Origin of the sequence: Companilactobacillus sp. HBUAS59699 (assembly GCF_036913575.1) — a bacterium.
GTDB lineage: Bacteria > Bacillota > Bacilli > Lactobacillales > Lactobacillaceae > Companilactobacillus.
This window is the reverse complement of record NZ_JAYKTV010000001.1, coordinates 403701-519043: the sequence shown is the minus strand read 5'-3', so window position 1 is coordinate 519043 and position 115343 is coordinate 403701. Positions and strand designations below refer to the sequence as shown.

Here is a 115343-nt window from a genome sequence, read left to right as displayed (position 1 = left end):
CAGCACCTTGAGCTTGAATCATTTTGGCAATATCTAAGTAGAAAGTTTCTGGCAATTGTTTTGGTAGACTACCAGACATGATAACTACGTCACCATTACCAACTGATTTGAGTTGAGAAACAAATTGTTCCTTTTCATCAGATGAAATAGCAGGTCCCATTCCGTTGATCTCTGTTTCTTCATCTTGTTCAACTGCATTGACCTTAACGTTGATACGTGTATCTTCTTTAACAGTAGTAAAGTTTGTTTTCAATTCATGTTGGTCAAGCAGACTCTTGAACATTTCACCAGTAGCTCCACCGACAAACCCCAAAGCAGTAGAATCAATGTCCAACTCTTTAAGAATGCGTGAAACGTTGATTCCCTTGCCACCGGGAAGTTTAACATCGCTAGTAGTTCTGTTAACTTCACCGTTATTCAAAGCCTTCAATTGTAAAACATAATCAATCGATGGATTTGCTGTAATTGTATAAATCAATTAGTTTACCTCCATAATTTTTGCTTTTTTATTTAACAATCCCGATTCTTTTGCTGGTAATTCGTTGGTAATTAATGTAGCATCTTTCAAGTCGGCAAATTTACTAAAGCTGACTTGGCAGTACTTTGAATTATCTGAAAGAATAAATACTTGATTGGATTGTTGTAATACTAAATGCTTGATTGCTGATTCTTCTGGATCAGGGGTCGTATATCCTGAATCGATTGAAAAACCATTAGTACCTAAGAAACATTTATCAAAATGATATGTTTCCAATGTTTGAACCATGGTAGATCCCACTAATGCCTTGGTTGACGATTTCAACTTACCACCAGGCAAGAATGTATCAATATCATAATCAGCGAGCATTGAGGCGTTGTCGACACTATTTGTAATGACCAACAGATCCTTGTGTTCAATAAGATAGGGAATCATGAATTGAACGGTAGATCCCGAATCTAAAAATATTACTTCTTGATTTCTAACTTGGCCAGCTGCAGCCCGTCCAATAGCTTTCTTTTCATCTAAATGAACAGTAGCCTTTTGCGAAACAGCAGGTTCCTCGTGTAGAGAAATAACATTTTGTGCACCACCATGAATTCTTAGTAACTTATGGCAATTTTCCAAATCTTGAAGATCACGTCTGAGTGTTGATTCAGATGCCCCTGTCAGGGGCATCAAATCATGCAATTTAACAATATTATGAATTTTTAATTGCTCTAGTATAATTTGTTGTCTCTCTTCAGTAAGCACTTTCATATCACCTCACCACAATATAATACATCAAATTCATCCAAAATCAACCAATATCATTCAAATTCTTTCAAAAAACTTCAATAACGGTTAAAATGAATCATTGTTATTACGTTTCCAATAATGTAATTGTTTTTATTCAACGTATAATGATATCTATTTTTGTGCTAAAATTTAAAAATGATAACTATGTTTAGAAAGGGGGGTTTTAATGTTTGTAGATAACGTTAAAATCACCGTTAGATCTGGTAAAGGTGGCGACGGAGCCGTTGCCTTTCGCCATGAAAAATATGTTCCACTAGGTGGACCAGCCGGTGGCGACGGCGGTCGCGGTGGTGACATCATATTAAAAGCTCATGAAGGTATGAATACTTTGATGGACTTCAGATACAAACGTATCTTTAAAGCACAACCAGGCCAAAACGGTCAGATAAAGGGAATGTATGGCCATAAGGCTGATCCTGTATATATCAATGTGCCAGCTGGAACATCTGTATATAATGAAGACACTGGTAAGCTGATCGGTGATCTTATTGAACACAATCAGGAATTGGTTGTTGCTAAAGGTGGCGATGGTGGACGTGGAAATATTCACTTCGCTAACTCCAAGAATAGGGCACCAGAAGTTGCTGAAAATGGTGAACCAGGACAAGAGATCCACTTACGTCTTGAATTGAAGCTAATTGCTGATGTAGGTTTGGTCGGATTCCCATCAGTTGGGAAGTCAACCTTATTGTCAGTTGCTACTTCAGCCAAACCAAAAATTGCAGCATATCACTTTACGACACTTTCACCTAATTTGGGTATGGTTAAATTAGATAACGGTCAAGATTTTGTTATTGCCGATCTTCCTGGTTTGATCGAAGGTGCATCAAATGGTGTAGGATTGGGTATTCAATTCTTACGTCACGTTGAACGTACGCGTGTTATTCTTCACCTTGTTGATATGGATCCTGAGAATGGACGTGATCCATATGAAGATTACGTAGCAATTCGTGAAGAATTGGGTAATTATGACGAAAATATTTTGAGTCGACCAGAAGTAATCGTGCCGACAAAACTAGATATTGATGGCTCAGAAGAAAGAATGGAAGAATTCAAGAAACAATTGCTTGCACATTCTGACGGTCACGATGTTGATATTTTCCCAATTTCAAGTATTCAGCATACTGGTGTCAAAGATTTAATGAATCATACTAGTGAGGTTCTTTCAAAAGCTGAACCTATTCACTTTGATGTTCAATCAGATGAAACCAAAGAATACAATTATGAATCAAAAGCTGATAAGTTCACTATCGAAAAAGAAGATGAACACAGCTACATCGTTAAGGGACACGATGTTGAATTGCTTCTACAAAGAAGTAATCTAGATCATCAAGATGGAATTATGAGATTTGCACGTCAACTTAAGAGCATGGGTATTGAAGATGGTCTTATGAAGGCAGGGGCACAATCTGGAGATTCTGTAACAATTCTTGATTTCACGTTTGAATTTATTTAGGGGTAAATAAGTATAATGGATAAATCACCGAAAAGAAGATATATAAGCGGATTTGACGGTTTACGTACTCTAGGGGTTATAGGTGTCATAATGTATCACTTGAATCCTAACGTCTTTTCCGGTGGATATTTGGGAGTTCCAATTTTTTTCTTAATATCAGGTTATTTGATTACTGATCATTTTTTCAATACGACCGATTATGGTGGGAAATTTGATTTAAAAAATTTCTATTGGAAACGTGTAAAGAGATTGTACCCTGGTATGTTGTTTGTGCTGCTAGCATCTGGCGCATACATATTCTTCTTTTTGAAGAATTTACTATATCATTTAGATCAGATATTTATTACTAATGTTCTGAATGTCTATAACTGGTGGCAAATTTTTAACGGTCAATCTTATTTTGAAAGATTCGCCAACAATGAGTCACCATTTACACATCTCTGGACATTATCGATTGAAGGCCAATTTTATATTGTTTGGCCATTATTGCTATTGTTATTTATTAAATTTGGCGTAAAGAAGAGCCGTATTTTTGGATTTACAATGGTCGTTTCGATTGCTTCTGCAATTTGGATGGCAATTTTATTCAAGCCGGGTGTTGATCCAAGTAGAATTTATTATGGTACAGATACACGTTTGTTCTCGATCCTGATGGGATGTGGACTAGCGTTGGTTTGGCCTGCAGAACGTCTTAAGGGCGGTTTGGCAAAAAATGATAAATTAAAACTCAATGTCATCGGGGCTTTATCGATTGCCTTAATGGTTTTGATGATCTTTACAGTTAAGGATAATGATCCATTCTTGTATCGTGGTGGAATGTTTATCTTTACTTTAGTTACTTGTATCTTAATTGGTGTAGTAGCTCATCCTGATGCATTTTGGAATAGGGTGTTAAGTAATAAATTATTCCATTACATTGGTAGCAGAAGTTATGGATTGTACCTATACCAATTTCCAGTAATGATTTTCTTTGAATCTAAGTTTAAGAACATTGCTGATCATCCAATTCTTTATCCAGTGATCGAAGTTATTTTGATAGTATTGGTTACAGAATTTTCATTTAGATTTGTTGAACAACCATTGGCACATGCTAACTGGGATTCAATTAAGTACTTCTTCAAGCGTTCTCTAGGTTATCAAAAAGTATTGGCAGTAATTATTGCCTTGATCACTATTACTGGTGGTTATAGTGTTGTTAAAGCTGTCAGTGCACCTAACCCTAATGTGAACCATAGCCAATTGGCTGATAAGATCACTAAGAACGAAAAGGCCAATAAGAAGAAGAAACAGCAGGCTATCGATAACTTAAAGAAGAATAAGGCTAAACAATCAAATGGTAAGATCAGCGCTGCTGACATGGCTCGATACAAGAAGGCTGCTAAGAGTAATCCTGTCAACCAAGAGTTTGAGAAGTACGGACTATCTCAAACTCAATTGCAACAATTAAAGGATATTCCGTTAACTGCAGTTGGTGATTCTGTCATGGCTGATGGATCTGATAATTTCTTGAAGCTATTTGATGACAAAAAAGTGATCGTCGATGCTGCTGTAAGTCGTCAAGTTGATGCCAGTGTTGATATTTTGCAAAACTACAAAAATCAAGGCGTGCTTGCACCTAACGTAATGATTGGTCTAGGTACTAATGGACCGATCAGTGCGCAACAAGTAGATCAAATTATGAAGTTAGTTGGTCCAAACAGAAATGTTTTCTGGATCAACGTTCATGTACCAACTAGACCTTGGGAGAAGACTGTTAATGGTGTTTTGAGTCAAGCTACTAATAAGTATAAGAACTTACATGTAATTGACTGGAATGACTATTCTAATGGGCATACTGACTGGTTCTATGATGACAATGTTCATCCTAATCCAGATGGTTCAATGTACTATACTTCATTTGTAGTAAAGGAAATACTAAAAGTATTAGATAAAAAATAGAATAGGATTTTTATATGGAACTTGAATTTTTAGGAACAGGAGCCGGAGTTCCGTCTAAAGGCAGAAATGTTTCTAGTACAGCACTGAAAATGCTGGATGAACGAAACGAGGTCTGGCTTTTTGATGTGGGCGAGGCAACACAGCATCAAATTTTAAGAACAACAATTCGACCAAGAAAAATCACTAAGATATTTATTACTCATTTGCATGGTGATCATATTTTTGGACTACCAGGTTTATTGGCAAGTAGAGCCAATCAGGGCGGTAATTCGCCTTTGGAGCTCTATGGCCCAGTAGGAATCAAAGAATACGTTGAAACGGCTTTGAGAGTCACTGGTAGCAAGTTAAACTATAAAATCAAGTATATTGAGTTAAAAGACGGCGGTGAGGTCTTCAATGACAAGACCTTTAGTGTTTATGCCGGCAAACTTAAGCATCGAGTTACTTGTTTTGGATATCGCGTGGTGGAGAAGCCACGTACAGGTGAACTGCTGGTCGATGATCTAAAGAAATATAATATTCCTAACGGTCCAATTTTTGGACAATTGAAGGCTGGTAAAACAGTAACTTTGGACGATGGAACAGAAATAAATGGTCAAGATTATATTGGTCCTGACAAACCTAGCAAGGTAGTTACGATTATTTCTGATACTAGGTATACTCCGGAAATCGATAAGTTATCTCAAGATGCGGATGTAATCGTTCATGAATCAACATTCTCAAATGATGAAAAGAAATTGGCTTATAATTATTTCCATTCAACAGCAACACAAGCGGCTGAAGTCGCTAAGAGATGTCATGCCAAGGGACTCTTATTGACACATATTTCTGCTCGTTATACTGGTAGAGGATCTTTGATTTTACAAAAAGAAGCTCAAAAAGTTTTTAAGAATACTAAAGTAGTTAATGATTTTGATATCTACGAGGTACCATTTAAAATATAATGAGAGCGGGGTTGCAAGATGAATAATTTATTGAACCAAACAGTATTAGTAACAGGTGCATCGTCAGGTATTGGTAAAGATGTAGCAATTAATTCTGCTAAGTTAGGTGCTAATGTGATTTTGGTTGCCAGAAGTGAAGACAAGCTTCTTCAAGTTAAGAACGAATGTATTCGTGTTGGTGCAGAGTCAGCTCGTCATGAGTACATTTTGATCGACATGAGTGATCCTAAACAAATTATCGCTGGAGTGGATCAGGCATTTGAATTTTCTGAAAATATTGATATATTAGTAAATGCAGCAGGTTTTGGAGATTTTTCAAATTATCTTGATACAGATTTTGATACTGTTGAAAAAATGTTCCGTGTGAATGTTTTAGGCTTAATGTTGATGACTCGTTTACTTGCTCAAAAAATGATTGCTAATGGTCACGGACATATTTTGAATGTGGGCTCAATGGCTGGTAAGATCACGACACCTAAGTCAGCAGTTTATTCAGCCACTAAGGCAGCGGTTATTGGATTTTCAGATGGACTGCGCTTGGAATTGAAGCCTTTTGATGTCAAGGTCACGACCATCAATCCAGGACCGGTAGCGACGAATTTCTTCGATGTAGCTGATCACAATGGTGATTATTTAGATTCAGTAAAGTATTTTGTCTTAGATCCAGACAAGCTAGCTTGGGATATCGTCAATGCTTTTAACAAAAATAAACGTGAGATCAACCGTCCACGTTATATGGAATTGGCAGCAGTTCTCTATAAAATTGCGCCAAGTATTGGTGATTTTCTAGCTAGTACACTAGGAAATCGTAAGTAGGGGATGACTTTTATGAATAATAAACAGTCAAGATTTGTAATTGGATTGATCATTGCATTGATCGTCGTCATCTTTGCAGTGTTGAATGTAAATCCGGTAACTGTTAGTTTTGGATTTACACATGTTAAATTGCCGTTGATCATTCTTATTATTGTTTCATTATTACTTGGAGCAGTTATCACAATGTTGTTAGCTAGTTCTGGTAAAAAGAAAGATGATAACAAATTATCACGTAGTGCAAAAAAACAAATTTCTAACGTTAAAGTGTCCAATGATAGTCAAATTGCTGACGCTTTAAAGGAAAATCAGACGAAAAAACAAACAAAATAGTAATTTTGCTTGCTCAAACGTTTTTATGATAGTATTATATTAAACGTTAGATTTGATTAAGTAATATAAATAAAGGAGTTTTTAAATATGGCTGTTCCAAAGAGAAAAACATCAAAACAAAGAAAACGTCAAAGACGTGGACATATCAAATTAGATACACCAAACATGCAATTCGACGTTGCTACTGGTGAATATCGTATTAGTCACCATGTATCACCATCAGGTATGTACAAGGGTGAAAAAGTTATCGATGACAAGAAAGAAGCTTAATTAAAAGCCAAGTAAATTATGCTTGGCTTTTTTTTAATACATGGGGAATCTATGATGAAGAAAAAACTAAAATACTTATTTTTGATATTAGTTCCTGTATTCTTCATACTATTGACTGGATGCTCGAAGTTAGATCTTTCGACCACTAAGAGTGAGTATTCTGCTGATGGTTTAGTAGCTGTTGTTAAAGGCAAGGCGATTGATTATGACAAACTAACATACACAGTTGGTGGTGTAACTAAGAAAGTTAAGGTCAGCGATGACCACTTTGCCATCTCTGTGCCTGTTGGTACGAAGACAAAGACTGTCCGTATCAAGGCTCAAAAGAATGATGATACTAAGACAAAAATTGTTAAAATAGCTAAGTCTAAGGCGTTGATAGATTATACGACCTTTGCTCAACAATATAATTTTATGAATCTTAAGATGGGCAAACAGACCGATCAACTACCGTTAATAGCTAAAGATGGAATTTTCAAGTATACAACAAGCAATGGAACTAAACTAAGAATGAATGTTCAAAATGGACAATTGATGGGAATTGCCATGAACATCACATATAAGGCGATGAAGTCTAAGTCAGGGATGAAAGATTTTGGAACTGATTTAGTATTGATTTCCCAATACGTTGGTGCTGATGGTAAGAGCGTAGTTAAAAAACTTGGTAAAGAAGTAAAAGATGCCGATGGTGGGACAACTACTATGAAGCAAATCACTTCTAAAGGAATTAATTACAACGTTAATTTAGCAACGAACGATTTCTATTTGTATATTACAAAATAAAAAAATGAGACTATTATGTCAGTGTTACTGGCAAATATAGTCTCATTTTTGTTTGTAGTTGGATAATTCGATCAGGTTTAAATCAGGATCTCTGATATAAACTGATTCGATCTTTCCATTAGCACCATTTTTTTCGATAGGTCCTTGTTCGATTTGAATAGAATGTTTGTTTAGATATTTTGTGACAGAACCGATATCATCAGCAACAATCAAACAAAGATCAGCAGAGCCAGGTGTCGGTGAAGCTGCTTTTGGCTCAAATTCGTGACCAACTTGATGCAAGTTGATTTTTTCAGAGCCAAATTTTAAAGCTTTGCGGTTCTCGCCAAAAGTAATGACTTCCATTCCTAAAACCTTTGAATAAAAGTCACAACTTTTAGAGATGTCGTGTACGGTTAATACTAGGTGATCAATATTCTTTATTTTCATTCACTTTCTCTTTTCTGAGCATAAAAAAAGCGCTTATGATTAAGCGCGATTCTTCTTATCATTATCTAGAAGCATTGGAATAATGCTGAAGATAATTGCAAATACTACAGTAACAATCATTGTTTGTTGGGAATTAAAAGTTTGTTGGTTCAATGCACCACCGATAAAGCCGGCAACTTGGCCTAGAACAACTGCCCAAAAAATTACAGCAACATATCTCATATCTTCCATCTCACTTTCTCCAGTAGTTTAGCACAAAAAAGAGTTTAGCCCAATAAAGTTTTACTCAATTTGATATAATTTTAACTAAGGGAGGCGACAAATTGCAAACGCAACTACAAGTAATGAGCAGCTATAGTTTACTGCATAGTCCTGTTAAGCTTCCAGAACTGATTGATAAGGCCAAAGAGCGAGGGTACTCTTCAATTGCCTTAACTGATATTAACAATTTGTATGGTTCGATTGACTTTTATAAGTATGCTAAAAAAGTGGGAATCAAACCTATTATTGGATTAACTGCTGAAATTGCCGGAATTCAAAATACAGCAGAATCATATCCATTGATTTTGTTAGCTAAGAATGATCATGGATACAAAAACTTGATCAAAATATCATCTGCAATCATGTCTTCTAAGAATGCCATTTTAATTGATGACATTAGACAATTTATGAGTGGTATTTTTGTGATCACACCAGCGAATGATTGCGAAATATTGATTTCAGACGATGTTCAAGGTTATTTTGACAAAATAAATTCAATATTAGATGCGAACTCTTTTTTCTTGGGAGTAGGCTTATATTCAGAACAGATCGACAACGTTAAACGTTTGAAAGAAATTTCTAATACTATCAATGTTCCGTTAGTCGCATTAGGGGATGTTAGATACATTAATTCTGACGATCATTTGGCGTATCAGGTCTTAAATTACTTACGAACTGGACAAAAATTCGAAAGTATCAGTCAAGTCGTTGAAGAAGGAGATCACTATTTAAGGACTGCAGATGTTTTTGAAAGTGACTTCGGTCGATTTGATATGGCTAGTGCGGTCAGAGTTTCCGATGAGATTGCGAATGAATGCAATGTAGAAATCGAGTTCAAGGATACTGAGTTGCCTGAATTTTCTACACCAGACGGTCTATCATCGACAGAATTTTTATACAGTTTATCTAGTCGAGGATTGAAGAAGCGATTGAATGGAATTGTCCCGGATAACTATTTACAACGATTGAAGTATGAGTTGGATGTTATCGACAAGATGGGATTTTCTGATTATTTCTTGATCGTCTGGGATGTCATCAAACATGCTCATGAAATAGGAATCAAAACCGGTCCAGGTCGTGGATCAGCAGCTGGTTCGTTGGTTTCTTATACCTTAGGTATCACACAAGTGGACCCAATTAAGTATGATTTGCTGTTTGAGCGATTTTTGAATCCACAGCGTGTCAATATGCCAGATATTGATTTAGACCTCCCTGACGACCGTAGAGACGAAATGGTAATGTATATGCACGACAAGTATGGATCAGATCATATGGCACAGATCATTACCTTTGGAACTCTTGCTGCCAAGATGGCATTGAGAGATATTTCAAGAACGTTCAGTCAAACACAGTTTCAACTCACTCAGTGGTCGAATGCAATTCCGCGTAAGTTGAATATCACCTTGGATGAGTCGGTTAATGAATCTAAGACACTTCAAGGATTGATCGATAGTTCTGAAGAGAACCGTTTGATCTTCAAAGTGGCAAAACGAATCGAAGGTATACCTAGACACTATTCGACGCACGCTGCAGGGATCGTTCTTAGTAAGAAACCGATGACGGATATTGTCGCCGTACAATTGGAAGATGACGGTATTAATCTGACTCAGCAGACGAAGAACAATGTTGAGAGCGTTGGTTTGCTGAAGATGGATTTCTTAGGTTTGAGGAATCTAACTATTCTGGATCAGGCAATTGAATTAATTTCGCAAGAATATCAAAGAGAATTTATTCCAGAGAAGATACCTTTGAATGATGAAAAAACTTTGGAGTTATTCCAGAGGGGCGATACGGACGGAATTTTTCAATTTGAATCAGATGGTATTAGAAGTGTTTTGAGGAGACTCAAACCAACTAGTTTTAATGATATTGTGGCGACGAATGCTTTGTATCGACCGGGTCCAATGCAGAACATTGCTACATTTATTGCCAGAAAGCATGGCCAAGAACCTGTTACTTATCCCGATGCTTCACTGGAGAATATTCTCAAGCCGACATATGGCATTCTGGTTTATCAAGAGCAAGTTATGCAGGCTAGTTCTGAGATGGCTGGGTTCTCTCTGGCAGATGCCGATATTTTACGTCGAGCCATTAGTAAGAAGAATGAGTCCCTGATGGATGCTAACCATAAAAAATTCGTTGATGGGGCAGTTAAACATGGACACGATAAAGCATCAGCTGAAAAGGTCTATGAATATATTGAGACTTTTGGTAATTATGGTTTCAATAAGTCACATTCAGTTGCCTATTCAATGATTGCCTTTTGGCTAGCGTACATTAAAGTTCATTTTCCAGAGATATTCTTTAATTGTTTGATGAATGCTAATTTGAACAATGAAAGTAAGATATCTTTGTATGTTCAAGGTGCTAAAGATCGTCACTTGAAGATCTTAAGTGTCGATATTAATCGTAGTGAAGACACATTCACTGTTAATAACAAAGGCATACGTTTTGGCTTTTTAAGTGTTAAGGGTATGCGCCGTGACTTGGCAAGAGATATTATTGATGAGCGAAACAAAAATGGTGAGTTCACCGATGCTCAGAACTTTTTGAAACGGATCGATATTAGGTTTGTTAAGGACGATTATATTGATCCTTTGATCTTGTCAGGTGCTTTCGATTCGTTTAATCGCAATCGTCGAGAATTAATGTTGGACTTCAAAGATTTGATTGAGAGTATTCAACTCGCTGGTAGTAATTTGTCACTATTCGATGTTTTGGATCCCAAGAAACATGAGGTCGATGATTATTCTTTAACAGAAAAACTAAATCAGGAAAAAGAATATCTTGGTATTTATGTTTCCGGTCATCCAGTTGAGAAATATCGTGAGAAATTATTAAATACGAATACTGTTAAAATATCTAATCTGTCTGAAGTCAAGAATAGGGATGTCTCGGTTTTGGGCTTGATCAAACGTCCACGAGTTATTCGAACCAAGAAAGGTCAGAGAATGTGCTTTGCGACAATTGAAGATGAAACTGGTTCAATATCAGTAACGATTTTTCCTAAGTTATTCCAAAAGTTAGAAAATACGGAATTGGAAGGAAAGATATTCTTAGTCGTTGGTCGAGCCAATGATGGTCGTCGTGGTGATTTAGAATTCATTGCGGATAGATTTAATGATCCAAAACAGTATACAGTGCAACTTCCTGATGAAAAACTATATCTGAAAATAATGAAAACAATCGATACTGAAGACAATTTGTCTAAACTGTATAGGACGATCGAAAGCTCGCCTGGGAAGATCCCTGTGATCTTATATCGCGAAAAAACCAAGCAGGCCGCGATTTTGAAGTCCAATCGATGGATAAATTTTTCTGAAGAAGTTCAATCAAAATTGGAAACTTTATTAGGCAAAAAGAATGTTTTCCTGAAAAAACATAATTAATTTCGTCCTAAAACGTTTTCAGCTCTACAAAGTATTCAATAAAAATGTTATATTTTATTAGGTTTTGTTTTTGAAACAAATAAATTTGGAGTGTGAACAAATGAAGCGGATTGGTATTTTAACCAGTGGTGGAGATGCCCCTGGAATGAACGCTGCTATTAGAGCAGTCACACGTAGGGCCCTAGATAAGGGCCTTGAAGTGTTTGGTATCAATTATGGATATGCCGGATTGGTTGCGGGTGATATTTTCCCACTTACTGCATCTGACGTTTCTGACCGTATTCAACGTGGCGGAACATTCTTGTATTCAGCAAGATATCCTGAATTCGCCAAAGTAGAAGGTCAACTTAAGGGTATTGAACAACTTAAGAAATTCGGAATTGATGCATTGGTTGTTATCGGTGGAGATGGTTCATATCACGGTGCTTTGCGTTTGACAGAGCATGGATATAATGCCGTCGGTCTACCAGGTACAATTGATAATGATATTCCTTACACTGATTTCACAATTGGTTTTGACACAGCTGTAAGTACAGTTATTGAATCAATTGATAAGATCAGAGATACTGCTACATCCCATGAAAGAACTTTCGTTATTGAAGTTATGGGTAGAGGAGCTGGAGACATCGCCTTATGGTCTGGTGTTGCCGGTGGTGCTGAAGAAATCGTTGTTCCTGAACGTGACTTTGATATCGCTGATATCGCTGCACGTATCAAAGAAGGACGTGAAAAAGGTAAGAAACACATGCTTGTGGTTCTTGCTGAAGGTGTTATGCACGCTCAAGAATTTGCTGATAAGCTTAATGAATACGGTGATTTCCAAGTACGTAGTACGGTTTTAGGACACGTACAACGTGGTGGTTCACCAACAGCTAGAGATCGTGTTCTAGCAAGTAAGATGGGTGCTTATGCTGTTGACCTTCTTGAAGAAGGCAAGGGTGGAGTTGCTATTGGTATCGAAGACAACAAGTTGACATACCATAACATGCTTGATCTATTTGATGGCAAGCACAAACCTGACTTAGACTTATATGATTTAAACCAATCATTAAGCAGATAGTTTGTTACAATAAACAATGAACAACAAAAGAAAAGGGAGATTCTCGATGAAAAGAACAAAAATCGTAAGTACACTTGGACCTGCATCTAATGATGTTGAAACAATCACAAAGTTGATTGAAGCTGGAGCTAACATTTTCCGTTTCAACTTCTCACATGGTGATCACGCAGAACATTTATCACGTATGAACATGGTTCACGAAGCTGAAAAAATTACTGGTAAGACAGTTGGTATCGTTTTGGATACAAAGGGTGCTGAAATCCGTACAACTGTTCAAGATGGTGGTAAGTTTGAAGCTAAGATCGGTGATGTTATCCGTATCTCAATGGATGATTCATTAACTGGTAACCCAGAAAAGATCGCTGTTACATACCCTGGTCTATACGATGATACACATGTTGGTGGTCACGTATTAATCGATGATGGTCTTGTTGATCTTAAGATCACAGAAAAAGACGACAAGAATCGTGAATTAGTTACAGTTGTTCAAAATGATGGTATGATCGGTTCACGTAAGGGTGTTAACGCACCTGGTGTTGAAATCCGCCTACCAGGTATCACAGAAAAAGATGCTGATGATATTCGTTTCGGTTGTGACAACAACATCAACTTCATCTCTGCTTCATTTGTTCGTAAAGCACAAGATGTTCTTGATATTCGTGAAATCCTTGAAGAAAAACATATGGAACAAGTTCAAATCTTCCCTAAGATCGAATCACAAGAAGGTATCGACAACATCGATTCTATCTTGAAAGTTTCTGATGGTTTGATGGTTGCTCGTGGTGACATGGGTGTTGAAATTCCATTTGAAAACGTACCATTCGTACAAAAGAGCTTGATCCAAAAATGTAACGCTCTTGGCAAGCCAGTTATCACAGCTACACAAATGCTTGATTCAATGCAAGAAAACCCACGTCCTACACGTGCCGAAGTTACTGATGTTGCTAACTCTGTTCTTGATGGTACAGATGCAACTATGCTTTCTGGTGAAAGTGCTAACGGTGACTACCCTGTTGAAGCAGTTGCAGCTATGGCTCAAATTGACGAACGTACAGAAAAACAATTGGATAGCAGTAACCAATTAGCTCTCCAACGTTTCGAAGAATACAAAGGCTCAAACGTTACAGAATCAATCGGTGAATCTGTTGTTAGAACTGCTGAAGAATTGAACATTAACACAATTGTTGCAGCTACTAAGTCAGGTTACACAGCTCGTATGATTTCTAAGTATCGTCCAAGTGCTGATATTCTTGCAATTACATTTGATGAAACAACACAACGTGGACTAACAGTTAACTGGGGTGTTCAACCTATCGTTGCTGAAAAGCCATCAAACACTGATGAAATGTTTGATCTTGCTGCTAAGAAAGCCCAAGAACTTGGATTTGCTAAAGAAGGAGATCTAATTCTTATCGTTGCTGGTGTTCCAGTTGGTGAAAGTGGTACAACAAACGTTATGAAGGTTCAATTAATCGGTTCAACTCTTGTTAAAGGACAAGGTGTCGGTGAAGAATCAGTTGTTGGTAACTCTGTAGTTGCTCATTCAGCTAAAGAAGCTAACGAAAAAGTTAAAGAAGGAGACATTCTTGTTACAGAAATGACAGACAAGGATTACCTTCCAGCTCTTGAAAAAGCTAGTGCCGTAGTTGTTGAAAACGGTGGTTTGACTTCACATGCAGCCGTAGTTGGTATTGCTATGGGTCTACCAGTTGTTGTTGGTGCTAAGAAGGCCACAGACTTGATTAACGATGGCGAAACAGTCACAGTTGATTCAAGACGTGGTGTTGTATACAAGGGTGCTTCACGCTCACTATAATTTTTACAAATAAGTTTTAATTAAAGTATATTAAAAATACTGAAGGGGATTCTGATCAGATTCCCTTCAGTATTTTTGTATACTCGTAAGATAGGAGTACTATTTTGGATGAAAAAGATTTGTTGATTTTCCAATTAGATGGTGCTAAGGGAAAACCAAGAGACACAAAAAAGAAGGCTGCAGTGTGTCCATTTTGTGACACTGATAATTTGACCAATATTATCAAGCAAAAAGATGATATGATCTGGCTTGAAAATAAATTTCGTACACTTAAGGACACTTACCAGACGGTTTTGATCGAATCAAGTGAACATGATGCAGATATTTCGACTTATTCAGTTAAAAAGAATTCAGAAGTTTTTCAGTTTATTTTTGAATGCTGGAATTCCTTATTGGAAACTAAAAAATATAAGAGTGTTTTAATGTATAAGAATTTTGGTCCCATGTCAGGTGGCAGTCTTAGACATCCACATTTCCAAGTGGTTGGTTTAAATAATGTAGATGGGTATCAATATATCAGCAAGCATAATTTTACCGGCTATAAGATTTGGAAATCAGATAATATTGATTTTAATATTTCCCAAGAACCAATTATGGGATTCGTAGAATTTAATATTAGAATTAAGGATGCTAAGTATCTGAATGATTTGGCTGAATTTGCCAGAATTACTGTTCGTTATATATTAAATGAATTTCATAATGGTACTTGCGATTCTTATAATATCTTCTTTTATGATGAAGATGGAGATATTATTTGTAAAATAGTTCCTAGATTCGTTGCCTCGCCATATTTTGTGGGATATAAATTACCACAGAGAGATAACAAAGATACGTTAGAGAAATTTGCAAGCGACGTGCTTGTCAAATTAAAGAATGAAGCGGAATGTGATGAGATAAAGTAAAAGCTCCCGAGAGTATTTCTCGGAAGCTTTTTTTAGATCCATTTATAAAAGTCGCTAATTGAAAAAACTCGGTAATTTATTGCCGAGATGAATCAATATCTTGAGCGACTTAATCTTTTCCTGTTGGCTTACCGCCATTATATTTTGTTACTTGATTATCGATATATTGATTCGTGGATATAATTTTGAAAAGAAACGAAGCAAAAAGCATTAAAGTTTTAGTTGCACTTCAATTGTAAATTTGCCGTACGAAAAAGGAGCCCAATCGATTGATTGAGCTCCTTTGTTATAGATGATTTTGTTAAGTTAAGCTTCTGGTTTGTAGTCTTTGTCGATGATCAAAACTGGTTTGATAGTCTTACCACTGACAGAATCAGCATCGGCTTCGTTGATTTGATCGAAGTCATAGAATTTCTCAGTTAAGTCAAATGGGAATACGCCCATCTTGTAGAATTCTAGTAGACGAGGGATGTCAACTTGAGGAATTGAATCACCCATATTTACACCGACAACTTTCTTGTCGTCAACACATAGATCGTTCCATGTACTAATGTCAATGTTGTGTGGAGTAACAGCGATTGTAGCAGTTGTACCACCTTGTGTTAGGGCAGCAATTGAATCTGTCATAACTTTGGCAACACCTGTTGTATCAACAGCCCAGTCAACACCTAAGCCATTTGTGATCTTCTTGATTGCTTCAACAGCATCTTCTTTAGAACTGTCAACGATATCTGTAGCACCCATCTTTTGAGCAAGTTCAAGACGTGATGGGACGATATCAACAGCGATAACGTGTGTACATCCAGAGATCTTACCAGCCATCATAGCAGCAAGTCCAACGGCACCTGTACCGAATACGGCAATTGTGTCACCAGGTCTTGGTTTCAAAGTATTGAAGACTGTACCACTACCTGTTACATATCCGCAGCCTAGAGGTCCAAGTTTTCTTAAGTCAAGTTCCTTAGGAACTTTAACAGCATTTCTCTTATTAATTACAGTATGTGTTGTAAATGATGATTGATTGAACATATCACTGATATGTTTACCATTTTCTGTGAAGTGATCACTACCGTCAGGACGTGTACCACTTAGATTTGAAGCAGCATATTTACGACATTGTGTTGGGATTCCCTTGAGACAATTATCACATTCTCCACATGAGTAGAATGACATGATGATGTGATCACCAACTTCAAAGTTGTGAACATTCTTACCAACTTTTTCAACGATACCTGATCCTTCATGTCCAAGAATAGCAGGTAGGTCAAAACCAGCATCACCTTTACGCAATGCTTCATCAGAGTGGCAAATACCTGATGCGACAACCTTTACTTGTAGACCATCGTCTTGTAGATCGGCAAGTTCGATGTCATCTCTGATAACAAATGGATCGTTTACTTTATCAACAACAGCAGCTTTAATTTTCATAAATTAAAATCTTCTTTCTGTATTTAATATTTTCTGGAAACGCTTTCCACAAAGAAAATTATTTCACAAAATAATTAATAATTCAATCTTGAATTTGAAAAAACTTGTGACTTTACAATAAAAAAACAAATATTCATAAAATTTATGTAAGCGAAGTACATGATATATAAGCACTTGAAAAGGGTGTTTAAACTGATTAAAAGATTTTTAGTTTTGGACGAATTACATATGAAAACATGGTACAATTGTTCAGCTGAAATAATTATGTAACTCTGAGTATAACTGGTAAAATAGTAATGAATAATGTACTTTGATTAACACAATTATTAATTGAGGAATATGGAGAAATTATGGAATTAAAAGATATGTACGGAAAAATTATGGCCGGAACGGTCACGGACTTAAATAAAGATGAGGCCTTTGTTCAAATCGAAGGATATACTTTTTCACTTGAATTGACAGAGCTTGAAGAAGTTCCAGAATTAGGTGATGAGATTGCAGGATTTGTTTATGAAAATCAAGCACATAAGAATCGTATGACAGTTGATTTTCCAACAGTTATGCCAGGTGTTTGGGATTATGCGGAGGTAACAAATGTCAGAACTGATTTAGGTGTGTTCGTTGATGTTGGTTTAATCGACAAGGATATCGTTGTTTCTTTAGATGATCTACCATTAGAGCATTCTGAATGGCCTAAGAAAGGCGACCGTGTAATGGTCAAACTGGATGTTGATCATAAGGGACGTTTGTGGGGTAAATTAGCTGATTTAAATCTTTATTTGCAGTTGGTTCGCAGTGCTAACGATTCTTTGAAGAACAAGGATGAAGAAGGAACAGTCATCGCTATTAGAGAATCAGGTACATTTATAATCACTGATGACTATTATTTGGGCTTTATTCACGTTAATGAACAAGATGGTCCTATGCATATTGGTCAGCACGTTAAGGCACGTGTAATTGGTTCTAGTCACCGTCGTCTTAATTTGTCGATGAGACCTCGTGCTTTTGAAGAGATCACACCAGATGCTCAAATGATCATGGCCGTTTTGGAACATTCTAGGGATGGCAAGATTCCATATACTGATAAAAGTGATCCAGATGATATTAAGGAATACTTTGGTATCAGTAAGGGTAGCTTTAAACGAGCACTTGGGAATCTTATGAAACAAAGAAAAATTGAACAAAAAGACGGTTATACCTATCTTAAATAGAGGTGAGACTATTTGACTGAAAAGCTGATGATTCATAATCAGAATATGCTTGATACGATTTCTGATTATGGACGATATTTAAGGCTTGATAGAGGACTTTCAAAAAATACTATTACCTCGTATCAACAAGATTTATTAGAGTTTAGTTACTATTTAGAAAATAATAAAAAATCAGAATATCCTGAAGACCATTTTGTGATAACTAATTTTTTCGCTAACCAAGACGAACTTGGTAAATCTAAAACTACTCAGATGCGCATGTTTTCTTCGTTACGCAGATTTTATCAATGGTTAGAATTGATCGATAAGATTCAAGTTAATCCGATGAATGAATTAGATGCTCCTAAGAAGGGACAACATTTACCAGTGGTACTTTCGATGCAAGAGGTCGATTCGCTGATCGAATCACCAGATGTGTCCACGCCGTTGGGCATTCGTGATCGTGCAATATTTGAAGTCATGTATGCGACTGGCTTACGTGTCAGTGAGTTAGTCAACCTTGCTATGGGTGACTTACATTTGGACTTAGGGTTGATCAAGACTCTTGGTAAGGGAGATAAAGAACGCTTATTGCCGATTGGAGATACAGCTATTAAGTGGCTGCAGAAGTATTTCGCTGAAACGCGAGAGCAGTTAGTGCAACGATATGGCGAGCAAAAAGAAGTCTTCTTGAATTTTCGGGGTAATAAATTGACTCGTCAATCCATTTGGCGAATGATCAAAAAATACATTGCTCAAGTTGGTATAAAAAAAGATGTCACACCGCACACTTTGCGCCACTCATTTGCTACAAACTTGTTAGAGAATGGTGCTGATTTGCGTGTGGTACAAGAATTATTAGGTCATTCTGATATTTCAACGACTCAAATTTATACGCATATTAATAAAACGAGAATGAAACAAGTTTATGAGAATTCACATCCTCGTGCATAGGAGATAATAATGCTCAATAAATATAGTGATGAAAACAAAAAAATTGCGATGGGATTTTTATCGTATATCTCTGATTTAAAAGACATGTCTAATTTGGATCAGGAATTGAAACTCTATAAAGAAGATGAGAATCGCCAATTATATTTGTGGAAGAGTAACATTGAAGACTATTCAGGAATAGTGGCTCTTTCATTTTCAGAACATACGATTTTTATCGAGTATATTTCGTTAAGTCCTTCTTATCGTTCACAAAGCAATATTTTTAAGATTTTTGATGATATTCAACAAAAGTTCCCCGAGTTAACTATTCTGGGAAACTTTAATTTGGGTAAATTATTAAAAGCTTGGCGAGATAGTAAGGCAGACCAAGAGAGTGAGTTGTCAGAAAAAGAATAATGGAAAAATTAAAATTAGTTTTAACGGATTTTGAAGGTCCGATCGACTTACTATTACATTTGATCAAGGAATCCAAAATAGATATTTATGATATTCCGATTGCTCAGATCACACAGCAATATATTGATTATTTGAATAGTATGAAGGTTCTGGAGTTAGATATTGCAGGTGATTATTTAGTTATGGCATCAACTTTGATGTCGATCAAGAGTAAAATGTTACTGCCGCAAGCTCCTGATGAAGTCGATGATGATTTTGATATGGAAGATCCACGTGAACAGCTAGTCTCTCAATTACTGACATATCAAACTTTTAAACAAGTTGCAGAATATTTTGAAGAAAAAGAACAAATGCGAAAGCTGTCTTTTGATAAGGACATGAGTGTTCCTCAAGTTCAATTGGAGCAGTTCTTAAAACCTGATTCGGTAGCACTGGAAGATTTGGCAACGACTTATGCAGAATTGTTACGGCAAGAAAAAAATCGTCAACCACAAACTGAAATTATTCAGAATGAAGTTTTGTCGATCGAAGATGCTGAAGAAAATATTTTGAATAAGCTGTCGAGTGTTAAACGAACGACTTTTAAAGCATTGCTGAAACTTCAAAATGATATTGAAGAAGTTGTGACTGACTTTATGGCTATCTTAGAAATGATTAGTAAACAACAGATAACAGCCACTCAGGATGGTTTAGATGGTGAATTATTTATTGAATTGAGGAACTGATAAGTGTATCAAGCAAAAATTATGGCACTGCTATTTGTAGCAGGGGATCAAGGCATCAAAGAAAAAGATTTGGCTGAACTATTGGAGATAGATAGTGCGGCTTTGCGTCAAACAATGGAACAATTAACAATAAAATTAGCAAGTGATGAGGAATCTGGTATACAATTGGCTAATTTTAATTCACGCTATAAATTAATTACAAAGAGTCAGTATAGTGAACTTTTGACGAAATATTTCAAGTCAGGCTTAGGAACAAAACTTAGTCAAGCAGCTTTGGAAGTATTGTCGATCGTGGCATATCGTCAACCGATCACAAGAATTGAAATAGATGAGATTCGTGGTGTTCAGAGTTCAGGTAGTATCAATACGCTACTTGCTAGAAGTTTGATTATGGAAAATGGCAAGAAGAATGTTCCCGGACATCCTAATCTTTACGTAGTGACAGATGACTTTTTTGATTATTTTGGTATTAAGAGTTTAAAAGATTTACCGCCGATAGAAAAATTTGAAAATACACAAGAAGAAAATATAGGAGATTTTGATGGAGAAAGTTAGATTACAAAAATTTATGGCTGATGCAGGTGTGGCTTCACGAAGAGCATCAGAAAAATTGATTGCTGAAGGTCATGTTGTTGTTAATGGCAAGACAGTTACCGAAATGGGAATCAAAGTAGATCATCGTGATAAAGTTGAAGTTGATGGTGTACCTCTGCATGATGAGAAGAAACGTTATATTTTACTTTATAAACCACGTGGAGTTATTTCTGCGGTCAAAGATGACAAAGGCAGAAAAGTAGTAACAGATTTGCTTGAAGATGACGTTGATGAACGTGTTTATCCAATTGGACGTTTGGATTATGACACATCTGGTTTACTGTTATTAACCAATGATGGTGAGTTTGCTAATCAATTGATGCATCCTCGTTACCACGTTGATAAGACATATGTGGCCAAGGTTCGTGGTTTCTTGACAATTGAAGAAATCAAAAAAATGGAAAATGGAATGAAATTAAAAGATTTCAAGACCGCACCAGCTAAGATCCATGTTATGTCCAAAGATACTAAGAAGAATACATCTCTAGTTAAAATCGTTATTCACGAAGGACATAATCATCAAGTTAAGAAGATGTTCGAAGCAGTTGGACATCCAGTAGAAAAATTATCACGTGAAAAGTATGGTTTCTTAACTCTTGACGGTTTGGTTTCCGGTAAATATAGAAATCTTACTAGACTTGAAGTTGCTCAATTGAAAGAAAAGAAGTAGCTTGCATATTAGCCGTTATTTTATCTACTTTTAACTATTTAAATCATTATAAAAAGCATGTAAATAGTGCATGAATTTACAATAATCTGGAAAAATTCAAAAAATAATCAGATTATTAAACGAAAAAATCAATAGTCTATAAATGCTGATATAATGGCATTCGCTATATTTATGAAATCGATTTCACAAAAATAACGTAACTTACAAGCAAAGCAATATTGCATTTTATCCGAGATATGATATATTAAAAGTGAAAAATTTAATAAGTTGGTTTTCAGGGCAGGGTGTGATTCCCGACCGGCGGTATAGTCCGCGACCCAACGTAAGTTGGCCGAATTGGTTAGATTCCAATACCGATAGTTAAAGTCTAGATGAAAGAAAACAGAGAGGTCTGTTTTGGTGTGCCCTAATTAGGTGTATCCAAACAGACCTCTTTTCTTTTGAAAATCGGCGGGAAAGGTTGATTTTATGGGAAGAAGTACGTACAAATTTCAAGCGCTAGTAGGAGTAGCAATTTTTTCAGCATTGGCATCGATCGTGATGTTCTTTGAATTTCCAGTGTTGTTTTGGTTACCATTCTTGAAGATAGATTTGAGTGATGTAGTAACTATTATTGGTACTTTTGCTTATGGACCAGTCGGTGGAATTCTGATTGCCTTTATTAAGGGGATCTGTCATTGGTTGATCACTGGATCTGGTGTAGCAGGAGTTATTGGCGATGGAGCAAGTATTGTGGGAGCAATTTCACTATTGTTACCTTTCAATTATTTCTGGCAAAAAAACAAAAAAGTCATGGCAGTTGTGATGGGAACTTTGTCATTGACCGTTATCATGTCATTACTTAATTACTTCGTAGTTATGCCGCTTTATATGGGAGTCGTAGGGATGAAGCTTAATATGAGTTTGGCAACATATGTCGCAACAGGTGTGGTTCCATTTAATATCGTTAAGGCATTGATTATTTCTGCGGGTGTCATTGTTGTATATCCAAGATTAAAAGGTCATTTTTTTATAAAGTAAAAAAATACAGTAAAAGTGGCACATTTAAGGGCTTTTTATGAATCTTTAAAGAAAAATTTTAAACTTTTATGATATGCTTTAAGGGATAGAAATTAGGAGGTTGGTTTTTAATGGCCGATAATAACAAAAACAATACTTCTGGTGGTGTTCGCATCCCTAAAAGCACTGACGGTCTAGATGGTTCCGTTAGTCCTGAAGATTTAAGAAAGTACAATTTATTACCATCTGACGGTCAAGATGTTCCTGTTAATAATAGTACGAATAATGTTGAAGAAACACCTGGGGAAGATGGATATTCAGAGCCACAACCCGCTGAACCTTTTACAGACAACAGTACTGATAATGACGAAAATCAAGATATGCAATATGAGGTTCCAACTCAGCCGGATCAATCCATGCCAGATGATGATTATGATCATCTGCAAGCAAGTAAGAATGGTGAGGATCATTTAAGTCAATCCGAAAAGACTGAGGATGAATCAAACAAACCTTCAGCTGCAACTGCTGCAGGTGTTGGTGCTGCTGCCGGCTATGTTGCTGGTAAAGCAGCATCTTCGGATACAGGTAACAATGATTCTGCAAATGAAGCTCCTCAAGAGACTAGAGAACAAGCACAAGCTGAGAATTCTGAACCAACTAATGATAGTGATGAGGAAAAACCATGGGAAAAGACATTCGATTCTGATGAAGATGAAGATGGACATGTTTCTCGTACAATCAGTAAGAGTAAACAACGTGGAAACCATACTTTAGTAGCTACTCTAGTAATTGGTTTGATCATTATTATGTTTGCACCAGTTGTTATTAGTGCAGTTCATGGTAGTGGTAGTGGTGATTTAGATAGTGCTCAATCGGAGAATTCGACCGAGAGTAAGGATAAGACCGCAGCTAAGAAAAAGGCCGCTGCCAAAAAGAAAGAAGAAGCGGAGAAGAAGGCTGCAGCTAAAAAAGCCGCAGCTAAGAAGAAAAAAGCTGAAGAAGAGGCTGCAGCTAAGAAAAAAGCTGCCGCTCAGAAAGCAGCCGAAGAAAAAGAAGCTGCAGCTTCTGCCAATACAAGCACAAATAATTCATCAAACGATACAACTGCTAGTGATAGTACTGACAATAGTTCAAGTAATACTGATAGTACACAAACGCAGCAAACAACGGATTCTAACAATTCTAGTTCATCAACTGGAACAACAACTGATAGTAATTCATCAGCTAATAGTGCCAGTGATAACAGTTCATCATCCTATTACACAGTAAAAGCCGGTGATAACTGGTTTAGAATCGCTTATAACCACAATTTGACTACTGCTCAATTGCAAAATTTAAATAGTGGTATTACAACATTAACACCAGGTACACAATTAAGAGTTAAATAATAATTAATATTATGAAGGGTCTTAGACGATTATGTCCTAGGCCCTTTTGTTAAGCAGAGGGAGTTTAAAAGATGCAAATTGCTATTGACGGTCCAGCATCAGCTGGAAAAAGTACTATTGCTAAATTAATTGCAAAAAATTTAGATTTTGTTTATTGTGATACAGGTGCAATGTATCGTGCAGTTACTTTACTTGCAAAAAAGAACAATGTAGATTATGATGATAGTTCTAGTATTTTAAAATTGATGAGTGAACATAAAATTTATTTTGTTAACAAGCCTGGTGGTCAACATGTCATGCTTGATGATGAGGATATTTCAGATACTATCAGAACGGAAGAAATCACTAATAACGTTTCTCAAGTTTCTGCTATCAAGGAAGTTAGAACAGAACTTGTTGAGATGCAGCGTCAATTGGCAAATGATGTTGATATTGTTATGGATGGCCGTGACATAGGGACGACAGTGCTCCCTGATGCCGATGTTAAGATATTCTTAATTGCCAGTGTTGCCGTCCGTGCAAAACGTCGCTACAAAGAAAATATTGAGCGTGGGATCAATACACCACTAGATGTTTTAGAAGATGAGATTGCTGCTCGTGATTATAAAGATTCACATCGTAAAATTTCACCTCTAAAAAAAGCTGATGACGCGATCGAAGTTGATTCTTCAGATATGAATATAGAACAAGTTGTAAAACGAATTACAGAAATTATTAATAAGAATAAATAGAAATGTAGGGAGGTAGATTTATGGCAGTTCCAGTAGTAGCTTTAGTTGGGCGTCCAAATGTTGGTAAATCAACTATTTTTAATAGAATCATTAATGAACGATTGAGTATTGTTGAGGATACTCCTGGTGTTACACGTGATCGTATTTATGCACGTGCTAGTTGGTTAGGTAAGGAATTCCGTTTGATCGATACCGGTGGTATTGATATGAGTGGTGAACCAATGACGATCCAGATCAAGAATCAAGCCGAAATCGCCATTGACGAGGCTGACGTTATTGTCTTTATCGTTAACGGTCAAAATAGCGTTACTAAAGAAGATGAGGATGTAGCAAAGATTCTTTACCGCACTAAGAAACCAGTTATTTTGGCAGTCAACAAGGCAGATAATCCAGAGCAAAGAGAAAATATCTACGACTTTTACTCACTAGGTTTTGGTGATCCAAATCCTATTTCTGGTGCTCAAGGTACAGGTATCGGTGACTTGCTTGATGAAATCGTCAAAGCATTTCCAAGTGACGAAAAAGCTGAAGAAGATGAGACTATCAAGTTTAGTTTTATCGGACGTCCAAATGTTGGTAAATCATCATTGGTCAACGCAATTTTAGGTGATGAACGTGTCATTGTTTCCAATATGGAAGGAACGACTAGGGATGCCATTGATACTAAGTATCATGATGAGAAGTTAGACAAGGACTTTACGATGATCGATACTGCGGGTATCAGAAAACGTGGCAAGGTTTATGAAAATACTGAGAAGTATTCTGTACTGCGGGCGTTGAGTGCCATTGATAAGTCGGACGTTGTCTGTGTTGTTTTGAATGCTGAAGAAGGCATTCGTGAACAAGACAAGCGTGTTGCCGGATATGCTCACAATGCTGGTAAAGGTGTAATTATCGTCGTTAATAAGTGGGATACTTTGAAAAAAGACAACCACACAATGAAGGACTTTGAAAATCAAATCAGAGATGGGTTCCAATACTTGGCATATGCACCGATCTTGTTTACATCAGCTATTAAGGGTCAGAGACTTGATCAAATTCCTGAACTAGTATCAAGAGTCTATGATAACCGTGAACGTCGTATTCAATCAGCCGTGTTAAATGACTTGTTATTGAGAGCAACATCAATTGCTCCAACGCCGGTTGTTAATGGTAAGAGATTGAGAATTTACTACATGACACAAGTTGCAGTACAACCACCAACTTTTGTCGTGTTTGTTAATGACAATGAACTATTACATTTTTCTTATGAAAGATTTTTAAAGAATCAATTGAGAGACACTTTTGACTTCGAAGGAACACCAATTAAAATTCTCCCAAGAAAGCGCAAATAAGCCCTAAACGGCGGTAAAACTAACGTTTTTATAATTATATTTATAAATTCTGTGAAGTTTTAAGTTTTTATATTAATTTAGAGCGTAAAAGCTTGCCACAACCCTACTGCTATGGTACTTTTGTTAATGGAATGATGAACACAGTCGTCGTTCATGTGTTCTAAAATTATACAAATCTCCGGAGGTATTACGTATGGCAAATAAAGCAGAACTTATTGATAGTGTTGCAAGTAAGACAGGTCTAACAAAGAAGGATGCAACTTCAGCAGTTGATGCTGTTTTTGAAAGCATTCAAGAAAACTTATCAGAAGGTAACAAAGTTCAATTAATCGGCTTTGGTAACTTTGAAGTACGTCAACGTGCAGCTCGTAAAGGCCGTAACCCACAAACTGGTGAAGAAATTAAGATTCCAGCAAGCAAGGTTCCAGCATTTAAGCCAGGTAAGGCTTTGAAAGACTCAGTTAAATAGGTTTATCTCGGGGGCGGTCGGATGACCGTCTTTTTTTATGCAGAGAGTAAAAAAGAAGTCGAATACATTTAAAATAACGGAGGAAATAATTTGACTAAAGCAGATGAAGTAATGGACACAATTGATGCAGGTGATTTTACTAAAGTAGATAGTTTAATCAAGCAATCACTTGAACAAGACGACGATCAAACACAATTTTCTTTGGCTGAGACATTGATGAGCCGAGGCCTATCAGTTCAAGCTAAAACAATTTATGAACATTTATTAGTATTTTATCCTGACGAAGGTCAGATCCTTTCACGATTGGCAGAGATTGCAGTCTCAGACGGTGATTCTGATCAAGCGCTGGATTATATATCGCAGATTGGTCCAGATTCGCCAGCATATGCTGAGAATCTCTTAGTATCGGCGGACATTTATCAATCTCAAGGACTATATGAAGTTAGTGAACAAAAATTGCTTACAGGTATTAGAAATTATCCTGATGAAGATGTTTTCAAATTTGCAATTGCGGAACTATACTTTGATGAGAATCTCTTCAGCAAGGCGTTAACGTATTATGACATGCTTTTGGATGCTGGTATCACCAACTACTCAGGTATCTCGATCGTGTTGCGTAAGGCAAGTTCTTTGGCTGGTGACGGTCAATATGAAGAGGCTATTTCTGAATTTGAAAAACTCAATGCCATTGAGTTGAATGAAGATGCTCAGTATCAATTAGGATTTTTGTATAATCAAGTAAAGGATTATAATAAGTCTATTAGTGTTTTAGAAAAATTACTTGAGACGAATCATGATTATCCAACAGCTTATGCAATTTTAGCTGATGATTATTTGAACATTAAGAAGAATCAAGAAGCATTCAAATATGCACAATTAGGAATCAACTTGAATGAATTAGATGAAAGATTGTACCAAATTGCTTTTGACGCCGGTATTTCTGAAGAACCAGATGAAGCAATGTCAATAATTCAAAAAGGTATCAAGACAGTGGAAACACCATTGCCATTGATCATTCGTCTGAGTGATTTTTACGTAACACGTGGACAATACAAGAACAACTTAGATTTGTTAAGTGGTGTTGATATCAACGGTAATCCTAAGTTAACTTGGAATTTGGCTAAGTCTTACTTTGAAACAGATGATGTTGCCAAAGCTCAAGAGAACATATTATTAGTGTTGGATGAGTACAGGGACAATTTGGATTATTTGACAGATGTGATTGAAATATTGCGTAGCAGTGGCGATAAGGCTGCCTTGAAGGCTGCTTTGACGTTGTACTTGAAACAAGATCCTGATAATGATGAAATGCGAGCATTGATGGATCAAATTTAAAATGTGAGGTAATTTTATGCAGATTAAAAAACTTCCTTCAGACTTTGAACAGGCACTTCCAGTCTTAGAAGAAATCGAAAAAGCAGGATTTGAAGCTTATTTTGTTGGAGGAAGTGTGCGCGATCACATTTTAGGCTTACCAATTCACGATGTGGATATTGCCACAAGTGCTTATCCTGAAGAAATCAAAACAATCTTTAAGCGCACAGTAGATACGGGTATCCAACATGGTACTGTAACTGTTTTGGTTGGGGATGATTCATATGAAATCACGACTTTTAGAACTGAGTCAGGATATCAGGATTTTCGAAGGCCGGATCAAGTAACCTTTGTTCGATCGTTAGAAGATGACTTAAAGAGACGTGATTTTACGATCAATGCTTTAGCAGTCGATCGTAATGGCAATGTTATTGATAAATTCGACGGTCTAGGTGATTTGAAGAAGCAGATTATTCGTGCAGTCGGAAAAGCCGAAGAGAGGTTCCATGAAGATGCACTACGAATGATGCGTGCAGTGAGATTTCAATCACAGCTTGATTTTACTGTTGAAACTGAAACCGCAAAGGCTATTAAAGATAATTCCTATTTATTAGAAAAAATTGCTGTAGAGCGTGTCAGAGAAGAATTTATTAAGTTAATGCTTGGAAAAGCTTGGCAAACAGGATTCAATGATTTCTTAAAATTGAATCTATCAGAGTATTGTCCAGCCTTTAAGAATCAACGTGATAATTTGGCTAAGTTGTTAAAATTAGATGATTTAAAGTTTGTCGACGAAGAAGCAGCTTGGACGGCTATTGGTTATGCCATGGATCTGACACCCAAACAATTTAATAAGATGCTTCGTGACTGGAAAGTATCGAATAAATCTCGTGAAACTAGTGTTGCAACTGATAAGATGTTAAAGAATTTTAAAAAAGGTAATTTTGATCTTTGGGATATTTATTCCCTAGGAGTAGATAATTTTGCACGAACTGTCAGTTTATGTAAACTGTTCAAAATAAAGCTTGATGACAAAAATTTATCTGAAGAAGTGCTTAATATTCCAATAAAATCTAGTCGAGATTTAGCTATCACAGGTAATGACATAATCAAAATTTTGAAGATAAAACCGGGTCCAGAAATTGGAAAACTGATGTCTGAAATAGAGCATAAGGTCGTGGAAGGAACCGTTTACAATAATTTTGATAAATTAGCACAATATTTGTTAAGTGAATGAGGTTGCTGTGGTATCATTATCCTAGTAAGTAATTTAGTATCGAAAGGGTGGTAATATGACAAAACATGTTTTTAAAGAATTAAAATTCTACTTCAGAAATGATGATACTTGGACAGTTAGTCACAGTGAAATGAGTGATGTTTGGATTTCACGTGTAACTACTAGTTATGGACGTATTAAAGGTGGACGCATGCAAGAAATTCACCCATGCAAACGTTTCAGAATTGAAATCCTACCAGAAGCTGATTACATTAAGGATACTGACGTTTCTACAGCTGCTATGACTGAAGGAATGTTCAACCGTGTAATTAAGTATCAAGACATTGAAAAATGTGACCTTGTATTTGAAGACGATGAAGATAAAGAACCAATGCAAATCTATTTCCCATTCAAACAAAAAGATTCTGAAGGACTAGATAACGTTTATCAAACATCAGCAGTTTCAAGTAAGACAGGAAATCTTTATATCTCAATCGATAAAGAACATACTGTTTTCGATGTATACAACAAAGATTTATAAAATAAAAGCCTCACAAGTGATTGTGGGGTTTTTGTTTTGCCTAATTTTATGTGATAATTAACAGGACATCCTCTATCAGAGAGACGTAAATAAATTACAATAACGTGGTGAATTAATTGAAAACTTTAAATATCACAAATGCATATAAGTCATTTGGTGAGAGAACACTTTTTAAAGATGTAACTTTCACCATTGGTGAAGGTGACAGAATAGGATTACTAGGGCTTAACGGTGCTGGTAAAACAACATTACTTGATGGAATCGTTAATCCGGAAGATTTGAATTCTATAGAGATCGAAAAACCTAAGAATTACAAGATCACTTATTTAACTCAGCAACCAGAACTTGACGAGAAGTTATCAGTCATTGATTCTGTTTTTGCTGGTAGTGGTGAAAAATTCCAATTAATCAGAAAGTACGAGAGTGCTTTAACAAAATTCAATGCCAATTCAACTGATAGTAAGATTCAAGATGAATTCTTTAAGTTGCAGGAACAAATGAATGCGGCAGAAGCTTGGCAAATGGAATCAGATGTTAAGTCGATTTTGAATAAATTAGGTATTACTGAATTAGATAAGAAAGTTGAAGATTTGTCCGGTGGACAACAGAGACGTGTGGCACTGGCTCAAACTTTAATATCTGATTCCGATTTATTGATCCTCGATGAACCTACTAATCACTTGGATTATGAAGCAATCGATTGGTTAGAGGGTTATCTGAACAAGTATAAGGGTTCAGTATTATTCGTTACCCATGATCGTTATTTCTTGAATACCGTAGCAACGAGAATTTTCGAGCTGGAGAATCGTAATGTAACTGAATACGATGGTAACTATGAGAAGTATTTGCAACAAAAAGCTGCTAACGAAGAGATATATGCTTCTGAACAACATCATAAGACACAGATGTATAAGAAGGAACTAGATTGGATGCGTGCCGGTGTTAAGGCACGTGGAACTAAGCAACAAGCTCGTATCGATAGATTTAAGGATCTGAAGGAAGATCTGCAAGACAAGCCTGATGTACAAAAAGATATGTCGATCGACATTGCTCAACAACGTTTAGGAAATGATGTATTTGATATTAAGAATGCCAGTCTTAAATTTGATGACAAAGTTATAATCGATGACTTCAGTTATTTGATTACTAAGGGAGATCGAATTGGTGTGACGGGTTCAAATGGTTCTGGCAAGACGACCTTTTTGAATACGATCGTCAATAAGATTCCGCTCGACTCTGGTGAGATCAAGACCGGTCAGACGGTAAAAATCGGTTATTACACTCAGTACACTGAAGACATGGATCCAGATAAGCGAGTTATCTTGTATCTAGAAGGAATTGGTCAAAATGTCCGCAATACAGATGGAGAGCGAATGTCTGCGTCACAATTGTTGGATACTTTCAAGTTTGATCACAATATGCAAAGTGCCTTCATTCGTGAACTTTCTGGTGGTGAGAAACGTCGTTTGTATCTTCTAGCCATCTTGATGAATCAACCGAACGTATTGCTGCTGGATGAGCCAACTAATAATTTGGACATTGAGACGTTGACCATCCTCGAAAATTATTTGGAAAGCTTCAAGGGAACTGTCTTAGCTGTATCCCATGATCGTTACTTCCTAGATAAAATAGCTGATAAGCTACTGATCTTTGAGGGTAATGGAAAAATTAAAGAGAGTTATGATTCTTATTCCGAATATCTCAAGAAGATGAACGAACAAGAACAAGCTAAGCACCATGAAGCAAAAGAGAAAAAGCAAGAAGCAGCCGTTGCTGAAAAAGAACCTGAGAAAAAGACAAAATTGACTTATGCTGAAAAAATGGAGTTTGATAAATTGGAACCTCAAATCGAAAAATTAGATGACGAAATTTCTGATTTGAAGAATCAATTGAATGATGATTCTAATGGGTATCAAGAATTGATGGATTTTCAGCGTCAGTTGGATGAAAAAAACGCTGAAGCCGACAAGTTAATGGAACGTTGGGAATACTTAGGTCAATTTGAGTAATTTAAGGAGAAATCATGACGAATACTAACGAGCAACAATATTTGGATCTTTTAAATTATGTATTAGAAAACGGACATAAAAAAAGTGATCGTACTGGTACTGGTACGATCAGTACTTTTGGATATCAGATGCGATTTGATCTAACAAAATCATTCCCACTTTTAACAACTAAAAAAGTGCCATTTGGGTTGATCAAGAGTGAATTATTGTGGTTCCTACATGGTGATACTAATATTCGCTTCCTGTTAGAACATAAGAATCACATTTGGGATGAATGGGCATTTAAGAAGTATATCGAAAGTTCTGAATATACAGGCCCTGACATGACGGACTTTGGTCGCAGAAGCCTTGTTGATGAGGACTTTGCCAAAGAATACAAAATCCAAAAGAGTCAATTTGACAAAAATATTTTAGAAAATGATGAATTCGCCAAGAAGTATGGTGATTTAGGATTTGTTTATGGTTCTCAATGGCGTCACTGGCAAACTCGTGATGGTGGTTTTATTGATCAAATCAGTAATGTCATCGACCAGATAAAAAACACACCCGACTCTAGACGTATGATCGTCAGTGCTTGGAATCCAGAAGATGTGCCGTCAATGGCCTTGCCTCCATGTCATACATTGTTCCAATTTTATGTAAATGATGGTAAGTTGTCTTGTCAGTTGTATCAAAGAAGTGGTGACCTATTCTTAGGTGTACCCTTTAATATCGCCAGCTATGCTTTATTGACACATCTGATTGCACGTGAGACTGGACTGGAGGTAGGAGACTTTGTTCATACACTTGGAGACGCACATATTTATTCCAACCACATTGAACAAGTTAAAACACAGTTATCACGTGAACCACATGAAGGACCACAATTAGAGATCAATTCTGATAAGAGTATTTTTGATTTGGATGTTTCAGATATTAAAGTTAAAGATTATAATCCAGAACCAGCAATCAAGGCACCTATTGCCGTATAAGGAGAATATCGATGATTATTAGTTTTGTTTGGGCCGAAGATAAGAACCATGTAATTGGAAAAGACGGAAGTTTACCTTGGTCTTTACCAAATGATCTAAAGCATTTTAGGGATGTGACAGCACATCACACTATTGTTATGGGACGAAAAACATATGAGAGCTTTCCTAATGGTCCGCTCCCACACAGATTGAATATTGTCATTTCACGTAATCCTAATTATCAAGTACCTGAATCAGTAGTTTTATTATCAGATAAGTCGCAATTATCTAGTTTTGTTTCTGATGACGAAGAAGTTATGGTAATTGGTGGAGCGGGTATCTTTGAGATGTTCAAAAATGATGTGGATCGCTTGTATTTAACTAGGATCGATCACGAGTTTGATGGGGACGTTAAAATGATCGATTTGGATTATAGTAAATTCAAATTGACTGAAAAAAAAGAAGGTGTCGTGGATGATAATAATATCTATCCATACACCTTCGAAACTTATGATAAGATTTAAACGTAAAAATAAACTGAAAAATACATTAATGCGGTACCTATCATGACGAATATGTGCCAGATAACGTGAATGTATTTAAGATTTTTCATTAAATATAAGCATGCACCGAGCGTAAAAGCAATTCCACCAGCAACTAGTAACCAGATGCCAGTTGCTCCAATAGAGTGATAAAGTGGCTTCATCGCAATGACGATTGCCCAACCCATCAAAACATAAAGTAATGTTTCTAAGTATTTGAATTTACCAACGTTGAATATTTTGTACAAAATGCCAAGTATTGCTAGGATCCAAATTACTGACAAGATAATAATGCCAAAAGTAGAGCCTCTAAGAGCTACTAAGCAAAATGGTGTGTAAGTACCCGCAATCATCAAAAAAATTGAACTGTGGTCAAATATTTGAAAGACACCTTTAGCTTTGGTGAAATATAGACTGTGAAAAAGGGTTGAACTCAAATATAAAAAGAATAAGGTGAAGGCATAGATAGAATATGCGGTTATTGCCAGTGGATCACCTTGTTTAGCACCTTTGATCAACAGAAATACAGCACCGATTATTGCTAGAATTATCCCAATACCATGGGTGACGGCGCTAAAAATTTCATTTGTGATCAAGTATCGTCTGGTGAATGCTCTAACTTTTTTAGCCAAAATTAAAACCAACTTTCATAGTATCTTTATTACATTTTAACGTAATTCTGATAATAAGTAACCGATATGGCGTAACAATTGATAGGCTTTCAAATAATGTCTTGAAAGTCTATTTTTATTTTCAATATTTGAATCAAGTATAATATAATAGAAAAAGATGTTAAAATTTATGAATGTGTTTTTGAAGTGTCGCTGTCTTAATGAGAAACTCAAAATCGTTGATATATCAATAACATTTAATATAGCAGTTTAAATCTGTTATAATCGATAATAATGAAAACCCTATGAAAGAGGGATAAAATGAGTAAAGTAAAAATCCTTACCGACTCGTCGGTACAAATCACTCCAGAAGAAATTGAGAAGTTTGATATTGGAGTAGTTCCACTAACAATTAATATTGATGGCAACACTTATACAGATGGTGTTGATATTACGCGTGAGGAATTCGTGAAGGAAATGGATTCTTCGAATGAATTACCAAAGACGTCTCAACCTTCCATTGGTACATTTATGAGTGTTATTGACAAGGTTCCTGAAGACTATACCGATATTCTCTCTTTGAATATGACCGAGGCAATCAGTGGTACAGTTAACGCTGCTAGACAAGTTGCTGAAATGACAGACCGCCATATGGAAGTAGTTGATACAGAGTTCACTGATCGTGCTTTAGCATTTCAAGTTATCAAAGCTGCACAACTCGCTCAAGAGGGTAAATCTATCGATGAGATCAAACAAGCTATTGAAGTTGTCAGAGATCATACTTACTTATACATGGGTGTAACAAGTATTGAGAACATCTTACGTGGTGGACGTTTGAGCCGCTTCGCAAGTACCTTATCAACTTTGTTGAACATTAACTTAGTTCTGACACTAAAGAATAACAGTTTGGATATCGCTAAACGTGGTCGTGGCCGTAAGACAATTGAAAAATACATGAGCAATGTTATGGAAGAGATCAAGAGCTTAGAGAATATTAAAGCTATTGGTATTTCATATGTCGATAAGATGGATTATGTAAATGAATTGAAAGACAAACTGAAAGAAATCGTACCAGATGTTCCTTTACTTATTAGAGTAACAAGTCCTGTTATTGCAACACACGCAGGTTCAGGAGCATTCGCAATTGAATTTTATACAGAGTAAAAGCTGATGAAAACATCAGCTTTTTTTGAAAGATGGATTAATTTATGAAGAAAAAAAGTATTTGGATCGCAGTGATTGTGATTGTTTTAGTAGCAATTGGTGGCGGATTAGGTTATTATTTTACTCAATCAAAAACCAGTAATCAAAGTGTTAACAGTAATAAAATTGAAAAAGTAGCTAAGAAAAAGAAGAAAAAAGTTATTCCTAAGAAAAGCACGATCAATATCGTAGCAATTGGTGATTCTTTAACTCAAGGTGTTGGTGATTCCAAGTCGATTGGTGGCGGTTATGTTACCAGATTAAAGGAAAAAGTTGCCGACAAATACAAAGTTAAGACTAATGCGTATAACTATGGTGTATCGGGTGATACTAGTAATCAAATAATGACTAGGATTCAAAATGACGACAAGATGCATAAAGACTTGCCTAATGCGGATATCATTACTGTCACAGTGGGTGGGAATGATTTCATGCATTTACTTAAGCGTAAGGGGATCGATTTGACTGCCACTGACATTAGTAATGAACAGACCCAATTTGACGAACGTTTAAAGCAATTGCTATCTGATATTAGAAGTTACAATAGTAACGCACCGATTTATTTGATTGGTATTTATAATCCTTTTAGTATTTATTTATCTAATATTAAGGATGCAAAAACGGCTTTCATTAATTGGAATAAAGGTTCAGCACAAGTAGCATCAACGGTTAATGATACTTATTTTGTAGATATAAATAATCTTTATACATCTAAAAAGACGCTTAAAAAAGTTAAAAAAGATGGTGTTAATCCATACTTGTATACAAAAGATCATTTTCATCCCAATGCAACAGGTTATGATATGATGACTGCTAAGGTTTTTGAGGAAGTAAGTAAAACATCAAAGGAATGGCTGATTAAATAGTTATGAAGAATAAGAATTATTGGAAATATGCATTTATAGCACTAGTTGCTGTTTTGGTAGTAGGATTAGGAATTGTTGGTACGAAAGTATTGAGATCTTCAAATGAGACTTATCGTGTTTCATCAACGATCGAATCACAGAATGATAAAGTTTTTACCGTTGATATGAACAAACAAGAAGCTAATAAGATGGCACAATACTATCTTAAGAATACTTTGAATGACGGGAAAACTGAGTACCAATTGAAGTTAAAGAAGGATGCTGAATTGACAGGAGCAATTGCCTTTTTAGGTTCAAAGATTCACTTTGCACTTGTCATGACTCCATATGCCAAAACCAATGGGGATGTACTTTTAAAGGCAAAAGCTATCAAAATTGGTGAATTATCATTACCAATTTCATTTGTAATGAATTATATTAATAATAGTTTTAAAGTTCCTGAATGGGTCAGTGTCAACAGTAAGGATAAGACGATCTTGCTTAAATTTACTAAGTTCACTACTAAAGAAGGATACGGTATCCGTGCTAAAAAGATCGATTTGAAGAATAATAAACTTCAATTTGATATTATGAACAAAAAAATTACTAGTAAACAATAAGCTACACAAAGGAGGAACAATGAAGCGGAGTTTTTATGAATTCTTGATGACATTAAGAAATGCAGATAGCACTGAACCAGAAGCAGAATTTGCGGCTAATGCTCATCGTGATCAATCGTTTCCTAAACAAGAGACTGATTATGAGAAGATCTCTGACTATTTAGAATTAAATGCTGGCTATTTGCCAAGTATGACGATTTTTGATGAAGTGTACCAAAAATACCAAGATACTGACAGAAAATAGGTGATAAATATGGCGTTACAATGGTATCCAGGACATATGAATAAGGCAAAGAACCAAGTACAAGATCGCTTAAAGATGGTTGATATTGTACTTGAAATCGTTGATGCACGTTTACCCTTTAGCTCTAGAAACCCAGTGTTGGAACAAATTATCGACCAAAAAAAGCACATAATTATTTTGAATAAAGCTGATTTGGCTGATCCAAAATTAACTAACGATTGGAAACTTAACTTTGAGCAAGAAGGAACTTCAGCAATTGAATTAGATGCTAAGCACAATAAAGGTCTAGGTAAGATCAATAGTATGATCCATCAAGAACTTGCTGATAAGATTGCTAAATACGAAAAAAATGGTGTGAAGAATTATCGTATCAAGGCAATGTGTATAGGTATCCCTAATGTTGGTAAATCCACGATTCTCAATCGTATTGTGGGTAAAAATGTGGCTGTAACTGGGAATAAACCCGGTGTAACTAAGAATCAAAATTGGTTAAAAACAAAATACGATATCGACTTATTAGATACCCCAGGTATTTTGTGGCCTAAGATCGATGATCCCAAAGTTGGTATGAAGTTGGCTTTGTCTGGTGCAATTAAAGACAAAATTTATGCACCAGATGACGTGGCTATTTATGCTTTGGATTTCTTAGAAACTCATTATTTGGATCGTTTGTTGGATGTATATAATCTTGAAAAAGAAGATTTGTTTGACCACACCACACCGGAATTATTAATGCATTTAACTGAGAAATTCGGATATAAGGAAGATTATGAGCGTGCTTCCAGACGAATCATTGAAGATGTACGTAAGTTGAAATTAGGTCGTGTGACCTTAGATGTTCCAGGTGAATTTTATGAAGAATAAATTGACCATCAAGGACGTTAAAGAATTGTTGGCTGGTAATGTGGATCAAAATGATTTGGAATTATTAGCTGACGATAAGCGTGCTGGTGTTCAAAAATTATTAACGCAATATTTTAAAAAAGAGCAACAAAAAGCAGAATTGATCGATAAGTTTCATAAGAAAGAATTCTTGGAACGAGACTATTGGGACCATGGATTAACCGTTGCCGGAGTTGATGAAGTGGGTCGCGGACCGTTAGCTGGTCCTGTGGTTACAGCGGCAGTAATCTTGCCTGCTGACAATACTTTGTATGAAGTTGACGATTCAAAGAAATTAACTGCTAAAAAGCGTGATGAGCTATATCGTCAAATTTGCGATCAGGCTATTGATATTAGTATTGGCGTTGGTAGTTCAAGATTAATTGATCAAGAGAATATTTATCATGCGACGGAATTAGTTATGAAGGACGCAGTCGATCGCTTGTATTTAAAACCTGACCATATTTTAGTTGATGCCATGACTATTCCGGTCAATATTGGCCAGACTAAGCTTATTAAAGGTGATTCAAAATCATTAAGTATCGGTGCAGCCAGTATAGTTGCTAAAGTATCCAGAGATAGATTGATGAGTGCATATGATAAATTGTATCCGGAATTTGGTTTCTTAAAGAATGATGGGTACGGGACAAAAGAGCATCTTAGAGCATTGGATGAGTTTGGAAGAACTCCAATTCATCGCATGAGCTTTTCACCCGTTCGTAAAACGAATAAGTTGTATCAGACACCATTTTCGTAATTTAATTACGAAGGTGGTTTTTTTATATGAAAATGAATGAATTGACTAATTTTTTAATTAAATGTCGTTTGACGATGATGATATCTAATCAAGAAATGCTTAAAATTATTAAAATCTCACAGAATAGTGATAATCTGGAACAAGATGCATTTTTATTCTTAAAGGACAAATGGGGCTGGGAAAAATTTAACCAGTTTCTTCCATTATTTAGGAGTAATGACACATCAAAAATTTTAGCAATAAATTATCTTAGTGATGAATATCCCGATATTTTAAGAGAGATATATAATCCTCCAGCATTATTGTTTTATCGTGGCAATATTAAATTACTAAAAACTGACTGTATTGCAGTGGTTGGAGCTAGAGAAGCCACAGAATACAGCTATCGCTGCATTAACGGCCTTGTTCCTAAGATCAAAGGCAAGTATACCGTTGTTAGTGGATTAGCTAAGGGAGTCGATGGCTGGGCTCATCAGGCGGCCTTGAATAATTATGTTGACACGATTGCTATAATTGGTAATTGTTTAGATGATTATTACCCAACTCATAATAAGAAATTGCAGGATGAAATTTTTAAATTTGGCCTTGTGATCAGTGAATATCCACCAGGCTGCCACATAAGAAGGTGGCATTTTCCTCAGCGAAACCGTATAATCGCAGGTGTCAGTCAAAAGGTTATCATCACAGAAGCAAAAGAACGCAGTGGATCACTCATCACTGCTGAAATTGCGCTGCAAGAGAGTCGAGATGTCTATGCCATCCCTGGTAGAATCGGTGATTCATTGTCTCGGGGATGCAATAAATTGATCGAAGAAGGCGCAATTCCGCTAATTAATTTTAACGAATTGTAGATAACGCTTTCGCAATTAGGTAATTAAATGTATCATTTGAATTGACAATTTTAAAAAAACATATAATATATTGAACAGTTTTTAATTGATTCATTCAGAAAGGAGCACTTACGTGCCAGCGAAACAAAAGAACTTGGTGATCGTTGAATCACCCTCAAAAGCAAAAACAATCGAGAAGTATTTGGGACGTAATTATCACGTTGTTGCTAGTTTAGGTCATGTTCGTGACTTGCCTAAGAGTCAAATGGGTGTTGATATCGAGCATAACTATGAACCTAAGTATATTTCTATCCGTGGTAAAGGCCCCGTCATTAAAGATTTAAAGAAAGAGGCTAAAAAAGCCAAACGAGTTTATCTAGCAGCCGATCCGGATCGTGAAGGAGAGGCCATTGCCTGGCATGTTTCCCATTTGTTGGGTCTAGATGTTGATGGTAAGAATCGTGTTGTATTTAACGAAATTACCAAAGATACAGTTAAACAAGCATTCAAAACACCCCGCAGTATTGATATGAACTTAGTTGATGCTCAACAAGCACGACGTGTTCTTGATAGACTAGTGGGTTATTCGATTTCTCCGATCCTTTGGGCAAAGGTAAAGAAAGGCTTAAGTGCTGGACGTGTTCAATCGATTGCTTTGAAGTTAGTTATTGAACGTGAAAAAGACATTAAGAAGTTCGTCCCTGAAGAATATTGGACGATCGAATCAATGTTCAAACATGGAAAAGACAAATTTAAAGCTAATTTTTATGGTGTTGATCATAAAAAAGTTGAATTAAAAAATAATGATCAAGTTCAAGACATTCTAGGTCGTATCAATAAAAAAGATGATTTTGAAATTGAAAAGGTAACTAAGAAGGAACGTAAGAGATTTCCAGCAGCACCATTTACAACTAGTTCACTTCAACAAGAAGCTAACCGTAAGTTGAATTTTAAGACTAGAAAAACAATGATGATCGCACAGCAACTTTATGAAGGTATTAACCTAGGACGTAAGGAAGGTACCGTAGGTTTGATCACTTATATGCGTACTGATTCCAAGCGTATTTCAAAAGTCGCTCAAGCTGAAGCTTCAGAGTTCATTCATTCTGAATATGGTGAACCATTCGCAGCCGTTAAGATGCGTAAGGATAAGAACCAAGAAGGGGCACAGGATGCCCATGAGGCTATCCGCCCATCTTCAGTATTACGTACACCTAAGTCACTAAAAGAAATCCTGAGTCGTGATCAATTCCGTTTGTATGAACTAATTTGGTCCAGATTTGTTGCTAGTCAAATGACACCAGCTGTTTATGACACTATGACTGTTGATTTAACACAAAACGGTGTGATGTTCAGAGCTAATGGTTCTAAGATCAAGTTTGAAGGTTACCGCAAGGTCTATCAAAGTACATCAGAGTCAAATAAGAAAGATAATATTCTTCCTGAATTGGCCGAAGGTGACAAGGCTAAGCTTCAATCAAATGATCCGGCACAACATTTCACACAACCACCAGCAAGATATACTGAAGCTTCACTAGTTAAGGCTTTGGAAGAAAACGGCGTTGGTCGTCCATCAACTTATGCACCAACAATCGATACTATCCAAAGACGTTATTACGTTAAGTTGAACGGTAAGAGTTTTGAACCAACTGAACTTGGTGAGATCGTTGATAATTTGATTCAAGATTATTTCCCAGATGTTGTTAATATTGACTTTACAGCCCATCTTGAAGATGAATTGGATGAGATCGAAGAAGGCAAAGAAGATTGGGTTCAAGTAGTTGATCATTATTACAAACCATTCGCTAAGGAACTTGAGTCAGCTGAAAGCAAAATTGAAAAAGTTCAGATCAAAGATGAACCAGCTGGTATGGACTGTGATATTTGTGGCGCACCTATGGTCATCAAGATGGGACGCTATGGTAAATTCTATGCTTGTTCAAGATTCCCAGATTGTCGTAATACTAAACCTATCGTTAAAGAGATCGGCGTAGTTTGTCCTAAATGTAAAAAAGGTCAAGTTATCGAAAGAAAATCTAAGAAGAATCGTATTTTTTACGGTTGTTCAAGATATCCTGATTGTGACTTCGTATCTTGGGATAAGCCAATTGGCCGTGATTGTCCTAAGGATGGCCACTACCTAGTCGAAAAGAAAGTTAAAGGTGGTCGCCAAGTTATTTGTCCTAATGGCGATTATGAAGAGCAGGTTCAAAAATAGTGATCGAACAAGATTTAATTGATAAGTTTATTGATTATTTGATGATCAACCATCATTATTCTGATGACACGAAGAAATCATATTTGGAAGATATCGATAACTTTGTTAAGTTCTTAGATCAAAATGGTGGTTTCAAAGGATTCACAAAAGTTAATCGGGTCGATGTTGAAACTTATTTGACGTTCTTGGATGAAAAAGACTATGCAGATGAGACAGTTGCTAGAAGGATTTCAGCATTACGTTCTTTTTATAATTTTATGTTGCGTAATAAATTCATCAAGACTAATCCGTTTGACCTAGTTCAATTACGTCATAAAGGTCGTAAACTGCCACGTTTCTTTTATGAAAAAGAAATGGATCAGTTGTTTGAAGCGGTTAAGGGAGAAGATCCTCTTTCCCAAAGGAACTCAGCTTTGTTAGAATTATTATATGCGACGGGGATGCGTGTTAGTGAATGTGCTAATTTGGAGTTAGAACAGTTAGACTTCACGAATAACATCGTCCTGGTGCATGGTAAAGGTGACAAAGATCGTTATGTACCCTTTGGCAGTTATTCAAGGGATGCACTAACAAGGTACATTGATAACGGTAGAAACAAATTGATGGAAGCTAATAAGCAGGATCATCAATTTGTTTTTGTTAATAACCGTGGTAAGGGTTTGACGAGCCGAGGAATTGAATACATCTTGAATCAAATTATCAAAAAAACTAGTTTGACTTCTGATATACATCCCCATATGATCCGTCACACCTTTGCCACACACATGTTAGATCACGGAGCTGATTTACGAACAGTTCAGGAATTATTAGGACATTCCAGTTTATCAACTACTCAGATCTATACTCATGTGACAATGGAACATCTCCAAAAAGATTACAAAAAATATTTTCCAAGATAAGGAAGGTAAGTAAATGACTACAATTGTTGCAGTTAAGCATGATGGTCATACAGCTATTGCTGGTGATGGTCAAGTTACATTAAGCGAGAAATTTATTATGAAGGGCTCAGCTCATAAGATCAGACGTATCTTCGATGATCAAGTGGTTATCGGATTCGCTGGTGGTGTGGCTGATGCCATTACGTTACAAGATTGGTTAGAGAAAAAATTAAAATCATATTCAGGTAATCTTAAACGTGCGGCGGTTGAGTTGGCTCAAGACTGGAGAAAAGATCCAACTCTTCAAAAACTAGAAGCTATGTTGATTGCTATGGACAAAGATAATTTATTATTGATTTCTGGTAGTGGTGAGATCATTGAACCTGATGAGGATGTTGTAGCTATCGGTTCTGGTGGTAATTTTGCTCAAGCTGCGGCAATCGCCATGCAACGTCATGCCAAAGATATGGATGCCGAACAAATGGCACGTGAGGCAATCAAGATTGCTTCAGGAATTGATATTTTTACAAACGATAATATTATTTCAGACAAATTTTAAATTGGAGAGTAATAAATGGACAACATTTTAACACCGAAAGAAATAGTCGCTCAATTAGATAATTATATTATTGGACAAGATGATGCAAAAAAGGCAGTAGCGATTGCTTTGTACAACCGTTACCGCCGTATGCAAGTACCAAAGAAATTGCAACAAGAAATAACACCTAAGAACTTAATGATGATCGGACCAACTGGTGTTGGTAAAACTGAAATTGCTCGACGTCTTGCTAAAGTGGTCAAAGCACCATTTGTAAAAGTCGAAGCTACAAAATTTACTGAAGTCGGTTATGTCGGTCGTGATGTAGAATCAATGGTTCGTGACTTAGTTGATGTTGCAGTTACGATGGAAGAAAAAGAAAAATTCGATGAGATTCGTCCTGAAGTTCGTCGTGATGTTGATAAAAAATTAGTTAAGCTATTAGTTCCTGGAATCAAAAAAGAACAACGTCAAAATAATAACAACATGGACTTTATGTCTATGTTAAATAACCTGCAAAATTCTACGAACTTACAAGAAGCTATGGGTGGTCAAAATAACGATGAGGATCCTGATAGCAACGCTGAAGTAACTGACGAAGTCCGTGATCAACGTTTAACAGTGAAGGAACAATTGGATAAGGGACTTCTTGAAGATAGAGAAGTAACCATTAAGGTTGAAGAATCACGCAAAGTAAATCCAATGAATGATCAGATGGCTCAAATGGGTCTTGATATGGGTAGTATGATGGATTCTTTAATGCCTAAGAAAATGATCACTAGAACTTTGACTGTAAGTGAAGCTCGTGAATTGTTGATCCAACAAGAATCACAAAAACGTGTTGATCATGATGAAATTTATCAATCAGCAATTGAACGTACACAAAACAACGGAATCATCTTTATCGATGAGTTTGATAAGATTGCTGCTGGCAGCAAGAAAAACTCTGGTGAAGTTTCACGTGAGGGTGTTCAACGTGATATTTTGCCTATCGTTGAAGGTTCACAAATCAATACTAAGTATGGTGCGGTCAATACAGACCACATTCTATTTATTGCCTCAGGTGCCTTCGCTGAAAGTAAACCTAGTGATTTAATTGCTGAATTGCAAGGACGTTTCCCAATTCGTGTTGAATTACAAGATTTGACTGAAGCAGACTTTATTCAAATTCTAACTAAACCTGATAATGCTTTGACAAAACAATATGTAGCATTGACTCGTGCAGATGGAATTCATTTAACTTTTACTAAAGAATCAGTTGAAGAGATTGCAAAAATCGCTTACAACCTTAATAATACTAATCAGAACATTGGTGCCAGAAGACTGGCTACAGTTTTAGAAAAGATTTTGGCAGATATTCTATACGAAGGTCCAGATATGCAAATGGGTGATATCACAATTACTCGTGAGTACGTCAAAGAGCAAGTCGGCAAGATTGCTGATGATCAGGATCTATCGCGTTATATTCTCTAGGGGGAAAGATTATGGAAATGTACGAATTAAAGAATGACTTCTTGACCGTTAAGGTCAACTCAAAGGGTGCAGAATTAAGCAGCATTAAAAATGGCAAAGATGCAGAATTTATTTGGCAAGCAGATCCTAAGTTTTGGGGAAGACATGCACCAATCCTATTCCCAATCGTTGGACGTTTAAAAGATGACCATTATTTTGTTGATGGCAATGAATATAAGATGACACAACATGGATTTGCTAGAGATCAAGAGTTTACTTTAGAATCACAAACAGATTCAAAACTTGTCTTAACATTGACAACTAGTGAAGCAAGTCTTGCTAAATATCCATATCACTTTAAGTTAAGTGTTATTTATCAATTAGTTAAAGATACTGTACAAATCAGCTACTTAGTTGACAGTTTGGAAGAATCAGAAGATATGTACTTCAATATCGGTGCACATCCTGGCTTCTCAGTACCATTTGATGATGGTCTTAAATTTGAGGATTATAACGTAAAAGTTGATCCAGCAGAAACAAGATCAAGTATTCCTATCGTGGAACATCAAATCGATCTTGATGGTGAACACAAAGTTGAAGATCAAAACTTCCCAATGAATCGCGAAGAATTCAAGGACGATGCTGTAGTATATCGTTTGAATGATCCAGCTGTAGTGTCGATCTCAAGTGAAAAATCAGATCACAAGATCACTCTTGATACTGGTAACGCTAAGTACTTTGGTATGTGGTCAACTTATCCGGATGCAGGTAACTTCATGTGTATCGAACCATGGTGGGGACTTGCTGATAAGAAAGATAGCGACAATAACTTCAAGACAAAGTATGGTGTGAACAAATTAGCTCCTAACGAACAATTTGAAGCTTACTTTAGCATTTCAATACAATAGAGAATAACAAAAAAAACGACCAAATTAATGGTCGTTTTTTTGTTGTCGTTTATAAGCTAATCCGATAGGAACGAGATTCTCTTTTCCTTTCAACAGACGCTTAATATTAGGTATATGACGTACATAGACGATTATAGTTACAATAACCGCTGCTGTCGTTAGTATCCAGTCGTGTAAGAATATTGAAGCAATGGCGAAGAATAACACAGTGGTTAAACTAGCCACACTTACCATACTAGTTACATAGACAATCGTTGCTAGGCAGATGAAACAAATTAAAAATAGCAAGGGATTGTATGCTAGTAAAATACCAGCACTGGTAGCAACAGCTTTACCACCACGGAATTTAAGAAAAATTGAGAATACGTGACCGATGACGGCAAAAATTCCAATGAATAAAATCCAGTGATGATCGAGCCCGAAGAAGACGGGCATTAGAGCACCTAATGTTCCCTTCAAAATATCGACTATTAGGACTCCTGTACCTGCATATGGTCCGAAGACACGGTATGCATTAGTTGTTCCGACATTTCCACTACCATAGTTAAAGATATTTTTATGGAAAAATACTTTACCAACGATATATGCAGTTGGAAATGAGCCAATTAAGTAGGCTAAAATTGCACAAATGAGAAGTTTCATATAAAAATCACTCTCTAAGTTTTATTTTTTGGTATATTGTAACTCTAAGGTATTTTTATTTCGAATAACAAATACCAACTTAGACATTATCTACTAAAATGACTAAAAAGTAAAAGTTAAAAAAACGAACATATGTTCAAAAAAGATTCTTTGATGTTAAAATATAGTGATATAATAGTAAAATGTCGAGCTAGTAATTAATAAAAAAGGAATGATATAAATGCCAAAATCATCATATGATGATTCGTCGATCCAGATTTTGGAAGGCCTAGAGGCTGTTCGTAAGAGACCCGGTATGTACATCGGATCAACTGATTCACGCGGACTGCATCATTTGGTTTATGAAATCGTTGATAATGCGGTTGACGAAGCACTATCAGGATTTGGAAAAGAAATAAACGTAACAATTAATCGTGACGGTAGTATTACTGTTGTCGATCATGGTCGTGGTATGCCTACAGGGATGCACTCCAGCGGTAAGCCAACAATCGAAGTCATCTTAACAGTGCTTCATGCCGGTGGTAAGTTCTCTGAGAATAGTTACAAGACTTCTGGAGGACTGCATGGTGTTGGATCATCAGTTGTTAATGCGTTATCCGAATGGATGACTGTACGTGTTGTACGTGACCATAAAGTATACGAGGAACGATTCGAAAATGGTGGACATCCAGTTGGTACTTTAAAGAAAACTGGATCTACCAAAGAAGACAGTGGAACAACTATTAGTTTCAAACCTGATGCTAGTATTTTCCAAACTACTAAGTATAATTACGATACTTTGGCTGAAAGATTGCGTGAATCAGCATTCTTACTCAAGGGTGTTAAATTCACTATTACTGATAAACGTGGCGAAGAAGAAAAGAACGACGTTTTCCATTATGAAGATGGAATTCAATCTTTCGTTAAGTATCTGAATGAAGACAAAGATACTATTGGTGGTATTTTTTATGTTGAAGGTACTAATTCCGACATGGAAATTGAGTTCTCCGGTCAATACAACGACGGTTACTCAGAGAACATTATTTCATTCGTAAATAATGTTAGAACTGCTGATGGTGGTACGCATGAATCAGGTATGAAATCAGGACTTACTAAAGCCTTCAATGATTATGCTAGAAAAGTTGGTTTATTGAAGGAGAATAGTAAGAATCTTGAAGGTAGTGATGTTCGAGAAGGATTATCAGCTATTCTTTCAGTGCGTATTCCTGAAGAGATACTTCAATTTGAAGGCCAGACTAAAGGAAAACTAGGCACACCTCAGGCTAGATCAGCCGTTGATCAGCTTGTTTACGAGCAGATGAGCTTTTATTTGATGGAGAATGGTGAACAGGCCAAAACTCTTGTAAAGAAGTCTCTGAAGGCGCGTGAGGCACGTGAGGCCGCAAGAAAAGCACGTGAATCCAGTCGAAATGGTAAGAAAAACAAAAAGACCGATGGATTATTGTCCGGAAAACTTACTCCAGCGCAATCTAAGAATTCAGCTAAGAATGAGCTGTTTTTAGTCGAGGGTGATTCAGCCGGCGGTTCTGCTAAACAAGGTCGAGACCGTAAGTTCCAAGCAATCTTGCCATTGCGTGGTAAAGTTCTAAATACTCAAAAAGCAAAATTAGAAGATATTTATAAAAATGAAGAAATAAATACAATGATCTATACAATTGGTGCCGGCGTTGGTGCTGACTTCAAATTGGAAGATCGTAATTATGACAAGATCATTATCATGACTGATGCTGATGATGATGGTTCGCATATTCAAATATTGCTACTAACATTCTTCTATCGCTACATGAGACCACTAGTCGATTCAGGACATGTCTATATTGCCTTGCCTCCTTTGTACAAGTTACAAAAAGGTAAAGGTGAGAAGACGAGAATGAAGTATTGCTGGACACCTGATGAACTGAAGAGTGCTATTAAAGAAATGGGTAAAGGTTATGACCTGCAACGATTCAAAGGTCTTGGTGAAATGAATGCTGACCAGTTGTGGAATACAACCATGGATCCTGAATCAAGAATTTTAATTCGAGTTAATATTGACGATGCCGCTTTAGCTGAACGTCGTGTAACGACATTGATGGGTGATAAAGTAAAACCTAGACGTGACTGGATCGAAAAGAACGTTCGATTCAACGGAACTGAAGAGGGCGACAATATCTTGGAAAAAGTCGATGAGACGGATCCAATTGATAATAAAATCGTCGATGATTTATTGAATAAGGAATAGGTGATATATATTGGCTAACAATTCTCCTAAAATTCAAGATCTACCGTTAGAAAAAATAATGGGCGATCGTTTTGAGAGATATTCAAAATCAATTATTCAAGAAAGAGCTTTACCAGATATTCGAGATGGTTTGAAGCCGGTACAGAGAAGAATTTTGTACTCAATGTTCGTAGATGGGAATACTTTTGACAAAGGATTTAGAAAATCTGCCAAGGGTGTTGGTAATGTTATGGGTAACTTCCATCCCCATGGTGATTCTTCGATCTATGAAGCAATGGTACGTTTATCTCAAGATTGGAAATTGCGTGATCCTTTAATCGAGATGCACGGTAATAATGGTTCAATGGATGGTGATCCACCAGCTGCTATGCGTTATACCGAAGCTAGATTGAGTAAGATTTCTACTGAGATGTTGCGTGATATCAACAAAGCTACTGTTGATATGGAATGGAACTTTGATGATACTGAAAAAGAACCAAAAGTATTACCCGCAAGATTTCCTAACCTTTTGGTCAATGGTGCTACTGGTATTTCAGCGGGATATGCGACAGAGATTCCGCCACATAATCTGGGTGAAGTAATTGATGCTACTATCAAATTGATCGATAAACCCACAGCAACTTTGGATGACTTGATGGAAATCGTTAAGGGACCTGACTTCCCAACTGGTGGGATTCTACAAGGTGCTGAAGGAATTCGCGAAGCTTATGAAACTGGACGAGGCAAGGTTTATCTTCGTTCAAAGACTTCTATCCAGGAGCTTCGTGGACACAAGTCACAGATCGTTATTACGGAGATTCCTTATGAGGTTAATAAGGCACTCTTGGTTAAGAAAATGGATGAAATGCGTGTCCTTAAAAAAGTCGAGGGTATTGCTGAAGTTCGTGATGAAAGTGACCGTCAAGGTCTATCGATCGTTGTTGAATTGAAGCGAGATGTTGACGCACAAGGTATCTTGAATTATCTATTCAAGAATACTGATCTGCAGATCTCGTATAACTTCAATATGGTTGCTATTGCTGACATGCGTCCACAACAGGTCGGTTTGGTTCAGATCCTTAAGGAATATGTTGAACATCAAAAAGACGTTGTTTTAAGACGCAGTAAGTTTGATATAGATAAGGCTAAGAAACGCCTGCACATTGTTGAAGGCCTGATCAAGGCGTTGTCGATATTAGATAAGGTCATTAAAACTATTCGTGGCAGTAAGAACAAATCTGACGCTAAGAATAATTTGGTCAAAGAATATCAATTTAGTGAAGACCAAGCAGAAGCAATTGTTTCATTACAACTTTATCGTTTAACTAATACTGATGTTACTGAGTTACAAAAAGAAGATAAGGAATTGAATGATCAAATAGCTTCTCTAGACAAAATAATTAATGATCCTGCTACTTTGATGAAAGTAATTAAAAAAGAATTACGTAAGGTTCGTGACACATATGCTGATGATCGTCGTACGAAGATCGAGGCTAAGGTGGCTGACATCGAAGTAGATACTAGTGTTTTAGTTGCTAGTGAAGATGTTCGACTATTGGTAAGTCATGATGGCTATGTAAAACGTAGTAGTTTACGTTCATACCAGGCATCAGATGCGACTGATAACGGGCTTAAAGATGAGGATTATCCAATTCTTGATCAAGAAGTTAATACTTTGGATCACTTATTTATCTTTACTGATAAGGGTAATCTGATCTACCGACAGATCTTCGAAGTTGATGATAATCGCTGGAAAGATACGGGATCTCATTTGTCACAAGAAATTGGTTTGGCAAATGACGAATCTATTTTAAAGGCATTTGTATTTAAGGACTTAGAAGAAAAGGGTACCTTCTTGATTGGTACTAGTGAGAATTACATTAAGCAAGTTGCCTTCAACGATTTACTACCAGGTAGAACATACAAGTCACGTGCTAGTCGTTATAGTAAGTTAAAGGCTGCTGACACCAAAGTCATGGACGTGTACTATGTGCCTGAGGACACAGCTGGACAAGTTTATGTCTTTACTAAACACTCATATGCTTCAGCCTTTCCATTGGATGAAGTACCGGTCGTAGGTAGTAAAGCAGTTGGTGTTAAGTTCGTCAGTCTAAAAGATGACGATGAATTGGCGGGTTATTTCTTTACGACAAATGACAGTGACAAGATAGCGTTACTTACGCAACGTGGTTCATATAAACAAATGAAATTATCAGAGATACCATCTACTAGTCGTGCTAGACGAGGTGTTTTAACCTTAAGAGAATTGAAACGTGCACCGCATAGAGTGGCATTAGTTACTAATATTTCAGGCAATGAAGAACTGTCAGTTGTTACTGATACTAATCAAGAAATTTCGTTAGATGAGAGTTCACATCAAAATGCTGATCGATATTCAAATGGTTCATTTATCATGGATCCAGAGACTGATGGTAATCCAATTAGATTTGTGAAAAATGTAATGGAAAAATAATAAATACAACAAGATTATTTTTAGTTTGTATAGTATGATTGTTCCATGGAATTAGAAATATCTTTTCACAATGATTAGGAGGACGTCTTATTGTTAGACGAAAAATCAAGACGCGTATTTAGTTCTAAAGCATTGAACTATTTTGACGAATTAACAAAAAATATGAGCTATACAAAAACTGCTCAATCGTTAGGAATCACCCAACCAGCTTTGACTCAACAAATCAAAAAAATTGAAAAAGTTGTTGGGGTGCCTTTGTTTTATAGCATGGGCAAGAAAATCTACCTGACCGATGCGGGGACTTCACTTTTGAAGGCAACGCATGAGATCTTTGATGTGATCAATTCAGTTACGGACAAGATTCAACAGGAATCTTCTGATAAGTCTGGTACGATCAGTATCGGCTTATTATCGACTGCTGAGTCAATGGTCATTGAAGATTTCATTGTGGAATACAATCGTATCAATCCAAATGTTGAGATCGACTTGAATCTCTTGACTCGTAAAGAGATTTGGGACCATATTGAAAACAATCGTATTGATTTGGCTATTATGTATTTGCCGGATAAGAACATTAAGAATTGGAAGATTTATAAATCTAAGAAAATCATTAATGATAATATTGTCTTGGTACACAATAATGAGAAGATCTACAAGAAGGGTATTGCCAGTTATAGGGATGCCATTGAGAAGCCATGGGCTGCTTACTTAAAAGACTATTATTTATCTGATTTACTAAAAGAAAGATTTAGAAATGCGTTGGTGGATCAACCGAATGTAGTCGCTAGGTTCTCTTCTCCATATCAATTATTGAAATTCGCGCAGAGTTCAGAAGATATTTACACTGTTTTACCATTGAGTTTTTGCATCGCACATGCATCAATGTTTAAACTTTATCAAACACCACTTGAACCAACGGTATCAAGTGAATTATCATTTGTATATCGGGAAGACAAAGAGAAGATTCCTCGAATAAAGGAATTTCTCGGCGAGTGGGATAATTTCTTAGCTGATAAGAATTATATCGATCGTTTGAAGTCTTCAAGATAAATTAAAAAAGGGGAAATTTAGAATGACTAAGGAAAAAGAATTAGTTTTCGGACACAAAAATCCAGATACAGATGCTGTTGTTGCAGCTATTGCATACTCACATCTACAAAATGAATTAGGTTACAATACTGAGGCTGTTGCTTTGGGTGAACCTAATGAAGAAACAAAATTTGTTTTTGATAAATTTGATTACAAATTCCCAAGAATTATCTCTGCTGCAAACGGTGAAGTTAAGTCTGTTATGCTTGTAGACCACAACGAAAGACAACAAAGTTTGGATGATATTGCTGATCTTAATGTTACACACGTTGTTGATCATCACAGAATCGCTAACTTCGAAACTGCTAATCCTTTGTACTACCGTGCAGAACCACTTGGCTGTACAAGTACTATCCTTTGGAAGATGTACGCTGAACAAAATGTTGAAATTCCAGCTAACATTGCTGGAATGATGGCATCAGCTATTATCTCAGATACACTTCTATTGAAGTCACCTACAACAACCGATCAAGATAAGGCTGCTGTTGAAAGCCTAGCAATGACTGCTGGTATCGATTATCAATCATATGGTTTGGAAATGCTTAAAGCAGGAACCAATCTTGACAGCAAGTCAACTAAAGAACTTATCGATATGGATGCTAAGAGTTTTGATATGAATGGTAACAGTGTTCGTATTGCTCAAGTAAACACTGTTGATATTCCAGATACTTTGAAGAGAGAAGCAGAATTCACTGCTGATATCAAAGCTGAAAACGAATCAGAAGGTTACAATCTATTCGTATTGTTAATCACAAACATTTTAACAAGCGATACTACTGGTTTGGTATTAGGTGATGAAAATGCTATCTCAGTTTTCGAAAATGCTCTTAATACTAAGGTAGAAGATAACAAGGCATCATTGCCAGGCGTTGTTTCACGTAAGAAGCAAATCGTTCCACCACTAAATGAAAAATTCTAATGATAATTTTATGAAAGCGTTTCATTTGTGAAAATATAAAATTATTTTGTGAAATATGAATCTGTTTTCTTGAAAACGTTACCGTGTACAGGTATAATATTTTACATCATCAAAACTGCTGGGTTGTTTTTTGATCTAGCAGTTTTTATATTGGTGTTTATATTACAAAAGGGAGTTTTTAGATGAGTGCAGTTAACTTATTAATTGGTCTTATGCCTATGATAGGTTGGGGAGTTATGCCAATCTTGACAGGCAAATTCGGCGGTAGACCAGTTAATCAAATTCTTGGAACTACATACGGTACATTGATTGCAGCGATTGTAGTAGCTTTGATTAACCAGACACCTATGATTGGTGGTAAGGAATTTCTATTTACGTTCTTATCAGGTGCTAGTTGGTCATTAGGACAAGTGTTAGTGTTCTATGCCTTCTCTGTCATGGGAGTTTCAAGAACTATGCCTATTTCTACAGGATTCCAGTTAGTAAGTACTTCATTATGGGGAGTATTTATTTTAGGTAACTGGAGTTCTAATGTGGCTAAGATAGTTGGATTTTTATCCATTGCAATGATTATATTCGGTGTCTATCTAACGACATATAGTGAGAAAAAGACAAATACAAATACAGATGTCGCTAATGGTGATGTTACACGAGGAGTTCTTTTAGTATTAGTTGCAGCGGTAGGTTACTTAGGATATTCAGCATTTCCTCAAGCAGTTTCCGTTAATGGTTTTGAAGCATTCTTGCCACAAGCATTAGGTATGGCAGTCTTCTCAACATTATTCGCTCTACTTACAAAATCAAATCGTCAAACAAAACCATTCGCTACTAAGAGTTCATATACTAACATTATCAGTGGTTTCTCATTTGCTCTTGCAGCCTTAACATATTTGATTTCATCACGACCAGATGTTAATGGTTTAGCTACTGGATTTACACTTTCACAGATGAACGTTGTTATTGCCACATTAGGTGGGATTTACATCCTTCACGAGAGTAAGACTAAAAAAGAAATGGTTGCTGTGTTATCTGGTTTAGCACTAGTTGTTATTGCTGGTATTGTTACAGCATTTATAAAATAAAAGATCAATAGCGTATCCTTTTCAGGATACGTTATTTTTTTACTCATTTTTCAGTATATTAATTATATTTATCTAATTATAATTATATATAACTCATAATTATGGTTAAACAACTCATAAAAAATATCTTGACAGCGCTTTCATGATGGATATATAATAAAAATCGGTTAGGAACGGTAAAACGTTTTACTTCAAATAGGAGGGTTGAATTGAATGATACTGGTAAAAGTACAACAATTCGTGATGTTGCACAGTATGTAGGTATCTCAGTAACAGCAGTTTCACAGATTTTGAATGGTAAGGGTGACAGGTTCAGTGACGAAACGATTCGTAAAGTACGAGAAGCACAACGAATTTTGAACTATCATCCTAATTTTTATGCCCGCGGTTTGGTGGGACAACGGAGTAATTCGATTGGAATTGTTATTCCTAATATTATGAATCCCTTTTTTGCCAGTTTAGTGTTGAGCGTGGAGAATGCGGCAATACCGAAAGGGATCTTTCCTCAAGTTTTTAGTGTGAATGGATTTCATGAGAATATTGATTATTTTATAGAGCAATTTATTTCTGGAACGCAAAAGGGATTGATACTCGCTGCACCAGGTGCATCACGAGAGATAGTTGATAAGTTGGCATTATCGAACAATTTACCGATGGTAATGACAGATCAAGCTGATTTGAATGGTAAATATGACATGGTCCTGATCAATGAATTGAAAGCTGGAGAAATGATTGCAAGTCATTTGTTAGAGCTTGGTCATTCTCGTATTGCCATTGTCTTGCCATTTGGTTTAACACTTAATCTGAAGCATCGATTCGATGGATATAAAGCAGCTTTTAAAAAATATCACGTCCCAGTGCCATTGGATCTAGTCTTCCAAGCAAACTTTGATCCTAGTGGTGGCGTCGATGCAGTGAGTAAAATAATTACAACTGACGCTACAGCAATCATTGCAATAAATGATGACGTTGCGATTGGAATATATCGAGGATTAGCGTCACATCACAAAAATATTCCAGATGATTATTCGGTGGTCGGATTTGATGATATTAATTTGACCAACTACCTAGTTCCACGTTTAACAACGATCGAGCAACCGATTGCTGACATCGGTGAACAATCAGTCCAACTGTTAGTCAATAAGATGAACGATCCTAATGTTCAAAGAAAATCTGTGATTTTAGATGTAAAGCTGAGAATACGTGAGTCCACAAAAAAATTGGAGATGTAATTTATGAAAAAAGGAACAGTGTTAAATAGTCAAATATCGGCAGTCATCGCTGATATGGGTCACTTCGATACTTTATCAATTGGAGATGCCGGCATGCCAGTTCCTGCGGGAACTAAAAAAATTGATTTGGCAGTTGAAAAAGGTTTGCCTAAATTCATCGACGTTTTAAAAAATGTTTTGACAGAATTGGAAGTTCAGAAAATTTATTTAGCTGAAGAAATCAAATCACAAAATCCAGAACAGCTAAAGAACATTCAGGCAGCAATCGATGTTCCGGTTGAATTTATCCCACATGATGAAATGAAAAAGAGACTTGCTACAAATAAGGCTTTTATTAGAACCGGTGAAGTAACACCTTATTCCAATATTATTTTAGAGAGTGGTGTCACATTTTAAACCTGAGGGGGTGAAAAAATGAAGATTGAGATGAAGAACATCTCTAAAGCGTTCGGTGCCAACAAAGTTCTTGAAGGTGTTGATTTTTCTGTTGAATCTGGCGAAGTTCACGCATTAATGGGTGAAAATGGTGCTGGTAAGTCAACTTTGATGAACATCTTGACGGGACTTTATGGTGATGACGGTGGCGATATCTTAGTCGACGGTCAACCAACAAGTTACACTGGACCTTTGGATGCTGAACAGCACGGTATTAGCTTCATTCACCAAGAGATGAATAATTTTTTGGAAATGTCAGTCGTTGATAATATGTTCTTGAATAAAGAAATCAAAAATAAATTTGGCATTATCAATGAAGACAAGATGCGAAAGCAAGCTAAAGAATATCTAAGCAAACTAGGTGCTGATATCGATGTCGATAAGCCGATCGGTAGCTTGAGCGTGGGTCGTCAACAGTTGATTGAAATTGCCAAATCAATTATGACAGATGCTAAGATCATCATCATGGATGAACCGACGGCAGCATTAACAGAGAATGAGATTGAACAACTTTTTGGTGTTGTAAATGAATTGAAGAAACAAGGCGTAGGATTCATTTATATTTCGCATCGTATGGAAGAAATCTTCGAAATCGCCGATAAAGTTACGGTTATGAGAGATGGTATTTCAGTCAATGAATACATGACCAAGGACGTTGACATGAAACAACTCGTTCGAGATATGGTCGGTCGTGAGATTGGAGACTTTTATCCGGATCGAGATCCTCATTTTGGAAAAACAATATTGTCAGTTAAGGGCCTTACGGAAAAAGGCGTCTTTGAAAATGTTAGTTTTGATGTTCATGAAGGTGAGATTCTAGCCTTCTCGGGATTGATGGGTGCCGGGCGTACGGAAATAATGCGTGCGATCTTTGGCATTGATCATTACAATTCTGGAGAGATTTATCTAGATGGTGAGAAGGTTAAAATCAAGGATCCACAGTCGGCCATCAAACATCGTATTGGATTCTTGACTGAAAATAGAAAGGATGAGGGATTGATTCTAGCCGATTCACTCAGAGACAATATTGCTTTACCATCGATCGATGGTTTTGTTAAACACGGATTGATTGATGATAAAGCAGTTGATGAGTTTGCCAACATGCTGATGAAGCGTCTGACGGTAAAGGCAATGAGTGAGCAAGTTACCGCAGGCAGCTTGAGTGGTGGTAATCAGCAGAAAGTTGTTTTGGCAAAATGGGTCGGGTCTGGTTCTAGGGTCTTGATCTTAGACGAACCTACAAGAGGAGTTGATGTTGGAGCGAAGAGAGAAATCTATGATCTAATGAATGAACTTACTGATAGGAATGTAGCCATTATCATGATCTCAAGTGATTTACCGGAGGTTCTTGGTATGAGCGATAGAATTGCAGTCGTTTATGAAGGTAAGATTTCAGGAATTGTGGATACTAAAGGTGCCACACAGGAATCGGTTATGACATTAGCGACAGGAGGGGCAGATAATGCAAGAACAAACTAAATCAGTTGAGGCTGATAAACCAAAAAGTTTTGATATAAAAAAATTCGTTGGAAAAATGGGACCGTTATTAGCACTGATCGTTCTAGTGATCTTGGTAACCGTACTTAGTCCAGGTTTCATTCAGCCAACTAACTTATTGAACTTGTTGCGCCAAGTTTCCATTAATGCAGTTATTGCTTTTGGTATGACGTTTGTAATTTTGACTGGTGGTATCGACTTATCAGTTGGTTCTATTTTAGCTTTGACCGGTGCAGTGACGGCAACTTTGTTAACAGCAGGTATTTCACCTGTTATTGCGTTATTAGCAGGTATTGCATTAGGATCACTGCTCGGATTTGTTAACGGATTATTGATTGCTTATGGTAAAGCAGCACCATTCATCGCTACTTTAGCAACAATGACAATTTTCCGTGGTGCCACTTATGTATTTACCAATGGTAATCCAATAACTGGCGCTAAGATGAATAACAGTTTCATGTTTCAATTCATGGGGAGAGGATATTTACTGGGCATTCCATTCCCAATCTTTATTATGGCAGTCGTTTACTTGATCCTTTATTTATTACTACACAAGACAACTTTTGGACGTAAGACTTATGCTCTTGGTGGTAATGAGAACGCTGCTTTCATTGCTGGTGTTAAGACTAAGATGGTAACTATTTGGATCTATACTATTTCAGGATTGATGGCTGCCATTGCCGGGATCATTTTGACATCACGTCTTAGTTCGGCCCAACCGGATGCTGGTACTTCGTATGAAATGGATGCCATCGCTGCGGTTGTTTTAGGTGGAACTAGTCTTGCCGGTGGTAAAGGACGAATCTTCGGTACTTTGATCGGTGCATTAATTATTGGAACATTGAATAACGGTATGAATTTATTAGGAATTTCAAGTTTCTATCAACAAATTGTTAAAGGTATTGTAATTATTATTGCTGTCTTATTAGATCGCAAATCAAATGACAAATAATAATCTTAAGGGGATTAAATACAATGAATAAATCTTTGAAACGTATCATTGCACTCATAAGTGTTACATTTATCGCAATTTTTGCACTTGCCGCATGTGGTAAGTCAGGACTCGACTCAGGAGATTCTAGTAGCTCTAAAGTCGAAAAAAAGAGTCCTAAAGATTTAAAAGTTGGTGTTTCACTATCAACTCAATCAAATCCATTCTTCGTATCAGTTAAAAAAGGTATTCAAGGCTTAGCTGATAAAAAAGGTACAAAGGTACAAATTTCAGATGCACAAAACGATACAGCAAAACAAAATAATGATATTGAAGATTTAATTACTAAAAAAGTTGATGTTTTGATCATCAACCCAGTTGATTCAAGTGCTATTACACCAGCTGTTAAAGATGCTAACGATGCTGGTATTCCAGTTATTACTGTTGATCGTTCAGCTGACGGCGGTAAAGTATTGTCACTAGTTGCTTCTAATTCAACAAAGGGTGGTCAAATGGCTGCTAAGTTTATGATCGACAAATTAGGTAGCAACGCTAAGATTGCTGAATTGCAAGGTATCCCAGGCGCATCAGCTACACGTGAACGTGGTAAAGGTTTTGATAACGCTGCTAAAGGTAAACTAGATATTGTTGCCAAACAAACAGCTGGTTTCGACCGTGCTAAAGGTTTGAGTACAACCGAAAACATTCTCCAAGGTAACAGTGATATCGTTGGTATTTTCTCACAAAATGATGAAATGGCCTTAGGTGCTGTTCAAGCAGTTAAAGCTGCTGGTAAAGAAGTAACTATCGTTGGTTTCGATGGTGAAGATGATGGTATCAAGGCAGTTAAGTCAGGTAAGATGGCTGCAACTGTTGCCCAACAACCAGAAGAAATGGGTAGATTAGCTCTTCAAGCCGCATATGATCATTTTAATGGTAAGACAGTTAAGAAGAATATTGAATCACCATTGAAACTTGTTACTACTGAAAGCTTGAACAAATAATAGTAATTTACCTTTTAATTATTAGTAAGGGAGATCTATTATGAACAGAGTAACTGTAGTTGGAAGTATCAATGTAGATAGTATTTTACATATTAAAAAATTACCTTTACCAGGTGAAACCATAGGGATGCAATCTTTCTCAAAAGCCGCCGGTGGCAAGGGTGCCAATCAAGCTGTTGCTGCAGCTAGGTCAGGTGCAGAGACGTATTTTGTGGGATGTGTTGCCGATGATAGTAATGGCGAATTCATGCTGAAGCAATTGAACGATAACAAAATAAATACCGATAATATTAAAATAACCAATGGTAGTAATACTGGGCAAGCCTATATCCTCCTTCAAGAATCTGGGCAAAATTCCATTATCGTTCAAGCTGGTGCTAATTTTGAATTGACTGATTCAGATGTTGCACAGGCAGCCGATTCGATTCAATCTAGTGACTTTGTTATTACAGAATTTGAAACACCCATAAATGTTACTTTGTCCGCATTTAAATTAGCGCATCAAGCTGGCAAGAAGACGATTCTTAATCCGGCTCCAGCTAATGAGGAGATTCCAGCTGACTTATTGTCTTCGACTGATTTGATCGTTCCTAACGAGACCGAAAGTGAACTGATTACGGGTATAAAGATCACTGATGAACAGTCTATGGAAGAATCAGTGAGATACTATGAAAGATTTGGCATCAAGAATGTCATAATTACACTTGGTGAACACGGATCTTATGTTTCGCTCAATGGTAAGAACAAGATCGTACCTGCTTTTAAAGTCGATACAGTTGATACTACCGCCGCCGGTGACACATTTATCGGAGCATTATCGTCAACATTGAAGACCGATTTTTCTAATTTGTTTGAAGCAGTAGTTTATGCAAGTAAAGCTTCGTCATTAACAGTTCAAAAAGTTGGAGCGTTCCCATCGATTCCTACCAGAGAAGCGATTGAAAGCTCGAAATAATAGAACAAAAAAACACGTCAGATGAAAATCTGGCGTGTTTTCGTATCAGGGAATTGATGGAATTTTTTAGTTGATCTATATCGTATTTAAAATTTATCGTATATTTAATTTTAAAAATTGGGAGGGGTATCATATTTAATATTCATTAGTGGGAAACCACAATCAATTAAAATGATAATCTAAGGAAATATCCATCAGGTGGGGAAGAATATGTCTTCCCTATCTGACAATGTAAATATAGTACCTTTTGTTCGATAGTTAAAGAAAAAGATCTCAAAAATAGCATTTAAATTATTATATTAATTTTTAAACATTTTTATATGTGGAGTGTGATTGAATAAGAATTCTTGACCACGACTTTGAAAGCCAAATTTCTTATAGAATTTTTCAACATATGTTTGTGCCTCAATAACTATCTCTTGATCAGGGTATTCATCGTTAATGACTTCCAAAATCTTCTTGACCAATTCAGAGCCAAGTCCAGTACCACGAGATTCTTTAGCTGTAACAACACGACCGAAGGTTATGTGTCCATCTTCTGGGAAGATTCTGGCATAAGCAACGATGTGATCATTTTGATATTTAAAAATATGAATTGAGTTCAAATCATTTTCATCAACTTCTTGATAGATACGTTCTTGTTCGACTACAAAGGTTTTAACCCTTAAGTACATTAAATCGTACAATTCTTGCGTGCTTAGCTCATTAAATTTTTTTACATTCCACATACTACTCACCGTCGATTTCAAATAGAATATTATTGATTGTTTCAAACGCTTGATATAATTCTTGTTGCTGCGGGGAGGATAGATCCTCAATTAGATTCTTAATTTGGATATCGGAATCTGAATTAATTTTGTCTAGTAAATCTATTCCAGAATCAGTTAAAGACAATTTCTTTGATCGTGCATCTTTAACTGAAACATCTTTTTTAATAAAATTCAATTTTGTTAATTTTTTGATGATACGGCTAGTGTAACTGGCATCCAGATGGAGCTTGTCAGCAATTTCCATTGGTGTAGAGCCATTAGTAATAGACATTAATACACGTGCTTCAGGAAAACTCAATTCAGTATTAAAAACACGTTTATTAAGTAATCCTAAAGTATTAGTATATTTTCGATTGAATTGTCGGATTATTTCAATTTCTTGTTTGTTCAACATTTTTAAGTCTCCTTTAGTGGACAAAAGCCATTATATTCTAAATGCTGGCTTTTGTCCATTAATTTATCATAAAAAACTCATACACCTAATAAATAGATATATGAGTTGCACAAAATTATTTGGTATTTTTGAATGATCGTAACTTAGGTGGAATATATGAATCAATGAATTGCGTGATCTCATCTAATGAGTCACTGAACAATAACTTTTTACGATCAGTTTCAGTTAAGAATTCATTTTGGGTCATTGTATCGAAGAATGCTTCTAGTGAATCATAGTAGTGATTCACGTTGTAAAATATACAAGGATTGTCATTATCACCAATTCTAGTCCATGAATATGCTTCAGAGATTTCTTCCAGCGTTCCTGGACCTCCAGGCAGAGCAATACTAGCAATAGAATTATCAAGCATAGCGCGTTTTCTAGCATCCATACTATTGACAACGTCTAACTTAGATAGATTCTCTTGTGATAAGTCGCGAGAAGCCAGACTCTCGGTGATAATTCCGTGGACGTAGCCGTGATCAGCCAAAACAGTTTTTGCCAGAACCCCCATCAAGCCAAAGCGTCCGCCACCATAGGTGAGACCGTAGTTGTTTTCGGTTATCCAGTGTGCTAGATCTTCAGCAGCAGTAGTATAGATTTTATCATTACCAGTGGCAGCACCACAGTAGACAGCAATATTTTTCAAATAAGTCACTCTTTCTGTTAATTATTCATAAAGTTTAATTCGCGTTTTAAACGACGATAATACAAAAGGGATGCAGTTTCCAGTGCATCTAGAGCACGTTCTTGATCGTCAGACAGATCTTTCGTACTAAGAGCCATTAGGATAAAAGTTGTATAGAGTTTTTTTGGTGATAGATCTAAGCCAGTTGCTTCACTATCTCTCTTTAAGTCACGGTGCAATGCCGGAACAGTCAGCAAAGGTGAATTAGCTCCCTTATTACGGCTTAAAAATAAGTTTTGATTATTCCAATGTGATTGCAGAGGTGTGACAAAGGCTTGATAAGATTCCAAAAATTTTTTCTCTAAAGTCGTGAACTTCAATTGATTAAAAGTTCGATAAAATTCTGGTTCTAGAGCTTCTTTATAATTAAAGCCTTTGGCTATGATCAATATCAATAGACGTGTATAAATACTCAAATCAGAATTAAGATATTTAGGTAGATTTTGAAAAACATCAATGGGGAAGTCACTCTGTTTAGGGACAGTGACACTATTGATGTTTAATGTAGGAATCTCTGGTGTCTTCTTAAGGCTAAAGAGATATTTGAAGTAGACATTTAAATTACTGATAACTTTGTTAATGGTACTAGGACTGAGATGCAGATTTTCTAACATGAAATTCTTGAACAACCTGACATCCATTTCGTGAACATCTTTAATATCTTCTGAAATTTTATAATCTTGATTATGTTGAATCGTATATGAGAAGAAGTCATTCAGAGAGTTCATATATTCAGTGTGAGCTCGCTCGGAGATATGGCGAGTTTTTAAGTATGCGTTGAAGCCAGTCAAATATGGGATTTTAGACATATAAAACCTCCTTTATATAATAACAATTATACCGTAGATGTTGATATAATCGTGTTTTAGGGTACAAAAAAAGTCATTCATGTTCTGTGGATGACTTAGTTAGATAGTTAAATCAAAAATTGATTCTCCATTTATAACTGAACGACCTGTATAAGTAATCGAATTTTTGACTTCATTAATATCAGTTATGATCACCATAACCGTGGTATCTTTATCAGCCTCTTTTATGGACTTCAAATTCATCGTCGCAATCATCTGACCAGCAGTGATCTTGTTACCTTCACGAACTTTCATTTCAAATGGTTCACCATTTAATTCCACCGTATCGATGCCTAGGTGCAACATTATCTCTAGACCGTGTTTACTTTTGATCATGACAGCGTGTTTAGTGGGGAAGACGGTTGAGACGACGCCATTTACTGGTGAGACGATCGTTTCGTCATGAGGAATAATAGCAAAACCATCACCCATCATTTTTTTAGCAAAAACGGGATCGGATACTTTGTCTAATTGGATAAGTTGTCCCGTGACTGGTGCTACAACAGGTTCACTTTTAGTGCGAGAGAATAATCCCATAGAAATACCCCTTTCTATTATTTAATCAATTTGAATGCTGATCCACCATCAATGTAGGACAGTAATTTTAAATCTTGCTCTATTATTTTGCCTAAGATATTTACTCTTTGACTTGCAGGCAGGTGAGTACAGACAATTTGAATCTCGCCCATATATGTTCCAAACAATCGGTTATCGATCGTAACGGATCCAAAAATCCTCTTGGTGTTATTAGTAGGTTCAATGGTTCCGTGGTTCATTGCCGTACTCTCAGCTAAGCGAATCAAATCACGAGCTGGGTCTTTACGATTATGAAAGATATTAGTAAATAAGTATTCCGGTGTACCGATTCTAGTATCAGATATGTGTAGTGGAATGTATCCACTGACAAAATAATCATAAAATGCTTGCCGTTGAGATTTACTCAAGAAATTGTCACCGATAACGATATTGTCAACATCTAGTTTCTGTAACTCGATTGCGGCAATGAAGGGATGTATCTTTCGATGTCGTTCTAGAGTCGGCATTCCGTCGAAGAGTGGACCATTGAGCGGCTTATCTCCAGGAACGAAAGCATGAATCTGGAATCCCAGCTTTTTAAGCCAGCGATTTTTTTGGGCAAACCAAGTCAAATCTAAGCCTGTATCAATATGCGGGTAAGAATCGTACCAGACATCTAGTTTGTTGAAATCGACGTTCAAGTCTTTTAATTCTCTAATATCATTGTTACCAATAGTACTAGCGTTCAAAGCTATTGAATACGACTTTAAGAGTTGAGCAACTGTTGAGTTGGTAAAAGAGTGGTTTAAGCGAAAAGTAATTAGACTGTTATTGTTTTTGATTGCGGATTGTTCCTTCAAAAAATCAAAATCAGATCGATCAACGTCAATTATCAGATGTAGTTTTAGATCGTCAATTAATTGTATTAGTTTTAATAGGTTATCTAGTCTTTCATTAAATTCTTTTGTGGAGAAATGAGCAGATGTAAAGACTTCTGAGAATCCTGAATCCTTCATATCTTTGAAGTACTTCATGGTACTGTCATCAACTTCTTGTTGTAATTGGAAAGAGAATCCTATCATGTGCTCCTCCTTGTGAAAATATTTAACTCAAGTATATAATATTATTATTTAGATGTGTTTACTAGGTGTTCAAATTATTTTAAATGGTTTTATATTCCTGTAGACGAAATTGTTCAGGTGTCTTCGCAAAATGTTTTTTGAATGTGGTTATGAAGTAAGTGTCACTAGAAAATCCTACTCGAGCAGCAATTACTTTAACCGATAAGTCAGTATTCGATAATAACTGCTTAGCTTGGAACAAGCGTAGATCGGTAAGATAATTTAATGGAGTTTGACCGCATTCTTTTTTGAATACTCGTTGTAGATGAAATGGACTACCATGGCATTCTTCAGCAATTAATTCTAGGCTTAATTTTCTTTGGTAGTTGTTATTCAAATAAAGTTTGATTTCTTGGACCCATTCTTCATTAGGAACGTTACCGGTAGGCTGACATCTTTTACATGGTCTAAAACCATTTTCGATAGCCTCAGTGGGATTCTTGAAGATCAAGACGTTTTCTTTGGAAGGATTTTTAGAGTGACAAGATGGTTTACAAAAAATTTTGGTTGTTTTGACACCGTAATAAAAGTGATCATCGCCAGTAGCATCACTAGTGATGATCTGTTGCCATCTTTTGGCTGTTAAAGGATAACTTTTCATGTTGACCTCCTGACAGTTTAAAAATTGAAAAGCAAGATTTTTAAGTGAATTGTAGCATATACTTGAGATATACAAAAGTAGGTGTTAATTATGAAAGAACTTTATTATCAAATAATTCGGTTTGAAAATCACACATACATTGTGGCAGCGACCAAAAGCGGCTTAGCGTATGTGGGACTGAGGGATGAAACACTAGACGACATGTCTAAATTTTATCCGCGGGCTAGATTTATTCAAGACGATGAGCGGACTAATAATTATGCTAGAGAAGTAAAAGAATATTTAGCTGGAGATAGAACTGATTTTGATCTGAAGATAGATATTTCAGGAACTGCATTTCAAGAGTCGGTTTGGCATGCAGTTGCTCAAATTCCATACGGACAAGTATCGAACTATACTAAAATTGCGGAAAAAATAAATCGTCCTAAGGCTGTTCGAGCTGTAGGAACAGCTATCGGTAGAAATCCTGTTCCACTAGTAATACCGTGTCATCGTGTGTTAGCTAAAAATGGTTCATTAGGTGGATATCGTGGCGGATTAGTAATGAAGAAAGATCTGTTACACTTGGAGGGAATTGTATGATAAAAAATCAGTATAGAATTGCTTTCTTTGATATCGACGGTACACTGGCTGGTCACAAGACATCTGAGGATACGACCATTTTGAGTCGAATACCTGATTCAGCTAAATCGGCGATCAAAGAATTGCGTCGCACAGGGATTGAACCGGTAATTGCGACTGGCAGAAATCACGGGATGATCAAGGATATTTTGTCTGACCTGAATGTTGAGAGTTTCATTTCCAATAATGGTCGTTACGTTGTCTTCGAAGGGCAAGTGATCTCGCATGATACTTTTGACAAGGAACACTTAAATGCGGTGGTTGATTATTTCTTAGAGCATGATATTGAGTTTTGCTTTGAAACAGTTGAGAAACTGTATATTTATGAAAGTTCTAAGTTCAAAGGTGACGGATCGATGGGGTTTGAGAAAATTCCAGACGGAACTATACCTGATAACATAATCCAGTTGATCGTGATGAACGAGCGGGATATTCCGGAGACAATACCAGTACCCGATATAAAAATGTTAAAAGTAGCACCGAATGTCTATGATGTGACAATGAACCATTCTAGTAAGGCGATTGGTATTCAGAAGATACTGTCTAGTATGGATATTGATGCACTTAGAACCATTGCCTTTGGGGATGAGGTCAATGATCTTCCGATGTTTGAAAAAGTAGGCTTTTCTGTTGCCATGGGTGATGGGAATCCAGACGTTCAAAAAGTTGCTGATTATGTTACCTCTAATGTCTATGACGATGGTATTTGGAATGCTTGTAAAAAACTAGAGTTGATATAAATTTCGATTCTAGTTTTTTTATTTACTTTTATAAAGGAATGTCGTAAACTCTTCTCATAAGGTTAGTAAATACTCACTCACCATATTGGAGGGATGCTCATGAATAATATGAGTGTGATTACTTTGAATAATATTGTTAAAAGATTCGGTAAACAGACAGTTTTGAACCACGTCAATATGCAGATATATCCTGGACAAATCGTAGGCTTGATCGGTCCTTCGGGTGCCGGTAAGTCAACAGTCATAAAGATTATTTTAGGAATGGAATTGGCAGATTCAGGGAGTACAACTGTATTTGGTAAACAGATGCCTAACCGTGAATTGTTAGGAAAGATCGGCTACATGGCTCAGTCCGATGCACTGTATGAGTCATTAAGTGGGCGTGAAAACTTGCAGTTCTATTCTGACATGAAAGGATTAAATAAACGAAATTCAGATATGCAGATAGCTCATGTCGCTAAAGTCGTTGATCTGATTCCAGACTTGGATAAACGAGTCAGTGGTTATTCCGGTGGTATGAAGCGACGCTTGTCTTTGGCGATTGCGATGCTAGGTAATAATGATATTTTGATTCTAGATGAACCAACCGTTGGGGTTGACCCAGCGCTACGAAGGAGTATTTGGATAGAATTAAAGAACTTGCGCAATCAAGGTAAGACGATCCTAGTTACTACTCACGTCATGGACGAGGCGGAATTAGTTGATGATGTTGCGCTCTTGTTGGGTGGAAGTATTATTGCATATAGTGATCCATACTCTTTGAAGCAATACTATCAAGTTAATTCAATTGAAGAAGTCTTTTTGAAAGCTGAGGCGATCAACAATGCGAACCATGTCAATTACTAAACGTGTAACCAAGGAATTATTGCGTGATAAGCGAACACTCGCTTTGATGTTCATTGCACCGATGTTTATATTATTTCTGATGAAATTAGTCTTCTCAGTTAATTCAACAACGTCAGTAGATATAGCGACGGTAAATGTCAATTCAGCATTGGTGACTGACCTAGACAAGGTCACACATATAGACACTCACCAATATTCTTTATCTAATGCGAATGAAGCATTAAAAGATGGAAAAGTCGATGCAGTGGTTCACTATAAAAACAGTGAGTACTATGTTACTTATGCTAATACTGATGCTAGTAAGACTAATGCCACTAAGGCAGCCTTAAAATCGTCGATAGTTGCCGAAAATGTCGGACAATTGAAGAAAACCTTAATGACCTTACAATCAAAAATGCCACAATTAGCGGGTCAAACTACTAAGACTAATTCAGTTAAGATACACAATAAATACTTATATGGAGATAAGGATACTAACTTCTTCGATAAAATAGTACCGATTTTAATGGGATTCTTCGTCTTTTTCTTTGTCTTCCTAATTTCAGGAATGGCGTTACTAAAAGAAAGAACTTCTGGAACGCTTTATCGATTATTAGCAACGCCAGTTAAGCGTTCTGAAATTGTCTTTGGTTATATGTTGAGTTATGGATTCTTAGCAATTCTTCAAACTTTGATCATTGTCTTATTCACGATTTGGGCGTTAAACGTTGAAGTCGTCGGTAATATTTTATATGTCATTTTAGTAAATTTCGTATTGGCACTAGTAGCATTGGCGTTTGGTATCTTAATGTCTACCTTTGCTAAATCAGAGTTTCAAATGATGCAATTCATTCCCTTAGTTGTTATCCCCCAAATATTTTTCTCAGGAATAATCCCAATGGATTCTATGGCTCAAGGGGTCAAGGTGATCTCCTATATATTACCGATGAAGTACGCTGGGGATGCATTAACTGGTGTAGTAATGAACGGTTACTCGATTAGTCAAATAATTGCGCCTATTTTAGTGTTATTATTGTTCTTATTAGTATTAACACTATTGAATATAGTCGGTCTCAAGAAATACAGAAAGGTTTAATAATATGGCTGAAGATATAGTTTTTAAAGATCTAAATGATTGGATCGAGAATAGTAAAATGCCAAAGGGTAAGCGCAATGTGTTAAAAGCTGCCATCAAACTATTTTCAGAACAAGGGTATGATGGTACGGCAACGGCACAGATAGCTGAAGAATCGGGCATGAGTCAGGCAACTATTTTTAAGTATTTTAAGACAAAAAATATTTTGCTTAAGTCGATCGTTGAACCGGTAATCACAAATTTACTGCCATCTTATGGGAATAAGTTTATTACGAATGTCTCAAATCATAGTACAAGTTTGGAACAAATGGTTCACTTCATTATTCGAGATAGATTTGATTTTTTGGTTAATAACAAGAGTGTTGTTCTTATTATTATTTCTGAATTGTTAGTTAATGACGATGTTAGAGAGATGGCAATGGAATTCGTTAATGACAAGAAGGAACAGTTTGTCGATGTTGTTTGGGCGGCTATGAAGGACACTGGTGAATTGAGGGATGATGTTGATCTACTATATGTACTTCGTACGATTGCCAGTCAATTGATCTTTTATTTTATTCAAACACAAAAGCTGATTCCTGCTACGACAGATGAACAAATCGATAAGGAATTGACTAAAATTGAAACCGGGGTTATTCGTGCTATCTCCAAATAATATTTCTTAGTTTGCGGGTTCGCAATATCGTGATATGCTAGTAAATGTACTTTTAAATTGAGGAGCATTCAAATTGGATTCGCAGTCAGTCTTAAAAGATGTCTTTGGATATGACCATTTTCGTCCAGGACAACGTAAAATTATCGATCACGTATTGAATGGGGATCGAACATTAGGAATTATGCCAACAGGTGGCGGTAAGTCAGTTTGCTATCAACTTCCAGCAATTATGTTTTCAGGATTAACCTTAGTTGTTTCTCCACTGATTTCATTAATGAAGGATCAGGTTGATAGTTTGAATGAAATGAACATACCAGCTACTTTTGTTAATAGTACCTTGGATTATCGTGATCAAGAAGAACGAATGCGATACATTGAATCTGGTGCAGTAAAACTGTTATATGCTGCTCCAGAGCGAATTGAGAATCCTGAGTTTTACAGTTGGCTGAGTCAGTTACCAATTGACTTAGTAGCGATCGACGAAGCTCATGTATTGTCTTCATGGGGCCACGATTTTAGACCCAGTTACTTGAATATCATTGATCCACTTAATAATCTTCCCAGTCAACCGGCTTGGTTGGCTTTGACAGCAACGGCAACTAGTCGTGTTCAGGAGGATTTGGTCAAAATATTAGATATACCTAGCAATAACATAGTTAAAACTGGATTTGCTAGAGACAATATCGCTTTGAAGATCGAACGAGGCGTCAGCAAATTGCCTTATGTACTCAATTATGTTAAATCACACAAAAATGAATCGGGAATTATTTATGCTGGTCGACGTAAAGATGTCGATACGATCTATGAGTATTTGAATGATCATGGAATTAAGGCTGGACGCTACCACGCAGGTTTAGACGATGAGGAACGTCATCAGCAACAAGAGGATTTCTTATTCGACGAGGTTAATGTAATTGTCGCTACGAATGCGTTTGGTATGGGTATCAACAAGACTAACGTACGGTATGTGATCCATTTTACGATACCTGGTACAATTGAAAGCTACTATCAAGAAGTAGGTAGGGCAGGGCGTGATGGATTGCCTGCAGAGGCCATTTTGTTATATACGCCAGCTGATTTAAGATTGCATCGATTCTTTATTGAACAATCAGAAGCTGATGACGATTATAAGCGAAGTTTATCCGAAAAACTTCGTGAAATGAACCAATATGCAATGACAGAAGTTTGTTTGATGCGATATATCTTACGGTATTTCGGTGAAATAACAGAAGAGAATTGTGGTCATTGCTCCAACTGCTTGGATAATCGTGAAGCAACCGATGTAACTGATGATTCTCAAAAAGTTCTGAGCTGTGTGGTGAGAATGGATCAGAAGTACGGTAAGAAGACAGTCGGCAGAGTGTTAGCGGGGAAGGCCGATGTTGCTAATGATTGGCGTAACTTTGGTAAGATTTCGACATTTGGATTGCTGCACGATTGGACTTTAAAATCTATCAATGAGTTTATTGAGTATTTGACAGCTAATGGTTATCTGATGACTACTAGCGGACAATATCCTTTATTACGATTGACCAAAAAGGGTGCACAAGTACTTAAAGGACAAGCAACGGTTGCACGTAAAACAGTTACTATTCGTGTTGATCAGGTTAAGGAAATCGCTAATGATGGCACTTATGATGCAAAACTATTCGAACGTCTAAGGAAATTACGCTTAGATATTGCACATGCACAAGATTTACCACCATTCGTTATTTTCTCCGATAAGTCTCTAAGAGACATGTCACAAAAAATGCCTGAAAACGCCAATGAATTTTTGGCGGTCAACGGTGTTGGTAATGCTAAATTAGAACGTTATGGTGAACGTTTCATCGAATTGATCAAAACATACAAAAATGAAACAAATGAAATTCAAAATACTTAAAGTAAATTTAGAAAAGATCAGGTCTTAAACCTGATTTTTTTTGTACCTGAAAATAGTTTGATCATTCTATCGTGAAATTAAATGTTTTACGAAAACATAAAACAAAAAATAACCAAAATTGACCAAACGTCCGAGTACCTCTATACTTTTAACTGAAATGAGATGAAAAAATGACTAGAATCGCACTATTATCAGATATTCACGGTGATATCACAGCCTTACAGGCTGTCGTGAAAGATCTGCAAAAGGAAAATATTAAAGAATCATGGTACCTTGGTGATCTATTAATGCCTGGCCCAGGTACAAATGAACTATTTGAAATGTTGGAATCTGTTAACACCACTGTGTTGTTACGCGGAAATTGGGATAATTTCTTATTTGAGGACGTCAGCAAGCTTACTGAACGTGACTTACAAGACCCTGTGACACCATATATACTAATGCTGATGAAATATACCTTGAATAAAACCAAGAAGCAGTATCTTGATAAACTTAAGGCTGCACCGATATATAAAGAACTTAATCTTAATGGCAGCAACATATTACTTACACATAATACAAAAGAACGCAATTTTGGTCATGAATTATTACCATATCAACCAGAGGCGCATTTTGACGACCTGTTCGCCGATTCAGACTATGACTTGGTCGTATACGGCCATACACACCACCAGATAATGCGTACTAGCAGCAAAGATCAATTAGTTATTAATCCAGGATCAATTGGACAACCATACACTGAATGGCATAAATTTAGATCTGACAGACGAGCTCAGTACGCAATCATTGATGTCGATGAATATGGTTATGCTGATATAGAGTTTAAAAAGGTTTCTTATGATGTTGATCATGAACTAGATCTAGCTAAACAAATGGACTTACCATATATTGAACTCTATAAGAAACTGTTTACAGAAGGAATTGCATACACACATAATCAGCCGGAATTAAAAAAGTATATGGAGAAACATGATTACAAGTCTCAAGCAATGAAATTTTATCATCAATTAATGAATTTTGAATAAGTAGCTTATTTGCTGCTTTAAAATGTCACTTCGTATAATATATATTATGTAACCTTAGATATAAAAGTCAGTAATTTGTTTCAAGAATGAGTATCTCCCATTCATTACTTCCTCATCACTTCGAATAATTTTATTTGCTAGTGAATTAAGAAAAAAGGTCTGAACATGTTTTAAGATGTTCAGGCCTTTTACTAACTAAGACTATAGATGAATAATTGAATATAATTTATCCTTTAGAGTAAATAACTTCTCGAAACCATCTGAATGATCATACAAGTTTGATAGATAATTTTTTGCTAATTATTCATCGTATCTTATTCAAGTTGACTCTGTTAATGAAATCAATATTTCTTGAATTAGCTGTATTTATCTTGTCTAAGATGCCATTAGACATAAGATACAGTGTTTTTTGAAATGATTTATAATCTTTAACGCCTATTATGACCAGCACTATTTTTTTTAGTTTTTCCAATTACTCCAATTGGCTTTGAATTTTCATTAGCCGATTTAATTATTTGTAAAAATTTTTTCATGCTTGAGATGGGTTAGTCATTCTGCGTATCATTAAATTGTTTCCTGTCCTATCGGTACATCAGTAATATAGTGCTTTTATATTATTGATTGCTTTTTTTGCTGAGGCGGGTTATTTATTTTTGATTTTTATTTTTTTGTTGTATGTTTTCGTAAAACATATATTATAACTACGTTTTCAAAAATTTATTGTTTTTCTCAGAGCCTGTCGATCATCAATCGACAATTTTTTCATTTCATCTACCATTGCTGATTTGACGTTAATTGCATTTTTAACAACTAAAGTTTTACCAGCTTTAGTTAATGATATGATCAAAAACTTTTTGTTTTTCGTATCACGCTGTTTTTCGATGAATCCTTTTTCCCCTAATGCTGACAACGACCTACTTAGTTGAGACTTGGTTATCTTTAAAAAGTCCATTAAATCGGCCGGCTTGCATTGATGATGTTCTGATACCCAAATGACCATCAATATATCTATTTCTAGCTTAGTTATGTGTCTATCCTTCGCCCCTTCGTACATTTCCGACTGGATTGCTCGTGCCAGACGCACTGTTGTTTTAATAAATGTAAAAAAATCATCATTCTCGTTCATTTTTAGTTCCTCATTTTCCCCATAAAAAAAGAGATGTCTAATTAGTAGACATCTCTCAATAATATTAAATTTTGAGTAAATACTAAGCACCGGTTAAATCGGTTTTCATCAACCACGCGTTAGTACCGATACGATACATTTTAACGCCGTTAGCATTTGTAGAACGTCTATCTGTCTTCCACATAGTTCCTACAGGAACTCTTGTACCGGTTGCTGTACCATCATTGTTATAAATCATAGCATTATCAGTAGCAGTAACCACTGTACCGGCTAGGAAGCTAGCCCAAGGTGTAACATCGTCAGCAAGGACAAAGCCATTATTGCTTACATGATAAAAATATGAATTATCCATAATTGCAATAATATCTGAAGCCCAAGATGTATTGGCAGCTAGTGTCACATCAGTCTTATTACCGTATCTATCGTAGACAGATACAGGTGTGTTCTTAGTTGTCACACCACCACGTACATCAACGACATTGTATCCATCTCTGGCTTTATAGTCAGCGTTCTTACGTTTTGAATCTACTAAATCGTACTTGGATACATTAGCGTAGTCATTTTCATTCGTAAGGTAATAGCTGTACAAATCACTAGCAGCATATCTACTATGTGCTTCAGCATCATTTCCCATTTCTTGTGAGAAATAAACCATGCCGTTAGAACCAACACTAACACCAATACCAACGTAATTAATGTATGGATTCAACATATTCTTTCTGTGACCATAATTAGGCTGTGGATCATAATTTTCGCTATAAAATTCAGCTGTAATTTTTTGAGCAATCACAGTAGGATCTGTTGTTCCTAACATTGTAAAAGGCATTTGTGCAATGTTTTCTTCAGCATCTAAGTAATATGGATACATATTTGCTGAATTCCAGCCAGCATGGTCATCAACACCTGAAGAAGTGAAGCTATCAGTTCTAGCTTGTGCATACGTATTTAATACATTAACAGAAGTCAATGCAGTTAATCCGTTTTGAGCACGTAGACTGTTTAATTCCGTCAACATGGCGTTCTTCACAGCTGCTAAGTTGATGTCTTGAGCTGATTGAACGGTAGTAGTAGCTGTACCGTTAGTAGTTGCAGCGGTTGAACCTGTAGAATTAGACGCGTCGTTACTTGTTGCAGTCTCAGTATCTTTGACAACTTGATTGTCGCTGTCATTTTGGTTATTAGTTGCAGTGGATACTGCAGTGTCACTGTCAGCGGCAGTTGAAGTAGTGTCAGCTAATGCAACAGAGCCACCGAAACTAGTACTTAACAATACGCCGGTTGCTAAAAGTAAGGCTACTTTTTTCGTGTTAGAAAACATAATAATCCCCTTTTCTTCATGTATAGCTAAACTAATTTTACCTTAAATAAAAATTAAATAAAGACTTGATTATTAGTATTATTTTAAAACATTAGGACAAAATAAAAAAGCCTTACGGCCCTTATTATTAAGATTTATCAATATCACGCATCCAGGCGATTGCTAATGCGTCTTTTCCAAGGTGAGCACCAATAACAGGTCCAAAGTATGAGCGGTCAATTGTTAGATTAGGATATTCAACTTGTAATTGTTTGGCCCATTCATCACCAGATTTCTTGTCATCAGCGTCGATAACTAATAATCTGAGTGGTTCTTTGGATTTTATAACGGCTTGTTCTAGCTTTTCTTCGGCTTTTAGTTTAGCCTTTTTAAGGGAACGAACTTTGTCGTAAGCCACGATTTTGTGAGATTTATCATCAAATTCAAGTAGTGGCTTGATATTCAACATTGTACCGATAACTGCAGAAGTATTAGAGAGGCGTCCTCCCTTGACCAAATTCTTGAGATCATTAACAACGAATGATTCACCCATAGAATTTCTCAAAATATCAAGGCGATTGATTATTTCTTCTTTAGTCTTATTATTCTGAGCCATACGTGCTGCTTCTTGAACCATATAGCCCATGAGGCGTACAGTTATCCATGAGTCGTATACAGTAACGTCGATGCTATCAATTGTTTTAGCCGCTGTCTTAAGATTATTAACAAATCCAGAGATAGTGCTTGCTAAATGTATTGAAATTACGGTATCATAGCCTTCTTTAGCCAAGTTATCGTACAATTTCATCATTTCACCAATCGAAGGTTGAGCTGTTGAAGGGAGTTCTGGTGAATTTTGAAGTAATTCATAGAACTCTGATGTAGTAATATCAATATCTTCACGATAAGTTTTGTTATCAAATACTACCTCGATCGGTACTACTGTTATATTATTATATTTATCTACTATATCTTGCGGTAAGTATGATGTACTGTCTGTTACAATGGCTATTTTCATAAATTTATCAATTCCTTGTTTGCTTACGTATAATGATTGTATAACCATTAGATTATATCATATTCATTCAAGAAATTTTTAACACGATGAAAAAATCAAAATTTGTTTCAGAAATTATCAAATTATCTTGCATTAATTTTGCAAGATCAGAAAGGAATTATTTTATATGTCATTTGATGGAATGTTTACCCATGCAATGGTAAACGAATTAAATCAAAATTTAAAAGGCGGACGAATTGCAAAGATTCAACAACCTTTTGCCAACGAGTTGATCCTAACCGTTAGAAGTAATCGTAAGAACCAACAATTGTTGTTATCTGCACACCCCAGTTACGCTCGTGTACAAATAACCAAACAACCCTTTGCTAATCCAGCAAAGCCTTCAACTTTTGTAATGTCACTGAGAAAGTACATTACTAGTGCAATTGTTCAAGACATTCGTCAACTTAACAACGACCGTGTTGTTATGATTGATTTGAGTGCTAAGAACGAATTGGGAGATATCCATGAGTTTACACTAACTACTGAAATAATGGCTCGACACAGCAATATTTTCTTGATCAGCAAAGAAACTGGTAAGATCGTCGACCTAATTAAACGAGTTTCACCAGAAAACAATAGCTTTCGTGGCCTACTACCCGGTGATGACTACAAGTTGCCACCTGCACAAAACAAAGCTAATCCATTTTTAGCGAATCCTACAGATTTTGAAGGATTAAACGAGGCGAAGGATATCCGTCAAAAATTCGAAGGAATCGGTATCGATACTTCAAATGAAATGGCCGCTACCGACAACACCCCTGAATTCATCAAACAATACGATACCGACATTCAACCTAATACTGCTAAGATGAATTCAAACAAGAAGTTAGGTTACATGCCTATCCTCTTCCCTAATACATCTGAAATGGTCAATTCCTACCCTACCCTCAGTGATCTCTTGGACAGTTATTACATCGATCGTGCTAGAATCGACCGTATCGAACAACAGACCAAGTCGATCACTAATCGATTAGATATTATTTTGAAAAAAGATAAGTCGAAAGTTAAAAAGCTCAACAAGCAATTAGCACAAACTAAAATCATGGACGAATACAATTTGTATGGTGAATTGTTAACAACTTACATGTCACAGGTAAAACGTGGCTCTAAGTCGATCACTCTTACAAATTATTACAATAACGAAGAAGTTACTATCAAGCTCAATCCTGAATTATCGCCTTCCGAAAACGCCCAAAGATATTATAAGAAGTATCGTAAACTTCAGAATTCTATTCCGCACATTAACGAACAGTTAGAAATCACCACTAACGAAGTTAACTATCTTGAATCTGTCTTAGCATCACTAGAATATGTTGATATTGAAGATGTTGATGGAATCATCGAAGAACTGATCGACTCTGGATATATCAAAAAGCGTAAGAAGAACGCCCGTAAGAAACGTAAGAAGAAGATCGGTGAACCATTTGAAACTACAAATGGTATAGAAGTGGTCGTCGGTAAGAATAATCTTGAAAATGATCAATTGACGATGAAACTGTCACAAAAGAATCATTATTGGTTCCACGTCAAAGGCATCCCTGGTTCACACGTCATCTTGAAATCCAGTGATCCCGATGAACAATCAATTACCGAAGCAGCTACGATCGCTGCATACTACTCTAAAGCACGTGATTCATCAAAGGTTCCCGTTGATTACTTACAAATCAGAAATATTCGTAAACCTAATGGTGCTAAACCTGGTTTCGTAATTTTTGAAGGGCAAAAGACAATCCTGGTTGATCCAAACCGAGAACTTGTCAGCAAACTAAAAGAAGACTAGCCACATGGCTAATCTTCTTTTTTATTGATCAATTTTGAAAGTTGTTCTTTGGTATCTTCAAAATTCAATAAATTATATTTCTTATCATCAATCGTCAATAAATAACGACTATCTTGATTATTAAATATTTCTTCTAGTGTCTTATTATCCTCGATCTTATTACCAAGAATCAATTTTACCAGCGTGTCGATCACATGCACTGAACTTGCTAATTCATGACGAATGATATCATCAGTCATCCCTTCAAAGGACTTAGTAACGACCCAGTGATCATTGCTCTTAACAAATTCAAAGTTAAAGACATTCACTTCTTGATTTTCTTCTAGTTCTTGATCGATCAACTTAGAAATAGCACTACGATCTTCAACGGGTAAGAAATTATTATAAGAACTTATCTCAAATGAATGTCCGTCACTTTCCTTACGATAAATAACTGAAGGAACTAGATAATTGTTACCGTCAGTGACAACCATCGTACGCAACGATATTTCACCAGGCATATCGATATTCTTCAGTTGCTTAGCATTGATCTGGAAGACGTCGTCTGCTTGGTCAGCATCTGCCATATGTCTTGAAAAATCAATTATCTTAAAAATACTATCTTCAGGTATCAAGCCAAGAGATTTCATCTCCATATACGGATCATCTATCTCAATGATATTTTCTCGCAGTGACAATGGCGACGTCCATGGCTCACGACCGATCACAATAGCTTCTAATCCATTCTGAGCAATCGACTCAACTAATTGCATTAACACGAACTGTCGTACCATGATATCGGTTTTTGAAGTGATTATCGGTGATCTAACAATGATCTTGTTCTTATCATTTAGCTTCAAGTCACTACTGATCCCCGCCGTAACGAAGAAGTTCTGATTGTTATAGTTTTTGTTAGAAACAGAGATCGAACGTTTGCTTTTGACCACTGTCTTGGTAACTATATCATCACTATCCAATAATAACTTACTCTGACCGACACCTTTGACACCCATTTCAACTAAGCGCTCGATATTTTCAGTACTTATCTCATTATTATCGATAAGCTTCTTCATCTCGATCAGATTCTTTAATACCGTCAAATAAGGCATATTGATGCCAGTTATTTCTGATAATACTGGCATTTCGAATTTTCTTCTCAGAGCTTCCATTAAAACATCCAACATCCAATTAGTTGGATGAATAATCTTCTCAAATAACTCATCATCATCAAGTTTCTGCAATACTGCTCGTCTCTGTGAATTATGATTCAATTTGTCATTCAAAGCACCTTTGTTAAATACTTCTTCAATACTGAAGCCATTAACAACAATACTTGAATCTGAAGTTTTGCTTGGTCCTAAATATTTTGGGCCCGAATGAGACCATTGTGGGAAACGTGAAGTTATATGATCAACAAATGGTTCTGAAGCACCATTAAAACCACGTCCTCCGTCTAATTGCAACTTGTCCAAACGATAGCCTAGACTCAACTCGACCACAGCTGTCGCAATCGGATAACTTGTAGCATATTCCAAAAACTTAGTCTCCTCACTCAGTCGAGGTATGAACTCAGTGATGAAATATTCATTGGTCTTATGATTGTAAGCAAAGTGAACGGTACAGACACCGATAATATCGAAGGCCTGTGCCAATTTCAGCGAGGCCGTCCGCATCTTCTGCAATTTAGAATCGTTCAAAGAGATAGCTGGTGAGATCAAGTTAGAATCCAAATGATGAATACCGATTGGTTCAATATCCTCAATCGTTCCAATCAAAGCAGAATTATCAAACTTATCACGCACGACAGTAAAGGAATATTCACTGAATCCTCGAATACTGCGTTCGATTTCGATCCTAGAATCCTCAATGTCTTCTAACGCCATAAAGTTATCCAGTTCGAACAAATTATTAATATTAGTCCAGCCACTTGAATGACGATTTGAATAACGTCTACGAGCAATAATTGGAAAGCCGATCGAACGAATAAAACTGTAGATCTCCTTCTCATCATCTGACGAGACGAAGTTGATCACTGGTAAATCATTGTCGGTCAGTTTCTTGATAAACAATTCTCGCTTAAAGGTAGCTAGTGAAGCCATGTAATTAGAACCTAAGATCTTCACACTGCCTATCTTGCCGTTCAAGCTAGAGACGATACCTAACGCATTACGATCACCAACTGTTGGTAAAATTGCATCAGGGTGAAATTGTTGTACATATTGAAGCACATGTTCACCAGTAACTCTTTGGACCACAATCCGGTCAAAGAACTTACCTGATGACAATAATGAAGTTGGATCCTCAACAATCACGGAAGTTTTATATCCCAGCTGATGTAGAATTTCGACAGTATCATACATTGCTGTTGATAGGTCAACATTTTTGTCACTAGTCGTTGGACCAATAACTAATATACTATGCGGTTCATTTTCTACCACTGATCAATACCTCCATCCTGAAACTTAACAGAATCAATTAAGTCAATAAATTCATCAAAAACATAATAACCATCATTAGGTCCCGGTGCAGCTTCTGGCTCAAACAGTACACACATGATCGGTAAATATTCGTGACGAATACCTTCAATACTTCCGTCAGCAACACAAATATTCGTCACGATGAAGTCAGACGACCCAATGTACTTTTCGTCTATCGTGTACGAATGATTGTGGTTCACGAAGTCGATTTTGCCACTGGCAACTTCCTTGACGGCTAGTGAAGACTCATGATGTGGTTGATCTAATTTGATGATCTTGCAATCATTAGCCAAAGCTATCAACAAATTACCTAATCCGATACCAAGGATCGGATATCTCTTCTGTAATACCTTAATCGTCTTGATCGTCTGAGGTATATCACTCGGAGAACCGGGGCCGTTAGAAAAGATGATCCCATCAGGATGCAAGTTTTCGATTTCTTCTGGTGTGGCATTGTAGTTCACTATGACTGAATTACAATCACGATAGGATAATTGACGTAAGATCGAATACTTCAATCCCAGATCAACTACGACAATTTTTATTCCCATATTGGGATTAGGATAAGACTGCTTAGTAGAAACACGTTTAACTAAATCTGGAGGTAAGACCAAAGCTTTGATTTGATCGATCGCATGCTCATCGTGAGTATCCATAATGCTAGCCTTCATCTCACCGTGTTCAGCGATATGTTTCGACAAAGCACGTATGTCAACATTCTTGATACCGGGAATTCCCAAACTGGCGATCCAATCACCGAATGAAACTGATCCATCGATTGTTGTGTGACTAGATGAACCAATGACTACACCTTTACACTGCGAATTGATAGACTCATAAAAATCACGATTAATACCTGAACTGCCAATTGACGGTATCGTAAAAGCCAGTATTTGGCCTTCAGCGTCAGGATCTGTAACTGATTGTTCAATACCGGTACGATTGTTTGAAATTATTAATTGTCCAGTTGTGATAATGGAAGAACCAAAACCAACACCTGGGAAAACTGTGCCATCTTCTAAAATTAAATAACGCTTCATTTAAAGCAACTCCTAAAATAATTGATCAGCAGTTAAGTACTGATAATTACTCGATTTCGATCTTATCTTCACCATCGATTTCCTTCATAGAAACCTTGATCTTTTCTTTTTGAGAAGTAGGAATGTTCTTACCAACAAAGTCCGCGCGGATCGGTAATTCGCGATGACCACGATCAACTAGAACTGCTAATGAGATTTTTTTAGGACGACCCACGCTCATTAAGGCATCCATAGCTGCGCGAATGGTTCTACCAGTGTACAAAACATCATCAGTCAAAATAACGTGCTTATTGTTGATATCAATACCCAATGGTTGTGGTTCAACATCTGCCGGATTCTTCTCCTCGTGTGTAACGTCATCCCTATAAGGGGTAATATCTAGTTCCGCAACGGGAATGCTAATATTCTCCAATTGCTTCAAACGTGATTCGATGCGGTGAGCAACATAAACGCCGCGAGTCTTAATACCTACTAATACTAAATCATCAATTCCCTTATTTCGTTCAATAATTTCATATGTAATACGAGTTAATGCTCGTGTCATTGTTTGTCCGTCAATTATCTCTTTAGCCATTACAACGTTCTCCTCTTCTTTAAAAAAGGCACTCACAACGTGAGCGCCTTAATTTATTTCTCACTGTATTAAATTCTAACTAAATTTATACTAGAGTACAATGTCAAAGCTTGTTAGTACGCAACTTTTCCAAAGTTTCTTTGAATATCTCTGGTGGTTCAACAGAGAATTCCATCCATTTGTGAGTTCTAGGGTGTTCAAATCCTAACGTTTCAGCATGAAGAAATTGTCCATTACCAGCTAAGGTATTCTTAGGCGCATACAATGGATCTCCTGCAACAGGGTGACCAATGTATTGCATATGTACTCTGATTTGATGAGTACGACCAGTTTCTAATTTAAGTTTCAAAAGTGAGTAGTTTTCAAATTGTTCCAACACCGTAAAGTGTGTTACTGCGTGCCGACCATCATCGACGACAGCTTGCTTTTTGCGATCGCTTTTTGAACGACCTAACGGTGCATTGATCTTTCCATTAACTTCCTTGAAGTTACCATGCACGATGGCGAGGTATTCACGTAAGTTAGTCTTCTCTTTTAATTGTTTCATCAAAGATTGCTTTGCTAAATTGTTCTTAGCAATCATCAACAATCCAGAAGTATCCTTATCGATCCGATGAACGATTCCCGGTCTGATCATGTCGTCATCGTTGATCTTGCTATGATACAAGATTGCATTAACGAGCGTACCATCACGATGACCAGCAGCCGGATGTACCACCATACCCTGAGGCTTGTTTACGACCAAAACATCTTCGTCTTCATAAACAACATCGATAGGAATATCTTGTGGAATAGCCTCGATCGGCTTCTCTTCTGGTACGGTAATATTGATTTTATCACCTGACGCCAACTTCATTCCTGTTTTGGTTGCAGATTCTCCGTTGACTAAAATATTACCGTCCTTGATAAATTTTTGAATTTGCGAACGTGTTAAATCGTCCAAACTGTCGTTCACAAAACTGTCTAATCTAGTTTTCTTTGTACCTTCAAATACTAAATTTATGGGATTATTTGCTATGTTTTTCACCCTCCGTCATAAATATCAATGAAATAATTATAAGTATTACTCCTATTGTAATATATGTATCAGCTAAATTAAAAATTGGAAAATTAACGAAATCAAAACTAAACATATCTACAACAAAATGTCTTGTAAAACGATCGATCGCATTTCCAATTGTTCCAGCTAATAAGAATAACAGAGAAAAGCGATAAATATAATCTTTTTTATCAGATTTGATGAACAAATAAAGTAAAATGACGACCGCGACGATAGTAACTATATAAAAGAAGAACATTTTTCCTTCTAACATACTCCACGCTGCACCAGTATTTGTAATATGAGTCAATGACAAAATACCAGGTATGAATTCGTGAAAAGTCATCGTAGGGATGTTGGCAACTACATAATACTTCAAAGCTTGATCACCGATAATTAAGGCTATGAAAAGAACGACATACACTATTGGCACTAGAATAACCCGCTAATTCTGCCATCATTATCAACATCCATGTTTAATGCGGCTGGTTCTTTTGGTAGTCCGGGCATCGTCAAGATACTACCAGTAAGTACGACAATGAATCCAGCACCTAACTTCGGAACGATCTCTTTAACGTGCAAAGTGAAATCTCTTGGACTGCCTAATTTTTTAGGATCATCACTCAATGAATATTGAGTCTTAGCAATACAAATTGGTAAATCATCCCAAACATTATCCTTTAATGTTTGTAATTGACGTTGAGCCTTAGGACTGTATTCAACATTGTTAGCTCCATAGATCTCAGAAGCAATCGTATCGATTTTTTCAACTGTTGGTTGAGCATCTTCATACAAACGGGTGTAATTGGCATCTTTGTCAGCAGCTCTAACGACCATCTTAGCCAAATCAAGTCCACCCTTGCTACCGTTATGATGTATGTCAGCAACTGAAACTTCAACACCTAATTCATCGCACAATGTTTGTAGTAGTTTGATCTCATTATCAGTATCAGTCGCAAATTTATTAATCGCAACGACTACTGGAACATGATAATAACGCATGTTTTGTACATGACGACGCAAGTTCTTGAATCCTAAGTTCAAAGCATTCAAATCTTCATTTTCTAGGTTCTTCAAGGCTTGCCCACCGTTATATTTCAAAGCACGGATCGTAGCAACGACGACGACCGCATTAGGAGCATGATTCAATTTTGGTGTGACGATATCCATGAACTTCTCACCACCAAGATCAGCACCAAAGCCAGCTTCAGTAATTGTATAGTCACCTAACTTCATTGCTAACTTGGTTGCCAAGATACTATTACAGCCGTGAGCAATATTTGCGAAAGGCCCACCGTGCACAATAGCGGGTGTATTCTCCAAAGTCTGAACCAAGTTAGGCTTCAAAGCATCCTTCAATAACATTGCTATGGCACCTTCAACGCGTAAGTCACGGACATATATCGGCTTCTTATCGTAAGTATAGGCGATCAAGATATTAGCAATGCGTTCCTTCAAGTCATCGATATCTTGTGACAGACACAAGATTGCCATCAATTCACTGGCCACGGTGATCTCAAAATGATCTTGTCTAGGGATCGAATTGGCAGGACCACCTAAACCGACAGTAATGCTGCGTAAAGCCCGATCGTTGATATCTAAGGCACGCTTCCAAATAATACGTCGAGGATCAATATTCAATTGATTACCTTGATGTAAATGGTTATCGATCAAAGCAGCTAATGTATTGGTTGCACTAGTCAAGGCGTGCATATCACCGGTGAAATGAAGATTAATATCTTCCATAGGAACAACTTGGGCATAACCACCACCAGTAGCACCACCTTTCATCCCCATCACAGGTCCTAGAGATGGCTCACGTAAAGCCAAGATCGACTTTTTACCAATCGCTTGCAAGGAATCAGCTAATCCAATAGCAACTGTTGACTTTCCTTCACCAGCAGGTGTGGGATTGATCGAAGTAACTAAGATAAGCTTACCGTCGTCTTTTTTCATCGCTTTACGAATTCCACTTGCTGAAATTTTAGCCTTGAAATGACCGTATGGTTCAATATCTTTTGACTCTAAGCCTAATTTACTGGCAATTTCACCAATATCTTTCATTTTATCGTGCTCATTGATCTGAGCTATTTCAATATCACTTGGAAATGACATTTTCATCACCCACTTCTTTCTTAATTCCCCTTAAAATCTTCTTAGTTGAAGTAATCTTCAACGGAAAATAATCATGATTCTCAAAAACAAATTCAAGCGTCCATTCACTGTCATTTTTAAGCAATACATCAGATTGATTAAAAACTCTTGCCTTATAATAGTTAGGTTCTTTGATAATGATTTGCCCATTATCAAACTTTACCCAAGAATTAGTTATAATATAAATTACTAGGATGATTCCTAAGATCCACGCTAAAAAGGGAATAATACTGAAGCTAAATACTTCCAGCTGTAAAACCACTCCTAAGCATAAAATACTCAAAGCGAGCGACCACATAATAATTCCCCATGAACCCGTGGGTTGAACGAAATACTTCTTTGACATAATTACTCCTGAAAGGTTTTTAATAAGATGATTAAATTGTACACCGACGCAGGTTTAAATTCTAATTTAAATCTTGCCGCTACCGCCTATGTTATAAAATACAATGACCAAACAATCAAACGTGTTCAGCCTCAAAAGCCAGATGACAATCATTACCTTGAGTTTCTGGCACTGAATTTGGCATTAGCTGACCTAATAGAACGTCACTGGGATGACGATATACTCTTCATTCATTCCGATAGTAAAATTTTAACAGATAGTATCGACAAAAAGTATTCCAAACATTACCAAATGATTTTAGATAAAATATTAAAACAGCTCACAAGCTTTTCTTCATACTTTGTGAAACATATCTCAGACAAAGATAATCGAGCCGCTCACAGCTTAGTACATAATGAATTAATAAAATTGCGCAAGTGAGTGTTTTTGGATGTTTTATTTGTGAAAACTGTGATACTATTAAATCGCTTACAAAAATAATCGAGGGGGCTTTTTAATGTATTACGTTGTAATGAAGGACCGAGATATTCGTGATAACTTGGCCACAGAACAATATTTAATGAACAACGTGGAATTTGATGAACCACTTGTTCTCTTCTATATTGAGGGACCATGTATCATCGTTGGTCGTAACCAAAATACAATGGAAGAAATTAATCCTGATTATATTAAGGATCACAACATCACTGTAACTCGTCGTCTATCCGGTGGTGGAGCTGTTTATCAAGATCTTGGTAATCTATGCTTCAGTTTCATGGTCGATTCAGATGATAAGAACTTTGGTGATTTCAAATCATTCACACAACCTATTATTGATGCTTTGCATCAAATGGGTGCAACTACTGCTGAAGTTTCTGGTAGAAACGACTTGCTGGTCGATGGTAAGAAGTTCTCCGGTAACGCTATGTACTCAAGAAATGGCAAAACATTCTCACACGGTACTTTATCATTAGATGTTGATCTTGACGTCCTAACAAAAGCCTTACACGTTCAAAAAGATAAGATTGCATCTAAAGGTATCAAGTCGATCAGAAGTCGTGTAACTAATGTGCGTCCTTACCTTGCTAAGGAATATCAAGACCTAACAACTGAGCAATTCCGTGACAAACTATTATTGGAATTATTCCACGCTAACTCACTTGACGAGATCAAGGAACATGAATACGTCGTAACACCAGAAGATCAAAAAGAAATCGATAAGATCAAAGAAAAGTATTACTACAATTGGGACTGGGTTTACGGTAAATCACCTGAATTCACTGCCAAACAAAGAAAACACTTCGACATGGGTACGGTTGATGTTCGTTACAATGTTGTTGACGGTAAGATCGAAGATGTACAAATCTACGGTGACTACTTCGGTATGAAAGATGTTACAGATATTAAAAACAAATTATTAAATACTAAGTTCGATCGTGACGATATTCTTGCAGTTCTCGATAAATTCAATTTGGACGACTACTTCAAGGGCATCCCTCAAGATGAATTGTTGAACTTGTTTACTCCATAAAATATAACAAACTGATGTTTATGAGGAATCAAAATTCGACCGAATTTTGATTCCTTTTTCGTTACAATAAAAAAATCCCCTTGCCTTAATAGCAAGAGGATTGTTAATAAATAAATTACAAATTCTGACCTTTTTCCCAAGTTGTCTTAGAAAGCATTAATCCTTGTTTGACTACTTGATCAAATAACTTATGTGTCCGACTTGAAACTTCTGCTGCTGTCTTCAAATTACTGTCAGTTAAGAAATCTGAAATATTGTCAGTCGAATCAACGACCGCCTTGTCACTCTCTTCCAAACGTTGACGAGCATATGACTGACAACCATCCAAATATGCGTGAATCATATCTGAATACTCATGATAATGTGGCTCGATCATTACAGAAAGTGTCTTCTCTAGCCAGTAAACATTATTGATATCGACATCATTCGTTGTATTCTTGTAGTCCTCAGGTGTATCCGTAATGTTCGTGTAGAATGGTACATAAGGACTGTAAGCGAAGAATCCTAGTGACAACCATTGAACACCGGCGTGGTTAGCGTCAACGTCATTTCTAATTTGGAGGATCGATGAAGCTTGGTTACGATCCATTGCAATTGAACGGAATTGCTTTTGTTCAGCTGCAGTTCCTGAAGCAAAGGTACCGAATGGATCGAATTTTGTTCCATTGTAATGTGATGACAAGAAATATTCGACATCTTCAATAGCAATTTTTTTACTTGGTTTTCTTAACAATGGCATATCTTGAGCTGTTGGCTCTTGATCGATCTTAGGATTGAATAACTTTTGACCGTACCAAGTACGTGGTGTGTTGTAATAAGCATCAGCTTCACTCTGTGTACCAAAAATCTCACGGAAGTTGAAATGCTCTGGATCAGGATTCAAGTGGTGCTGCTCAACAAATTCGACTAGATCAGTTGCAATCAAGAAATTATCACTGTCGTTGAGGTCGATTTCTTGCATAACAGTTTGGTTAGGCACGATTGCATAAGTGTCTTCTGGAAGACGCATAGCTGCCCAGTGATGGCCACCAGCAGTCTCTAGTAACCAAATCTCGTCCTTATCATTGAAGGCGATACTGTTGCATTCGCCAGTACCATATTTTTCTAGTAAGGCACCCAGACGAGCGGCACCTTCTTTAGCGGTCTTAACGTATGGCAAAACTATCGTCAGCATCGCTTCTTCATCGATCCCATCATGAACTAATGGATCGTAACCTAAGACTCGAGCGTTGGTTGCTGTAGTCTCAGTTGAGCTCATCCCTACGTTGTATTCGTTGATACCAGCCTCTTCATACTGTCCATCACTTTGATCAGCCTGTGGTGTAGCAGTGTAACGATAAGCATGATCAGGTAACGGAACTTTTACGCCAGTAGTTATAGAGACATATTCAGCGTCTTTTTGATCTTTTGCTTCATGAGCAACAAACTTTATCGGATTGATTGGACCATAACCGTCTTCATTACGGGCGACAATAGTGGAACCATCCATACTAGCAGCTTTACCAACTAGAATTTCAGTACAATCAGAACTTGTATTTTTCATTTTCGTTCACTCCCTCTTTGATACATAGTATAAGATTAAAGTTAGTTCTATACTAGAGGAATTATTAGAAATATTATAATTTTTATTAAAGGAGCAATAACATGTATTTTTATCGTATGAAATCAAATGACATTCGCACCAATTTAGCGACTGAGCAATATTTAATGAACAATGTTGACTTTGATGAACCATTAGTTTTGTTCTATATTCAAAAACCTTGCATCATTGTCGGTCGTAATCAAAATACACTTGAAGAAGTTAACTCAGATTATGTAAAAGAACATGGCATCACAGTTACTCGACGGATCTCTGGTGGTGGTGCTGTCTATGATGACTTAGGTAATATTAGCTTTAGTTTCGTTGTTAATTCAGATAATGAAAACTTCGGTGACTTCAAAAAATTGACCGCTCCCATAATTGATGCTCTGCACGACATGGGGGCAACTACTGCTGATATTTCAGGTAGAAATGATCTATTAGTCGATGGTAAGAAGTTCTCTGGTAACGCCATGTATACGAAGAATAACAAGATGTTCTCACACGGCACACTTGCCTACGATGTGGATCTAGACGTCTTAACTAAGGCCTTGAACGTTCCCAAAGATAAGATTCAATCAAAGGGTATCAAATCCGTCAGATCAAGAGTTACTAATGTTAAACCCTACTTGAAAAAAGAGTTTCAAAATCTCACGACTGAAGAATTTCGTGATCGTTTGATCTTAGAATTGTTCCACGTCGATAATATGTCTGATATTACTGACAAGGAATATCAATTAACTGACCAAGATAAAGCTGCTATTCAAGAACTAAACGACAAGTACTACTTCAATTGGGATTGGATCTATGGCAAATCTCCTGACTATCAAGTAAAGAATCGCAAGCACTTTACTATGGGAACAGTTGATGTCAGATACAATGTCTCATCAGGTAAGATCAAGAATATCGATATATTCGGTGATTACTTTGGTGAAAAGGACTCTGACGACATCAAACATGCTTTGACAGGTCAAGAATTCAAGCATGATACGATAACCGATATTCTCAATAAGTTTGACTTGGACGAATACTTCAAGGGTATTCCCCATGACGAATTATTAAACCTCTTCGCAGCATAAAAAATAATCCTAACTACAATTATGAATAGTTAGGATTATTTTTTATGCTATTATTGTTCTCGAGGGAGAACAACTATGATAAATCGACAAACACTTAATCAAGACTTAACCTTGATCGATATTCATTCAAAGAAAAATTTGAGTGACAAAGATCGTACTGAATTGATCGAAAAGTATGACATAACTAACGAAATATTGGATTATGCAGATGATACCAACGAACGTGCCCGCTTAGAATTCGACGAGCACACGAATACTTTTTTAATCGTCTTCAATGTTCAAAGAGAGACTGCAAATGACGATGATACCACAGACAGCACCCTACCCGTCTCTTTTGCTATCAAGGATGATCAACTATTCTTATTTACTAACAATGATACTCACTATCTAAAGGACTACATTACTAAGGCTGATAATCACTTCACAGGCGACTTAGATGACCGTATATGGGAAATCATCTTCAATACCTTTGACCAGGTCTCAAGCGACTATAATGACCGCATGAGTGAGATCAATCAGAGTCGTAGTCGTATTCAAGAACACATTAAACATAGTCATTCTTCCAAGAATCAGATTTTGGAACTCGCTGGCTTAGAAGACTTGATCACTTATATCAGCACTGCTATCAATGGTAACTTCAATGTGGTCAAGCAAATCGAAATTATTTCAACTGGCAAAATTCAAAATATCAGTTTATCCAAGAAATCGAAAGAACATTTACACGATTCGATCATTGAAATTGAGCAGATCAGAGAACAAGCCAATATAACTTCTGATATTATCGATCGGGTCTCTAATACATACAATAATATTCTTAATAACCAAACAAATACGACCATGAAAATACTGACAGTTTACACAATTGTCTTAAGTATTCCCACGATCGTATCAGGGTTCTACGGTATGAATATGAAGTTGCCAGTTGCTGACAAGTGGTGGTCTTGGTTCTTCTCACTTATCGTAACGGCAGTTTTGATCTTGATGATTCTTTGGGATCTACATCGTAGAAACAGTCTTTAAATTAATGACGTCTTGTAGCCCAATATTGATAATAATCGGTTCTGATAGAACCGTTATATAGCTTACGTTTCTTAGTGGCTTTTTCACCATAATATTTTTCAAATTCCAAATCACTAGTTAGAATATATTTACTCCAAGTGGGAGCGGTCGAGAAGACTTCTCCCATTTCTTTGTATAGTTTTCTAACACCTTCCATATCACTCATACGTTGACCGTATGGAGGGTTGGCAATAATGACACCATCGTCGCCTTCGATCTTTAGATCTTTCAAGGCAATCTGTTTGAATTGAATATCATGTAAAACTCCAGCATCGTGGGCATTCAATTTAGCCACATCGATCATTGATCCATCGATATCACTCGCAAAGATATTTAAATCAACGTCTTTTTCTCCAGCTCTAGCTTCTTCTTTTAAGTTACTTAGGATCTTAGGATCAAACCAGTCAAAGTCCTCAAATAAGAAATGACGTTGGATACCAGGAGCGATATTTCTTGCCAAACGTGCAGCTTCGATGGCGATCGTACCAGAACCAGTCGTTGGATCGATGAATGGCATATTTGGATGCCAAACTGTTAATAGGATCATAGCGGCCGCAAAGTTTTCCTTCAAAGGAGCAGCACCGTGCTCAACACGATAGCCACGCTTATAAAGGGATGCTCCAGTAGTATCAAGGGTCACTTCCACTTCATCCTTATGAATACGAGTTTCAATTTGGAAAGTGGCACCTGATTCAGGCAATCTTCCGCGACGCATATAAATGTCCGCCATTTTGTTAACAATGGCCTTCTTTGTAATTGCTTGAATATCACGTTCGGAATGAAGCTTCGACTTAACCGTTCTTGCCTTGATTGGGAAGGCAGCGTTTAATGGCAACCATTGATCCCAATCGATTGCGTAAACTTTGTCAAAAAGTTCTTCAAAGGAAGTTGCTTTAAATGTACCGATCAAAATTTTTATTCTGTCGGCACTACGTAACCAAAGGTTTGCTTTTGCAATATCTTCGTATTCGCCATCAAAGTAAACTTTGCCATTTTCTGTTTGAGTCTCATAACCTAAATCTTGTAATTCACGTGCGGTTATAGCTTCAAAACCGCTTGACATTGTTGCAATTAATTTCATTTCTACCTCTTCATGAGTTAAATTTTTATACAAAAAAAGGACGAACAAGTCGTCCCTTACCTTAGTAAATTCCTATAAGCCACGTTCTGTTCATGTACCGGCTAGGCACTCCGATACAATTAGTAATCATCTATCTACAATTACGCCTTCACAGTAGATTCATTTCTCGTTATGAAGCGCCCCTACCAAAGTTTGGGTTGCCCGCTCGCGGGGTTTACCTCGTTCCACTATTACGGTTTCCCGTAATACTACGTCTCTGTGGCACTTTCAAGCTAGTAACGCATGGTCGAAACTTTAGCGCGTTCGCTGCCGTTACCCGAAGGTACCTTGGCTTATTGGGCCAAGCACGGACACTACAAGCATCTCAGCTCGTGCGGGCGTGGACTTTCCTCAGCTTAGATAACTAAGCCGCGATTACTCAAAATTTACCGATGAACCTATTATACACTAAAATTGATTAAAATTACCATTATTATTAATATTTCCATTATTTCCGTTAAATCCGTTCATATTTTGGTTTTGACGGTTAGCTTGGAAATGGTTGGGATCATTGAATTGTTGCTGATTGTTCATTGGTTGTTGCATACGTGGATTAATTTCATTATGTCCACTTTCAACGTTACTTCCAGCCATATTATTTGGAACAGCAGCTGAAGCAAATTGTTTTACTTCATGATTGTTCTCATCAGGAAGACCATTAGAAAAGTCATGACCAAATACACGATTTTCCAAATTGGAAAGTCTTCTTAAAATATCGTAGTTAGTAGAAGATTCAGCAGTAGCGCTTGAAGTTGCTGGATTTTTCATTTGTGGTCTAGAAATACGATTTTTTTGCATTGATTGCTGTGCTTGCTTTGGTTGAGCTTGTGGTCCCTTAGCTCCAAGCTGTGCTTTTAAACTTTCATTTTCTGATTGGAGACGATTCAACTCATTTGAATAAGCTTCATAATCCTTAATGATTCCATCTAAGAATTGATCAACTTCAGTTGGATCGTAACCTCTCATTTTTGTTTTAAATTCTTTTTGCAAAATATCGTTTGGCTGGAAGTTTAAAACAAAATTACTGTCATTATTACCATTACCTTGTGGATTTGGATTAAATCCATTCATCTGATTCATGTTATTCATATTGAACACCCCAATTTGTGTTAATTAATTATACCAAAAGATGTGACTCTTAGGCTAGTTATCAAACATTATATTAGCAAAATCTTGCATAGTATCAAAGTCTACTAGTTCTAATTCATAATTATTACCAGCCGATCGATAGTTTTGGATCGCCTCATAGTCATATTTCGGCTTACCACCACTGTCCGGGTCGTAAAAAATCATTGCCCCATCGGTATGTTTTAGCATAAAATCTTGCCATGTTCGCAACTGTACACCTGAATGATAACCCATATTAGTTAATTTGTTAGTATAGTCGGCATTTCTTAAAAAAATATTTAGTAATTGCTGGTTATTCTCATTCCATTTGGACCCAAATTCCGCAAATGGCAACATTACTGCGTGTTTGATATCATATCCTTTATCCTTAACATCCTTAACTGACTTGCCAACGATTTGTTCCGTTCCCAATTGTGCGCCAGTGATGACCCATTCCATGCCATCTTCTGCATAATTGATCAGTCTTTCTGTAAAGAACTTTTGAATTACTTTGGCTTTGGGATCATCCGGCTTAAATAATCCTATTTCATAGGAGCGATAACCAGTCACCCACAAATTTTTAATCATTAAATAAATCTCCTTGAATAAGTTACTAATATATTGCTGTATAATGTTCTAAATTAAAGTAACCGGACGAAAAGCGCCACGCCTTTCTCCATACTTTAATCATGGTATAATGCTCGAGTAGGAGTTGATATTTTGAAATTTAATTACCCCGATGGCAGAACTTTTAATAATTCGTCATCCCCTGCTTCAAACAAGCTCTCTGTTAATACTTCCGCCAAAAAAAAATTAATATTTGGCGATCGTGGTATGACCTTAGAGGAAGAAATAAATGAAAGCAACAAGTACTATCGTAGTCATGACGTTGCCGTAATTTATAAAAAACCAACGCCTATACAAATCGTCAAGGTAGACTACCCTAAACGAAGCCGTGCTGTAATCAAAGAAGCTTATTTTAGACAAGCATCTACTACTGATTATAACGGTGTCTATAATGGATACTATGTTGACTTCGAGGCCAAGGAAACGAAGCATAAGAACACCTTCCCACTGAAGAACTTTCATCAACATCAAATCGATCATCTGAAAGCTTGTCAGAAACAAGGTGGAATATGTTTTGTGATCATCAAATATGTTGCTCTGAAACGGTATTTTATTATGCCGGCAGATAATTTATTTGAATATTGGGATGGACAAAAGCATGATGGTGCTAAGTCAATTCAGCTCCAACAAATAGTTGATTGCTCGATTGAAATAAATCCTAATTATAACCCTACTTTACCCTATATTAACGCTGTTCAACAGCTGATAGAAAGTGGGAGGGAGAAAAAATGAGTAAAAAGAAAAACAAGGCTTCTTCATCTACAATTGCTAAATCCATTTTTAAGTGGATCTTAGCGATTATCGGCGTACTAGCAGGTATCTTTATTGCTATCTTCATCTACTACGCTATAAGTGCTCCTGTTGTTAGCCAAGAAAACCTCCAAAGCGGTGGTTCTTCTACCATTGTCGACTCTAGTGGCAAGACGATTGCTTCTCTGGGTGCTAATAAAAGAAATTACGTAACAATCGATAAAGTGCCCCAAAGAGTTCAAGATGCAGTTATTTCGATTGAAGATAAGAATTTTTACAATGAACCATTGGGAATCGATCCTGTCCGAATCGTTAAATCTGCGATCACCAATGTTACAAAAGGAACTTTGCAAGGTGCTAGTACCCTCACGCAGCAATTAATAAAGCTGACGGTCTTCTCGACTGACGCTAAAGATCAAACCTTCAAACGTAAAATGCAAGAAGCTTACTTAGCAATGCGTGTCAGCCAAAAGTTCTCCAAGCAACAAATTCTTGAGTTCTATCTTAATAAGGAGTACTTCAATAATGGTATCGGTGGTATTAAAACCGCCTCTAAATATTATTATGGCAAGTCACTTGATCAACTAACAGTGGCACAGGCAGCAATGCTTGCCGGTATTCCTAATGCTCCAAGTAACTACGACCCATATCAACATCCTGAGGCCGCCAAGAATCGTCGTAATCTAGTTATTTATGCAATGTATGATAATAAAAAGATCACTAAGACCGAAGAAACCGAAGCACTCAATACTCCGATAACTGATGGCTTACAACCATACAAAAAAGTAAGTAATAGTAATGATACTAAACGTATAGTATCTGATCCTTACATTAAGGAAGCTATCTCCGAGGTTAAGAAAAAGGGATTTGATCCTTATCGTGACAACCTTAAGATCACTGTAAATATGGATTATGCCGCTCAAAAGAAATTGTACAGCATCGTTAATTCAGGAACCGTAACATTCCAAGATTCCAAAGAACAAGTTGGTGCAACTATCGTAAATCCTAACAACGGTAAAGTCATCGCAATGATCGGCGGTAGAAACCTCTCCAATATTCAATTCGGACTCAACCGTGCTGTTCAAACTTCACGTAGTGACGGTTCAACGATCAAGCCTATCCTTGACTACGGTCCAGCAATTGAATATTTGAACTGGTCAACTTACCATCAAGTTGAAGATACTGCCTATACATACGCTGGTACTGACATTGAATTGAAAGACTGGGATGAACAATACGAAGGACAAATGAGTATTCGTAAAGCTCTAGTAAATTCTAGAAATATTCCAGCTATCCGTACCCTTTCTGATGTTGGATTAACCAAGGCTAAAGGATTCGCTAATAAGCTTGGCATGAATATCTCTGAAAGCAACACCAAAGCACCATTAAGTACTGGTATTGGTGCCGAAGCCTCCAGTTTACAAGGGGCTGCCGCTTATGCCGCATTTTCTAACGGTGGTACTTATTACAAGCCAACTTATGTTTCTAAGATTGAAACAGCTGATGGAATCACACACAGATACAGCTCCAAAGGCAAACGTGTCATGAAGTCGTCAACTGCCTACATGATCACTGATATGCTTAAGGGTGTTCCTGAAGAATATGCCGAATATGCTGACATATCAGGATTACATCACGCTGGTAAGACTGGTACAACTAATTACGCTGACAGTGCCATAGCTTCTAATTCAGCACTTAGTGGTACTGCCAAAGATGCTTGGTACAACGGATACACTAAGAACTATTCGATGAGTGTTTGGACTGGTTATGACTCCCCTAATTCTGAAGGTGTATCAATGACCTATCAAAGTGTTCCAGGTAAAGTATACAAAGCTATGCTGGAATACCTCCAAGATAGATCAGATGCTACTAATCCAAATTGGAAGAAGCCAAGTTCCGTTGTTAGATTAAATATTCTTAACAACGGTTCAACCACACCAGTTGTAGCATCATCTTCAAGCAACTCAACTAGTGAATTATTCGTCAAGGGTTACGCTCCAAACAATCCTTATAAGGGTACCGAGAGTTATTCATCATCATCAAATAGTACTTCAGAATCAAGCTCAAACGACGCAACTATCAACAGACCATCAAGCAGCAATTCTGAATCATCTGATGAAGAAAATGACACTAACGAGAGCGATTCAACAACTACTGGTACAGGTACTAACAACAACGACAGCAATGGCTCCACAACCAATAATAACCAAGGTGGAACCACTTCTAACAACAATAACAATAGTAATGGCAGCACTGGTAACAATAATAGTAACGGCGGCGGTACTAACACTGGCGACACTGGTGGAGGGACGACCGACAATAGTAATAATAATTCAAATGGCGGTACAACTGGCGGAGATAACAGTAGCCAAGGTGGAACTACACAAGGCGGTTCATCTACCACCCAAAGTGGAAGTACCTCATCTGATTAGATACAAAAATAACCTTCAAAATTAAAATTTTGAAGGTTATTTTTTATATTCCAGATTCATTTTCTTCATTCAACTTATCGCAGTCAATAATCAATTGGCAAACTTCTTTATCTGGCGCCAATTTCATTGAATACTTTCGCCCGTATTCGATCATCGTGTGATGTGCTTGATGCAATTCTTCAGGTTTCATGACACTGACGATTTTATTTTCAACTTGCAGTGGTGATGCTTTTTGATCGACAAAATGCAACCTCTTCGAAATAGCTGAAACATGTGTATCAACTGCAAAAATTGGTTCATTAAAGACGTCACTCAAAACAACATTGGCGGTTTTACGACCAGCTCCTGGCAATGCCATAATGCCCTTTCGGTCGGTTGGAACTACATCATTTAATTCTTCATGAACGATTCTTGCAGTCTTAATGATATTCCGTGCTTTGTTATGGAATAGTCCCACGCTCTTAATGATGCGTTCAACATCTTCAACGTCCGCATTCATCAAATCCTTAGGCTCTGGATAGAGTTTGAACAATGTTGGTGTAACTTTATTAACCGACACGTCAGTAGCTTGTGCGCTCAAAATAACCGATACAAGATACTGAAATGGTGTCCTTGAATCTAATGACGGACCAACCGGTCCAATGTCTTCTTCCATTTGGTGGATTGCCCAAACAATTTGTTCGTCTTTTAACATTAATATCCCAACTTCTTTCGTCTTTCTTGGAGTTGCTCTGCAGTTTTAATATTACTCTTTTCCCAACTAATTAAAATACGATCCATATATTTCATCGAATAAGCTTGATTCAAAACTGCTTCCTTCAATGCCAAATCGATCAATTCAATTGAATAGTGATCATCATCGATCCATTGATGCACTTGGTCTTGTTCGATTGGTGATATGGGACGACCGAATTCCACTTCTATCTTTTTGAATAGTTCTTCGGTTTCTGACATCAATTTGTCTTTTTGATTATCATCAGCTCGTTGTTGTAGCAATACTTCTAAGCGATGAAAGATCGGCGTTAGAGAATAAATATCACGTTGCTGATGATGGTCGATCACCGTCTTCAATTCAATGATTCCCAATTTTATTAGACCTTGAATAATTGTATATATCGTTGACTCATCCATACCAGTATCAGCTGCCATATTGGCTGCCATTGGAAATTGAATTCCCTTTTGAGCATATAATGACAATTCCAAATAGACTACTAAATCTTTTTCTGTCATTCCCAATTTACTGTAATTTTGAATCACCAAATTACTGATACTCGTATTTCCACTTGTCAGAAATTTCTCAAAAGTGTTTTCGTTCATTCATTTCACTTCTTTCTGTAGCAATCAAAAATTACTCTCTCATTACCATTATGTACAAAAAGAACGCCATTTACCAAGTAAATAACGTTCTGATTATGATTTTAAATTATGATCACAAATTATTTATGATCTGGACACTCTTGCCCGTACGAAAATCAACTAAGTTATAGCCAATAGTACCTTTTTTGTTCTTAAAGGCTACTTCCCAGGTAGGTTTATTCTTATACATACCAAGGTTGATGTGCAAAATCTTAGTGACACTGTATCTGTCAGCCACTCCTTGAATGACGTCTTTACGAACAGGCGCATTGTTTAAATTAATAGTTTCGGTTTTACCACTTTTTGCATTAATAATAACGTAGCGATATTTATCATTCTTCGTCAATCCACCGACAGAATAATATTGCTTCTCACGCGTGAAATTGCCAAAATAATCTGGATTCGTAATTCCAGCTTTTTGTTCCGCAATAGTATCGGCTTGTGACTTAGCACTCGAGTTCGGTGCCGCAGAAAGATTAATATATGTTAATGCTGAAACAATGACTAGCGCTATTAGTGATATTGCCAGTAAAATTTTTGTGCTTCTATTCATAATTCTTCCTTTACTTAGTCAACTGAAATAGTACAGCAATAATAGTATATCAAGTTTTCATTTAATTCAAAAATTCATTTATATCTTTTTTAATCAAATCCATATTTTCATCAACAATCTGTAATCCCTTGGGCAATGAGTTGAGTATCTGCTTGCCATAATTTTTGGTTAAAATACGATTATCCAGCAACAAAATGACACCCTTGTCTTCAGGACTTCTGACTAGTCTTCCAAGTCCTTGACGCAATTGTAAAATTGCTTTCGGCAACGCATCTGCCTTAAAGATATTCAATCCACGTTCTCGTAGGATGTCTTGACGGATCTTAACATCAGGTTGTTCAGGGGATTCAAACGGAATTCTCGTAACGATCAATATTTCTAACATCTTCTTAGGAAAATCGACACCCTCCCAAAAAGAGTTTGCGCCTAATAAGACGGACCGCTTGCCTATCGCAAAGCGTTTTTTGATCTTCTCATTAGTTCCAGTTACACCTTGAGCTAAAATCTCCCATTTTTCTTTAACATCAGTTCTCATCAATCGATCGTAGACATTACTCAACGTATTCAATGAATTGAACAGAATCATTGTTTGATGATCCAAATTATCCAAGATATCAACTATGTAACTCGTAACCATGTCGAAGTATTCATCTTCATCAAGTGAAAATATATCAGGAACATCTGACGGCAAGAATATCTTACTATTTTTTGCCATGTTATTAGCGTCAGGCAGGATCTTCATCTGATTGATCTGCTCTTCATCAAGTTGTAGGTCCATTATGAAGTGTGAGAAATCCTTTTGAATCGTAATTGCCGCACCAATAGCCACAATTTGGCTAAACCTATCCGTAACTTCATCAATAAGATCCTTAATATCAAACTGTCGCCAGCTGATCTTTAACGTATTAGGCTCGTAGTAGTCACGCATTTCTAGTTCAACGCCGAATTCTTGCTTCTGTCCTTGAAGTGACTGCAACAATTCGTCAACATTGCTCAATACACCGCGTAACTTACTATTCTCAATTATCAAGTTTGAGATTATCTTTGATAATTCAACGGAAATAAAATTCTTCTGAAAATTATATTGATCGAATAAAGTATCGATACGATTAACGATCAATGACAACTCAACAATTAGATCAGACAGTAACTCTGTCAATTCTGGATTGCCTTTACCGAATTTCTGTTCACTATCAATAATAGAAACAAACTGCTCTCGATTCTTGAATGACACATTGTCTTGAACGTAATTTCCAAAGATATTAAATTCCAATCTTTCGATCAATTCACTAATAGCTTGAAAGTGGCTCTCCATATCCTGCAAATCTTGATAATTCCACAATTGTGTTGTTACTTCCGTAAAGGCATAGCGCAAAGTTACACGATTTTGATAAAGAATGTCACTAACTTTTTTCACGTATTCATTTAACTTCAAAAAGTCGACACTTGGAGAAGCTACATCCCTCAAGCTGCCAGCAAAATGATTGGCTTCGTCAACAACTAAGTATGAGTTATTGCCCCAAATCGTGCTTTCGATATTTCTAGCCAAATAAGACTGATTAGTCACTAAAATCAATGATTCTTGATAACGATTTTGTTGGTACATCCAGAAGTCATCTTGACTGAACAAAGTATTCTCTTTTTGTTCACCACGATGTCTGATGATCGTAAACAAGGGACTGTTGTAATTAGTCAAATGCAGTTCACTTAGATCTCCAGTTGTCGTCATCGTTAACCAAACGAGGATCTTCATCTTCAGAATTGCCGTGTGACTGTGCATGCGGTAATTATCGAGGGCTTCATAAAATCGATCAAGATCAATGAAATTATAACTGCTCTTTACTACTTCAGCGTGGTAATTATTACCTGTGACTTGATTCAACAACGGGATGGACTGGTCAATGATCTGCTGCTGCAAAACCTTAGTCGTTGTAGCAATAACCAATTTTTGATTACTGTTGACTACATACGACAATGGTAATAAGTAGCCCAATGTCTTACCAGAACCCGTTGGAGCTTCGATCAAGTTCCATTTCTTATGCTTATTGCGATGTTGACTCGTTTGATAAATATCGTCCATCAACTTAGCTTGATTCTTACGATAGTCCAAAATACCTTCCAGCTTATTCTGCTTCTCTAACTTGGTATCTGGATATTTTGAACTTCGATCGATCTTTTCACTGACGTGTAGATCTTTTTTTCGTAAAATCAAACCATTTCGTTCATACAAATAATCAGGCAGAATATTTTGCTTACCTTCCACCTCTTGCATTACTTGCTTAAAGACTAAATTGGTATCACGAATCGTATCCTTACCAAAGTCCGCCAGTAACTTCAAAGTTTGAATCGGTAATTCTTGAAGTCGCTTGATTATTATTAGAAATAATTTGGCAGTAACCAGTGCATCACTATCAGCGCTGTGCGGATTATCGTGTTCAATACTCAAATAACCTGTCAAATCTTGCAGCTTGTAGCTGCTTACTGTTGGAAAAAGTATTTGTGACAGTTCGACAGTATCAATTGCTTTAACATTCAATTCATTCATACCAATTCGATTAAATTCTCGATTCAAAAAGGTAAAGTCAAAATTAACGTTGTGAGCAATAAAAATTTTATTTTTTAATAGTTTAAAAATCTTTGGTGCCATTTCTTCAAAAGTGGGTGAATCTCGGACATCTTCGTCGCTTAATCCCGTTAAGGCTGTGATTCGACTAGGAATCGGTACCTGCGGATTGATCTTTTGATTATAGATCTTTACGATCTCACCATCTTCTATGAGTGCGCAGCCAAATTGAATAATACGCCCGTTGTCATGCCAATTAGCATTCGTTGTCTCTAGGTCAACAACAGCGTAGGAATTTTTCAATATAGTTCACCACTAATCTAGTTATTATTTTTTAATTAAATTTACTGCTCGATTGATCTTCAAGAAGTAAAGATATTTTTCTTTGACTGGTTTGTGACGGATAACTGAAATTGCTTGTGCATAGAGATTCAATTGTCCGGAATACTTCTCGATCGTCTGATCAAGATTTTGATCATTCACATTATCAGTCTTGTAATCAAAGAGAACTATACCGTCCTCCAGTTCAATCACTCCATCAATAATACCATGAACCAAAATCTTATCATCACTAGAATCACTTTTTCCTGTGTTTTTAAACAATTTCTTTGCTGGCATAAGAACTGAAAATGGAAATTCACGCGAAACGGTAGCTTGATGTTCGACAATTGATCGTCCTAGCTCACTTTGATATAAGTTAGCTAAACTTTGCAGATCGATTTTTTTAGCAACATTTTCTTCGATCGTGCCGTCAGTAACTGAATCTTCCAGTAATTTTTCGAAGACTTCAAGTGTCGGTGTCTGCTCGATATTTACTTTTTGCAATAGTAAATGCGTTGCACTACCCACTTCAGCTGAAGAAACCGATTTTGTTTCTGCCAAGAATTTGGGCTTAGCGAAGCTATCTTGAAGATACTTACCATTGTCGGACAATAAGTCTGTCGCCATTTGGTCGTCATCAGGATCAGCGAACAAGCCCTTGATCTCAGAAACAGATTGATAGGCCGTTGTATTGACGGCTTCTTGATGTTGATACTTGAAGTTCAAAATATTATCGACTGTATCGCGGAATAATTTGGAAGGTTGTTCTGTGGCAATCTGAATCACCTTATTACTTGTTGGAACCTTCTTCTCATCGTTCTCTTCAATAATTTGTAATTCAACATTTGAATTATTATTTTCAAAATGATTCTCACCCTTGGCTAAGTCTCGATCTTTATCAGACAACGTACTCATACCGATCAAGTTTTGATAAGTTCCGGCATTCAAACGAGATGCTTCATCGATAACACCACTGTCCTGGACAACTGTGCTGTCCCATTTAGTGAACATTTTATCAGTATCCTTTTCAAAACCGATCATAATCAATTTTTGCTTAGCACGCGTCAAAGCTACATACAGCAGACGCATTTCTTCTGATACTGTGGCGATTTTTTTCTTAGTAGAAATCAATGAACGCTGAATGGTTGGCACGGCTATTCGACTATCATAATCCAACAATGTGATACCGATGCCTAGGTCAACATCATACAAAGTGCCACCAACGTAATCTTGCTTATTAAAACCGTGGCTCAAGTCTAAGAAAATGACAATTGGAAATTCTAGTCCCTTTGATGCGTGAACGGTCATGACTTTGACCGTATCGTCAACAACCTCGATACTATTTGGTTGTGACAGATCCTTATCCATCTTCTCCATTCGCTGAATGAAATCAATAAACTCATGCAGACCTTTAAAATTAGTCTCTTCATAACTATTAGCACGTTGGTAAAGTGCATGTAAATTAGCTGCCCGTTGCTTACCACCAGGCATCCCTGAAACATATTCTAAAATCCCAGTTTCTTGATAAATCTTCCAAATCAAACGAGCAATACTATTTTTATTAGCAAAGTCGCGATAAGTTTCTAGTTGAACGAAAAATGCCTTGATTCGATCGACTAGTTTAAGATCACTGTTATCAGCTTCAACGTACAGTTTCATCGCCGTGTAATAATCATCGCCCTTATCAGCTAAGCGAATCTGAGCTAACTCTTCTTCATTCAAACCAACAATCGGCGATCTCAATACAGCAACCAACGGAATATCCTGTCGCGGATTATCGACGATTTGTAACATCGACATCATGATCTGCAATTCAGTCGTTTGGAAATAATTCTGAGCATCCGTAACCATCAAAGGTATTTCTGCTTTGGCAAAATACGAGATCAAGTCAGTATTATTGCCCTTAGTTCTCGACAAAATTGCAATATCCGAATACTTCAAGTCTCGAAACTCTTGGTGTTTATTATCATAAACTTGAAAATTTGAATCCATCAATTTCTTAATTCGTTTAGCCGCAAACTCAATTTGTGACTGGCGCTTAGTCACCTGATTGACATTTTCGTCCTTAGTCAGAATATACAATTCACTACGAGTGTCGGCTTCATCAGGGAAATTAGTTCCCTTGATCAATTGAGAATTCTTATCGTAATCAATATCACCGATAGAACGGTCAAAGATTCTCTTGAAAATATCATTAACGAACGTATCAACTGAACCAGATGAACGAAAGTTCATAGACAGATTGATCAATTCATTAGGATTATCATCTTTTTGAAATTGATCATACTTCTGGGCAAAGATATACGGTGCAGCCTGTCTAAATCCATAAATCGACTGCTTGATATCACCCACCATAAAAATATGATTATCATCATTCGACAACAATTGGATAATGTTTTCCTGCATGGCATTAACGTCTTGATATTCATCGATCATGATCTCATGGAAACGATTTTGATAATAATCAAGTGCTACTTTTTTGTCATCAACGCTGGACGATAAGATCTGTACAGCTTGATGCTCCAAGTCATTGAAGTCTAAGGAATGATTAGCCAGTTTTATTTTTAAGAATTCTTTCATAAAGCGGTGTTCCACTTCGACCAATTTATCGATGATGGCTGCTGAATCATTCATTGTTTGAATCGTATCAGCTTCATTTTGGATGAAGTATTCATTAGTCAAACCATCTTTGAGATTCTTATTAATATCATCTTTGACACCTCTGACAAAATCAAATACCGTCAGATCCATGCCTTCTTTTTGTTTTTTAGAAACTCGTGGCACTGAAGTGAATTTTACTTTGGTAAAGTTCTCCTTAAGCTGATCGAATGATTCTGACATGGCGTCTTTTTTGATCTGTTCGATCTGATCGATCATTTCTTTAAATGATTTGATATAAAGTGATCCCAATTCATCATCTAATGCACTTTTGATTGCTCCTTGAGCCATTGATATAACTTGATCCAAAGATTCAAAAAACTGTGGTATAAATTTCTTTTGATAGAAATCCGTCTGATTAAAGGGACTGGAAAGTTTATACATTGAACTCAAATTATCCAACCACTCGTCAGTTTTAGCATTGGTAATTGCAAAATCATAAAGCTTGAAGACGATATCTACTAAACCATCATCGCTGCGATCATCAGAAAAGTTCTCAGTTAATTTAAGAAAGTCCTCATCATTTTTTTCGTAGTACTTGTTTCTAACATTATCAAAGGCTTGTTCTTGCAACATTGACTTCTCAGTATCATCACTGATCAAGCGGAAGTTGGGATCAAGATCTATCACGTAATAAAATTTTTGAATCACACTCAGACAAAATGCATGTAGTGTACTGATATTAGAAATTGGAATTTTAAAGATCTGCTTTTGCAGATGTTCTTTAACATCCTTATTTAATTCATTGTTAGTTAAAAGTTCTTTTATACGTGCAACTAAGCGATCTTTCATTTCCATAGCTGCAGCGTCTGTAAAAGTTGCTACTAACAAATTATCGACATTTTCACCATTTTTTAGCATCTCAATAATACGTTCGATCAAGATGGTCGTTTTACCAGAACCTGCCGCGGCAGAAACCAAAATATCATGTCCATGGTGAAAAATCGCTTTGTTTTGATCATCAGTCCATTTAGGCATCTTCTTCACCATCCTCTAAGATATTTTCGATTCGTTTCAAAACATCGATCTTCTTGTATTTAATAATTTCGTGATAGTCATTTTCAGGCAACATTGCATCAAATTCAAAAATCGGTCGGTAGTCACTGTATGTCAAACCGGTCTTCAATTGATAATCACGGTAAGGATTCAAGTTCAACTTACCAGAATAGATTTTCTCGCCAGCTTTAGTAATCAAATGACGATTGTAATTTAGAATTTTGAAAAAGTCAGATTGACTGACTACACTGTCAGGTTCACCAACGAATCCATCATCTTTTTTGTATTTAACTGGTACGATCGGTGACTTGCCGCTCATCAACTTAGTATCGATATTTTCAAGTAGCTTATCGTCATCAAGAACCAGTCCTTTCAGCTTGAACTCGTTCAATAAGTTGGTATCAGTGATTGCCTTGCGTGTTAGTTTTAATTTTGGATTCAATATGTGTGAATAAAATGCTCCCGCAATTTTGGCTTCACTAGCAGTTGTGTCTGACTTCAATAAATCCAGGTTTTGACTAAGACTTTCCAGATAAGTTGGCATCTGCATCGTTAGACCTTCAAGAAAATTAGAAAAATCAAAATTACGTTCGCTGGATTTGTAATCGATAATTGCTAAATAATCAGTTCCATCTACTAACATTTCATCGATTCGATCGATCTTACCACGAACATTTATCCAGTGCTTATCCAAAACTTTAAATGACAAGCCCGGTAGATTTTGTTGATTATTGATTCGACCGAAAGTGACCTCAGATGCTCTAGGAATGAACTTATTCCGTGATAGCTGACGTTTGATTGCTAACGCAAGTTGCTTCAAAGTCCGTTCGATTTGACTGGCAATGAACTCCATTCGTGCCGATGCTAAGAATATTTTATTTTCTGGATAACTAACTTTTTCCTTAAAAATATCACTGACAAGTTTTGACAACTGATCATCCGTTAGATCCTGAATCTTAACTTTTTCTTGAGTGGTATATTTAACTAGCCCATCCAATACCGCATGGAACAATGAACCAGTCTGTGCCGGTGTAACTTCAAATAATTGTCTTGGCTTGAGACGTAGACCATATTTCAAGAAATACTGATATTCGTTCTCATAAAAAGTCTCAAGTCTTGAAATTGAAATATTCATATTATTGCCGTATAGCTGTTCGACCGTATCAGGATCAAGATTGTGGGGAATATTTTTGTAATCCAAAGAACTCAATACAAATTTAGTTTGTTTAGGGTCATCATTCATCAAACTATTACGAACATAATTCCATTGACTAGACAGACCGATTTTGTTATCCAACGCTGAACGTGAGACACGGATCAAATAGTTCAAACTTGAAGTCTTCGAACCAATGTATTTGATGATCTGATTCTCTTCATCATCCTTAGAATCTGGATTCAAAAGAACGTTTTGTTCTGGCAATTCAAAGTGATTCATAATTCTGACAACATAACTCGATAATTCTTGTTGTTTATTGTCGTCAGTAAAATTAGGATACGTGAAGATCAAACGTTCCTTAGGAGTCGTAAATACCACATCGTGCAAGAATGGTTCGGAATCATTAACTATCTCATCCGAATCCTTCAAATATTTGCCTTCAGTTAGAGATCCTGAAATAGCCTGACGCTCTTCATCTGAAATAATATTGTTAGATACTGATGTGCCAGGCATGTTGTTAACGGTTGAACCAATAATAATAGTAATGCGACGATCATTTGGTTGGATCATTCCGATTTCTGAAATACTTACCGCATCCAGTGTCGATGGCACTTGAGAATACATGGCTGATTCGAATCCAGCATCTAGTATTTCGATGAAGTCCGCACTATTAAATTGAGCATCTTTAAACACTTCAACGTATTCATCTAGTATCTCATTGAATTTATTAACAACTTGTTGCGGCTGATCAGCTTGTGACAAGTTGTTTTGTTCCGTCGCTTGTTTTTGCCAATCTATCAAGCGATCGAATACCCCATGATTATCTAAAAAGTTATAAATAAACGTAACGGCTTCTAGATTTGTGTGTTCTGCTTTGAGAAAATCGTTCAATTCATTATATAAATCTGCAGCATAATTTTTAACAACATTCATCAAACGATAATCACGGATTCTTTCGGCATCGACTTCATTATCCAGCTCAGCTTCGGGAACGAAGTCCTTACCTAACCAACCTCTGCGGGTAATACCATTTGCTAAAGCATAATTTTCTGCTAAGTCGACCGCTTCACGGAATACTGAAATATCGTTTTTCTCAAATACTTCAGGTATCAATAATTCTGTTCTAAACAAAGCTACGACATCACTACTTTGCATACCACGATTGATCCATGCAAATAATAGATCGAGCATTTTTTTGAAGGGATGATCGGTCATTTTGTTTTGAAGATCAATAAAGTAAGGAACTTCGTTATTTTCCATGAATGATTCAATGAACGAGCTGTATTGTCCCAGGTCTCGACTTAATATCAAGAAATCTTTGTATCGATATCCTTGGTTAGCAACTAATTGTCGAATATACGTACTAATTGCCGAAACCTCAGTTTGTTTATCAGTACATTTCCAAATTTGAACTGAGTTTTTGTCATTCAACGTACTTTTTTGAATTTTCTCGCTATATTTACTCGATTGAATCCAATAATTTTCTAGTTTTGCGATATCATCGGAAACTCGCAATTGTTCCGCAAAAAAATTGTGAAATGGAATCTGCCCCTGTTTAGCGATTTGATAAAGCTGATGGTAAGTATTAGCAGGACGATAATAAAAATTGTCGACCTCATCCATTTTTAGAGCTGGTGCTTCTAAGGCAAAGGAAATCGTCACATTTTGGCAATTCAGAATCATTGATTTGACCAAATTCAATTCAGCAGCTGTAAATGATGAGAATCCTGAAATATAAAAATAATAATTCTTGGTATGTAACTCTTGATCGAAGAATTTACTTAAAGCATCCAATTGAAAAGTATTAGTTGCTAAACCTTGGATCTGATCAAAATAATCTTGATAAATAATATCCAATTCCTGAATCTTATCAGTAAATATTTCCGGATTATTTTGACTTAAAACCGTCTCTAAATCGTCTGGTTCTACTTGTCCATTCAGCAATTCCGTGAATTGGGTCGATAGCTGATCAATGAATCCTGGCTTCCCTACCATGCCGGAAAATATTTTTAATTCGGCTTTATGTTGTAAAATAATATTACGTAATAACATTGCTGATTTAGTTTCAGTTAAGGAATCAGTGTTATAAATACTTTGTCCACGCAAAAAATACCAGGCTAAACGTGAGAACGAAAAGCTTTGAACGTTGCTTGTAGCAATCAGTTCATCGTCATTCGTATCATCATTACCTAGTGCTTTCAAAGTATTGATTTCAGATTCAAACTTAATATGATTTGGAACTAGAAAAAAGAATTGTCCGTTAGGATTTTTTTGATAATCTTTTTTGAATAATTCCATCATTTTCTTTTGATGGTCTAGTTGGTTTTTACCAAGTACAAAATTTAATGTCATAATTATTCTCCTGAAAAAATTCTATCATAGTTGAGACAATCACAGTGGAAATCAAAGCTTGAGATGTATAAAATATAATTTTAGAGAAACTGAGGTGGGCATATTGCTTAAAGGAATCGGAAAAAGTCATGGAAAAACAATAATAATGGGAGAACATGCCGTAGTATACGGCTATCCTGCCATTGCCATCCCTTTGGTAAGTATTCCAGTCATTGTTCGCATCAAGCAAATTGATGCACAAAAAGAAAGTACCCTATCATCTAAATATTACGTTGGTAAATTAGATCAACTGCCTAATTCATTATCAGGAGTCAAATTTTTAATCAACTTATTAGATGAACAATTAAATAAAGATAACATCAAGTATTCCATCAGTATCGAAAGCAGTTTGCCGATCGAACGTGGATTAGGCTCTTCTGCTGCCATCGGTACTGCCATTACTAGAGCATTCTTTAACTTCTTTGATGATACTCTTGATCACGACACATTATTAGGTTATGTCAATAAATCAGAAACAGTTACACATGGTAAAGCGTCAGGTCTAGATGCACTGACAGTTATTTCTAACACACCTGTACAATTCAGTCGCAAAGATCCTGTTGACCACTTTACCTTTAAAACCGATGGCTTCTTAGTTATTGCGGATTCAGGAGTCAAAGGTAAAACTAAAGAAACCGTCTCAGATGTCAAAAAAATGTATGACAAAAATCCTCAAGCTATCGGTAAAATATTGAAACAATTAGGACAATGTACTAAAAAGACTAGTTTATCCCTGAGTGGAAATCGTTTGAAGGATCTCGGTCAGACGTTCACTGAAGCTAACGGTCTGCTTTCACAACTCAACCTAGCAATTCCTAAAACTGACAAATTAATCAATTCAGCTAACAATGCTGGTGCACTCGGTAGTAAAATCACCGGTGGCGGCCGTGGCGGATGTATCATCAGTCTAGCCAGAAACCTGACAAGTGCTGAAATGATTCAAAAAGCTCTGATCAAATCAGGCGCTGAACAAACTTGGCTTCAACCACTTTCTATTTATGCGGAGGAATCAGACGTTGACTAAAACAGCTCGTGCCTATACAAATATTGCCTTAATAAAATATTGGGGTAAAAAAGATAAGCAATTTAAATTACCATATACTAATAGTCTCTCATTGACACTGGATCGCTTCTATACAGATACAAAATCAGAAGTGATCGATAGTGATAAAGATCAAATCCACTTAAACGGCAAATTATTGAATGAACAACAGAGTAAACGTATCGTTAATTATTTAGACTTCGTCCGCAACTACTTTGATTTCAATGAACACTTAGCGATTGATTCTGTCAATCATGTTCCTACTTCAGCCGGTTTTGCTTCTTCAGCTTCTGGATTTGCGGCACTAGCAGCTTCTATCAATCAAACTATGAAATTAAATCTCGATGACAGATCACTATCTATCCTCGCTAGAAACGGCTCTGGATCAGCTACCAGATCGATCTATGGCGGCTTCGTAGAGTGGATCGCAGGAAATAGTAATGACACTTCTTATGCTGTTCCTATTGATGAACACCCCAATATTGATTTATCATTATTATCTGTTGTCATCAGTCAAGATACTAAGAAGGTTTCTAGCACTAACGGAATGGAAAGTAGTGTAAAAACCTCCCCTTTTTATGATAATTGGGTTACACTAGTGTCTTCAGAGATAAACGAAATTAAGCAAGCAATTGCTCAAAAAGATGTTCAAAAAATCGGTGAGTTATCCGAACACAATGCTATGAGTATGCATGCACTAACGCTTTCGGCTAATCCTTCATTTACGTACTTTGTACCAGAGACTCTTCAAGTAATACAACTTGTCAAATCACTGCGCAGTCAAGGTGTCTTAGCTTACGTAACCATTGATGCAGGGCCAAATGTAAAAATTATTTGTACTAAAGAATCGACTCCGATCGTTCAAAAGTACATCGAAGATAACTTACCTACCGTCACCACAGTTGTCGCCAACATCGGTAATGGTATACAATACATCTGATATTTATATTGAAAGGTATGATATTTTGTCTACGGGAAAAGCACCTGGAAAATTGTATTTAGCAGGAGAATACGCCGTTGTTGAAACTGGCTTCCCTGCTGTAATCGCATCAGTAAATCAATATGTGACTGCTCACATTACTAAATCAGAGAATGGTGGAACCATTCAATCAAAGAACCTCAATAAAGAACTTATTCATTGGGACCGGCAAGGAACGGAACTTGTTTTTGACGATACTGAGAGTCAACTTCAATACATCTTGGCGGCCATTAATTTTGTCGAAAAATACGCACTAGAACAAAACGTTAAGCTTGATTACTATGACCTATTAGTAACTAGTGAACTCGATTCAAAAGATGGTAAAAAGTATGGACTTGGATCATCTGCAGCTGTTACAGTAGCCGTAGTCAAGACCCTTGGTGACTTCTATCATCTCAATTTGTCTGCCATGGATGTCTATAAATTGTCCGCTATCGCCCACCTATCCGTTCAAGGAAATGGAAGTTTAGGTGACATTGCGGCCAGTGCCTTCGGTGGAATCGTCGCTTATAAATCACCAGATCGTAACTGGGTCTTCAATATGATCAAAAACCACAGTCTAACTAAGTTGTTGAAGCTAAATTGGCCTGAATTAAAGATCGAAACTTTGAATTTACCGAAAAATCTTGAATTAACCGTCGGTTGGACTGGTAGCCCAGCTTCTACTTCAATATTAGTTGACCGTATTGCTTTGACTAAAGCTCAAAAAGTTGAAAAATATCAAAACTTCTTGAAGTCAAGTCGTCAAAACGTTGAGAAACTAATTGATGGATTCCGCAGCAACAATTCCGAATTGATCAAAGATATGATCAGTAAATATCGTACTCTGTTGGCTGATCTAGCAGAATTCAGTGATGTTCATATCGAAACTGAGATGTTGTCACAACTGTGTGATATTGCCGAAAAACTCGGTGGAGCTGCTAAAACATCTGGTGCCGGTGGTGGCGATTGTGGAATTGTCATCAGCGACCATAAACTCAAATTAGAAAAGCTCAAACAAGAATGGGAAAAAGTTGGAATAACTCCCCTAACCTTAAAAATTGGAGAAATAATCGCTAATGCCTAAACAGGATGAACAGATTCAACGCAAAGTTGAACATTTATTTTTAGCTGAAAAATTCTTTACTGATGAATCATATGCTGATTTTGATAGCGTACGATTACTTCACGATGCTGTACCGGAACTCAATTATCGTGACATTGACCTTAGCACTAATATCTTTGGAACTAAGTTCAGTCTCCCATTTTATTTCAATGCAATTACAGGCGGATCTAAACAATCCGCCCATTTTAATATGGGCTTAGCTCAGTTAGCTAATAAGCTGAACATCCCTGTTTCCAGTGGATCAATGGGTGTTTATCTTCGTATACCTGAAACCAAAGATACTTTCACCCCATTACGTGAATACAATCAAGATGGCTTTGTCATCGCTAATGTTTCTGCCAAGGCCAACGCCAAACAGGCACAACAAGCCATTGACCTACTACAAGCAGATGCATTACAAATACATCTCAATGTCATTCAAGAGCTTGCTATGCCAGAAGGAGACAAGTCATTCTTCTGGTTAGACAATATCAAAGAAATAGTTGAAAAAATTACCGTACCTGTTGTGGTCAAAGAAGTCGGCTTCGGTATTTCTAAAGAAACTATGCAAAAATTGATCGATGTCGGTGTTAAATACATCGATATCGCCGGATTCGGTGGAACTGACTTTGCTCAAATCGAATCAGCTAGAAACCATGAGATCGACTTGACTTACTTAGATCAATTCTCAATGTCAACTGTTGAATCCATGATTGAAGCACAGCCTCATATGGACGATGTAACGATTTTTGCTTCTGGTGGTGTTCGCACACCAATGGATGTCGTTAAAGCTCTTAAAATGGGAGCTACGGCTGTTGGAATATCTGGTTTGGTTTTACATCATCTTCAAAAGTATTCTCTCGAAGAAGCAACCCTATTTTTTGAGAGCTTTGCTAAACAAATTCAAATCATCATGGCACTACTTGGTGCTAAAAATATCGATGAAATCAAAAAGACTCCCATCATTTTTGATGAGAACCTAGTAAATTATGCTAAACAAAGAAAAATCGAATTACCTTCTTAGTCCTTTTGGATAAACGTTTTTAATTTGATTGTTACTATATCTGCCCCAACTGAACAACTTATCTTGATAACTTAATCCGATCCACTTGTTATCAAAATCTGGTTTGTCAGCCAAGATGATCGACTCACCATGCATGTACGTCTTGAATTGATCATCATTTAATTCATAAATAGCTTTTAACTCAGTAGGTTCGATTGCCAATATCCATGCGATATCTGGCTCGAACCTATTTTTTTTGAATTCTCCTAATTTCAAACCATTACGCAATACATGTAATGATTTGAAACGATTGTCCAAACTGGCAGCTTGATATAAGAAATCACTGACTTTGAACCAATTATTTTCAGTTACACTAGTTAAATTAGCTTTAGCGAATTTATTAACCAATTGAACCTCTTCTTTGCCAATGCCAGTTGAAATATTCTTTTCACGGATCTTTTCCTCAGAACCAGCTTTTGTCATCTTACATATGAAATGTCCTTCACCCTCAAATCTATCTGGGAACATTCTCAGAGCCTTAGATAATTCAGGATTGTTATTCCCCCACTCTGGCTTACCGTCTTCCATACCAGGGTATTTTTTAATTTCAGCCATCGACATTTCAGAATGTTGATTCAAGAAATAATCAATGTTCTCTTCGTTTTCTTCAGGTGAAAAAGTACAAGTCGAATAAACTAACGTGCCACCTGGTTTGAGAAGTTTGAATGCTGAATCCAAAATATGACGTTGACGATTAGCACACTGTTCAACGTAATCTAACGACCAATATTGAACTGATTCGGGGTCCTTACGGAACATCCCTTCACCAGAACAAGGTGCGTCCACTAGAATACGATCAAAATATCCTTCAAATTTTTTCTCAAAATCCTTAGGAGAATTATTCGTCACAACTGCATTGGTAATTCCCATTCTTTCGATGTTAGAAGAAAGAACTCTAGCACGCTTGTTATTTATCTCGTTAGTTACTAAAAGGCCGTGTGCGTTCATTTTGGTAGCAATATAAGTAGACTTACTTCCCGGTGCAGCACAGAGATCCAAAACCTTGTCTGTTTCTTTTGGATCTAGAACTTCCGCTACATACATTGCACTGGGTTCTTGGCTATATAAATAGCCAGCTTGATGATCGATCGAATTACCATCGACATCTCCATAATAGCCAATATCACTGTACGGAATCGGTTCACTTAGATCCACATTTACATTCTTGTAATTGGGCTTTAAAGGATTGATCCGAAAGGAGTTGCGACTGTCAGTCTCAATTGCCGCAAAGAAACTGTCGGCACGATTCCCCATCAGCTTACGGTATTTATCTTTAAAATCATTACTTAAATCAACATTCATAAATCTACTTACTCCACCTTTTTAACAAAGAATATTTGATATATTCCAATCAGTACGGCAATCAAAGCTGAACTGACCATGAACATATTGAAAGTCTGATGGCTTATTATAACTATTCGCCAACTGACAAATGCATAACCAACAATGTATGGAACCAATGTGTAAATTAAATATCTCAATAACAATCCGTTACGATAATTGTTCTTAAGATCACCCGTCAAATGCGATCTTGTCAGATCAAAGCGCAATGGAACCAAAATATAGAATTCCATTGCAATTGCCAAAATAAATAGCAAGATCAAACCGACCATATACAATTCACCGTTGTTATTGGTCTGGACATTACTGAAATCATCACTCTGAGGACTGTATTTATGTGTACTAGTAACATGAAGTGTTTTCTTGATAGTCGCATAGCTCTCTTTAGAGTTAATCGCCTTACCATCCAACACTGCAATAACGCCGGATAACTTAGTCTTGATCTGTGGCTGATTAGGTGATAATGAAACTAAAGTTTGACTATTTAGAATATCAGCACCGTTAAAACCAATATTTCCGATGATCGAGACATAACGTTTCCCCACTTTTATATACGCCTGACTCTGCGGCTTGTAGCTCTCAATATCAGAATCCTTGCCACGGACCGCAAATGGAATCTGCGATGAGAAGTCGCTTTGTGAGAAATATCTTCCTGACGTTACCGGAATCTTGTTAGCTTTTTTATGACTATACATATAACCAAAATCACTATTATCCTTATCAAAGAAAATAATCTGATAACTAGTCAATTTCTTCTGATCTAGTTCTTTAACTGCTGTGATCAGTGACTTTTTAGAATGTGTTCTTAAAACCACCGCATTGTCACTCATACCTAAGCGATTCATCGTATTATTATATTTGATAGAGTCACTCTTTGAGATAGAAACACCCGCAAGTAAAACGGCAATCAAAATAATTATACTGGAAATAATTTTTTTCATTAATACTCACCCATATTTACGTTTTGTATCTGATATCTTATTTTACACTACTAAGATAAAAAAACACTCAGTCATTTCGTTGGCTAAGTGTTTTCAACTGCAACTATTTTATCAGGTAGACTTTATCTTTGACCAAATCGTAATGTGAATAAGCCTCGTTCAACTTATCAATAGCTTCGTAATCAACGTATTCAGCATTATCCCAGAATTCTTTACTATTGGTAGCACCGTACTTTTCACCGATACAGATCAGCATTAAACCGTACTCACGGATCTTTTTAAGAACTTCATTGTCGATATCTTCTCGGTCAGGACTCCAAGCCATTACAACGTAGTCGACATCTTCATGATATTTATCAATGGCGTCTAAAGCATCGAGGTTTTCAACGTCTACCAATGGTTCATAGCCTGTCTTACTCTGCTTAGACCAACTCTTATCGTCTGTACAAATTGAGGTTTTTCCTAAACTTTGTAACTCTTTTGATATATAGCCGTTTCCTGCCATAATTTCCAAGTATTTAGCATCACCAAATTCATCAGCCCAAACTTTCATGAAGTCCTTAGTGATCGTTGCCCAATATCCAAAACGTGTTTGAAGAAAAATTCTGAATTCACCTAGATCATGATCAAAGGTATTCAAATTAGCCGACATAGTTTGAAATTCGATCTCGTCCAAACTAATATTGTGCTCCATGTAGTAACTGATCTCCTTCTCGTTCAATTGAAACTGTGGAAAATGATATTTAGGAACATCTCTTTGCATTAGAGCCTCACAGGCGTGTTCCATAAAATTGATTCTAGCATCAAAGACTTGACCATGTGGTAAAACTTCGGTGTCTTCACGTAAATTGTTGATATATGTCATAAATTCTCCTTTGAATTAATCATTTATTTTAATGTGATTATCTTCGTTGTCATGTTAGGTACTGAATATATTAATATATTAGCTTTTTTATTGACAGCAGTGTTACCATTTTGCTTTTAAATCAAATATTTCTATGATCAGATATGATTTTTTTAATCACAAATTATATTTATTAGACATTTTGGTAAAAAATTGCCTGAAAATTACACATTTATTTCCAATAATTCTGAAAAAGTGTAATATTCTAAGTAGTACATGTATGAGGTGAATTATGAATAGAAATAATACAAGACGAAGGCCGGAAAAGGAAGAAAGCGGCTGGAAGTTTTGGCTGCAGACTATTGCCTTAACGGTCGCTATTTATGCAGTGTTCTTCTTACTGATGCAGTTTGTATTTTCAAACGATAAGGTTTCCGGACCATCGATGCAACCGACGTTTGAAAACGGCGAGAAACTAATCGCAGTTCGACATACAAACTTGCAGCGTGGGGATGTCGTTGTATTGAAAGC

At 36.6% G+C, this 115343-nt stretch carries 106 protein-coding genes, 1 other RNA gene, 1 pseudogene and 1 riboswitch (2 of these 109 cut by a window edge); of the genes and pseudogenes, 70 read left to right on the top strand and 38 right to left on the bottom strand.

The window, feature by feature from the left end:
* Window positions 1–478 carry the 5' portion of a 1-phosphofructokinase gene (gene pfkB, locus U8519_RS02635; protein WP_334328771.1) on the bottom strand. Its footprint begins 446 nt before the window's first position, so the window shows 478 of its 924 coding nt (coding positions 1–478); its start codon is at window positions 476–478; the stop codon falls past the left edge of the window.
* Window positions 479–1237 carry a DeoR/GlpR family DNA-binding transcription regulator gene (locus U8519_RS02630; protein ID WP_442892110.1) on the bottom strand — a complete coding sequence of 253 codons (759 nt, stop codon included), beginning with the start codon at window positions 1235–1237 and terminating at the stop codon, window positions 479–481.
* Between the two features lie 205 nt (window positions 1238–1442).
* Between U8519_RS02630 and obgE the strand changes: the two genes are divergently transcribed.
* The 7 genes from obgE (at window position 1443) to U8519_RS02595 (ending at window position 7813) form a co-directional block, all read left to right on the top strand.
* Window positions 1443–2732 carry a GTPase ObgE gene (gene obgE, locus U8519_RS02625; RefSeq protein WP_334328770.1) on the top strand — a complete coding sequence of 430 codons (1290 nt, stop codon included), beginning with the start codon at window positions 1443–1445 and terminating at the stop codon, window positions 2730–2732.
* Window positions 2733–2747: 15 nt separating this feature from the next.
* The gene (locus U8519_RS02620) at window positions 2748–4670 is read left to right on the top strand and encodes an acyltransferase family protein (protein WP_334328769.1); all 1923 of its coding nucleotides are present in this window, start codon (window positions 2748–2750) and stop codon (window positions 4668–4670) included.
* A 14-nt stretch (window positions 4671–4684) separates the two neighbouring features.
* Complete coding sequence (gene rnz / locus U8519_RS02615; protein ID WP_334328768.1) at window positions 4685–5614, top strand: ribonuclease Z; 930 nt, start codon at window positions 4685–4687, stop codon at window positions 5612–5614.
* A gap of 18 nt (window positions 5615–5632) precedes the next feature.
* On the top strand, window positions 5633–6430 hold the full coding sequence (locus U8519_RS02610) for an SDR family NAD(P)-dependent oxidoreductase (protein ID WP_334328767.1): 798 nt from the start codon (window positions 5633–5635) through the stop codon (window positions 6428–6430).
* Window positions 6431–6442: 12 nt separating this feature from the next.
* On the top strand, window positions 6443–6760 hold the full coding sequence (locus U8519_RS02605) for a lipopolysaccharide assembly protein LapA domain-containing protein (RefSeq protein ID WP_334328766.1): 318 nt from the start codon (window positions 6443–6445) through the stop codon (window positions 6758–6760).
* Between the two features lie 87 nt (window positions 6761–6847).
* A complete protein-coding gene (gene rpmF / locus U8519_RS02600) occupies window positions 6848–7030 on the top strand; it encodes a 50S ribosomal protein L32 (protein ID WP_334328765.1) in 183 nt (60 codons plus the stop codon).
* Between the two features lie 51 nt (window positions 7031–7081).
* The gene (locus U8519_RS02595) at window positions 7082–7813 is read left to right on the top strand and encodes a hypothetical protein (RefSeq protein ID WP_334328764.1); all 732 of its coding nucleotides are present in this window, start codon (window positions 7082–7084) and stop codon (window positions 7811–7813) included.
* Between the two features lie 42 nt (window positions 7814–7855).
* On the opposite strand, the gene U8519_RS02590 is transcribed toward U8519_RS02595, so the two are convergent.
* Both U8519_RS02590 and U8519_RS02585 read right to left on the bottom strand, forming a co-directional pair.
* Entirely contained in the window at window positions 7856–8242 is a 387-nt protein-coding gene (locus U8519_RS02590) for a VOC family protein (protein WP_334328763.1), read from the bottom strand.
* Window positions 8243–8281: 39 nt separating this feature from the next.
* Window positions 8282–8473, bottom strand: coding sequence for a YjzD family protein (locus tag U8519_RS02585; RefSeq protein WP_225422997.1), 192 nt, complete (start codon window positions 8471–8473; stop codon window positions 8282–8284).
* A 92-nt stretch (window positions 8474–8565) separates the two neighbouring features.
* Between U8519_RS02585 and dnaE the strand changes: the two genes are divergently transcribed.
* From dnaE to U8519_RS02565, 4 genes are all read left to right on the top strand, one after another.
* Entirely contained in the window at window positions 8566–11892 is a 3327-nt protein-coding gene (gene dnaE / locus U8519_RS02580) for a DNA polymerase III subunit alpha (RefSeq protein ID WP_334328762.1), read from the top strand.
* Between the two features lie 100 nt (window positions 11893–11992).
* On the top strand, window positions 11993–12952 hold the full coding sequence (gene pfkA / locus U8519_RS02575; RefSeq protein ID WP_334328761.1) for a 6-phosphofructokinase: 960 nt from the start codon (window positions 11993–11995) through the stop codon (window positions 12950–12952).
* A 46-nt stretch (window positions 12953–12998) separates the two neighbouring features.
* Window positions 12999–14768, top strand: coding sequence for a pyruvate kinase (pyk, locus tag U8519_RS02570; RefSeq protein ID WP_334328760.1), 1770 nt, complete (start codon window positions 12999–13001; stop codon window positions 14766–14768).
* Between the two features lie 104 nt (window positions 14769–14872).
* Entirely contained in the window at window positions 14873–15670 is a 798-nt protein-coding gene (locus U8519_RS02565; RefSeq protein ID WP_334328759.1) for a DUF4931 domain-containing protein, read from the top strand.
* Between the two features lie 306 nt (window positions 15671–15976).
* Here U8519_RS02565 and U8519_RS02560 read toward each other — a convergent pair whose 3' ends face one another.
* The gene (locus U8519_RS02560) at window positions 15977–17098 is read right to left on the bottom strand and encodes an NAD(P)-dependent alcohol dehydrogenase (protein ID WP_334328758.1); all 1122 of its coding nucleotides are present in this window, start codon (window positions 17096–17098) and stop codon (window positions 15977–15979) included.
* Window positions 17099–17448: 350 nt separating this feature from the next.
* On the opposite strand from U8519_RS02560, the gene U8519_RS02555 reads away from it, so the two are divergent.
* The 17 genes from U8519_RS02555 to U8519_RS02475 all read left to right on the top strand — a co-directional run bounded on the left by U8519_RS02555 (window position 17449) and on the right by U8519_RS02475 (window position 33102).
* Window positions 17449–18309, top strand: a complete 861-nt coding sequence (locus tag U8519_RS02555; RefSeq protein WP_334328757.1) for a S1-like domain-containing RNA-binding protein — start codon at window positions 17449–17451, stop codon at window positions 18307–18309.
* A gap of 45 nt (window positions 18310–18354) precedes the next feature.
* Entirely contained in the window at window positions 18355–19242 is an 888-nt protein-coding gene (gene xerD, locus U8519_RS02550; protein ID WP_442892117.1) for a site-specific tyrosine recombinase XerD, read from the top strand.
* Between the two features lie 9 nt (window positions 19243–19251).
* On the top strand, window positions 19252–19638 hold the full coding sequence (locus tag U8519_RS02545) for a RibT protein (protein ID WP_334328756.1): 387 nt from the start codon (window positions 19252–19254) through the stop codon (window positions 19636–19638).
* Window positions 19638–20363, top strand: a complete 726-nt coding sequence (locus tag U8519_RS02540; RefSeq protein WP_334328755.1) for a segregation and condensation protein A — start codon at window positions 19638–19640, stop codon at window positions 20361–20363. Before U8519_RS02545 ends, U8519_RS02540 begins: the two co-directional genes overlap by 1 nt.
* 3 nt (window positions 20364–20366) lie before the next feature.
* Window positions 20367–20918 carry an SMC-Scp complex subunit ScpB gene (scpB, locus tag U8519_RS02535; protein WP_334328754.1) on the top strand — a complete coding sequence of 184 codons (552 nt, stop codon included), beginning with the start codon at window positions 20367–20369 and terminating at the stop codon, window positions 20916–20918.
* A complete protein-coding gene (locus tag U8519_RS02530; RefSeq protein ID WP_334328753.1) occupies window positions 20905–21627 on the top strand; it encodes a pseudouridine synthase in 723 nt (240 codons plus the stop codon). Before scpB ends, U8519_RS02530 begins: the two co-directional genes overlap by 14 nt.
* Before the next feature lie 266 nt (window positions 21628–21893).
* A riboswitch (FMN riboswitch) is annotated at window positions 21894–22014 on the top strand.
* An 81-nt stretch (window positions 22015–22095) separates the two neighbouring features.
* Window positions 22096–22647, top strand: a complete 552-nt coding sequence (locus U8519_RS02525; protein WP_334328752.1) for an ECF transporter S component — start codon at window positions 22096–22098, stop codon at window positions 22645–22647.
* A gap of 110 nt (window positions 22648–22757) precedes the next feature.
* A complete protein-coding gene (locus U8519_RS02520; RefSeq protein WP_334328751.1) occupies window positions 22758–24014 on the top strand; it encodes a LysM peptidoglycan-binding domain-containing protein in 1257 nt (418 codons plus the stop codon).
* Window positions 24015–24085: 71 nt separating this feature from the next.
* Window positions 24086–24745, top strand: coding sequence for a (d)CMP kinase (gene cmk / locus U8519_RS02515; RefSeq protein WP_334328750.1), 660 nt, complete (start codon window positions 24086–24088; stop codon window positions 24743–24745).
* Window positions 24746–24765: 20 nt separating this feature from the next.
* Window positions 24766–26079, top strand: coding sequence for a ribosome biogenesis GTPase Der (der, locus tag U8519_RS02510; RefSeq protein ID WP_334328749.1), 1314 nt, complete (start codon window positions 24766–24768; stop codon window positions 26077–26079).
* Window positions 26080–26272: 193 nt separating this feature from the next.
* Window positions 26273–26548: an HU family DNA-binding protein gene (locus U8519_RS02505; RefSeq protein ID WP_010623460.1), complete on the top strand. Its 276-nt coding sequence runs from the start codon at window positions 26273–26275 to the stop codon at window positions 26546–26548.
* A gap of 90 nt (window positions 26549–26638) precedes the next feature.
* Window positions 26639–27883, top strand: coding sequence for a tetratricopeptide repeat protein (locus U8519_RS02500; RefSeq protein WP_334328748.1), 1245 nt, complete (start codon window positions 26639–26641; stop codon window positions 27881–27883).
* A gap of 16 nt (window positions 27884–27899) precedes the next feature.
* Window positions 27900–29099 carry a CCA tRNA nucleotidyltransferase gene (locus U8519_RS02495; protein ID WP_334328747.1) on the top strand — a complete coding sequence of 400 codons (1200 nt, stop codon included), beginning with the start codon at window positions 27900–27902 and terminating at the stop codon, window positions 29097–29099.
* 55 nt (window positions 29100–29154) lie between these two features.
* Window positions 29155–29619 (top strand): hypothetical protein, encoded by a 465-nt coding sequence (locus U8519_RS02490; RefSeq protein WP_334328746.1) that lies wholly within the window; start codon window positions 29155–29157, stop codon window positions 29617–29619.
* 116 nt (window positions 29620–29735) lie between these two features.
* The gene (locus tag U8519_RS02485) at window positions 29736–31628 is read left to right on the top strand and encodes an ABC-F family ATP-binding cassette domain-containing protein (RefSeq protein ID WP_334328745.1); all 1893 of its coding nucleotides are present in this window, start codon (window positions 29736–29738) and stop codon (window positions 31626–31628) included.
* 11 nt (window positions 31629–31639) lie between these two features.
* Entirely contained in the window at window positions 31640–32599 is a 960-nt protein-coding gene (locus U8519_RS02480; RefSeq protein WP_334328965.1) for a thymidylate synthase, read from the top strand.
* Between the two features lie 11 nt (window positions 32600–32610).
* Complete coding sequence (locus tag U8519_RS02475) at window positions 32611–33102, top strand: dihydrofolate reductase (protein WP_334328744.1); 492 nt, start codon at window positions 32611–32613, stop codon at window positions 33100–33102.
* Here U8519_RS02475 and trhA read toward each other — a convergent pair.
* Entirely contained in the window at window positions 33099–33752 is a 654-nt protein-coding gene (trhA, locus tag U8519_RS02470; protein ID WP_334328743.1) for a PAQR family membrane homeostasis protein TrhA, read from the bottom strand. The two genes, U8519_RS02475 and trhA, sit on opposite strands and share 4 nt — an antisense overlap.
* 300 nt (window positions 33753–34052) lie before the next feature.
* Here trhA and U8519_RS02465 point away from each other — a divergent pair, with 300 nt between their 5' ends.
* The 12 genes from U8519_RS02465 to U8519_RS02410 all read left to right on the top strand — a co-directional run bounded on the left by U8519_RS02465 (window position 34053) and on the right by U8519_RS02410 (window position 45106).
* Complete coding sequence (locus U8519_RS02465) at window positions 34053–34895, top strand: DegV family protein (RefSeq protein WP_334328742.1); 843 nt, start codon at window positions 34053–34055, stop codon at window positions 34893–34895.
* A gap of 44 nt (window positions 34896–34939) precedes the next feature.
* Window positions 34940–35800 (top strand): DUF459 domain-containing protein, encoded by an 861-nt coding sequence (locus U8519_RS02460; RefSeq protein WP_334328741.1) that lies wholly within the window; start codon window positions 34940–34942, stop codon window positions 35798–35800.
* A 2-nt stretch (window positions 35801–35802) separates the two neighbouring features.
* A complete protein-coding gene (locus tag U8519_RS02455) occupies window positions 35803–36399 on the top strand; it encodes a YpmS family protein (RefSeq protein WP_334328740.1) in 597 nt (198 codons plus the stop codon).
* Between the two features lie 19 nt (window positions 36400–36418).
* Window positions 36419–36643: a YozE family protein gene (locus U8519_RS02450; RefSeq protein WP_334328739.1), complete on the top strand. Its 225-nt coding sequence runs from the start codon at window positions 36419–36421 to the stop codon at window positions 36641–36643.
* A gap of 9 nt (window positions 36644–36652) precedes the next feature.
* On the top strand, window positions 36653–37507 hold the full coding sequence (gene ylqF, locus U8519_RS02445; RefSeq protein ID WP_334328738.1) for a ribosome biogenesis GTPase YlqF: 855 nt from the start codon (window positions 36653–36655) through the stop codon (window positions 37505–37507).
* The gene (locus tag U8519_RS02440; protein WP_334328737.1) at window positions 37497–38282 is read left to right on the top strand and encodes a ribonuclease HII; all 786 of its coding nucleotides are present in this window, start codon (window positions 37497–37499) and stop codon (window positions 38280–38282) included. The genes ylqF and U8519_RS02440 overlap by 11 nt, the downstream gene beginning before the upstream one ends.
* A gap of 26 nt (window positions 38283–38308) precedes the next feature.
* The gene (dprA, locus tag U8519_RS02435) at window positions 38309–39133 is read left to right on the top strand and encodes a DNA-processing protein DprA (RefSeq protein ID WP_334328736.1); all 825 of its coding nucleotides are present in this window, start codon (window positions 38309–38311) and stop codon (window positions 39131–39133) included.
* Between the two features lie 112 nt (window positions 39134–39245).
* On the top strand, window positions 39246–41330 hold the full coding sequence (gene topA, locus U8519_RS02430; RefSeq protein ID WP_334328735.1) for a type I DNA topoisomerase: 2085 nt from the start codon (window positions 39246–39248) through the stop codon (window positions 41328–41330).
* Window positions 41330–42229: a tyrosine recombinase XerC gene (gene xerC, locus U8519_RS02425; protein ID WP_334328734.1), complete on the top strand. Its 900-nt coding sequence runs from the start codon at window positions 41330–41332 to the stop codon at window positions 42227–42229. The genes topA and xerC overlap by 1 nt, the downstream gene beginning before the upstream one ends.
* Window positions 42230–42242: 13 nt before the next feature.
* Window positions 42243–42767, top strand: a complete 525-nt coding sequence (hslV, locus tag U8519_RS02420) for an HslVU peptidase proteolytic subunit (protein WP_334328733.1) — start codon at window positions 42243–42245, stop codon at window positions 42765–42767.
* A gap of 15 nt (window positions 42768–42782) precedes the next feature.
* Window positions 42783–44219 carry an ATP-dependent protease ATPase subunit HslU gene (hslU, locus tag U8519_RS02415; RefSeq protein WP_334328732.1) on the top strand — a complete coding sequence of 479 codons (1437 nt, stop codon included), beginning with the start codon at window positions 42783–42785 and terminating at the stop codon, window positions 44217–44219.
* Between the two features lie 11 nt (window positions 44220–44230).
* On the top strand, window positions 44231–45106 hold the full coding sequence (locus U8519_RS02410) for an aldose 1-epimerase family protein (RefSeq protein WP_334328731.1): 876 nt from the start codon (window positions 44231–44233) through the stop codon (window positions 45104–45106).
* A gap of 24 nt (window positions 45107–45130) precedes the next feature.
* Here U8519_RS02410 and plsY read toward each other — a convergent pair whose 3' ends face one another.
* On the bottom strand, window positions 45131–45748 hold the full coding sequence (plsY, locus tag U8519_RS02405) for a glycerol-3-phosphate 1-O-acyltransferase PlsY (RefSeq protein ID WP_334328730.1): 618 nt from the start codon (window positions 45746–45748) through the stop codon (window positions 45131–45133).
* Between the two features lie 220 nt (window positions 45749–45968).
* Between plsY and parE the strand changes: the two genes are divergently transcribed.
* From parE to rbsK, 11 genes are all read left to right on the top strand, one after another.
* A complete protein-coding gene (gene parE, locus U8519_RS02400; protein WP_334328729.1) occupies window positions 45969–47969 on the top strand; it encodes a DNA topoisomerase IV subunit B in 2001 nt (666 codons plus the stop codon).
* A gap of 10 nt (window positions 47970–47979) precedes the next feature.
* Window positions 47980–50421 (top strand): DNA topoisomerase IV subunit A, encoded by a 2442-nt coding sequence (parC, locus tag U8519_RS02395; protein WP_334328728.1) that lies wholly within the window; start codon window positions 47980–47982, stop codon window positions 50419–50421.
* Window positions 50422–50511: 90 nt separating this feature from the next.
* Window positions 50512–51471, top strand: coding sequence for a LysR family transcriptional regulator (locus U8519_RS02390; RefSeq protein ID WP_334328727.1), 960 nt, complete (start codon window positions 50512–50514; stop codon window positions 51469–51471).
* A 22-nt stretch (window positions 51472–51493) separates the two neighbouring features.
* Complete coding sequence (locus U8519_RS02385) at window positions 51494–52429, top strand: manganese-dependent inorganic pyrophosphatase (protein ID WP_334328726.1); 936 nt, start codon at window positions 51494–51496, stop codon at window positions 52427–52429.
* Between the two features lie 182 nt (window positions 52430–52611).
* Window positions 52612–53511: a ribose/proton symporter RbsU gene (rbsU, locus tag U8519_RS02380; protein ID WP_334328725.1), complete on the top strand. Its 900-nt coding sequence runs from the start codon at window positions 52612–52614 to the stop codon at window positions 53509–53511.
* A gap of 209 nt (window positions 53512–53720) precedes the next feature.
* Window positions 53721–54743: a LacI family DNA-binding transcriptional regulator gene (locus U8519_RS02375; protein WP_334328724.1), complete on the top strand. Its 1023-nt coding sequence runs from the start codon at window positions 53721–53723 to the stop codon at window positions 54741–54743.
* 3 nt (window positions 54744–54746) lie between these two features.
* Window positions 54747–55139 (top strand): D-ribose pyranase, encoded by a 393-nt coding sequence (rbsD, locus tag U8519_RS02370; protein ID WP_334328723.1) that lies wholly within the window; start codon window positions 54747–54749, stop codon window positions 55137–55139.
* A gap of 18 nt (window positions 55140–55157) precedes the next feature.
* A complete protein-coding gene (locus U8519_RS02365) occupies window positions 55158–56657 on the top strand; it encodes a sugar ABC transporter ATP-binding protein (RefSeq protein ID WP_334328722.1) in 1500 nt (499 codons plus the stop codon).
* Window positions 56641–57627 (top strand): ABC transporter permease subunit, encoded by a 987-nt coding sequence (locus U8519_RS02360; RefSeq protein WP_334328721.1) that lies wholly within the window; start codon window positions 56641–56643, stop codon window positions 57625–57627. The genes U8519_RS02365 and U8519_RS02360 overlap by 17 nt, the downstream gene beginning before the upstream one ends.
* 23 nt (window positions 57628–57650) lie before the next feature.
* Window positions 57651–58610, top strand: coding sequence for a D-ribose ABC transporter substrate-binding protein (locus U8519_RS02355; protein ID WP_334328720.1), 960 nt, complete (start codon window positions 57651–57653; stop codon window positions 58608–58610).
* Window positions 58611–58650: 40 nt separating this feature from the next.
* Window positions 58651–59565, top strand: a complete 915-nt coding sequence (gene rbsK, locus U8519_RS02350; RefSeq protein WP_442892109.1) for a ribokinase — start codon at window positions 58651–58653, stop codon at window positions 59563–59565.
* 299 nt (window positions 59566–59864) lie between these two features.
* On the opposite strand, the gene U8519_RS02345 is transcribed toward rbsK, so the two are convergent.
* The 7 genes from U8519_RS02345 to U8519_RS02315 all read right to left on the bottom strand — a co-directional run bounded on the left by U8519_RS02345 (window position 59865) and on the right by U8519_RS02315 (window position 64545).
* Window positions 59865–60293, bottom strand: coding sequence for a GNAT family N-acetyltransferase (locus U8519_RS02345; RefSeq protein WP_334328719.1), 429 nt, complete (start codon window positions 60291–60293; stop codon window positions 59865–59867).
* Between the two features lies 1 nt (window position 60294).
* A complete protein-coding gene (locus U8519_RS02340) occupies window positions 60295–60729 on the bottom strand; it encodes a MarR family winged helix-turn-helix transcriptional regulator (RefSeq protein WP_334328718.1) in 435 nt (144 codons plus the stop codon).
* Window positions 60730–60844: 115 nt separating this feature from the next.
* Window positions 60845–61429, bottom strand: a complete 585-nt coding sequence (locus U8519_RS02335) for a TIGR00730 family Rossman fold protein (RefSeq protein ID WP_334328717.1) — start codon at window positions 61427–61429, stop codon at window positions 60845–60847.
* 8 nt (window positions 61430–61437) lie between these two features.
* Window positions 61438–62268: a phage integrase N-terminal SAM-like domain-containing protein gene (locus tag U8519_RS02330; protein ID WP_334328716.1), complete on the bottom strand. Its 831-nt coding sequence runs from the start codon at window positions 62266–62268 to the stop codon at window positions 61438–61440.
* 99 nt (window positions 62269–62367) lie between these two features.
* A complete protein-coding gene (locus U8519_RS02325; RefSeq protein WP_334328715.1) occupies window positions 62368–62844 on the bottom strand; it encodes a PTS sugar transporter subunit IIA in 477 nt (158 codons plus the stop codon).
* Between the two features lie 17 nt (window positions 62845–62861).
* Window positions 62862–63905 (bottom strand): MupG family TIM beta-alpha barrel fold protein, encoded by a 1044-nt coding sequence (locus U8519_RS02320; RefSeq protein WP_334328714.1) that lies wholly within the window; start codon window positions 63903–63905, stop codon window positions 62862–62864.
* Between the two features lie 79 nt (window positions 63906–63984).
* The gene (locus U8519_RS02315) at window positions 63985–64545 is read right to left on the bottom strand and encodes a bifunctional transcriptional activator/DNA repair enzyme AdaA (RefSeq protein WP_334328713.1); all 561 of its coding nucleotides are present in this window, start codon (window positions 64543–64545) and stop codon (window positions 63985–63987) included.
* Window positions 64546–64635: 90 nt separating this feature from the next.
* Between U8519_RS02315 and U8519_RS02310 the strand changes: the two genes are divergently transcribed.
* The 7 genes from U8519_RS02310 (at window position 64636) to U8519_RS02280 (ending at window position 71389) form a co-directional block, all read left to right on the top strand.
* A complete protein-coding gene (locus tag U8519_RS02310) occupies window positions 64636–65127 on the top strand; it encodes a methylated-DNA--[protein]-cysteine S-methyltransferase (RefSeq protein WP_334328712.1) in 492 nt (163 codons plus the stop codon).
* Entirely contained in the window at window positions 65124–65906 is a 783-nt protein-coding gene (locus U8519_RS02305) for a Cof-type HAD-IIB family hydrolase (RefSeq protein ID WP_334328711.1), read from the top strand. The genes U8519_RS02310 and U8519_RS02305 overlap by 4 nt, the downstream gene beginning before the upstream one ends.
* A 99-nt stretch (window positions 65907–66005) precedes the next feature.
* A complete protein-coding gene (locus tag U8519_RS02300; protein ID WP_334328710.1) occupies window positions 66006–66752 on the top strand; it encodes an ABC transporter ATP-binding protein in 747 nt (248 codons plus the stop codon).
* Window positions 66730–67827 carry an ABC transporter permease gene (locus U8519_RS02295; RefSeq protein ID WP_334328709.1) on the top strand — a complete coding sequence of 366 codons (1098 nt, stop codon included), beginning with the start codon at window positions 66730–66732 and terminating at the stop codon, window positions 67825–67827. The genes U8519_RS02300 and U8519_RS02295 overlap by 23 nt, the downstream gene beginning before the upstream one ends.
* A gap of 4 nt (window positions 67828–67831) precedes the next feature.
* Window positions 67832–68482, top strand: a complete 651-nt coding sequence (locus tag U8519_RS02290; protein WP_334328708.1) for a TetR/AcrR family transcriptional regulator — start codon at window positions 67832–67834, stop codon at window positions 68480–68482.
* Window positions 68483–68555: 73 nt separating this feature from the next.
* Window positions 68556–70364 carry a DNA helicase RecQ gene (recQ, locus tag U8519_RS02285; RefSeq protein ID WP_334328707.1) on the top strand — a complete coding sequence of 603 codons (1809 nt, stop codon included), beginning with the start codon at window positions 68556–68558 and terminating at the stop codon, window positions 70362–70364.
* Between the two features lie 170 nt (window positions 70365–70534).
* The gene (locus U8519_RS02280; RefSeq protein WP_334328706.1) at window positions 70535–71389 is read left to right on the top strand and encodes a metallophosphoesterase family protein; all 855 of its coding nucleotides are present in this window, start codon (window positions 70535–70537) and stop codon (window positions 71387–71389) included.
* Window positions 71390–72098: 709 nt separating this feature from the next.
* Here U8519_RS02280 and U8519_RS02275 read toward each other — a convergent pair.
* From U8519_RS02275 to U8519_RS02265, 3 genes are all read right to left on the bottom strand, one after another.
* Complete coding sequence (locus U8519_RS02275; RefSeq protein WP_334328705.1) at window positions 72099–72515, bottom strand: MarR family winged helix-turn-helix transcriptional regulator; 417 nt, start codon at window positions 72513–72515, stop codon at window positions 72099–72101.
* Between the two features lie 82 nt (window positions 72516–72597).
* The gene (locus U8519_RS02270) at window positions 72598–73833 is read right to left on the bottom strand and encodes a CAP domain-containing protein (protein ID WP_334328704.1); all 1236 of its coding nucleotides are present in this window, start codon (window positions 73831–73833) and stop codon (window positions 72598–72600) included.
* 127 nt (window positions 73834–73960) lie between these two features.
* On the bottom strand, window positions 73961–74830 hold the full coding sequence (locus tag U8519_RS02265) for a DegV family protein (RefSeq protein WP_334328703.1): 870 nt from the start codon (window positions 74828–74830) through the stop codon (window positions 73961–73963).
* A 166-nt stretch (window positions 74831–74996) separates the two neighbouring features.
* On the opposite strand from U8519_RS02265, the gene U8519_RS02260 reads away from it, so the two are divergent.
* Window positions 74997–76652 carry an Rqc2 family fibronectin-binding protein gene (locus tag U8519_RS02260; protein WP_334328702.1) on the top strand — a complete coding sequence of 552 codons (1656 nt, stop codon included), beginning with the start codon at window positions 74997–74999 and terminating at the stop codon, window positions 76650–76652.
* Window positions 76653–76660: 8 nt separating this feature from the next.
* Here the strand turns inward: U8519_RS02260 and U8519_RS02255 are convergent, their stop codons facing one another.
* The 7 genes from U8519_RS02255 to U8519_RS02225 form a co-directional block, all read right to left on the bottom strand.
* Window positions 76661–79069, bottom strand: coding sequence for an ATP-binding protein (locus tag U8519_RS02255; protein ID WP_334328701.1), 2409 nt, complete (start codon window positions 79067–79069; stop codon window positions 76661–76663).
* Window positions 79063–80148, bottom strand: coding sequence for a carbamoyl phosphate synthase small subunit (locus U8519_RS02250; RefSeq protein WP_334328700.1), 1086 nt, complete (start codon window positions 80146–80148; stop codon window positions 79063–79065). The genes U8519_RS02255 and U8519_RS02250 overlap by 7 nt, the downstream gene beginning before the upstream one ends.
* 46 nt (window positions 80149–80194) lie before the next feature.
* The gene (pyrR, locus tag U8519_RS02245) at window positions 80195–80722 is read right to left on the bottom strand and encodes a bifunctional pyr operon transcriptional regulator/uracil phosphoribosyltransferase PyrR (protein ID WP_125588899.1); all 528 of its coding nucleotides are present in this window, start codon (window positions 80720–80722) and stop codon (window positions 80195–80197) included.
* 103 nt (window positions 80723–80825) lie between these two features.
* The gene (locus U8519_RS02240) at window positions 80826–81740 is read right to left on the bottom strand and encodes an RluA family pseudouridine synthase (RefSeq protein ID WP_442892116.1); all 915 of its coding nucleotides are present in this window, start codon (window positions 81738–81740) and stop codon (window positions 80826–80828) included.
* The gene (gene lspA, locus U8519_RS02235) at window positions 81730–82194 is read right to left on the bottom strand and encodes a signal peptidase II (protein ID WP_334328698.1); all 465 of its coding nucleotides are present in this window, start codon (window positions 82192–82194) and stop codon (window positions 81730–81732) included. The genes U8519_RS02240 and lspA overlap by 11 nt, the downstream gene beginning before the upstream one ends.
* On the bottom strand, window positions 82194–83876 hold the full coding sequence (locus tag U8519_RS02230; protein ID WP_334328697.1) for a formate--tetrahydrofolate ligase: 1683 nt from the start codon (window positions 83874–83876) through the stop codon (window positions 82194–82196). The genes lspA and U8519_RS02230 overlap by 1 nt, the downstream gene beginning before the upstream one ends.
* Entirely contained in the window at window positions 83860–84261 is a 402-nt protein-coding gene (locus tag U8519_RS02225; protein WP_334328696.1) for an EbsA family protein, read from the bottom strand. The genes U8519_RS02230 and U8519_RS02225 overlap by 17 nt, the downstream gene beginning before the upstream one ends.
* Before the next feature lie 27 nt (window positions 84262–84288).
* Here U8519_RS02225 and U8519_RS02220 point away from each other — a divergent pair, with 27 nt between their 5' ends.
* On the top strand, window positions 84289–84681 hold the full coding sequence (locus U8519_RS02220) for a reverse transcriptase-like protein (protein ID WP_334328695.1): 393 nt from the start codon (window positions 84289–84291) through the stop codon (window positions 84679–84681).
* 76 nt (window positions 84682–84757) lie between these two features.
* Window positions 84758–85771, top strand: a complete 1014-nt coding sequence (locus U8519_RS02215; RefSeq protein ID WP_334328694.1) for a lipoate--protein ligase — start codon at window positions 84758–84760, stop codon at window positions 85769–85771.
* A 115-nt stretch (window positions 85772–85886) separates the two neighbouring features.
* On the opposite strand, the gene U8519_RS02210 is transcribed toward U8519_RS02215, so the two are convergent.
* Window positions 85887–87314 carry a C69 family dipeptidase gene (locus U8519_RS02210; protein WP_334328693.1) on the bottom strand — a complete coding sequence of 476 codons (1428 nt, stop codon included), beginning with the start codon at window positions 87312–87314 and terminating at the stop codon, window positions 85887–85889.
* A gap of 101 nt (window positions 87315–87415) precedes the next feature.
* Between U8519_RS02210 and U8519_RS02205 the strand changes: the two genes are divergently transcribed.
* Window positions 87416–88429, top strand: coding sequence for a lipoate--protein ligase (locus tag U8519_RS02205; protein WP_334328692.1), 1014 nt, complete (start codon window positions 87416–87418; stop codon window positions 88427–88429).
* Window positions 88430–88504: 75 nt separating this feature from the next.
* Window positions 88505–89449, top strand: coding sequence for a magnesium transporter CorA family protein (locus tag U8519_RS02200; RefSeq protein ID WP_334328691.1), 945 nt, complete (start codon window positions 88505–88507; stop codon window positions 89447–89449).
* Window position 89450: 1 nt separating this feature from the next.
* On the opposite strand, the gene U8519_RS02195 is transcribed toward U8519_RS02200, so the two are convergent.
* The 4 genes and pseudogenes from U8519_RS02195 to U8519_RS02180 all read right to left on the bottom strand — a co-directional run bounded on the left by U8519_RS02195 (window position 89451) and on the right by U8519_RS02180 (window position 92303).
* On the bottom strand, window positions 89451–90569 hold the full coding sequence (locus tag U8519_RS02195) for a THUMP domain-containing class I SAM-dependent RNA methyltransferase (protein WP_334328690.1): 1119 nt from the start codon (window positions 90567–90569) through the stop codon (window positions 89451–89453).
* Between the two features lie 70 nt (window positions 90570–90639).
* Window positions 90640–90995, bottom strand: an RNA gene (gene rnpB, locus U8519_RS02190) — RNase P RNA component class B.
* Between the two features lie 285 nt (window positions 90996–91280).
* Window positions 91281–91679: pseudogene (gene gpsB, locus U8519_RS02185) on the bottom strand (cell division regulator GpsB); the annotation flags it as partial.
* A 72-nt stretch (window positions 91680–91751) separates the two neighbouring features.
* Window positions 91752–92303 (bottom strand): SLOG family protein, encoded by a 552-nt coding sequence (locus U8519_RS02180; RefSeq protein WP_334328689.1) that lies wholly within the window; start codon window positions 92301–92303, stop codon window positions 91752–91754.
* Between the two features lie 132 nt (window positions 92304–92435).
* Here U8519_RS02180 and recU point away from each other — a divergent pair, with 132 nt between their 5' ends.
* Together recU and U8519_RS02170 are read left to right on the top strand one after the other, a co-directional pair.
* Entirely contained in the window at window positions 92436–93074 is a 639-nt protein-coding gene (recU, locus tag U8519_RS02175; protein WP_334328688.1) for a Holliday junction resolvase RecU, read from the top strand.
* Window positions 93071–95524: a transglycosylase domain-containing protein gene (locus U8519_RS02170; protein WP_334328687.1), complete on the top strand. Its 2454-nt coding sequence runs from the start codon at window positions 93071–93073 to the stop codon at window positions 95522–95524. The genes recU and U8519_RS02170 overlap by 4 nt, the downstream gene beginning before the upstream one ends.
* A gap of 43 nt (window positions 95525–95567) precedes the next feature.
* Here U8519_RS02170 and U8519_RS02165 read toward each other — a convergent pair whose 3' ends face one another.
* From U8519_RS02165 to U8519_RS02140, 6 genes are all read right to left on the bottom strand, one after another.
* On the bottom strand, window positions 95568–96218 hold the full coding sequence (locus tag U8519_RS02165; protein WP_334328686.1) for an endonuclease III domain-containing protein: 651 nt from the start codon (window positions 96216–96218) through the stop codon (window positions 95568–95570).
* Window positions 96218–96841 (bottom strand): DnaD domain protein, encoded by a 624-nt coding sequence (locus U8519_RS02160; protein ID WP_334328685.1) that lies wholly within the window; start codon window positions 96839–96841, stop codon window positions 96218–96220. The genes U8519_RS02165 and U8519_RS02160 overlap by 1 nt, the downstream gene beginning before the upstream one ends.
* A 112-nt stretch (window positions 96842–96953) precedes the next feature.
* Window positions 96954–97433 carry a cell wall elongation regulator TseB-like domain-containing protein gene (locus U8519_RS02155; protein WP_334328684.1) on the bottom strand — a complete coding sequence of 160 codons (480 nt, stop codon included), beginning with the start codon at window positions 97431–97433 and terminating at the stop codon, window positions 96954–96956.
* A gap of 61 nt (window positions 97434–97494) precedes the next feature.
* On the bottom strand, window positions 97495–100299 hold the full coding sequence (locus U8519_RS02150) for a helicase C-terminal domain-containing protein (protein ID WP_334328683.1): 2805 nt from the start codon (window positions 100297–100299) through the stop codon (window positions 97495–97497).
* Window positions 100300–100323: 24 nt separating this feature from the next.
* Window positions 100324–103953 (bottom strand): helicase-exonuclease AddAB subunit AddA, encoded by a 3630-nt coding sequence (gene addA, locus U8519_RS02145; RefSeq protein WP_334328682.1) that lies wholly within the window; start codon window positions 103951–103953, stop codon window positions 100324–100326.
* Window positions 103946–107479, bottom strand: a complete 3534-nt coding sequence (locus tag U8519_RS02140; RefSeq protein WP_334328681.1) for a PD-(D/E)XK nuclease family protein — start codon at window positions 107477–107479, stop codon at window positions 103946–103948. Before U8519_RS02140 ends, addA begins: the two co-directional genes overlap by 8 nt.
* Window positions 107480–107582: 103 nt before the next feature.
* Between U8519_RS02140 and mvk the strand changes: the two genes are divergently transcribed.
* The 4 genes from mvk to fni are packed head-to-tail and all read left to right on the top strand — an operon-like array spanning window position 107583 to window position 111647.
* Window positions 107583–108542 (top strand): mevalonate kinase, encoded by a 960-nt coding sequence (gene mvk / locus U8519_RS02135; RefSeq protein ID WP_334328680.1) that lies wholly within the window; start codon window positions 107583–107585, stop codon window positions 108540–108542.
* Window positions 108535–109500, top strand: coding sequence for a diphosphomevalonate decarboxylase (gene mvaD / locus U8519_RS02130; protein WP_334328679.1), 966 nt, complete (start codon window positions 108535–108537; stop codon window positions 109498–109500). The genes mvk and mvaD overlap by 8 nt, the downstream gene beginning before the upstream one ends.
* A 25-nt stretch (window positions 109501–109525) precedes the next feature.
* A complete protein-coding gene (locus tag U8519_RS02125) occupies window positions 109526–110605 on the top strand; it encodes a phosphomevalonate kinase (protein WP_334328678.1) in 1080 nt (359 codons plus the stop codon).
* Window positions 110598–111647, top strand: a complete 1050-nt coding sequence (gene fni / locus U8519_RS02120; protein WP_334328677.1) for a type 2 isopentenyl-diphosphate Delta-isomerase — start codon at window positions 110598–110600, stop codon at window positions 111645–111647. The genes U8519_RS02125 and fni overlap by 8 nt, the downstream gene beginning before the upstream one ends.
* Here fni and U8519_RS02115 read toward each other — a convergent pair.
* The 3 genes from U8519_RS02115 to U8519_RS02105 all read right to left on the bottom strand — a co-directional run bounded on the left by U8519_RS02115 (window position 111636) and on the right by U8519_RS02105 (window position 114833).
* Window positions 111636–112988, bottom strand: a complete 1353-nt coding sequence (locus tag U8519_RS02115; RefSeq protein WP_334328676.1) for an RsmF rRNA methyltransferase first C-terminal domain-containing protein — start codon at window positions 112986–112988, stop codon at window positions 111636–111638. The two genes, fni and U8519_RS02115, sit on opposite strands and share 12 nt — an antisense overlap.
* 8 nt (window positions 112989–112996) lie before the next feature.
* Complete coding sequence (locus tag U8519_RS02110) at window positions 112997–113968, bottom strand: hypothetical protein (RefSeq protein WP_334328675.1); 972 nt, start codon at window positions 113966–113968, stop codon at window positions 112997–112999.
* A gap of 103 nt (window positions 113969–114071) precedes the next feature.
* On the bottom strand, window positions 114072–114833 hold the full coding sequence (locus U8519_RS02105; RefSeq protein ID WP_334328674.1) for a hypothetical protein: 762 nt from the start codon (window positions 114831–114833) through the stop codon (window positions 114072–114074).
* A gap of 271 nt (window positions 114834–115104) precedes the next feature.
* Here U8519_RS02105 and lepB point away from each other — a divergent pair, with 271 nt between their 5' ends.
* Window positions 115105–115343: the 5' end (the start) of a signal peptidase I gene (lepB, locus tag U8519_RS02100; protein WP_334328673.1), read on the top strand. 424 nt of this gene lie beyond the right edge of the window; 239 of the gene's 663 nt are visible here — the first part of the coding sequence; it begins with the start codon at window positions 115105–115107; its stop codon lies beyond the right edge, outside the window.

Coding starts and splice junctions, on each gene's coding strand:
- U8519_RS02230 (WP_334328697.1), bottom strand. CDS start 83,876: ATGTCATTTCCAAGTGATATTGAAATAGCTCAGATCAATGAGCACGAT.
- U8519_RS02620 (WP_334328769.1), top strand. CDS start 2,748: ATGGATAAATCACCGAAAAGAAGATATATAAGCGGATTTGACGGTTTA.
- U8519_RS02140 (WP_334328681.1), bottom strand. CDS start 107,479: ATGACATTAAATTTTGTACTTGGTAAAAACCAACTAGACCATCAAAAG.
- U8519_RS02560 (WP_334328758.1), bottom strand. CDS start 17,098: ATGAAAATTAAAGCTGCTGTTGTTGATAAAGTAAACGATCCATTTGTT.
- U8519_RS02585 (WP_225422997.1), bottom strand. CDS start 8,473: ATGGAAGATATGAGATATGTTGCTGTAATTTTTTGGGCAGTTGTTCTA.
- U8519_RS02280 (WP_334328706.1), top strand. CDS start 70,535: ATGACTAGAATCGCACTATTATCAGATATTCACGGTGATATCACAGCC.
- U8519_RS02345 (WP_334328719.1), bottom strand. CDS start 60,293: ATGTGGAATGTAAAAAAATTTAATGAGCTAAGCACGCAAGAATTGTAC.
- U8519_RS02555 (WP_334328757.1), top strand. CDS start 17,449: ATGGAATTAAAAGATATGTACGGAAAAATTATGGCCGGAACGGTCACG.
- U8519_RS02605 (WP_334328766.1), top strand. CDS start 6,443: ATGAATAATAAACAGTCAAGATTTGTAATTGGATTGATCATTGCATTG.
- U8519_RS02165 (WP_334328686.1), bottom strand. CDS start 96,218: ATGTTAAAAGACGAACAAATTGTTTGGGCAATCCACCAAATGGAAGAA.
- U8519_RS02530 (WP_334328753.1), top strand. CDS start 20,905: ATGGAGAAAGTTAGATTACAAAAATTTATGGCTGATGCAGGTGTGGCT.
- U8519_RS02460 (WP_334328741.1), top strand. CDS start 34,940: ATGAAGAAAAAAAGTATTTGGATCGCAGTGATTGTGATTGTTTTAGTA.
- U8519_RS02250 (WP_334328700.1), bottom strand. CDS start 80,148: ATGAAGCGTTATTTAATTTTAGAAGATGGCACAGTTTTCCCAGGTGTT.
- rbsK (WP_442892109.1), top strand. CDS start 58,651: ATGAACAGAGTAACTGTAGTTGGAAGTATCAATGTAGATAGTATTTTA.
- rpmF (WP_334328765.1), top strand. CDS start 6,848: ATGGCTGTTCCAAAGAGAAAAACATCAAAACAAAGAAAACGTCAAAGA.
- U8519_RS02475 (WP_334328744.1), top strand. CDS start 32,611: ATGATTATTAGTTTTGTTTGGGCCGAAGATAAGAACCATGTAATTGGA.
- U8519_RS02330 (WP_334328716.1), bottom strand. CDS start 62,268: ATGTCTAAAATCCCATATTTGACTGGCTTCAACGCATACTTAAAAACT.
- U8519_RS02105 (WP_334328674.1), bottom strand. CDS start 114,833: ATGACATATATCAACAATTTACGTGAAGACACCGAAGTTTTACCACAT.
- hslV (WP_334328733.1), top strand. CDS start 42,243: ATGACTACAATTGTTGCAGTTAAGCATGATGGTCATACAGCTATTGCT.
- U8519_RS02595 (WP_334328764.1), top strand. CDS start 7,082: ATGATGAAGAAAAAACTAAAATACTTATTTTTGATATTAGTTCCTGTA.
- U8519_RS02525 (WP_334328752.1), top strand. CDS start 22,096: ATGGGAAGAAGTACGTACAAATTTCAAGCGCTAGTAGGAGTAGCAATT.
- obgE (WP_334328770.1), top strand. CDS start 1,443: ATGTTTGTAGATAACGTTAAAATCACCGTTAGATCTGGTAAAGGTGGC.
- U8519_RS02365 (WP_334328722.1), top strand. CDS start 55,158: ATGAAGATTGAGATGAAGAACATCTCTAAAGCGTTCGGTGCCAACAAA.
- U8519_RS02200 (WP_334328691.1), top strand. CDS start 88,505: ATGATAAATCGACAAACACTTAATCAAGACTTAACCTTGATCGATATT.
- U8519_RS02310 (WP_334328712.1), top strand. CDS start 64,636: ATGAAAGAACTTTATTATCAAATAATTCGGTTTGAAAATCACACATAC.
- addA (WP_334328682.1), bottom strand. CDS start 103,953: ATGCCTAAATGGACTGATGATCAAAACAAAGCGATTTTTCACCATGGA.
- fni (WP_334328677.1), top strand. CDS start 110,598: ATGCCTAAACAGGATGAACAGATTCAACGCAAAGTTGAACATTTATTT.
- U8519_RS02385 (WP_334328726.1), top strand. CDS start 51,494: ATGACTAAGGAAAAAGAATTAGTTTTCGGACACAAAAATCCAGATACA.
- U8519_RS02590 (WP_334328763.1), bottom strand. CDS start 8,242: ATGAAAATAAAGAATATTGATCACCTAGTATTAACCGTACACGACATC.
- hslU (WP_334328732.1), top strand. CDS start 42,783: ATGGACAACATTTTAACACCGAAAGAAATAGTCGCTCAATTAGATAAT.
- U8519_RS02220 (WP_334328695.1), top strand. CDS start 84,289: ATGATTAAATTGTACACCGACGCAGGTTTAAATTCTAATTTAAATCTT.
- U8519_RS02455 (WP_334328740.1), top strand. CDS start 35,803: ATGAAGAATAAGAATTATTGGAAATATGCATTTATAGCACTAGTTGCT.
- U8519_RS02275 (WP_334328705.1), bottom strand. CDS start 72,515: ATGAACGAGAATGATGATTTTTTTACATTTATTAAAACAACAGTGCGT.
- U8519_RS02210 (WP_334328693.1), bottom strand. CDS start 87,314: ATGAAAAATACAAGTTCTGATTGTACTGAAATTCTAGTTGGTAAAGCT.
- pyk (WP_334328760.1), top strand. CDS start 12,999: ATGAAAAGAACAAAAATCGTAAGTACACTTGGACCTGCATCTAATGAT.
- U8519_RS02225 (WP_334328696.1), bottom strand. CDS start 84,261: ATGTCAAAGAAGTATTTCGTTCAACCCACGGGTTCATGGGGAATTATT.
- der (WP_334328749.1), top strand. CDS start 24,766: ATGGCAGTTCCAGTAGTAGCTTTAGTTGGGCGTCCAAATGTTGGTAAA.
- U8519_RS02410 (WP_334328731.1), top strand. CDS start 44,231: ATGGAAATGTACGAATTAAAGAATGACTTCTTGACCGTTAAGGTCAAC.
- rbsU (WP_334328725.1), top strand. CDS start 52,612: ATGAGTGCAGTTAACTTATTAATTGGTCTTATGCCTATGATAGGTTGG.
- U8519_RS02360 (WP_334328721.1), top strand. CDS start 56,641: ATGCAAGAACAAACTAAATCAGTTGAGGCTGATAAACCAAAAAGTTTT.
- U8519_RS02505 (WP_010623460.1), top strand. CDS start 26,273: ATGGCAAATAAAGCAGAACTTATTGATAGTGTTGCAAGTAAGACAGGT.
- U8519_RS02540 (WP_334328755.1), top strand. CDS start 19,638: ATGGAAAAATTAAAATTAGTTTTAACGGATTTTGAAGGTCCGATCGAC.
- U8519_RS02340 (WP_334328718.1), bottom strand. CDS start 60,729: ATGTTGAACAAACAAGAAATTGAAATAATCCGACAATTCAATCGAAAA.
- U8519_RS02160 (WP_334328685.1), bottom strand. CDS start 96,841: ATGAACGAAAACACTTTTGAGAAATTTCTGACAAGTGGAAATACGAGT.
- cmk (WP_334328750.1), top strand. CDS start 24,086: ATGCAAATTGCTATTGACGGTCCAGCATCAGCTGGAAAAAGTACTATT.
- parE (WP_334328729.1), top strand. CDS start 45,969: ATGCCAAAATCATCATATGATGATTCGTCGATCCAGATTTTGGAAGGC.
- U8519_RS02320 (WP_334328714.1), bottom strand. CDS start 63,905: ATGATAGGATTCTCTTTCCAATTACAACAAGAAGTTGATGACAGTACC.
- U8519_RS02300 (WP_334328710.1), top strand. CDS start 66,006: ATGAATAATATGAGTGTGATTACTTTGAATAATATTGTTAAAAGATTC.
- U8519_RS02260 (WP_334328702.1), top strand. CDS start 74,997: ATGTCATTTGATGGAATGTTTACCCATGCAATGGTAAACGAATTAAAT.
- U8519_RS02180 (WP_334328689.1), bottom strand. CDS start 92,303: ATGATTAAAAATTTGTGGGTGACTGGTTATCGCTCCTATGAAATAGGA.
- pfkA (WP_334328761.1), top strand. CDS start 11,993: ATGAAGCGGATTGGTATTTTAACCAGTGGTGGAGATGCCCCTGGAATG.
- rnz (WP_334328768.1), top strand. CDS start 4,685: ATGGAACTTGAATTTTTAGGAACAGGAGCCGGAGTTCCGTCTAAAGGC.
- U8519_RS02270 (WP_334328704.1), bottom strand. CDS start 73,833: ATGTTTTCTAACACGAAAAAAGTAGCCTTACTTTTAGCAACCGGCGTA.
- U8519_RS02115 (WP_334328676.1), bottom strand. CDS start 112,988: ATGAATGTTGATTTAAGTAATGATTTTAAAGATAAATACCGTAAGCTG.
- U8519_RS02450 (WP_334328739.1), top strand. CDS start 36,419: ATGAAGCGGAGTTTTTATGAATTCTTGATGACATTAAGAAATGCAGAT.
- U8519_RS02305 (WP_334328711.1), top strand. CDS start 65,124: ATGATAAAAAATCAGTATAGAATTGCTTTCTTTGATATCGACGGTACA.
- U8519_RS02465 (WP_334328742.1), top strand. CDS start 34,053: ATGAGTAAAGTAAAAATCCTTACCGACTCGTCGGTACAAATCACTCCA.
- U8519_RS02315 (WP_334328713.1), bottom strand. CDS start 64,545: ATGAAAAGTTATCCTTTAACAGCCAAAAGATGGCAACAGATCATCACT.
- U8519_RS02295 (WP_334328709.1), top strand. CDS start 66,730: ATGCGAACCATGTCAATTACTAAACGTGTAACCAAGGAATTATTGCGT.
- pyrR (WP_125588899.1), bottom strand. CDS start 80,722: ATGGCTAAAGAGATAATTGACGGACAAACAATGACACGAGCATTAACT.
- U8519_RS02155 (WP_334328684.1), bottom strand. CDS start 97,433: ATGAATAGAAGCACAAAAATTTTACTGGCAATATCACTAATAGCGCTA.
- U8519_RS02195 (WP_334328690.1), bottom strand. CDS start 90,569: ATGAAATTAATTGCAACAATGTCAAGCGGTTTTGAAGCTATAACCGCA.
- U8519_RS02545 (WP_334328756.1), top strand. CDS start 19,252: ATGCTCAATAAATATAGTGATGAAAACAAAAAAATTGCGATGGGATTT.
- U8519_RS02110 (WP_334328675.1), bottom strand. CDS start 113,968: ATGAAAAAAATTATTTCCAGTATAATTATTTTGATTGCCGTTTTACTT.
- xerD (WP_442892117.1), top strand. CDS start 18,355: ATGCTTGATACGATTTCTGATTATGGACGATATTTAAGGCTTGATAGA.
- dprA (WP_334328736.1), top strand. CDS start 38,309: ATGAAAATGAATGAATTGACTAATTTTTTAATTAAATGTCGTTTGACG.
- U8519_RS02265 (WP_334328703.1), bottom strand. CDS start 74,830: ATGAAAATAGCCATTGTAACAGACAGTACATCATACTTACCGCAAGAT.
- U8519_RS02495 (WP_334328747.1), top strand. CDS start 27,900: ATGCAGATTAAAAAACTTCCTTCAGACTTTGAACAGGCACTTCCAGTC.
- U8519_RS02215 (WP_334328694.1), top strand. CDS start 84,758: ATGTATTACGTTGTAATGAAGGACCGAGATATTCGTGATAACTTGGCC.
- plsY (WP_334328730.1), bottom strand. CDS start 45,748: ATGAAACTTCTCATTTGTGCAATTTTAGCCTACTTAATTGGCTCATTT.
- U8519_RS02205 (WP_334328692.1), top strand. CDS start 87,416: ATGTATTTTTATCGTATGAAATCAAATGACATTCGCACCAATTTAGCG.
- U8519_RS02440 (WP_334328737.1), top strand. CDS start 37,497: ATGAAGAATAAATTGACCATCAAGGACGTTAAAGAATTGTTGGCTGGT.
- U8519_RS02520 (WP_334328751.1), top strand. CDS start 22,758: ATGGCCGATAATAACAAAAACAATACTTCTGGTGGTGTTCGCATCCCT.
- U8519_RS02325 (WP_334328715.1), bottom strand. CDS start 62,844: ATGGGATTATTCTCTCGCACTAAAAGTGAACCTGTTGTAGCACCAGTC.
- U8519_RS02490 (WP_334328746.1), top strand. CDS start 29,155: ATGACAAAACATGTTTTTAAAGAATTAAAATTCTACTTCAGAAATGAT.
- U8519_RS02290 (WP_334328708.1), top strand. CDS start 67,832: ATGGCTGAAGATATAGTTTTTAAAGATCTAAATGATTGGATCGAGAAT.
- U8519_RS02630 (WP_442892110.1), bottom strand. CDS start 1,237: ATGAAAGTGCTTACTGAAGAGAGACAACAAATTATACTAGAGCAATTA.
- ylqF (WP_334328738.1), top strand. CDS start 36,653: ATGGCGTTACAATGGTATCCAGGACATATGAATAAGGCAAAGAACCAA.
- U8519_RS02355 (WP_334328720.1), top strand. CDS start 57,651: ATGAATAAATCTTTGAAACGTATCATTGCACTCATAAGTGTTACATTT.
- U8519_RS02610 (WP_334328767.1), top strand. CDS start 5,633: ATGAATAATTTATTGAACCAAACAGTATTAGTAACAGGTGCATCGTCA.
- U8519_RS02170 (WP_334328687.1), top strand. CDS start 93,071: ATGAGTAAAAAGAAAAACAAGGCTTCTTCATCTACAATTGCTAAATCC.
- rbsD (WP_334328723.1), top strand. CDS start 54,747: ATGAAAAAAGGAACAGTGTTAAATAGTCAAATATCGGCAGTCATCGCT.